This window comes from Pseudomonas sp. SWRI111, assembly GCF_014268555.1.
In the GTDB taxonomy this organism is placed as follows: Bacteria; Pseudomonadota; Gammaproteobacteria; order Pseudomonadales; family Pseudomonadaceae; genus Aquipseudomonas; species Aquipseudomonas hamedanensis.
Genome location: NZ_JABWQQ010000005.1, coordinates 57283 through 172625, shown reverse-complemented (window position 1 = coordinate 172625; position 115343 = coordinate 57283). Strand labels below are relative to the sequence as shown.

Genomic DNA, 115343 nt, shown 5'->3' with positions numbered 1-115343 from the left:
CGAATCTGCTTCGGATTTGCTCGACCTCAAGGAAACCCTCGATCGGCGCAACCACGACGCCGAGAACCTGTTGCAGCAACAGGGGCGGATCAACACCGAATTGCAGGAAGGCCTGATGCGCACGCGCATGGTGCCGTTCGAACGCATGGTGCCGCGCCTTAAACGCATCGTCCGTCAGGTCGCCGAAGAACTGGGCAAGGACGTCGCGTTTGTTGTCGGCAATGCCGATGGCGAGATGGACCGTAACGTCCTCGAACGCATGGCCGCGCCGCTGGAGCACATGCTGCGCAACGCCGTCGATCACGGCCTCGAATCCGCTGAAGTGCGGCTGGCGGCGGGCAAACCGGCGCAAGGGCAAATTACCCTCGACCTGTCCCGCGAGGGCGGCGACATCGTGTTCGACATCCGCGACGACGGCGCCGGGGTGCCGCTGGAAGCCGTGCGGCGCAAGGCGATCAAGCGCGGCTTGCTGGCGCCCGACGCCGACATCAGTGACCGCGATGTGCTGCAATTTATCCTCCAGCCGGGCTTCTCCACGGCGGAAAAGATCACCCAGATTTCCGGGCGCGGCGTCGGCATGGACGTGGTCCATGAAGAGGTGCGCCAGCTCGGCGGCAGCATGAGCATCGATTCGGTGCCGGGGCAGGGCGTGCACTTCCGCATTCGCCTGCCATTCACCGTGTCGGTCAACCGCGCGCTGATGGTGCAGTGCGGCGAGGACCAATATGCGATTCCGCTGAACACCATCGAGGGCATCGTGCGCGTGTTGCCGAATGATCTGGAAGGGCATTTCCGTCACGATCCGCCACGCTACCAATACGGCGGCCAGCGCTATGAGCTGTGCTACCTGGGCGAGCTGTTGAAAACCGCGCCACGGCCAAAGCTGCTCGGGCTGAATCAGCCATTGCCGGTGCTGCTGGTGCATTACAACGACCGTCACATTGCGGTGCTGGTGGACGCAATGGCCGGCACTCGCGAAATCGTGGTCAAGAGCCTCGGCCCGCAGTTTGCGGCGGTGCAGGGCGTGACCGGGGCGACGATACTCGGCGACGGTCGGGTGGTGCTGATTCTTGACCTGCTAGCGCCGATCCGTGCGATGCAGGCGCGGCTGGCGCAGGAACCGGCGCGCGGGGAGATCGACAGCGAACCGCACAAACCGCTGCTGATCATGGTCGTCGATGACTCGGTGACGGTGCGCAAGGTCACCAGCCGCTTGCTCGAACGCCACGGCATGAACGTGCTGACCGCCAAGGACGGTGTCGATGCGATGCTGCTGCTCGAAGAGCACATGCCGGACCTGATGCTGCTCGACATCGAAATGCCGCGCATGGACGGTTTCGAAGTCGCCACTCAGGTGCGCAACGACGAACGCTTGCAACACCTGCCGATCATCATGATTACCTCGCGCACCGGGCAGAAACACCGCGACCGCGCCATGGCCATCGGCGTCAACGATTACCTTGGCAAGCCGTATCAGGAATCGGTGCTGCTGGAGAGCATCGCCCAGTGGAGCAAGAAACATGCATGAGCACCGGCATAACCCGCGCACCAGCCAACTCACCGGGCTGCTGCTGCCGCTGGCCGATCGCAACCTGATCCTGCCCAACGTCGCCATCGCCGAGCTGATCGACTACCAGGCCAGCGCCTTCGACCTCGACACGCCGCCGTGGTACCTGGGTCGGGTGACCTGGCGTGAGCGGCAGATTCCGTTGATCAGTTTCGAGTCTGCGTGCGGGCAGAAAATCGTTATTGGCGAACGGGCGCGGATCGTGATTCTGAATGCCTTGGGCGGTTTGCCGGAGCTGAAATTCATTGCGCTGCTGGTGCAGGGGATTCCTCGGTCTTACAAGCTGGATAGCCAATTGAGTTACGTTGATGTGCCGTTGTGTGGGCTGGAGCAAGCGGCGGTGCAGGTGGGGGATCAGGTGGCGAAAGTGCCGGATTTGTTGGCGCTGGAGCGGTTGTTGGTGGAGGCTGGCCTGGCCCACTGATCCGGATTTTGTGGTGTTCTGGCGGGCCTCTTCGCGAGCAAGCCCGCTCCCACAGTGGATCGATGTCGTGCACAAAATCTGCATCCACTGAAGATCCCATGTGGGAGCGGGCTTGCTCGCGAATGCGCCCGCCGCAGCGCCAAATCCCTACAGGTAAATCCACAACACCGGCCGCGCCATAAACACATGCCGGTAGATGTGTTTAAAGACACCCAGTGTTACGCCCCTCCAGCCTACAAATCCTTGCGCCGCTGCCTACGCCTGCGCCAGAATCCGCCGGCTTGTGCGCCCAGGGCTTGCTGCGTAACGTGGATCGGGTCACTGATTCCCAGTGATCGGGTTTAGCAGCCCGTGGTTAATCTAAGGTTGCACGAGCACCGTCAGTCAGGCTTTACGCCTGCGTTTGATGGCGGCTGTGCGCAGGGCGCTTCGGCGCGCCGGCTTCCTTAGGTTCCCCGGTCTGCTAACCTGCGTTCAGCTGCCACCCCTTCTTTTAGCAGAGATGCGGTTGCGGCTTTATCCGGAACCTGAAGATGAAAAAACCATCGCCCAATCCGCCGGCCACAGACCCGGCATCTCCCTACGAATCCCCCGACTCAAAGAAATTCCACGAAGCCGCCGAGCGCGCCCTCGACCATTACCTCGGCCCGCCCAGCGCTGACTTCATGGCCCCGCCGTACACCCCCAACACGCTGTACATGGCCAACCCCGACGCCGACACCGAATCACTGCTGGCCGATGCCTGTGAAACCCTCGGTTCGGCAACGGTGATGCTGCATAACCATGCTGCCTCGCTTGAAGGTTCGCAGCGCAAGACGTTGCAGGGCATCGCGCAGATTGTGATGGTGGCGGAGATGGCGGTGAATCGGGTGCTGGACAAATTGGTGCCCGCTGACTGAGAGGTGGTGAGCCCACCGACGCCATCGCGAGCAGGCTCACTCCTACAGGGGAACGCATTCCAACTGTAGGAGTGAGCCTGCTCGCGATAGCTATTCCGAACGTTACGCTCAGCGTAATGATTCACCACCCAGCTTGATTGATGCCCGCCCCGCACACGCCTAACTTGGCTCCACGACAGCGAACCCCGTGGAGTGAGCATGACAACAACAATTTCCCCCGACTCGCGCTGGACGCGGCGGCGTGATGACAAGCAGCGTCGCCTGGACAAGGTGCGCGGGCTGGCCGATGGCGCGGTGTTGCCGACCGACAAGATCGTCGCCGCGCTCGAAGCGCTGATCCATCCCGGCGACCGCGTGGTGCTGGAGGGCAACAATCAAAAGCAGGCGGATTTCCTCTCGCGCTCGCTGGCCAAGGCTGACCCGACCAAACTCCACAACCTGCATATGATCATGCCCAGCGTCGGCCGCTCCGAGCACCTTGATCTGTTCGAACGCGGCATCGCCCGCAAGCTCGATTTCTCCTTCGCCGGTACCCAGAGCCTGCGCATCAGCCAGTTGCTGGAAGACGGCTTGCTGGAAGTCGGCGCGATCCACACCTACATCGAACTCTATGCGCGGCTGGTGGTGGATCTGATCCCCAACGTCGTGCTGTCGGCCGGGTTCATGGCCGACCGCGCCGGCAATATCTACACCGGCCCGAGCACCGAAGACACCCCGGCGCTGATCGAGCCGGCCGCGTTCAGCGATGGCATCGTCATCGTCCAGGTCAACCAATTGGTCGACGACGTCAGCGAATTGCCCCGCGTGGACATACCCGCCTCATGGGTCGATTTCGTCGTGGTGGCCGACAAGCCGTTCTACATCGAACCGCTGTTCACCCGCGACCCACGGCACATCAAGCCTGTGCACGTGTTGATGGCGATGATGGCGATTCGCGGGATCTACGAAAAGCACAACGTGCAGTCGCTCAACCACGGCATCGGTTTCAACACCGCCGCCATCGAACTGATCCTGCCGACCTACGGCGAATCCCTCGGTTTGAAGGGCAAGATCTGCCGCAACTGGACGCTCAATCCGCACCCGACGCTGATACCGGCGATCGAGAGCGGCTGGGTCGAAAGTGTGCATTGCTTCGGCACCGAGCTGGGCATGGAAAACTACATTGCTGCACGCCCGGATGTGTTCTTCACCGGGCGCGACGGCTCGCTGCGTTCCAACCGCATGGTCTGCCAGCTCGCCGGGCAATACGCGGTGGACCTGTTTATCGGCGCGACGCTGCAAGTCGACGGCGACGGCCACTCTTCAACCGTAACCCGTGGCCGCCTCGCCGGTTTCGGTGGCGCGCCGAACATGGGCCACGACCCGCGTGGCCGCCGTCACGGCACCCCGGCGTGGCTGGACATGCGCCACGGCGATGCGCCGCAACCGATGCTCGAGCGCGGCAAGAAACTTGTGGTGCAAATGGTCGAGACCTTTCAGGAGGGGGGCAAACCGACCTTCGTCGAAACCCTCGATGCCGTGGAAGTGGCGAAGAAAAGCGGCATGCCGCTGGCGCCGATCATGATCTACGGCGACGACGTCACCCACTTGCTCACCGAAGAAGGCATCGCCTATCTGTACAAGGCGCGCTCGCTGGAGGAACGCCAGGCGATGATCGCAGCGGTCGCTGGCGTTACCGCCATCGGCCTGCGCCACAACCCGAAAGACACCGAACGCATGCGCCGCGAAGGCCTGATCGCCTTGCCCGAAGACCTCGGCATCCGCCGCACCGACGCCACGCGCGAGTTGCTCGCGGCGAAAAGCGTGGCCGATCTGGTCGAGTGGTCCGGCGGCCTGTACAACCCGCCCGCCAAATTCAGGAGCTGGTAATGCACGCACTCAACCTGCAAGCGAAACCGCTGTCGCTGGCCGAGCGTCTGGCCGATCTGGCGGTGGATGCGCTGATCGACGAAGCCGATTTGTCGCCGAAACCGGCACTGGTTGATCGTCGCGGCAACGGCGCACACACAGATCTGCACCTGGGCCTGATGCACGCCTCGGCGTTGGCGTTGTGGCCGGCGTTCAAGGAAATGGCTGAAGCAGCGGTCGAAATCGGCGAAGTCGGTTTGCCGCTGCGCGAAGCCATTGGCCGCATCGGTCGCGAGGGCGAGCAAGCCATGCTCGCCACCACCAACGGCGTCAACACCCATCGCGGCGCGATCTGGGCGTTGGGATTGCTGGTAACGGCAGCAGCCTTGCAACCGAAATCCGCTATCGCGCTTTGTGCAGCACGCTTGGCACTGCTCGACGACCGCTATGCACCGAAACCGTTAAGCCACGGTGCACAAGTCGCCCAGCGCTACGGCGCACGCGGTGCCCGCGAAGAAGCGCAACTGGGCTTCCCGTCCGTGCTGCAACGCGGCCTGCCGCAACTGCACAAAAGCCGCGCCAACGGCCATGGCGAACAGAACGCCCGGCTCGACGCCTTGCTCGCGATCATGACCGAGCTGGCCGACACCTGCGTGCTCTACCGCGCCGGCGAACCCGGCCTGCACGCCATGCAACGCGGCGCGCAAGCAGTGCTCGATGCCGGCGGCAGCGCCACGCTCAGCGGCCGCCGTCGCTTGCATGAACTCGATCAACAACTCATCGCATTGAATGCCTCGCCCGGTGGCGCCGCCGACTTGCTCGCCGCCACGCTGCTGCTCGATCGCATCGAGCGCGACGGCATTGTTCAGGGAGCGTTTTGATGGAAAGCCTATCGTTTGAATTCCCCGCCGGGCAGCCGCCACGTGGGCGTGCGCTGGTCGGTTGTGTCGGCTCGGGTGATCTGGAAGTGCTGATCGAACCGGGCCTGGCCGGCAAGCTGACGATCAACGTGCAGACTTCGGTCAACGGCGCACAGCAGCGCTGGCAGCACCTGTTTGCACGGATGTTCGACGGCACTACGCCGCCGGCAATGGCCATCGACATCCACGATTTCGGCGCGACGCCGGGGGTGGTGCGCTTGCGTCTGGAACAGGGTTTCGAGGAGATCGGCCATGACTGACAGCGCAGCGCTGCTCAACAAGCACAGCTTCGTCGAACTCGGCGCGCGGCAACGGGCGAAAGCCTTGCTCGACGCCGGGACCTTTCGCGAACTGCTCGATCCGTTTCAACGGGTGATGTCGCCATGGCTTGAACGCCAGGGCGTGGTGCCGCAAGCCGACGACGGCGTGGTGATCGCCAAGGGCAGTCTCGACGGTTTGCCGGTGGTGATCGCCGCGATTGAAGGCGCATTCCAGGGCGGCAGCCTTGGCGAAGTCGGTGGGGCGAAGATCGCCGGTGCGCTGGAACTGGCCGCCGAGGACAACCGCAACGGCATCCCGACCCGCGCGGTGTTACTGCTGGAAACCGGTGGTGTGCGTTTGCAGGAAGCCAACCTCGGGCTGGCGGCGATTGCAGATATTCATGCGGCGATTGTCGATTTGCAGCAATACCAGCCGGTGGTCGGTGTGGTCGCCGGCAGTGTCGGTTGCTTTGGCGGCATGTCGATTTCTGCGGCGCTGTGCAGTTATTTGCTGGTGACTCAGGAGGCACGCCTCGGCTTGAACGGCCCGCAAGTGATCGAGCAAGAAGCCGGGATCGAGGAATACGACTCCCGCGACCGGCCATTCATCTGGAGCCTGACCGGTGGCGAGCAGCGCTTCAACAGCAGTCTGGTGGATCGTTATGTCGGCGATGACGTGGCGCAGATTCGTCAGCAGGTCGGCGAACTGCTCCAGCAAGGCTTGCCGGCGCAGCCGCGCAGTCAACGCGCCGAATGGTTTCTGCAACGTCTGGCGAGTCTGGACACGGACAAGCAAATCGAACCTTCGGTGGTTCGCGATCTGTATCAAGGAGAGCGCTCATGAGCGGTCATTCACTGCGCGGTTTGCACTGGTTCAACGCGCTCAGGGCTGGCGCCAGTGTCGTCGAAGGTTTGCCGCCCTCATTGAAGGTGGCTGATGCTGAGCTCGGGCGATTCATCGCTGTGGTCGCAGACCCGGACAGTCGTTTTCCCCGCGCCCGGAACGGTGAGGTCGGTTTGCTCGAAGGCTGGGGTCTGGCCAAGGCTGTGGATGACGCGATCAGTGCCGACCGCGACAGCGCCCAGAAGCGCCCGATCATCGCCATCGTCGATGTACCGAGCCAGGCCTATGGTCGGCGCGAAGAGGCCCTCGGCATTCATCAGGCGCTGGCCGGCGCGGCGGACAGTTATGCCCGTGCGCGTTTGGCTGGGCACCCGGTGATTGCGCTGCTGGTGGGCAAGGCGATGTCCGGGGCGTTTCTGGCGCATGGTTATCAGGCCAATCGCATCATTGCCCTGCGCGACCCCGGTGTGATGGTGCATGCGATGGGCAAGGCCTCGGCGGCGCGGGTCACCTTGCGCAGCGTTGAAGAGCTGGAAGCGCTGGCCGCCAGCGTACCGCCCATGGCTTACGACATTGACAGCTATGCCAGCCTCGGTTTGCTTTGGGAAACCCTTTCGGTGCAGCAGATCGAACAGCCGACGGCGGAAGATCTGGCGCGGGTGAGCGAGTGCCTGAAGCAAGCGATCAGCGATGTGACGAGCGTTGATTTGAAAGGGCGCCTTGGTGCGAGCAACCGCGCAGCTTCCAGCCGTGTGCGCGAATTGCTGAGGGCGCAGTGGTGAATCTGCCACTGGCCCACGACCTGCTCTGGGGCATGACGCCTGCGCAGTTGTCGGCGGATGCGCCGCACTGGGCCGTCGAGTCGCTCGCCGCCGGGCAACCGGTGGTGGTGCGGCGGGCGTTGAGCGCTGAAGGTTTTGTCGCCGTCGGTGTGCGTGGGGTTGCGCGTGAGCAGCGACTGGCGGCGTTCATGGCGGTTGACGCGGTTACGCGGCGGGTCAGTCCTGAAGCGCTGAGTCATGTTGATTGCCAACGCGATTTGCCGGTCATGCACGCGCTGAGGCAAGTGCGACCGCTGCTCGACGATTGCGGTTGGGCCTGGGGTGTCAGCGGCAGTGCTGGATTTGAATTGGCCAGTGGTTTTGTTGCGATGCATGAGGCGAGCGATCTTGATTTGATTTTGCGTACGCCGCAGAGGATTACCCGTCATCAGGCAAGCGAACTGGCCGATTTGTTTGATCAGGCCGTGTGCCGGGTCGACATGCAATTGCAGACGCCATTCGGCGCGGTCGCCTTGCGTGAATGGGCTAGCGGCTCGGCGCGGGTGCTGCTGAAAAATGCACATCAGGCTGAGTTGGTAATTGATCCGTGGAACCCGCAGGAGCAGGCAGCGTGAGCAGTTTGCTGGTGTTTCCCGGCCAGGGCGCACAGCGCGCGGGCATGCTCCAGCGTTTGCCAGGGGAAACGCTGGCCGAGGCCAGTGATGTGCTCGGCGAGGACGTTTTGCTGCTGGATTCTGCCGAGGCGCTGCGCACAACAAGGGCGGTTCAACTGTGCCTGCTGATCGCTGGTGTTGCGGCATCGCGGCAGTTGCTTGCGGGCGGACTCAGTGTTGATTACGTCGCCGGCCTGTCCATCGGCGCATACCCCGCGGCGGTGGTGGCAGGGGCTTTGGGTTTCAGCGATGCGCTGCATCTGGTCAGCCTGCGCGGTGAACTGATGCAGCAAGCTTATCCACAGGGGTACGGCATGACCGCCATCATCGGCTTGCAGTTGTCCACCGTCGAAACGCTGCTGGCCCAGGTGCACAGCGAAGAAACACCGGTGTATCTGGCGAATATCAACGCCGATAACCAAGTGGTGATCGCCGGCAGCGACCCGGCCATGCAAACGGTAGCGGAGCTGGCGCGCAGCCGTGGCGCCGGACTGGCGAAACGTCTGGCCGTGAGCGTGCCGTCGCATTGTCCGCTGCTGGAAAAACCGGCGCAGGCCCTCGCCGAAGCCTTCGCCAGGGTCAAACTGAAAACCCCACGGATTGCCTATCTCAGTGGTAGCCGTGCTCGCCCCGTGACCAAAGTAGAAGCGCTGCGCGACGACCTCGCCTGCAACATGTGCCGCGTGGTGGATTGGCGCGGCACCGTGCAAAGCGCCTACGAGCGCGGCGTACGGTTACAGATCGAACTGCCGCCCGGCGCCGTGCTGACCGGGCTGGCGCGCCGGGTGTTCGAGCAGGGCACCGTCACTGCCTTCGACAGTGCCCGCCTCGATACCTTGCAAGCGCTGTTGCGAGAGGAGGGTGGCCGCCGACTCTAAAACCGCCGACTCAAGCTTCGAACAACAAAAACAACATTCGACGATGCACATTGAGGACTACAACAATGATTATTTACGGTGTGGCGCTGCTCGCGATCTGTACGCTGGCAGGGGTGATCATGGGTGACATGCTCGGCGTGTTGCTGGGCGTCAAATCCAACGTCGGCGGGGTCGGCATTGCCATGATCCTGCTGATCTGCGCGCGCTTGTGGATGCACAAGCGCGGCGGCATGACCAAGGACTGCGAGATGGGCGTCGGCTTCTGGGGCGCGATGTACATTCCGGTGGTAGTGGCGATGGCCGCGCAGCAGAACGTCGTCACCGCCCTGCACGGCGGCCCGGTAGCGGTGCTGGCGGCAATCGGTTCAGTGGTAGTTTGTGGCTGCACGATTGCCCTGATCAGCCGCACCCACAAGGGCGAACCGTTGCCCGACGAACCGGCGGAAATTTCCCCGGTCGGCACCCCGGCAGGAGGTCGCTGACATGTGGGATCTCATCGAGAAAGGTCTGGAGCACAACGGTCTGATCACCGCATTCGCCTTCGTCGGCGTGATCATGTGGGTGTCGGTGATCCTCTCCAAGCGTCTGACCTTCGGGCGCATCCACGGCTCGGCGATTGCCATCGTCATCGGCCTGGTGCTGGCTTGGGTGGGCGGCACCATGACTGGCGGACAGAAGGGCTTGGCGGATCTCACCCTTTTCTCCGGGATCGGCCTGATGGGCGGGGCGATGTTGCGTGACTTCGCTATTGTTGCCACCGCCTTCGAAGTGCAGGCCACCGAAGCGAAGAAGGCCGGCATGATCGGCGTGATCGCCTTGCTGCTGGGCACGATTTTGCCGTTTATTGTCGGCGCGTGCATGGCGTGGACCTTCGGTTATCGCGATGCGGTGAGCATGACCACCATTGGCGCCGGTGCGGTGACTTACATCGTCGGGCCGGTGACTGGCGCGGCGATTGGCGCGACTTCTGACGTGATGGCGCTGTCGATCGCCACCGGGCTGATCAAGGCGATTCTGGTGATGGTCGGAACGCCCGTGGCGGCGCGCTGGATGGGCCTGGACAATCCGCGCTCGGCGATGGTGTTTGGCGGGTTGGCCGGAACGGTGAGTGGCGTGACGGCGGGGCTGGCGGCGACGGATCGGCGGTTGGTGCCGTATGGGGCGTTGACGGCGACCTTTCACACCGGACTGGGCTGCTTGCTGGGGCCGTCGCTGTTGTTCTTCATCGTCCGCGCGATTGTTGGTTAGTTGATCGTTCCCACGCTCTGCGTGGGAATGCCTCAATGGACGCTCTGCGTCCGCTTTGGGACGCAGAGCGTCCCGGGCTGCATTCCCACGCAGAGCGTGGGAACGATCATGCGCTGGCCTGACGATTGGCATACATCCGGCACTCCGCCAGCAACGCCAGCAGATTCGGATCGCGCTCCTTGGCCTTCAGAAACACCACACCAATGTGCTGCTGCAACCGGTACTTCTCCTGCAACGGAATCAGCTTCACCCGGTTCTCGTACACCGCCGCAATCCGCCCCGGCAGCAAGGCGTAACCCACGCCCGAGCTGACCATGCTCAGCAGGGTGAAAATGTCATTCACCTGCATCGCCACCTTCGGCTCGAACCCCGCTTGTTTGAACACCCGCACGCCGTCCTGATGCGTGGCAAAACCCTGGGTCAGGGTGATGAAAGTTTCATCACGCACCTCCGCCAGATCCACTTCACTGCGCTGGGCAAACTTTGAATCCGCCGGGGTGGCGAGGAAAATGTCGTCGGAAAACAGCGCAATCTGCTCGCAATCCGGATCATTGATGCTGTCGTCCAGCGACACCAGAATCGCGTCGACTTCCATGTTTTTCAGCTTGTAGAGCAGGTCGATGTTCGAGCCGAGGATCAGGTCGATGTTGAGTTCGCTGCGGCGGATTTTCAGGCCCATGATCAGCTGCGGCACGGTCTTCACCGTCAGTGAATACAGTGAGCCGAGCTTGAAGCGTTCTGCAGAAAACCCGGCGGCTTCGCGGGTCAGGCGCACGCTGTCGACCACGTCGTTGATCAGCTTCTGCGCGCGCTCCTCCAAGACATAGGCACTTTCCAGTGGCGTCAGGTTGCGGCCTTCGTGTTTGAACAGCGGGCAGCGTAGGGCGTTCTCCAGTGAGTGAATGGCGCGGTGCACGCTGACATTGCTGGTCTGCAGTTCGGCGGCGGCGCGCGCCAGGTTGCCGGTGCGCATGAAGGCGAGGAACACCTCGAGTTTTTTCAGGGTCAATTCTTCGTCGATCAGCATGGCGCGGACTCTTTTTGGTATCGGCCGATTGTGCCTAATTCCCGCGTGCCGCGCAGGCGACGCTGAACAGAAACATTGCGCTTTTACGCTCAAGGCCCGAGCCTTGCGCGCTTGCGGTAGCGATTACGAGGTGTGTGACACATGTATCACGGGGAAAAACTTAACGCCTGGACCCATCTGGTCGGAGCCATCGCAGCGTTTATCGGCGGCGTGTGGATGCTGGTGATTGCCAGCCTCGACGGCAGTCCGTGGAAGATCGTCAGCGTGGCGATTTACGCCTTCACCTTGCTGGTGCTCTACAGCGCCTCGACCGTGTACCACAGCGTGCGCGGGCGCAAGAAAGCGATCATGAAGAAGGTCGATCATTTTTCGATCTACCTGTTGATCGCCGGCAGCTACACGCCGTTTTGCCTGGTGACGTTACGCGGGCCGTGGGGCTGGACGCTGTTCGGGATTGTCTGGGGGCTGGCGCTGATCGGGATTCTGCAAGAGATCAAACCGCGTTCCGAAGCGCGGATTCTGTCGATCGTGATTTACGCGGTGATGGGCTGGATCGTGCTGGTCGCGGTTAAACCGCTGATCGCTGCACTGGGCACGGCGGGGTTTACCTGGCTGGCGTCAGGCGGGGTTTTGTACACGGTGGGGATTATCTTTTTTGCCCTGGATCATCGGTTGCGGCATGCCCATGGCATCTGGCATCTGTTTGTGATTGCCGGAAGTCTGCTGCACTTTGTCGCGATACTGTTCTACGTCCTGTGAATGCAATCCCTGTGGGAGGGGGCTTGCTCCCGAAGGCGTCAGATCAGCCAACATTTCGTTGAATGACACACCGCATTCGCGAGCAAGCCCGCTCCCACATTGGATCTAGAGTGCTCCCAAAATCTCTATTCCCTGGAGATCTACTGTGGGAGCGAGCTTGCTCGCGAAGAGGCCTTAGAAATCCCCCCAAAGCTGCTGGGCCACAGCCAGCGCAACCACCGGCGCGGTCTCTGTGCGCAGCACCCGCGGGCCGAGGCGGGCGGCGTGGAAGCCGTTGGCCTTGGCCTGCTCGACTTCGGCATCCGACAAGCCCCCTTCAGGCCCGATCAGGAACGCCAGCGTCGCCGGTTTCGCATGGCTGACCAGCGGCTCGGCCACCGGATGCAGCACCAGCTTCAACTCGGCTTCGGTCTGCTTGAGCCAATCCGCCAGCAGCACGGGCGGGTGGATCACCGGCACCCGTGAACGCCCGCACTGCTCGCAGGCGCTGATTGCCACCTGACGCCAGTGCAGCAAACGCTTGTCGGCGCGTTCATCCTTGAGGCGTACTTCGCAGCGGTCGCTGAAGATCGGCGTGATTTCAGTCACGCCCAGTTCGGTGGCTTTCTGAATCGCCCAGTCCATGCGCTCGCCACGGGACAAGCCCTGGCCGAGGTGGATCTGCAGCGGCGATTCGACCTGCCCGGCGAATTGCTCGTCGATCTGCACGACGACACGCTTCTTGCCGACTTCCACCAGCGATCCGCGAAACTCATGGCCGGAGCCGTCGAACAACTGCACGGCATCACCCTCGGCCATGCGCAGCACCCGGCTGATGTAATGCGCCTGGGCTTCCGGCAGTTCGTGTTCGCCGGTGCTCAGCGGGGCGTCGATAAAGAAGCGGGACAGTCTCATTTCGGGTCTCTGGAAATATGAATCAGTTGGATCGGCGTCGACTTCATTCGCGAGCAAGCCCGCTCCCACACCTGAAATGCATTCCCCTGTGGGAGCGGGCTTGCTCGCGAAAGCGGCCGCCAGGCACTACATATCTTGAATGATTTGCATCAGCCCGGATCACGGAAACCGGGGTGGAAGTCTTTTGGCACGGCGACGCTGACGCTGTCACGCGTCGCGATATCAATACCCTCACTCGCCACTTCGGCCAAAAAGTCGATCTGCTCCGGGGTGATCACATACGGCGGCAGGAAATACACCACGCTGCCCAGCGGCCGCAGCAATGCGCCACGCTCCAGCGCATGCTGGAACACCTTCAAGCCACGACGCTCCTGCCAAGGGTAGGCCTCTTTGCTGGCTTTATCCTTGACCATCTCGATCGCCAGAACCATGCCGGTCTGGCGCACTTCCGAGACGTTCGGGTGATCAACCAGATGCGCGGTCGCCGAGGCCATACGCTGAGCGAGCGCCTTGTTGTTCTCGATCACATTGTCCTGCTCGAAAATATCCAGCGTCGCCAACGCCGCCGCGCAGGCGAGCGGGTTGCCGGTGTAACTGTGCGAATGAAGAAAGGCGCGCAGGGTCGGGTAGTCGTCGTAGAACGCGCTGTAGACATCGTCAGTGGTCAGGCACGCCGCCAGCGGCAGGTAGCCGCCGGTCAGGGCTTTCGACAGGCAGAGGAAGTCCGGGCGGATGCCGGCCTGTTCGCAGGCGAACATGGTTCCGGTGCGGCCGAAACCAACGGCGATTTCGTCGTGGATCAGGTGCACGCCGTAGCGGTCGCAGGCCTCGCGCAGCAGCTTGAGGTACACCGGGTGATACATGCGCATGCCGCCCGCGCCCTGAATCAACGGCTCGACGATCACCGCCGCGACGCTGTCATGATGCTCGGCCAGCGTTTGTTCCATGGCGGCGAACATGTTGCGCGAATGCTCTTCCCAGCTCATGCCGTCGGGGCGCCCGTAGCAATCCGGGCTCGGCACCTTAATGGTGTCCATCAGCAGCGCTTTGTAGGTCTCGGTAAACAGCGGCACATCGCCGACCGCCATCGCCGCCATGGTTTCGCCGTGGTAACTGTTGGTCAGCGTGACGAAGCGTTTTTTATTCGGCTGGCCGCGATTGAGCCAGTAGTGAAAGCTCATCTTCAGCGCGACTTCGATGCAGGACGAGCCGTTATCGGCGTAGAACACCCGGTTCAGCCCTTCCGGCGTCATCTTGACCAGACGCTCGGACAGCTCAATCACCGGTTGATGGCTGAACCCGGCGAGAATCACGTGTTCGAGTTGATCGACCTGATCCTTGATGCGCTGGTTGATGCGCGGGTTGGCGTGGCCGAACACGTTGACCCACCACGAGCTGACCGCGTCGAGGTAGCGCTTGCCTTCGAAGTCTTCGAGCCAGACGCCTTCGCCGCGCTTGATCGGGATCAGCGGCAGCTGTTCGTGGTCTTTCATCTGGGTGCAGGGATGCCACAGCGCCGCAAGATCGCGTTGCATCCACTGGTTATTCAGGCCCATTTACAGTCTCCTCGAGGCGGCTCGCGTCAGGCGCGGGCGAACAATCGGGCAAGCCTATGCAATGCGTCGCGCGGGGACAACCCATTGTGTCGATTGAGCTACTTTGTCTGAGCCGATAGACGTCGCTGGCGGCGTTTTGATGGCTAACGTATTCTTCGCGGTTCTTTGGGTCGTCTGACCCGCACAACTGATTTTTCCTACGTGTTTTTTCCGGAGTTCGCTGAATGTCTGTCGGTTGGCTGCGCGCCTGTGCGCTGGTGATGTTGGGGCTGTTCAGCGTTACGGCGCTGGCCAAGGATAAAACCGCAATCGTGATCGGCGGCGGCCTGTCGGGCCTGACGGCTGCTTATGAGCTGCAAAACAAGGGCTGGCAGGTCACGCTGCTGGAAGCCAAACCGAGCCTGGGCGGTCGTTCGGGCATGGCCACCAGTGAGTGGATCGGCAACGACAAGACCCAGCCGGTGCTGAACAAGTACGTCTCGGCCTTCAAGCTCGGCACCACGCCGGCACCGGAATTTGTGCGTACGCCGAGTTATCTGATCGACGGTGATTATTTCACTGCCGCCGATCTGGCGACCAAGCAACCCGCCACTGCCGATGCGCTCAAGCGCTACCAGAAAACCCTCGACGACCTGGCACGCTCGATCGACGATCCGCAGAACCCGGCAGCGACCGCCACCCTCCACGCGCTGGATCAGATCACCGTGTCGAGCTGGCTCGACAAGCAGAACCTGCCGGCCACCGCACGTCAGTTGATCAACCAGGACATCCGCACCCACTACGACGAACCTTCGCGTCTGTCGCTGCTGTATTTCGCTCAGCAGAACCGCGTTTATCGCGGCGTCTCCGACCGTGACCTGCGTGCCTCGCGGCTGGTCGGCGGCAGTCAGGTGCTGGCCCAGGCCTTTGTGAAACAGATCAAGACCATCAAGACCAACTCGCCAGTGTCGGCAGTGACCCAGGACAAGGACGGCGTGACCGTCAAGGTCGGCAGCGTCGGTTACCAAGCCGATTACGTGGTGCTGGCGGTGCCGCTGCGTGCGCTGAACAAGATCCAGCTGACTCCAGCACTGGATGCCCAGCATCTGGCCGCGATCAAAGGCACCAACTACGGCTGGCGCGACCAGATCATGCTGAAGTTCAAGACGCCAGTGTGGGAAAGCAAATCGCGCATGTCCGGCGAGATCTACAGCAATACCGGTCTGGGCATGCTCTGGATCGAGCCGGCGCTCAAGGGTGGCGCCAACGTAGTGATCAACCTGTCCGGCGACAACGCCCGCGTCATGCAGGCGTTCGGCGACAAGCAAATGGTCGATCAGGTGTTGATCCGTCTGCACGCTTTTTATCCACAGGCCCGTGGCTCGTTCACCGGTTATGAAATCCGTCGCTACAGCACCGACCCGTCGATGGGCGGCGCCTACCTGGCCTACGGCCCGGGGCAGATCAGCAAGTTCTGGCGCCTGTGGGAGCGTCCTCTGCAACGCGTAGCGTTCGCTGGCGAACACACCGACACCTTGTACCCGGGCACACTGGAAGGTGCGTTGCGCACCGGTCAGCGCGCGGCCAGCCAGGTTGAAGATTTGGCGGCAGGCAAATCGTTCGAACCGGTCAAAGTGGTTCCGGCTGCCGCAGCGGCAGGCGCGGCGGGTGCCGTGGCGGCGAAGAAGGGCAACTTCTTCACTAACCTGTTTGGCGGTTCCGATGACGACAAGAAGCCTGAGCCGGTGAAGGCGCCAGAGCCTGCTCCTGCTCCGGTCGCTCCAGCGCCAGCCCCGGCACCTGCGCCAGCCCCGGTGGAAGCGCCGAAGCCAGCGGCCCCGGTGAAAGCTGAGCCCGCGAAGAAGGCTGCGGCCAAGCCTGCCGCGAAGAAACCGGCAGCCAAGACCGAGGCGAAGAAGCCTGCGGCAAAAGCGCCGGCGAAGAAAACTGAACCGGCGAAGAAGCCAGCCGCCAAACCTGCGGCGCCGGCAACACCGACCGAGACCAAGGCGCAGTAAGGCTTTGCTCCATGAAAAACGCGACCCTCGGGTCGCGTTTTTTTTGGATTGTATTTATGTCCTTCGCGACCCGCCCATGGGGCTTACCTGCGTAGCGGAGGCTTCCCACAAGACACTCGGAAAGGGGTGATAGCGGCTGCCTGAGCGCCCATTTTAAGCTGGGAAAAATTGGAGGCACTTGATGAAAACGCTCACGCTCATACTTTTGCTGATTACACTTTCCGGCTGTACCCATGGGCATTTCTTTCCGGGCGGGTATGGTTCTGAACTTGCGCACACCTGCCAGATAGATCCTTACAGTGCCGATTGCCTGCAACCGCCGGCGGTACTGCATAACTAGTCAGCGTCCGCCGGTTAGAACTCCCATTTGAAGAACTCGATGCCGTTCGGCAATTTCTTCAGCCACTTTTGCTTGGGCTTGCGGATTCGCCCGGGAATAAAACCAAAGCGCGCCCAGCGCAGATTTCCCGTGCGCTGGTCATAAATCACCAGGTTTCCATCGTCCTGAAGCGTCATGTAAGTGTTGTACCACAGCGATTTATCAAGGCTGTGCGTGCTTTCGGCAATCCACAGTCGCCGTCTGGAGGGGTCGAAAAGGAAACCGTTGTTGCTGATTACGAATTGCAGCGGCTCGCGCATTCTCTTCGGATGCAACGTTGCGCTGTAAGGCTGGTTGTTGTCCGCAATCCAGATGCCAGCCTCGCCCTCTTTCATGACCAGATTTCCATCGCTCTGCAACAGCAAGCGAAATCGAGCGTTGTCCGATTGCAGGTACTGGCCGGCCGACATTGTTTGATTGGGCGGCAATACGGAAGAACCGTTTGCCTGAAACGGGGTATATCGCAGAGACATATCTTGCGCCTGTTAAAAATGATGACGGGGCATCATTCGAACAGGTTCAACCGGGGCAACAGCGGTACATAGTTATCGGTTGCGAATTTCCCCGTTAACGGTCTGCGTGTGCCTTCGCCAAGGTGCTCTTGAGTGATGACGCAGCACCGATCATTTGTCCAAGCGTTCCACAGCGAAATCGCCTTTAATCCTTCCTTAACACCCCGCTCGCAGACTCTTGATCGTATTTCTCGATATTTCAAAGCAAAATTTTCCGCTTTAATTCGATAGATAACTCGCTAGTCTTGGTTCGCAGTTCTCACAGGATTTGGGCAATGCAGCTACGTAACTCTTCTTCGCGCTATGGTTGGGTCAGCATCTTCATGCACTGGGGCGTGGCGCTGGCGGTCTTCGGGCTGTTTGCGCTGGGTCTGTGGATGGTCGGGCTGGATTACTACAGCACCTGGCGCAAAGACGCGCCGGACCTGCACAAAAGCATCGGTCTGGTGCTGCTCGCTGTGATGGTGTTGCGGGTGCTGTGGCGTTTCATCAGCCCACCGCCCTCTACGCTGCAAAGCTACAGCCGCATGACCCGCATCGGCGCGAAATTCGGCCACGGGTTTCTGTATCTGGCGCTGTTCGCTGTGATGATTGCCGGTTACCTGATTTCCACCGCAGACGGTGTCGGGATCCCGGTGTTTGGCCTGTTTGAAGTTCCTGCTCTGCTCTCCGGACTACCGGATCAGGCAGATACCGCTGGGGTGATTCATCTCTGGCTGGCGTGGGCGCTGGTAATTTTTTCCGGTCTCCATGCGTTGGCAGCATTGAAGCACCACTTTATCGATCGTGATGCGACCCTCACTCGAATGCTCGGTCGCAAAGCCTGAAATTCAACCTCGACTCAAAGGAAAAGAAAGCATGTTGAAAAAGACTCTGGCCGCTCTGGCAATCGGTTCTGCCGTGCTGTCCGCCAACGTAATGGCCGCTGACTATGTCGTAGACAAAGAAGGCCAGCACGCCTTCGTCGACTTCAAGATCAGCCACCTGGGCTACAGCTACATCACCGGTACCTTCAAGGACATCGACGGCAAGTTCAGCTTCGACGCTGCCAAGCCTGAAGACAGCAAGATCGAGTTCAACGTCAACACCGCCAGCGTGTTCACCAACCACGCCGAGCGCGACAAGCACATCGCCAGCGCTGACTTCCTCAACGCCAGCAAATTCGGCAAGGCCACCTTCGTCTCCACCAGCGTCAAATCCACCGGTGCCAACACCGCTGACGTGACCGGCGACCTGACCCTGCTGGGCGTGACCAAGCCTGTCGTTGTCAAAGCGACTTTCCTGGGCGAAGGCAAAGATCCATGGGGCGGCTACCGTGCCGGCTTCGAAGGCACCACCACTATCAAGCGTTCCGATTTCGGCAAGCAGAAAGACCTCGGTCCGAAGTCCGATGTTGTCGAGTTGTACGTTTCGTTTGAAGGTGTGAAAGCGAAGTAAATTTCGTCGCCACATAAAAACGCCCCCGGTCGAAAGGCCGGGGGCGTTTTTTATTGCCTGCCACACCACGGACCCCTTGTAGAAGATATCTTGTGGGAGCGAGCCTGCTCGCGAAAGCGGTGTGTCATTCGGCAGAGATTGAGCTGATCCGACGCCTTCGCGAGCAGGCTCGCTCCCACAGGGGTATTGCGGTGTGGCAGAAATATTCGAGGTAAAAAAATGCCCCGGCTCTTGCGAACCGGGGCATTTTTCATTGCGGCGTTAACTCAGCGATTGCGGGTCAGCAGTGCTGGTTTCTCGCCACGCGGACGGCTTGGCAGTTGATCGAGCTGCTCAGGCGTCGGGAAGCGGTCGGCTTTCGATTCCTTGTGCATGATCTTCGGGCCATTGCTGCGCGGGTTCTGCACGGCCGGCTGTTCGGCACGTGGCTGATCGTCACGGGCCGGACGGCGGTTGCGCGGGGCGGAATCGTCACGACGTCCTGACTGACCATCGCGCGGAGCGCCGTTACGCGGGCCGCTGCGTTTGGCGGGCGGGGTGCCGGTGCTCGAACCGTTGCTGTTGCGCGGACCGTTCTGCCGACCTTGTGGCTGACCGCCACGAGGTGCACCAGCGCCAGCGCCTTGCGCCGGTGCGCCCGGACGACGGCCACGGCCGCCGGCAGGAGCGGCTTTCGGCACGTAGTCAACGCGGTTACCGAAGTTATCTACATCGTCGTCAAGAAACTCGTCCGGGGCACGGTCAGCCGCTGCACGCGGTGGCTGGCTCGGGCGCTGCTCGCGGCTCGGCGTGCCTTCGCGTGGTTTCTGCGCGCGGGCAGGGCGTTCGCCACGGTCGCCGGCCGGTTTTTCCTTGCCTTTGTCCTTGCCCTTGTCTTTACGACCGCCGCCACCGCCGCCGCCATTCGGGCCGTCGCCGCGCGGGCCACGGGAATTGCGTGGGTTGCGGCATCCGGACGCTCACGAACTTCCGGCTTCTCGGCTTCGATGGTGCTCGAGTCGAAGCCCATCAGATCGCCGTCGGCAATCTTCTGTTTAGTCATGCGTTCGATGCTTTTCAGCAGCTTTTCTTCGTCCGGTGCGACCAGCGAAATCGCCTCGCCCGAACGACCGGCACGGCCCGTACGGCCAATGCGGTGCACGTAGTCTTCGTCGACATTCGGCAGCTCGAAGTTGACCACATGCGGCAACTGATCGATGTCCAGACCACGGGCGGCGATGTCGGTGGCGACCAGAATGCGCACTTCGCCAGCCTTGAAGTCGGCCAAGGCTTTGGTGCGGGCGTTCTGGCTCTTGTTACCGTGAATCGCCACAGCCGGCAGGCCGTGTTTGTCCAGGTACTCGGCCAGACGGTTGGCGCCGTGCTTGGTGCGGGTGAACACCAGCACCTGTTCCCACGCGCCGGCGGTGATCAGGTGCGCCAGCAGTGCACGTTTGTGGCTGGCCGGCAGACGGAACACGCGTTGTTCGATGCGCTCGACCGTGGTGTTCGGCGGCGTCACTTCGATGCGTTCCGGGTTGTGCAGCAGCTTGCCGGCAAGGTCGGTGATGTCTTTGGAGAACGTCGCCGAGAACAGCAGGTTCTGACGCTTGGACGGCAGGCGTGCGAGGACTTTCTTCACGTCGTGCACGAAACCCATGTCGAGCATGCGGTCGGCTTCGTCGAGGACGAGGATTTCCACGTGGGACAGATCAACGCTGCCCTGGCCGCACAGGTCGAGCAGACGACCCGGGCAGGCGACGAGCACGTCGACGCCGCGGGACATGGCCTGGACCTGTGGGTTCATGCCGACGCCGCCGAAGATGCAGGCGCTGACGAATTTCAGGTCACGGGCGTAGATCTTGAAGCTCTCGTGCACCTGAGCCGCGAGTTCGCGGGTCGGGGTCAGGACCAGTACGCGCGGTTGGCGCGGGCCATGACGCTGGGATTTGTCCGGGTGACCGTTGGGGAACAACCGCTCCAGAATCGGGAGGGCGAAACCGCCGGTTTTACCGGTACCTGTCTGAGCCGCGACCATCAGGTCGCGACCTTGCAACACGGCGGGAATGGCCCGCTGTTGCACCGGAGTAGGCTCGGTATAGCCCGCATCTTCGATGGCGCGGACTAAAGCCTCGGAGAGACCGAGGGAAGCAAAGGACATGAGTAATCCTGTTTTAGTTAGGGCTTGGCCCAATGGGAGTCTTGCCTGGCGCGAATCACGTTTAAGAGGACGCAATCCCGTCCGGTCCTGCTGCGGTTCCGAAGGCAGGTCAGGAGCGCTCGCGCGGGCTGCAAAGCTGCGCTGTAGCGGGTCGTGAGGCCTTTTACGGTTCCGGGCGTCCGGGCGTGAGCCTGGCGGGAACGCCGGAGTATAACAGAGCAATCACCGCGCGCCGCTTTCCTGCTGCTCAACGGTTTTGCCGTTGGCCGTGGCAGAGCGTGTCGACGCACTGCCGGCAGGTGCGGCTCCGTAGCGTGCGCTCAGCTCGGCGTAGGCAGGTTCACGCTTGAAACGCTTGAGTTCGGCGCCGAAACGCTGCACCAGCAAGTCCATGCCCGCATTGCGCCGAACCGCCAGAAATTGGCTCTGACGGCTGATGACGGTGGGGTTTTCGCTGATTTGCGCGCGCAAACCCAACTGATCGAGCAAATGCTGACCGACGCGACGGTCAGTGATCAACAGATCGATGCGGCCACGCACCAGCTTGCCGAAATTGGCTTCATGGGTCGGTGCAGGTTCGCGAGTAAACAGATCCGACTGGCTGAAATCGGGACTGTACAGATAGCCCGGCGAGGTGCCGATGGTCAGGCCTTTGAGTTGTTCGAGCGCGTTGAACGGGTGTGGGCGCTCATTGGCGTAGAACATCACGAACTCGACGTCCGACAGCGGCTCGCTGGGGTAGAGCAGGGTGGCGTCGCGCTCATCGCTGTGAAAGATGTCCAGCGCACCGTCGGCCTGACCGGATTCAAGCATCGACAGGCAACGTTTCCACGGCAGGAACTGCCATTCGACGTCTATGCCCAGGCGCTTGAACACGATGGCCGTGGTTTCGTAATCCAGACCGAGACTGCGGCCATCCGCTTCGTACACGTAAGGCGCCCACGGCTCGGTGACAATACGCAGCTTCTCGCCTCGAGCGGCGAAGCTCAGGCAAGCAAAAACCAGCACGGCGAATAATTGCGTGATCAAAGGCATGGCTGGAGATTACGACGAGAACCCGCAAAGAGCCAGAAAGCGCCTGCACAAGCTCTGTTTCGCGGCTCCAAACGCAAAAAATCACAGCTACGACAACCCCTGCAGGAGCCGCCGAAGGCTGCGATTTCTGGACCTTGCTTGTAGCTTGTAGCTTACAGCTGCTTCAACGCGGCAACTTCAGGTTCTTCCAGATCGCCAGGCTAGGCTCGGCCTGGTTCATGGAATAAAAATGCAGCCCCGGTGCGCCGCCCTGCAACAGGCGTTCGCACATCTCGGTGACGACTTGCTCGCCAAAGCGCTGAATGCTGAGCGCGTCATCGCCATAGGCTTCCAGTTGCTTGCGGATCCAGCGCGGAATTTCCGCCCCGCAGGCATCGGAGAAGCGCGCGAGTTTGCTGTAGTTGGTGATCGGCATGATCCCCGGCACTACCGGAATGTCCACGCCCAGCGCCTGCAAACGGTCGACGAAGTAGAAATAGCTGTCGGCGTTGAAGAAGTACTGGGTAATCGCGCTGTCGGCGCCGGCGCGAGCCTTGCGCACGAAGTTGGCGAGATCGTCTTCGTAGTTGCGCGCTTGCGGATGCATCTCCGGGTAAGCGGCGACTTCGATGTGGAAGTGATCGGCGGTTTCTTCACGAATGAATTCCACCAGCTCATTGGCGTGACGCAGCTCACCGCTGGTCATGCCCATGCCGGACGGCAGGTCGCCGCGCAGGGCGACGATGCGTTTGATGCCGGCCGCCTTGTACTCGTTCAGCAGCCCGCGCAGGTCGTCCTTGCTGTCGCCGACGCACGACAGGTGCGGTGCGGCCGGTACTTTGACTTCGCTTTCCAGTTGCAGCACGGTGTTGAGGGTGCGATCACGGGTCGAACCACCAGCGCCATAGGTGCAGGAAAAGAAGTCGGGGTTGTAAGTGGCCAGCTGACGGGCAGTGGCAAGCAGTTTTTCATGCCCAGCATCGGTCTTGGTCGGGAAGAACTCGAAGCTGTAGCGACGGTTTTGGGACATGGTCATACCCTTTGGAGCACAAAGCCTTTGAAGCTTGCATCGCACCTGTGGGAGCGGGCTTGCTCGCGAATGCGCAGGGTCAGTCAACAGAGATGTTGAAGGAACGATCGCCTTCGCGAGCAAGCCCGCTCCCACAGGGGAGGCAGGCCGCTGCGTCAATCAGTAGCGGTAAGCGTGCGGCTTGAACGGGCCTTCGACGGTGACGCCGATGTAGTCAGCCTGTTGCTTGGTCAGTTGAGTGACCACGCCGCCGAAGCCGCGAACCATTTCCAGGGCCACTTCTTCGTCGAGTTTCTTCGGCAGTACTTCAACGGTCAGGCGCTCGGCTTTCTGCGCTGGCGACAGGTCGGCGTATTTCTGACCGAACAGGAAGATCTGCGCCAGTACCTGGTTGGCGAACGAACCGTCCATGATGCGGCTCGGGTGTCCGGTGGCGTTGCCCAGGTTCACCAGACGGCCTTCGGCCAGCAGGATCAGGTAGTCGTCGTTCTGTGGGTCGAAGCTGCCGGCACCGGTGCGGTGAACCTTGTGCACCTGTGGCTTCACTTCTTCCCATGCCCAGTTCTTGCGCATGAAAGCGGTGTCGATTTCGTTGTCGAAGTGACCGATGTTGCAGACCACGGCGCGCTTCTTCAGGGCTTTGAGCATGTTCGCATCGCAAACATTGACGTTACCGGTGGTGGTCACGATCAGGTCGATCTTGCCCAGCAGCGCTTTGTCGATGCTCGCTTCGGAACCGTCGTTGATACCGTCGATGAACGGCGAAACCAGTTCGAAACCGTCCATGCAGGCCTGCATGGCGCAGATCGGGTCGACTTCGGAGACTTTAACGATCATGCCTTCCTGACGCAGGGACTGCGCCGAACCCTTGCCCACGTCACCGTAACCGATGACCAGCGCTTGCTTGCCGGACAGCAGGTGGTCGGTACCGCGCTTGATCGCATCGTTCAGGCTGTGACGGCAGCCGTACTTGTTGTCGTTCTTGGACTTGGTCACCGAGTCGTTGACGTTGATGGCCGGGATTTTCAGCTCGCCCTTGGCCAGCATGTCCAGCAGGCGGTGCACGCCGGTGGTGGTTTCTTCGGTCACGCCGTGAACGCGGTCCAGCACCTGCGGGTATTTCTTGTGCAGCAGCTCGGTCAGGTCGCCGCCGTCGTCGAGGATCATGTTGGCGTCCCATGGCTGGCCATCCTTGAGGATGGTCTGCTCCAGGCACCACTCGTACTCTTCTTCAGTCTCGCCTTTCCAGGCGAATACCGGGATGCCGGCAGCAGCGATAGCGGCAGCGGCCTGGTCCTGAGTGGAGAAAATGTTGCACGACGACCAGCGTACTTCGGCACCCAGGGCAACCAGGGTTTCGATCAGCACGGCGGTCTGAATGGTCATGTGGATGCAGCCGAGGATTTTCGCGCCTTTGAGCGGCTGCTCGGAAGCGTACTTGCGGCGCAGACCCATCAGGGCAGGCATTTCCGATTCGGCGATGATGGTTTCGCGACGGCCCCAGGCTGCGAGGGACATGTCGGCAACTTTGTAATCGGTAAAATCGGCAGGCGTGTTGACAGCGCTCATGAAGAGCCTCCATTCGTAATGTATGCGAATGGGCGCCGTTGTGCGTTTAGTGTCCGGCGTGAGCCAGTCAACGCCCCATCCGAGCCTGACAGGTCGAACCTGCTGCAGCGCCCCTCGGACAGGTGGCGGGAAAACGGTAGCAAGCGATCATTACCGTTTTTGAAACGGAAGCGATTATAGCCGTCCGGGCTGATCTTCCAAAGGGTTTCTGTCGGCCAGATGAAGATCGCCAATGGCGACCATAGTCGCAGCGGCCTGGAGCCTGACTGGTCAGTCTGCCAAGATGGGCGCATCTTTCGGCAAGCGCTCAGGAGTGAACATGAATTTCCACACCCGCAAATGGGTAAAACCCGAAGACCTCAACCCCAACGGCACCTTGTTCGGCGGTAGCCTGCTGCGCTGGATCGACGAAGAAGCGGCGATCTACGCCATCGTCCAGTTGGGCAATCAGCGCGTGGTGACCAAATACATCTCGGAAATCAACTTCGTCAGCGCCTCGCGCCAGGGCGACATCATCGAACTGGGCATCACCGCCACCGAATTCGGCCGCACCTCGATCACCCTGACCTGCGAAGTGCGCAACAAGATCACCCGCAAGAGCATCCTCACGGTCGAGAAGATGGTGTTCGTCAACCTGGGTGAGGACGGCCTGCCGGCGCCGCACGGGCGGACCGAGATCAGATATGTGAAAGACCAGTTTCAGGAAGATGAACTCGTTACCAAGTGACATTGGCGGCGCGCCCTTCGCGAGCAAGCCCGCTCCCACATTTGGAATGCGTTCCCTTGTGGGAGCGGGCTTGCTCGCGAATGCGGTTGTGCAGCCACCGAATCTTTATCTGACCACTGAACAGCCATGAAGCGCAACGGTCGTAGCTAAATCGTCCCCCACGGTTTCCTACGCCATGACCACCCCCACTGACGGCAAGACCCCAGACCTGTCGACCCAGGAAAAGAAAGAAATCGAGAAAAACCAGCCGCCACGCGCGGCGGTTCTGCATGAAATCATTCGTGCCCAGGGCGATCAGGAACTGGAGCGCAGCATTGCTGCGCTGTGGTGGTCGGCGCTCGCGGCCGGCCTGACCATGGGCCTGTCGCTGATGGGGATGGGCCTGCTCAACTCGCGCCTGCCCGACGGTGACGAGTTCAAGGTGATCGCCAGTTTCGGCTACTGCGCAGGCTTTCTTGCGGTGATTCTCGCTCGCCAGCAATTGTTTACCGAAAACACCCTGACCGCCGTACTGCCGGTCATGACCAAGCCGACCCTGCTCAATTTCGCACGGCTGATTCGCCTCTGGACGGTGGTGTTGCTCGGCAACCTGTGCGGCACGATTCTGGTGGCTTACGTGATGCTTGAGTTGCCGATCTTCGACAGCAAGACCGACCACGCTTTCCTGGAAATCGGCCGCAAGGTGATGGAGCACAGCGCCGGGCAGATGTTCGCCAAGGGCATCGTCTCCGGCTGGATGATCGCCACCATGGTCTGGATGATTCCGTCCATGGAGAGCGCGAAGATGTGGATCATCATCCTCATCACCTATTTCATGGCGCTCGGCGACTTCACCCATATCGTGGTCGGCTCGGCAGAAGTGTCATATCTGGTCTTTGCCGGTGAACTGCCTTGGGGTGATTTCTGGGCGGTATTTGCTGGACCGACATTGGCCGGGAATATCATCGGCGGCAGTTTCATTTTCGCGTTGATCAGCCATGCACAGATTCGCAGTGAGAGCGGTGCGCCGAAGGCGGATAAACCGAGCCCTGATCAAACAGGCTCGGCTCCGTTGCGCGCGAAATCCGCTTCACCTGAAAAAAGCGTCAGGCCTTGAACGTCTGGGCGGCTGGCGCCTGGGCGGGTTCGCTTTCAGGCGCCTTGAGCTGGCCTTCCCAGCGAGCGATGACCAGAGGCGCCAGCGCGTTGCCCAGCACGTTGAGCGCCGTGACTGGCATGTCCATCAAGCGATAGACGCCGGCGATGATTGCCACGCCTTCCACGGGCAACCCGGCCGCTGTCAACGTTGCTGTCAGGATGATGAACATGAAGCCAGGCACGCCGGCCGCGCCTTTGGAGGTCAGCACCATGATCAGCACCAGCATCGCCTGGTCGGACAGGCTCAGGTCGATGCCGTAGGCCTGGGCGATGAACAAGGTGCCCAGACCGGCGAACAATGACGCGCCATCCAGATTGAATGAGTAACCCAGGGGGATGACCATGCTGGTGATAGGGCGCGGTGCGCCATAGCGCTCCATTTTCTCGATCAGTTGCGGCATCACCGTGGCCGACGCGGCGCTGCTGTAGGCCAGTATCAGTTCACTGCGGATGGCCTTGATCAGGTGGAAAAAACGGATGCCGGCTATTCGCGCCACCAGCCCCAGCACGCAAAACGCGAACAGCAGTACCGCCACGTACGTGATACCGATCAACTTGGCCAGCGGCAGCAATGCGCTGAGGCCGAAACTCGCCACGGTGACCCCGATCAGGCCGAAGATACCGATCGGCGAATAGTGCATGACCAGATGCGTGACCTTGAACATGGTGTCCGAGATCGCCTGTATCACCGCAATCAACGGTGCTTTCTGCTGTTCGGGCAGCATCGACAGGGCGCAGCCGAACAGGATGGCGAAGAACAGTACCGACAGCAGCTTGCCCTGAGACATGGCCAGAACGATGTTGTCCGGAACAATGTTGACCAGAGTGCGGCCAAGGTTCTGCGTCTCGCCCGTCGCGGCGAGGCCGGTCACCGGTGTTTGCAGGGTGCTGCTGAAGTCTGCGCCGGCGCCGGGCTGGAAGACGTTGCCGACGATCAAACCGAAGACGATGGCAATGCTGGTGACGGTGAAGAAATACACCAGTGTCTTTATCCCGACGCGCCCCAGCGCCCGGGTGCTGCCCGCGCCTGCGATACCGACGACCATGCAGGCAAAGACCAGCGGCACGACGATCATTTTCATCAGGCGGATAAACAAGTCGCCCGCCGGCTGCAGCAAGTTGTCGATGAACCACGTCTTGTGTTCGGGAAACTGGTTAAGCAGGAGGCCGACGATGACCCCGGCTGCGAGGCCGAGCATGATCCGGGTGACAAGGCTGGTGGGTTTTCTGTTGCGCATGGTGTGCCCCTTTGTTGTTGTGTTTGTTGGGGTGGAATCAGTGTGCGAAGAGGTTGCTGAAGTCTTTGAAGCCTTTGACTTCGATCGGATTGCCACTGGGGTCGAGGAAAAACATCGTGCGCTGCTCGCCGGGTTCGCCGGCAAAGCGCACCACGGGCGGGATCTCGAATCGGGTGCCGAGGTGGGTCAGGCGCTCGGCCAGTACCAGCCATTGCTCAAGTGGCAATACCACGCCGATGTGCGGCATCAGCACCTTGTGTTCGCCGACCTGACCGGTGCGAGTCGTGGCGAAGGGCGTGCCCAGGTGCAGGGATAACTGGTTGCCGAAAAAATCGAAGTCGATCCAGGTGTCGGTGCTGCGCCCTTCGGTGCAACCCAACACATCTCGATAAAAAATCCGCGTCTGTTCCAGGTCGCAAACATGGTATGCAGCGTGAAAGGGTCTGTTCATGGGAGATCCCCGAGTGAAGGAGCGCTCAGGGTAAACAGGCCGCGCGGCGCGGCAAAACGGCTTCGCCTTGTTCTGAGCGAAAGGAAAACTTATGGATGTACGCTTTCTGCAAAGCCTGATTGCGGTGGTCGAGACCGGTTCGATTGCGGCAGCTGCGCGCCGGGAAAACCGCACGGCAGCGGCGATCAGTCAGCGTGTCCAGGCGCTGGAACGAACGCTGGGGTGCGCCTTGCTGTTACGAACGGCGCATACCGCGCGGCCATCGGATCAGTGCCTGCTGCTGATGCCGAAAATCCGCGCAATCGTTGAGCAGGCGCAGGCGTTGCATCACGATCTGAGTCGTGACGGGCTGTCGGGTGAAGTGAAGATCGGGGCGATATCGACGGCGCTGACCGGTGTGTTGCCCGGCGTGATCGAGCGTCTGGCGCAGACGGCACCGGAGTTGAAGCTGAAGATCACCCCGGGTGATTCAAAAAGCCTCTATGAAAAGGTGCTGAGTGGTGAGCTGGATGCGGCAATTCTGGTCCGGCCACCGTTTCCACCGCCCAAAGCGCTCGCACTGAAGCTGCTCAAGGCCGAGCCGCTGATCCTCATCGCTCCGGCCAGTCTCAGCGAGCCGTCGCTGGTGAGTTTGTTGCGCGAGGAGCCGTTCATTCGTTATGACGCACGCTCCTGGGGTGGACAGATTGCACAGCGCTTCCTTGATGAACAATCGCTTGAACCGACGCTTCTGTGTGAGCTGGATGCGCTGGAGACCATCGTCATGCTCGTCGCTCAGGGAATGGGCGTTTCGCTGGTGCCGCAGTGGGCCGGGATGAACCTGGACGGCGTGCAAGTGCTGCCGGTCGATAACCCGCGCTATGCGCGGGATCTGGTAGTGCTGCAGGGTTCGACGCCGCACCGCCCTGTGGCGATGCGGTATCTGCTTGAGTTGCTGTGCAGCGGCTAGCGCCGCCGCGCTCACTCAGGTCGGCTGGGTCACCCGGCGTACGACTCGGCCAATCGTCAGGCCCTGAACCAGAATCGACGACAGCACGACGATGTAGGTAATGCTCAGCAGCAGGTCGCGCTCGGTCCCCAATGGCAGCGACAGGGCCAGCGCGACCGAGACGCCGCCACGCAAACCGCCCCAGGTCAGGATGCGGATAGTGCCGGCCGGCACTGAGCGCCAGCGGCGCAGCAAGAGGATTGCCGGCGCTACGGTGAGCAGGCGCGACAGCAGAATCGCCACCGCGAGCAAACCTGCCGCGGCCATGTGCAGCCAGTTGAACGGCAGCAGCAACAACTCCATGCCGATCAGCGCAAACAGCAAGGCGTTGAGCATGTCATCGAGCAACTCCCAGAAACCGTCGAGGTAGCGACGGGTCATGTCGTTCATCGCCAGATTGCGCCCCAGGTTGCCGATGATCAGACCGGCAACCACCATCGCGATTGGCGCCGAGACGTGCAGCTCTGTGGACATCGCCGAGCCACCAATCACCAGGGCCAGGGTCAACATGACGGTGATCTGGTGTTGCTCGACGCTTTTGATCATCCGATAGACCAGATAGCCGATCAGCCCGCCGAACAGCACACCGCCAATCGCTTCGTGCACAAACAGCATGGCCGTGGCGCTGACGGTCGGCGTTTCGCCCAGTTGCGCGATACCCAACAGCACGGTGAACACCACGACCGCAGTGCCATCGTTGAACAGCGACTCGCCGACGATGGTGGTCTTCAGCGGTTTTGACGCGTTGGCGGTACGCAACACGCCGAGTACCGCAATCGGGTCAGTCGGCGAAATCAGCGCGCCGAACAGCAGGCAGTAGAGGAAGCTCACGTGCCAGCCGAACAGAGCAAAGATGTAGAAGGCCAGGCTGCCGATCACCACGGTTGCGATCAGTACGCCGAACGTGGCCAGCAGGCCGATGGGCCAGCGGTAGCTGCGCAGGTCGTTCAGGTTGACGTGCAGGGCGCCGGCGAACAGCAGGAACGACAGCATCCAGTTCATCAGCAGATCGCCGAAGTCGATCTGGCCGATCAGTTGTTGCACGCGCTCTTCGAGGCCGGGAAAGCCGAGCACGCTGAGGCCTTGCAGAATCAGCGAGAACAGCAGCGCGGTGACCATCACGCCGATGGTCGGCGGCAGGCCGATGAAGCGGAAGTTGACGAAGGTCAACAGGGTGGTGAGGCAGATGAAAGCGGCGACAAGTTCAAGCATCCGGGGTCCTTTGGATGGAGGGTGAATGAAGCGCGACCGGAGTCTGGTCGCAGGGGTTGGATGGGCCAACAGCGGCAGGGGATACAACACAGTTCATTGTGGCGAGGGGATTTATCCCCGCTCGGCGGCGAAGCCGTCGCAACCCGGTTTATCGGTTATTCCTGACAAGACCCGATTGAGTGGTTTTGGGGCTGCTGCGCAGCCCAACGGGGATAAATCCCCTCGCCACAGGTGGGTGGTTGCAGAGGTCTCAGTCGGACACATTGACCGCAGTCGCTCGCCGACGTTGCAGGTAAATGAACAGCAGTGCCGTCAGCACAGTCAGCACCCCGACCAGCGCCCCGGTCCACGGCAGGTCTGCCAGATCCGCGCCGCTGGCCACGACCAGGCCGCCAATCCATGCGCCCGCCGCGTTGCCGAGGTTGAACGCGCTCTGGTTCAGCGTCGAACCCAGATTCGGCGCTTCATGGGCCTGATCGATGATCAGTAGCTGCAGAATCGGGCACAGCGCAAACGCGAAAATCCCCCACAGCACCAAGGTGATTGCGGCCGGAACTACCGCGCGGCTGGTCTGACTGAAGGCCGCGAGAATCACCACCACCGCCAAGGCCACCCCGACCAGCGACGGCAACAAACGGCTATCGGCCAAACGCCCGCCGAGCATGCTGCCAGCGGTCAGGCCAACGCCGAACAACAGCAGCATCACGGTCACGCCGTGGGGGCTGACGCCGGTGATGTCCTGCAGGATCGGCGCGATGTAGGTGAACACGCTGAACAGGCTGGTCGAGGCCAGCACGCTCATGCCCAGCGCCAGCAGCACGTTGGCTTTGCCCAGTACCTTGAACTCGCTGGCGAGGTTGGCTTTGTCCATGGCGATGTGCTTCGGCAGCCACAGCCATTGCGCGAGCGCGGCGATGATGCCGATCACCGACACTGCCCAGAAGGTTGAACGCCAACCGGCGTATTGGCCCAGTGCAGTGCCCAGCGGCACGCCGAGCACATTCGCCAGGGTCAGGCCGGTGAACATCATGGCAATCGCCTGGGCGCGTTTGTTCGGCGCGACCAGTCCGGCGGCAACCACCGAGCCTATGCCGAAAAACGCGCCATGACACAACGCGGTGACCACGCGCGCGGCCATCAACGTGGCGTAGTTCGGTGCCAGCGCACACAGCACGTTGCCGAGGATGAACATCAGCGTCATGCCCAGCAGCGTTGCCTTGCGCGGCATGTTGGCCGTGCCGATCGCCAGGATGGGCGCACCGAACACCACGCCCAGGGCGTAACCGGTGATCAGCAGGCCGGCGTGCGGAATGCTCACCGCGAGGTCGCGGGCGACATCGGGCAGCAGGCCCATGATGACGAATTCAGTGGTGCCGATGCCGAACGCGGCAACAGCAAGGGCAAGCAAGGCGAGTGGCATGCGCAAGGTCTCTGTCGGTAGTCTTGACGCTTTGATCAGGCATACGCGTGCCAGCGACCGTTCGTGGGGGAGCGGGAGCAGGCAGCTTTTATTGGAATTTTTCGGTGTGTAGCTGAGTGCGGCGTGGTTGCTTGCAGTATAAACAGCTGCTGACACATCGCGAATCAATAATCTGACTAATCGTTTTTTCGGATTTTTCTGGATGGCCCTACGGGGTTAATAAAAATAAAGGGGTCAATTGTGCTGGCGACAGCTCTGGTGTTGGTGGCGGCGCTGCTGCATGCGGCGTGGAATACCCTGATCAAGTTCAGCGCCGAACGGTTGCTGGTGGTGGCGTGCATGGACACCGTGGCGCTGCTGTTTGTCGCCCTCGCGCTGCCCTTTGTGAATCTGCCGCCCGTTGAGATCTGGCCTTGGATTCTCGCTTCAGCGGCGTTCGAGCTACTGTATCGTTATCTGTTGATACAGGCTTATCGCGTGGGCGATCTCGGCCTCGTCTATCCACTGATGCGCGGGCTGTCGCCTTTGGTGGTGCTGGCGTTGACCCTGATCTTCGCCGGTGAGGTGCTGACCACCCAGCAGATCTTCGGAATCATGCTGATCCCGTTCGGTATGGTCTGTCTGCTGTGGCAGGGTGGCGGCGGCGGGCGCTTGCCGTGGTCGATGCTGCCGGTGGTGGCGCTGATCGGTTTGTGCATCGGCTGTTACACCTACATTGATGGGCAGGCGCTGCGGCGCTGGTCGCACCCGCTCGATTATCTGGTCTGGGTCACGCTGCTCAGCGCCTGGCCGTTTCCGCTGCTGGCGTGGGTTGCACGGCGCCCGGCGTTCCTGCAGTTCTGGCGCGAGCAATGGAAGCTTGGTCTGGCGGTCGGGTTTTGCGTGTTGTTCAGCTACGCTCTGGTGCTGTGGGCGATGCAGTTGGGGTCGATCGCCGAAGCAGCAGCGTTGCGCGAAATCAGTGTGATTCTGGTGGTGCTGTTCGGAATGCGCTACCTCAAAGAACCTTTTGGCCGACCGCGGCTCTTAGCCTGTGGGCTGGTGCTGATCGGCATGCTGGTGATGAAGTTCTGACCGCTCGCGAATTTTATAACTCGAAAAAAGGACGGCGTTATGACGGTGGCTCTATGGTGTGTGTTGATCGCGATTTTTCTGCCCTATGTCTGCACAGGCATAGCCAAGGCCGTGGGTGGCTACCGGTTAAGTGACAATCATGACCCGCGGGACTTTATGGAGAGTCTCAACGGTCTGGCGCGGCGGGCACATGCGGCGCAATTGAACAGTTTTGAAGTGATTCCGGCGTTTGCCGTGGCGGTGATCGTTGCGCATCTGGTGGGGACGGCACAGCTGGTGACGGTGAATGTGCTGGCGGTGCTGTTTATCACCAGTCGCCTGCTGTACGTCATCTGCTACCTGGCGGATTGGGCGATTCTGCGGTCGCTGGTATGGTTTGTGGGGATGGGGTTGATTGCTTCGTTCTTTTTTGTGTCTATGTGATTATTAATGGGTGTTGCTGATGGCCTCATCGCGAGCAGGCTCACTCCTACAGGGGTACGCATTCCAAATGTAGGAGTGAGCCTGCTCGCGATAGCTGTTTGATTGCCTCTGCAGACCCAGCGGTTTACTTCTTCTCTGTATCCGCGACTTGTGGCACTTGCGGCAGCGCCGCGCCTTTAGGCCAGAGCATCCAGATCTGGCCTTGTTGTTTCATATCCCCGGCCAGTTGCCCGGCCGCATCACCGGTGCCCCAGAACAGATCCGCACGGACTTCGCCGGCAATCGCGCCGCCAGTGTCCTGTGCCGCGACCGGACGCACCAGCGGCGTGCCGTCGGGACGCGTGGTCGACAGCCACAACAGGCTGCCCAACGGAATCACTTTGCGATCCACCGCCGCGCTGTAGCCTGCGGTCAACGGCACGTTCAGCGAGCCGCGCGGCCCTTCGTTGCTGTCCGGGTTGCGGGTGAAGAACACATAGCTCGGGTTGCTGCCCAGCAGTTCCGGAATACGCGAAGGGTTGGCCTTGGCCCAATTGCTGATGGCGCTCATGGTCACGTCTTCTTTCTTCAGCTCGCCTTGCTCGACCAGCCAGCGGCCGATCGGCCGGTACGGGTGGCCGTTCTGGTCGGCGTAGGCGATGCGCAGCTGTTTGCCATCCTCTGTCTGGATCCGGCCGGAACCCTGGATTTGCAAAAATTGCAGATTCATCGGGTCGGTCAGGTAAGCCACCACCGGCGCGTTCACGCCTTTGGATTCGATGGTCGCCGCATCGTCGTAAGGCTTGAGTACGCGTCCTTCGAGGCGTCCGCGCAGCCGCTTGCCCTTCAGCTCCGGGTAAATGCTGTCCAGCGAGACGATGATCATGTCTTCGGGCACGCCGTACACCGGCACGTTCGCCGTCTCGGTTGGCGTCAGGCTGCCGGGGTAGACCGGTTCGTAGTAGCCGGTGATCAGGCCATTGGGGTTGTCGTGCTCGGCACGCAGGCCGTAGACATCGAGGTTTTGCTTGAGGAATGCGCGAATTTCTTCGGCATCCTGCGGCACATTGACCGCTGCGGCGCAGGTCGGGCCCCAGACCGCATCGGCTTTGAGGCGCGTGCATGCGCTGCGCCATGAGCCGAAACCGGCAACCAGGTCGTTGTCGGATACCGTCGGCAGGGCTTCCCACGTTGCACTGGAATAGGTGGCCAGCGCATGGGTTGTCGGCTTGGCGCTGTCGCCGCCGGTGCAGCCGGCGAGAACCGCCAGCAGGGGAAGGGTGGCGATCAGCGGATGACGCCAGGCCTTGAGACGGCTGTTCATGGAGTGATTCCTGTGCCGGTTACCCGAGTGCTCCCTGCGCTCCGGCAACCCGTATTTTTAATAGGGCTATTGGTGTTTGGCGGTGACGCGAGGATACTGGCCGCCGATTTCCGTGACCTGAAGCCACCATGACGCTTAATAGAATTGCTGTTGTATTGCTGGCCTGCCTGAGCTTGTCCGCCTGTGGCGGTGTCGATCCGAACTCCCCGCTGGGCCAGCGCAAGGCCATCTTCAAACAGATGCTCAAGACCAGCGAAGAGCTGGGTGGCATGTTGCGCGGACGCATCCCGTTCGACGGGCCGAAATTTGCCGAAGGCGCGGTCAAGCTCGACACGTTGTCCCATGAGCCGTGGCAGCATTTCCCGCAGGTGCGTGAGGAAGGCCACACCAGTGCCACCGACGATGTCTGGCGCAAGCAGGCACAGTTTCAGCAAATGGCCCGCGCTCTTGAGGCGGCCACTGGCGAATTGGTGCTCGCCAGTCAGGTTCAACCGTACAAGGCCAGCAACCTTGGACCGGCGGTGCAGAAAGTTGAAGATGCCTGCAGTGCTTGCCATAAACAGTTTCGCGATCACTAATCTGAGGGCTGGTGAGTAACAATGTGGCGAGGGAGCTTGCTCCCGCTGGGTTGCGAAGCAGCCCTGAACCATTCGACCGAGTTTTTTCAGTTGCGACCGGTCGAGACGGGGTTACGACGGCTGCGCCGCCGAGCGGGAGCAAGCTCCCTCGCCACAGGGCGCCGCCGAGCGGGAGCAAGCCCCCCTTGCCACAGGGGCCCCGCCATTACTTGTCGATCTGGTCCAGCGCTTCCTGCAGTTCCTTGCGCGACTCGGCCAGCTTCTCCTTGCGCTTGTTGATCTTCTCCGGATCGCCTTTCTTCATGGCTTTGTCGAGATCGGCCTGACGCTGGCTCACCTCATGCTTGGCCTCAAGCACTTTGTTTTCGCGTTCTTTCTTCAGACCGGCGTCGGTGCAGTGCTCGGTCACTTCACGCAGCGCGGTTTCCAGGCCTGCCTGCTGCTCCAGGTTGCCGCGCGACTTGGCCTGTTCGATCTGATTGATGATGCCCTGCTTCTTGGCCGCGCAGCCGGTCAGGCCCGGGCCGTCTTCTTCCGCCATTACCGGGGCGGCCATTACGCCGCAAAGGGTCAGCAGGGCGAGCGGTGTGAGAAATTTCATAATAGCTCCATGTGCAAAGGCAATCGGCTGGTCAGGCACTGCGCAGTTGGAGCGCCTTGTCCGCCGTGGGTTCCCGGCGTGCCGGGCGTGCATGTTCAGAAACCGTCGATTCCGGCGGCGTGTAAGGTTTCGCTCAAGGCCAGCACCTGCGGATCGCGCAGGAATGCACGCAATTGCGCCGCGCGCCCCGGGCCGATGCCGGCTTCTGCCTGCCATTGTTCGGTGTCACGTTGTACCAGCGCCTGCCACGAATCGGGGAGTCGGGCCTGCCCGGTTGGTGGCAGGCCCAGCGCTTTCAACCATTGAGCGAACGGCTGTTGCCGGGCGCTATGAAAACTGTGCATCAGGCGCGCGCTGCTGCGCTCGCCGAAGCCGGCAATGTTAGCAAGCTCTGGCGCATCGAGGGTCAACCAATCCAGCAGGTTGTTCAGACGGCCTGTTTCGAGAAGTTTCTCCCAGGTGCCGCGCCCGACATGCGGCATGGCCAGGCCCTGCTTGCCACTGAGCCAGGTCAGGCGCGCGATAAACTGGATCTCACATCCGGGCGTCGGTTGCCAGCAGCTCAAGGCGTGGTAGTCGCTGGCGCCGGGGACGAAGAGATCGGCTCGCTCGCTGGCGCGCAGCACCACGCTGTCGAGTCGCGGGATGGTCAGGCCGGCCAGGCTGATTGCCACCTGATCGCCAGGACGCGCGTCGAGTGCCAGCCAGCGTTTGAGCGAGCTGACGCTGACTCGTCTGATTTCACGGTCGTCCAGCTTGACCGGCACAAGCTCCAGCACCGGGGTGATACGTCCGGTGCGACCGACCTTGAAGTGCACCTTGCGCACTTCAGCCAGCGCCTGGGCAAATGGATATTTCCAGGCGATCGCCCAGTACGGTGCGCGTGCCTGCCAGCGTTCGGCGGGCGGGCGCTGATTCTGGCGCAGCACCACACCGTCACTGGCAAACGGCAACGGTGAGCGATACCAGTGCTCGCGCCATTTTTGCGCATCGGCAAACTCGCGGATCGGATGGGTGTACGGCTCGGTCGTGGCGAACCCCAGCGCCGTCAGTGCGGACAATCGCTCAGGCAGATTTGAAGGGCCCTGCGGCCAGTCCCAGACGAACAGGCCGATCCCGGCGGCGTCTTCGGCCGCGAGGGATTTTCGCCCCATCAGACCTGCGACCGTCGCGCGGGCATTGACGCTGCCCGATTGCGCTTGCACATGGTCGTTCAGTCGCCAGTAGAGCTCGCCCTGCACCAGCAGGTCTTGTGGCTGAGTCAGCCGTGGTGGAATGGCAGCGATTTTGTGCGCGGAGGGGGTCCAGTCCTGGCCGCTGACACCGTCACCGCGACTGATGGCCTGCTTCAATACTCCCTGGCGATAGATCAACGTGATGGCAACGCCGTCGACTTTGGGTTGCACCCAGACGTCTCGGCGATCACGCAGCCAGCGATCCACCTCCTCGCCTTTATGGAGTTTATCCAGGCCAGTGTGCGGGGTCGGGTGTACAACCGAGCCTGACGCCGAGCGCAAAGGCTGCTGTGATGAGGGTTGTTGGAAGCAGTTGCGCCATTCGCTCAGCCGCGACAGGGCCTGGTCGTAAAGGTCGTCGGCGACCAGTGAGCGGCCTTCGCGGTGATAGGCGTCGTTCCATTGGTCGATCTGGTTTTGCAGGGTGATGATTTCGCGTTGGGCTTGGGGGCGGGGCCAGTTGGGGCAGTTGGCGTGGGCGGCGAGCGCGATGTGTGCCAGCAGGAAAACCAATAACAAGCGCAGCGTGAAGAGCATTGTGAGCGTCCTTGCTCAGGGGGAATGTTTGAAGGGTAGGTGAGGATTTGCGATGCGGTGTGTGGGTGTTTTTCGAGGTGTTTCCGGGTTGCTGAATTGATGTCGCGAGTGCGGGCCCCTTCGCGAGCAGGCTCGCTCCCACAGGAGGCCGGCGTGATATTCAGGCATGAAAAAGCCCCGCACGGCGCGAACCGTGCGGGGCTTTTACGCAGCCAGGGAATTACAGGCCAGCGGCAGAACGCAGGGCGTCGGCGCGGTCGGTTTTTTCCCAGGTGAACGTGGTGAAGGTGTCTTCGCCAACGGTCTTGGTCTGCGGCGCGCGGCCGAAGTGGCCGTAGGCTGCGGTTTCCTGGTACATCGGGTGCAGCAGGTCGAGCATGGTGGTGATTGCGTAAGGACGCAGGTCGAACACTTCACGCACCAGTTTGATGATCTTGTCATCGCTGATCTTGCCGGTGCCGAAGGTGTTCAGCGAGATCGAGGTAGGCTGGGCCACACCGATCGCGTAGGAAACCTGAATCTCGCAGCGCTCGGCCAGGCCGGCCGCGACGATGTTCTTGGCAACGTAACGGCCAGCGTAGGCAGCCGAACGGTCGACCTTCGATGGATCCTTGCCGGAGAACGCGCCGCCGCCGTGACGGGCCATGCCGCCGTAGCTGTCGACGATGATCTTGCGACCGGTCAGGCCGCAGTCGCCTACCGGACCGCCAATGATGAACTGGCCGGTCGGGTTGATGTGGAACTGGGTGTCTTTGCTCAGCAGTTCGGCAGGCAGTACGTGCTTGACGATCAGCTCCATCACGCCTTCGCGCAGGTCTTTGTACGACACTTCAGGGTTGTGCTGGGTCGACAGAACCACGGCGTCGATACCGACCACCTTGCCGCCTTCGTAACGGCAGGTCACTTGCGACTTGGCGTCCGGACGCAGCCAAGGCAGCAGGCCCGACTTGCGCGCTTCGGCCTGGCGCTGCACCAGTTGATGCGAGAAGGTGATCGGCGCTGGCATCAGCACGTCGGTTTCGTTGCTGGCGTAGCCGAACATCAGGCCCTGGTCGCCGGCGCCCTGATCTTCAGGCTTGGCACGGTCAACGCCCTGGTTGATGTCAGGGGACTGCTTGCCGATGATGTTCATCACGCCGCAGGTCGCGCCGTCGAAGCCAACTTCGGAGCTGGTGTAACCGATGTCGCAGATCACATCACGAACGATCTGCTCCAGGTCGACCCAGGCGCTGGTGGTCACTTCACCGGCAACAATGGCTACGCCGGTCTTGACCAGAGTTTCCACAGCCACGCGGGCGTGTTTGTCCTGGGCAATAATGGCGTCCAGCACCGCATCGGAAATCTGGTCGGCGATTTTGTCCGGATGTCCTTCAGACACGGACTCGGAGGTGAAGAGGGAGTATTCGCTCATCTCGATGTTTTCCTGAATTTACCGATGGTGAGTGTCGCCAGCCGGTCGCTGAAAGTGGCGAACCTGGATCTGGAAACCATTACGTAAGCCTACATAGAGGCTTTCCCCGGGAACGAGTCCCGCAGCGGTGGCCCAACGGGCCAGATCGTCCTGTTCAAACCCCAACCAAAGATCACCGCAGGCCTCCCTGGCCCAACTCTGGTTGTGGCTACATAACTCTGTCACGAGCAGGCTACCGCCCGGTTGCAGCAGGTCGGCCATGTGCCTGAGCGCATCGGCCGGGGCGGCGAAATGGTGCAGCACCATGTTCAACACCACGCAATCGGCCTGAAGGCTTGAGCCATTCAATGCATCGGCCAGTTGCAGGCTGACGTTAGCCAGCTGTTCACGTTCGCAGACCTGACGCGCCAGTTCGAGCATCGCCGGGCTGTTGTCCAGTGCCGTCACTGCGTGGAAGCGGCGCGCCAGTTCGGGCAGAAAAGCGCCGTCACCGGGGCCGACTTCGATGGCCGTGGCAGCACCATTGAAATTCAGCTTGTCGAGCAGGGCCAGCACGCTATCGCGGTACTGCGGCAAACCGGCGATCAAATCCTGCTGGGCACGGAATTTCTCCGCAACCCGGGCGAAAAAGTCCTGACTGGCGGCGGCACGTTGCCCATGGACCTGTTCGATCCGTGATTGCACGTCATCCGGCAAAGCCAGATTGTCGACTTCTTCTAACAATGCAGCATGCAATTTGCCGCCGAGCAATTCGGTGTGGGGCAGGGCGCGGCGGTAAAAAATCGCGTTGCCTTCACGGCGTGTCGCTACCAGGTCGGCTTGCGCCAGCACTTTAAGGTGATGACTCATGCCCGACTGGCCAATGCCGAAAATCTGCGCCAGCTCCAATACACCAAACGAATCGTTGGCCAGCGCGCGCAAGACATTCAGCCGCAGCGGATCGCCGCCGGCCTTGCACAGGGCCGCCAGCTCGTCGCAATCGTCGTGGCGAATGGAAGGCACGCGTAAATTCATAGGGCCGCAGTCTAGTGACGGCGAGAAAGCATCGCAAGGTCAATATCAAAAAGTTTTGATATTGCTCGATAAATGGCACTTCCCACGAGATGGTTAACTCTACAAACCCGTAGCGGAAAGGTTTCACCTGTCGAAACCGTCGCCAACCATGGGAAAAACGCCTGCCGATGACTATCTGTCATTGCCCCGAGGCGCATGGGTGAGGGAAAATGCCCTCCTTTTTTCCGTTTCAATCTATTCACACCCAGGAGATCAGCGATGCCTAGCCGTCGTGAGCGTGCCAACGCCATTCGTGCCCTCAGCATGGATGCCGTGCAAAAAGCCAACAGCGGCCATCCCGGTGCCCCTATGGGTATGGCAGATATCGCCGAAGTGCTTTGGCGCGACTACCTCAAGCACAACCCGAGCAACCCATCGTTCGCCGACCGTGACCGCTTCGTGCTGTCCAACGGTCACGGTTCAATGTTGATCTACTCGCTGCTGCACCTGACCGGTTACGACCTGTCGATCGACGACCTCAAGCAGTTCCGTCAGTTGCACAGCCGCACCCCGGGCCACCCGGAATTCGGTTACACCCCGGGCGTCGAAACCACCACCGGCCCGCTGGGTCAGGGGCTGGCCAACGCCGTCGGTTTCGCGCTGGCGGAAAAAGTCATGGGCGCGCAGTTCAACCGTCCTGGTCATAACATCGTTGATCACCACACCTACGTGTTCCTCGGTGATGGCTGCATGATGGAAGGCATTTCCCACGAAGTCGCCTCCCTGGCCGGCACGCTGGGTCTGGGCAAGCTGATCGCCTTCTATGATGACAACGGCATTTCCATCGACGGCGAAGTCGAAGGCTGGTTCACCGATGACACGCCGAAGCGTTTCGAAGCCTACAACTGGCAGGTCATCCGCAACGTCGACGGCCACGATCCTGAAGAGATCAAGACCGCCATCGAAACCGCGCGCAAGAGCGCGCAGCCGACGCTGATCTGCTGCAAGACCACCATCGGTTTCGGCTCGCCGAACAAGCAGGGCAAGGAAGATTGCCACGGCGCCCCGTTGGGTGACGCGGAAATCGCCCTGACCCGCCAGGCGCTGAACTGGAACCATGGCCCGTTCGAAATCCCGGCCGAGATCTATGCCGAGTGGGATGCCAAGGATAAAGGTCGCGCCGCTGAAGCCGAGTGGGATCAGCGTTTCGCTGCCTACTCCGCAGCGTTCCCGACCGAAGCCAATGAGCTGATCCGTCGCCTGAGCGGCGAACTGCCGGCCGACTTCTCGGAAAAAGCCTCGGCCTACATCGCCGAAGTCGCGGCCAAGGGCGAAACCATCGCCAGCCGCAAAGCCAGCCAGAACACCCTCAATGCTTTCGGCCCGCTGCTGCCGGAAATGCTCGGTGGTTCGGCTGACCTGGCCGGCTCCAACCTGACCCTGTGGAAAGGCTGTAAAGGCGTCAACGCTGAAGACGCCAGCGGCAACTACATGTATTACGGCGTGCGCGAGTTCGGCATGACCGCAATCATGAACGGCGTTGCCCTGCACGGCGGTCTGGTGCCTTACGGCGCGACCTTCCTGATGTTCATGGAATACGCGCGCAACGCGGTGCGCATGTCGGCACTGATGAAGAAGCGCGTGATTCACGTCTACACCCACGACTCCATCGGTCTGGGCGAAGACGGCCCGACGCACCAGCCGATCGAGCAACTGACCAGCCTGCGCAGCACGCCAAACCTCGACACCTGGCGTCCTGCTGATGCCGTGGAATCGGCGGTGGCCTGGAAAAACGCCCTGGAGCGCAAGGACGGCCCGTCGGCGCTGATCTTCTCGCGGCAGAACCTGCAGCACCAGGAACGTGACGCCGGCCAGATTGCCAACATCAGCCGTGGTGGTTACGTACTCAAGGACTGCGCAGGCGAGCCTGAGCTGATCCTGATCGCCACCGGTTCGGAAGTCGGTCTGGCCGTTCAGGCCTTCGACAAACTGACCGAACAGGGCCGCAAGGTGCGCGTGGTGTCGATGCCATGCACCAGCGCGTTCGATGCTCAGGATGCGGAATACAAGCAGGCGGTGCTGCCGTTGCAGGTCAGCGCACGTATCGCCATCGAAGCGGCCCACGCCGACTTCTGGTTCAAGTACGTGGGCCTGGAAGGTCGCGTGATCGGCATGACCACCTACGGTGAGTCGGCGCCGGCTTCGGCACTGTTCGAAGAGTTCGGCTTCACCCTGGAAAACATCCTGGGTCAGGCTGAAGAGCTGCTGGAAGACTAAGTCTGACAGCTGAGTTGTCTGGGCTGGCGCCATCGCGAGCAGGCTCACTCCTACAGGGGTTTATGTCCCATGTAGGAGTGAGCCTGCTCGCGATAGCGTCGGTTCAGGCAATAAAGAGCTTTCTGATTCACCACGGTAATCGAGAACCCCATGCCTCAACCGCGTCCCTACAAAGTTGCACTCAACGGCTACGGCCGCATTGGTCGTTGCGTCTTGCGGGCATTGTTCGAGCGAGGCGAAAAGGCCGGGTTTGAAATTGTCGCGATCAATGATCTGGCCGACATGGCCAGCATCGAATACCTGACACGCTTCGACTCCACTCACGGTCGCTTCCCTGGCGAGGTGCGTGTAGAGGGCGATTGTCTGCATATCAATGGCGATTGCGTGAAGGTTTTGCGCAGTGCCACCCCCGAAGGCATCGATTGGGCGTCGCTGGGCGTCGATCTGGTGCTCGAATGTTCCGGTGCCTATAACACCCGCGAAGACGGCCAGCGCTTCCTCGATGCTGGCGCGCCACGGGTGCTGTTCTCGCAGCCGATGGCCAGCGAAGCGGATGTCGACGCCACCATTGTCTACGGCGTCAACCAGGACTGCCTGACCGGCGACGAGCTGCTGGTGTCCAACGCGTCCTGCACCACCAACTGCGGCGTGCCGCTGTTGCGCTTGCTGGACAAGGCGATCGGCCTGGATTACGTATCGATCACTACCATCCATTCGGCGATGAATGACCAACCGGTGATCGACGCCTATCATCACGAAGACCTGCGCCGCACCCGTTCGGCGTTTCAGTCGGTGATCCCGGTGTCCACCGGTCTGGCGCGCGGAATCGAGCGCCTGCTGCCGGAACTTGCAGGGCGAATTCAGGCCAAAGCCGTGCGCGTGCCGACCGTCAACGTGTCCTGCCTCGATATCACGATGCAGACCGCCACGGCGACGGATGCCAACGAGGTCAACCGGATCCTGCGCGAAGCCGCTAGCCACGGCCCGCTCAAAGGCCTGCTGGCCTACACCGAGTTGCCGCACGCCAGCTGTGATTTTAATCATGACCCACATTCGGCCATCGTCGATGCCAGTCAGACCCGCGTTTCCGGCCCACGGCTGGTGAACATCCTGGCCTGGTTCGACAACGAATGGGGTTTTGCCAACCGAATGCTGGACGTTGCAGACCACTATCTGCAAACAGCAACTTCAAAAAAACCGTAGGAAGTGCGACCCATGACCGTGTTGAAGATGTCCGACCTCGATCTGCAAGGTAAGCGCGTATTGATCCGCGAAGACCTCAACGTCCCCGTCAAGGACGGTGTTGTCACCAGCGATGCGCGAATCCTGGCTTCGCTGCCGACCATCAAGCTGGCGTTGGAAAAAGGTGCGGCCGTGATGGTTTGCTCGCACCTTGGCCGTCCGACCGAAGGCGAGTTCTCGGCCGAGAACAGCCTCAAGCCTGTCGCCGACTACCTGAGCAAGGCCCTGGGCCGCGAAGTGCCGCTGGTGGCCGACTACCTGGGCGGCGTCGACGTCAAGGCCGGCGACATCGTGCTGTTCGAAAACGTGCGCTTCAACAAAGGCGAGAAAAAGAACGCCGACGAACTGGCCCAGCAATACGCGGCCCTGTGCGACGTGTTCGTGATGGACGCCTTCGGCACCGCTCACCGCGCCGAAGGTTCGACCCACGGCGTCGCCAAGTTCGCAAAAATCGCCGCTGCTGGCCCGCTGCTGGCCGCTGAACTGGACGCGCTGGGCAAAGCCCTTGGCGCACCGGCCAAGCCAATGGCGGCCATCGTTGCCGGTTCCAAGGTGTCGACCAAACTCGATGTGCTGAACAGCCTGAGCCAGATCTGCGACCAACTGATCGTCGGCGGCGGCATCGCCAACACCTTCCTCGCTGCCGCCGGTCATCCGGTCGGCAAATCGCTGTACGAACCGGACCTGCTCGACACTGCGCGTGAAATCGCGGCCAAAGTCAGCGTGCCTTTGCCGGTTGACGTGGTGGTCGCCAAGGAATTTGCAGAAAGCGCCGAAGCCACCGTCAAGCTGATCGCCGACGTTGCGGCGGACGACATGATTCTGGACATCGGTCCGCAAACCGCGGCCAATTTCGCCGAACTGCTGAAATCGTCGAAGACTATTCTGTGGAACGGCCCGGTCGGCGTATTTGAATTCGACCAGTTCGGCAACGGCACCAAAGTGCTGGCCCAGGCCATCGCCGAAAGCTCGGCGTTTTCCATTGCCGGCGGTGGCGATACGCTGGCGGCCATCGATAAATATGGCGTGTCCGAGCAAATCTCCTACATTTCCACCGGTGGTGGCGCGTTCCTCGAATTCGTCGAGGGCAAGGTGCTGCCAGCGGTTGAAGTCCTGGAAAGCCGGGCCAAGGCCTGAGGCCGCCCGTTTGGCCAGGCAAAGGAGTGTTCACATGGTCAAGTCGTTAGCACTGTTGTTGCTGACCGGTACGCTGGCGGCCTGCGGGAGTAACCCGAAGGCCGAAGCCACGCCTGCACCGAGTGAGGCGCAGAAAGGCTGTTACCAGGCCGACTGGCAGGCCGAAACCAACCCGGTGCTGAACAAGCGCTCGGGGCCGGATGGCCTGGACAAATACGAGACGCAAACCCCGGTCAAGGAACATGGTTGTCCTTGACGGGTCTGACTCTTTAACTCAGGGCTGGCGGCGTGTGTCGTCAGTCGAGGAACACGGATGAAAGGCTTGATCGCCGTTGCGGCGTTGGCATTGTTGGGCGGTTGCGCGCAATTGAACCTGTTTCAGTCGTCGGCTCCGGCGGACAACTGGACGACCTGGACCTGCGACAGCCAGGCCAAAGTGTTGTGGCGTTACGCCGATGCCGGGCAGAAGGAAGTCGACGTTCGCCTCGGCGGCGGCGATCAGGTCTATCGCTTGAAAGAAGAGCCGGGCGCCTCGGGCACGCTGTACAGCGACGGCATGCTGGCGTTCCACGTCAAGGGTGACGAAGGCCTGGTGTACTGGGTCGCCACCAATGACCTGATTGGCCGCGGTTGCAAAACGCAGTAATTGCAACACCGCAGGCCCATTGTAGGAGTGAGCCTGCTCGCGATAGCGGTATGACAGTCGCTGCAATATTGACTGCAAGATAGCTATCGCGAGCAGGCTCACTCCTACAGGGGTTCTGTGTAGTTCTCAGGATTTTGCTTCATCGAATCACCAGACCGGGCCTCAACCCCCGATCTGCATTAACTTGAATAGCCGCCGCCGCTCCGGCAGGCTGGCACGATCAACGACCCTCAACCGGGAGAGACACACACAATGGCACTTATCAGCATGCGCCAGATGCTGGACCACGCAGCCGAGTTCGGCTACGGCGTTCCAGCCTTCAACGTCAACAACCTTGAGCAGATGCGCGCCATCATGGAAGCCGCTGACAAGACTGACTCCCCGGTGATCGTCCAGGCTTCGGCCGGCGCCCGCAAATACGCCGGCGCGCCATTCCTGCGTCACCTGATCCTGGCGGCGATCGAAGAATTCCCCCACATTCCGGTGTGCATGCACCAGGACCACGGCACCAGCCCTGACGTCTGCCAGCGCTCGATCCAGCTGGGCTTCAGCTCGGTGATGATGGACGGCTCGCTCGGCGAAGACGGCAAGACCCCGACCGATTACGACTACAACGTCCGCGTCACCCAACAAACCGTCGCCATGGCCCACGCCTGCGGCGTATCGGTAGAAGGCGAGCTGGGCTGCCTGGGTTCGCTGGAAACCGGCATGGCCGGTGAAGAAGACGGTATCGGCGCTGAAGGCGTTCTGGACCACAGTCAGATGCTGACCGACCCGGAAGAAGCCGCTGACTTCGTCAAGCGCACCCAGGTCGACGCCCTGGCCATCGCCATCGGCACCAGCCACGGCGCCTACAAGTTCACCAAGCCACCGACCGGCGACGTGCTGGCGATCGACCGCATCAAGGAAATCCACAAGCGCATTCCGAACACCCACCTGGTAATGCACGGTTCGTCCTCGGTGCCACAAGAGTGGCTGGCGATCATCAACCAGTACGGCGGCGACATCAAAGAAACCTACGGCGTACCGGTTGAAGAGATCGTCGAAGGCATCAAGCACGGCGTGCGCAAGGTCAACATCGACACCGACCTGCGCCTTGCCTCCACCGGTGCGATGCGTCGCCTGATGGCCACCAACCCGAGCGAATTCGATCCACGTAAATTCTTCGGCGCGACCGTGACTGCAATGCGTGATGTGTGTATCGCTCGTTACGAAGCGTTTGGTACTGCCGGTAATGCTTCGAAGATCAAACCGATCTCGCTGGAAGCGATGTACCAGCGGTATCTGAAGGGTGAGTTGAACGCGAAGGTTAACTGAGCCTGGGTGTTGAGCTGATTTAAAAGAAACCCGCCGAGAGGCGGGTTTTTTTGCGTTCAGTGTTTTAATAAATTTTTTGAAGATCCATGGCTCAAGGATTTTGATAAACCCAAAAGTTTCCACCTTGAGATGCGAATGGTGTGGAGTTTGTTACCGCATTCGAGACTAGCGAGAGTTTATAAGGTATGCGCGAGCAATGAAAAAGATGGAGCAGCGAGACGCAGCAAAAGGGGTGGATTTATTTGGCCAGCAAAAAGGGGATTGATTGACGATTTATCCAAAGGACAGATTGAACGGTGCTGCCGATTGCTCGATGGCATTGAAAACATGTGGCGCCTGTTCCCGATATTCAGAATAACGTTCAAGTACCGCTTCAACCGAGGCAAGCAATCGCTGAATTCGCTCCGCGGATTGCTCGATCTCACAAGTGTGCGCAAACTCAAGCAATCCTTGTCGCGAGGCAAACATTGATTTGTTACCTGCAAGATCCAATGCCAGAACATCTTCCGGAATATAAGCGGTTGTGTTGACGATGTCGTACGCCGGCGCCAGGCGTGCATCGCGTTGTGTAGGGTTGGAGTAGAGCAATCCGAAATTTTTCAGGTGAGCATCACCATTTCCGACAATACAGCTCAGGGCAACGCTGTCGAACAGTTGTTCAAGGGATGAGCGGCGATTTTCAGGCGGGCAGAACACGCGTATGGCCTTGGCGATTGCCGCATAACTTTTGCTGTATTTCTGATGGGCCGATAGCCCCATCAACACGGCCATGTCTTCGAAGCCAATCGGATTGAGCAAGTCGTCCCGGTCAAAGCGACGCATGACGAACAGCTTGGCATTATTGGAAAGGTAAAAGGGCGGAACGGAAATTCCCGCTTCCTTCGCCATGGACATGCAAAGGAATTCATTGATTACCAGGCCGGGAAATTCGTCTCGCCCGCTTTTGATGATCAGGTCCGATGTTTTAGTGGTCACTCGCGGCTGTCCGCCTTCCTGGCGTTCCGGCACCAACACCTTTGGCTGAACGCCTGAAATGCCTGCGCGCAAAATATAGCGGTCGAGAATATCAGCGCAGATGTCCTCGGTGCCGTCCCAAGTCAGAATCTCCTGAAGGTTTTCCCCGGGAAATTGATGCTCTTCCAGTAGCGCGTCAACCGTTTCAGAACGTACCTGAATCCTGCCGATCGGCGAAGTGCTGCCGGAAAGTGCCAGCAACACCATGGGATCCACATTTAATGTCTTGGCCAGCCGATTGCGCAGTTGCTCAAGCAGATAACCTTCGGGCAGGTTCATTTGGAAAATCGGGTGAAGCTCCTGTCGACGAAACTCTTCATGGCGCACAGGCATCGTCAAGCTGATCGCTGTTTCTGGCGGTGCGTCTTCGTGATAGCGGTAGGTGAAATCCTTCGCATCGTTGAAAAGTTTGCCGCTGTGCCCTTCGGGCGTGTTGACCTTTAGGGAAGTCGTTTTCATTCGAACACATCCCCAAGCTCTTCGAGGGTGGGCATCGCTGCTGGAACAACGGTGAGTTCGCAGTCCAGCGCACCCAGAACCCTTGCATAAGCAATCATGCCAATTGAAAGCGCGCCTTTCTCTACCGCGATGACTTTGTGCCGCGTCAGTCCTGCGAGTAGCGCAAGCTGCGCTTGGGTCAGGCCGCGATTAAGGCGCTTTTCGCGCAGTTGGTTGCCGAGACGGCTGGCCAATAATGAATAATCCATGTTCCGCTACCGTTACATTTGTGACTTAAAGTAGCGTATACGCGACATTTAATCCACAGGCTGCATGTGTAAACGCTAAATCCTACAGACGAAGCGTCTGAGCGGATGTTTCCGACATATGCGTCAGTTGCCCGTCGGAAGCGCAGTGGATAGGATTTGAGTGTCGCTGATGCATCAGCGGCCGGGCCTGGAAAAGCTGATTTAAACCAACCCTGGCCATGGAGGGTGAGTTGAACGCGGACGTTAACTGAGCCTGAGCGTTAAACTGTTTTAAAAAGAGACCCGCCGAGAGGCGGGTTTTTTTTGTGGATGATTTGACGCGCTCGGTGACGTACAGGGCCTCGGGCCGAAAGTGTACGTCATGATGTTTGCGGTGGGGTCGAGCTGGTGGTCGAGCGCGCGTTTGGCGGCAGCGCTGATATGAATGGATCACTTGTAATGTCACTCATATCGGACTTTAATGGTTTTAACCTGATAAAAGTCCTGTATGGGTGACATTTTGATCTTGAGCAATCCGGCCGTTTTCGCCGAACGCGTACGTCAGCTACGAAAAGCCAAGGGCTACAGCCAGGCGTTGTTGGCGCACAGGGCCAAGTGCAGTCGCAAAACCATCATTGATCTTGAGGCAGGTGAGAACGTCGCTTTCTATACCGTGTTTCGGGTGATTGCTGCGTTGGGTATGGCGTTGGAAATTGTTGATAACCGCCTTGATCTAAAATCCCTGGCCGATCTGGTAGAGCATGATGAGTAAGGTCAAGCGCCTCAACGTGATGACGCCGCAAGGCTGGGCGGGCGAGCTGTCCAAAGGTTCGCAGTTTTCTTTTGCCTACCAATCGGCTGACGCGTCTCGGGAGGTCTCGTTGGTCATGCCCTATGACCCGACGCCCTCAGTGAGCAATGTGTTGCAACCGATCTTCGATATGAATGTGCCGGAAGGCTTCCTGGCCGATCAGATCAAGCGTCGGATGGCCAAACATATGCACGTTGATGAAATGCGCCTGCTGTCGGTAATCGGCGGTAATCAGATTGGCCGTCTGGCCTACACGAATCCAGCGGAGCCATCGGGTCCGGTACGTGCGCAAATCGGTTTGCGGGACATTCTCACGGCTGATGCGTCGATGAGCGTTTTCAGCTTTCTCGTTGAGACTTACTTCGAATCGGGTATTTCGGGTGTTCAGCCCAAGGTTCTGGTGCCCGATCTGGACAAACTCACCGGTAGCCGCAAGACCCTGCTGAGCTCCGATCTGATCGTCAAATCAGGTGCAGAGGAATATCCGTTTCTGGCGCAAAACGAATTTCTTTGCCTGGAGGCCGCGCGGCTCGCCGGGCTGGAAACGCCGCCGTTCTGGCTATCCGAAAGCGGTGAGTTGTTTGTCATGGAACGTTTCGACCTGACCGAGAGCGAACGCCTCGGTTTCGAAGACATGGCGGTGCTGTTGGGGCTGAACAAGGATCCTCATGACAATTACAAATATTCGCAAAGCTATGAAACGTTGGCGGCAGTCATTGGCCAGGTCTGCCGGCATGCGGATCCGATACGGGAACTGGAGCGATTCTATTCGTCGGTCTGTCTATCGGTGATGGTGCGCAACGGTGACGCACACTTGAAAAACTTTGGCGTGATTTACACCCATCCCGCCGCGCTGGAAACCGTGCAGTTGGCTCCGGTGTTTGACGTCACGACTACCACCGTTTATTCAAACTACAACCCGAAGTCCGGGCGTTCACTGGTTGACCGCACCCTCGCGATCAAGATGAACAAAACCAAAGCCTACCCCGACCGTCAGCAGTTGATTGAGTTCGGCCGGAAACACTGTGCAGTGGAAAAGCCAGCGCTGATTATCGAGCGAGTCGCTGAGGCAATGAGTCTGGCTCTTTCGACGCACAGACCGACGGTCGATGCTGAATTGTTTGCAGGCATGCGAAGCGAGTGGGATACCGGGCGGATGGTTGCGCTGAATGACTCGGTTGTCTCGGGAGTCAGGCGTAAACCGGTATTGGTGGATAACACCAGAGGCGGTAATTGAGCTGGCAGCCTGCGAGTAGTTACATCAAGCGCAGCCATTCGACTGTCGGCCTTGGGCGCTCCCGCCGGCGTGAGCACGGGGCGCCCAGCCCGGTGGGATCGTAGAGGTTGAACGTGTTCTGGATTCTGAAGACTTGCCTGCTCGCGATGGCGATAGCCCGGCCGACAACGCTGCCGGTCGATATTCGCAATCGCAAGCAGGCTTGCTTCAAGGGCGCTTCAGGTCCTCCAGCATCGCCTGTTCAGGCAGAGGACCCTGAAGGCCCCGGCTGAGGCAGCGTGCTTGTCAGTCCCAGCCGGTTCACGCGGTTAGCAACCGCTGAGATCGTCATCCTGAATTCGCCATTGATTTTGACGTATTTCATCCACGATTCAGCATGAATGTCGTTATCGAGTGCGAACTTGACGACCGCGTAGCGGTTGCGGTTTTCCGGTTTGAGAGAAAGCTGGTGCCAGTCTCGAAAGTGCTGGTCGGTAATCCTGGTGTACTTTCCCGCGGCGCCTTTATGCAGTTTTATTGCCCTGATAGTGCCGGGGATGGTCAGCTCGCCATTTTTTGCGACGAACGTGCGCCACCTCAAAGGGTGCAGGCGGTGAGTCCTGGCAAACGTCTCTGCGGCCTCTTTGGTGGGTTGATTCATGCAAAGCCATATTTGAAAAAGGTTGTCTGTCAGCTTCTCGTAGTGTGCCGGCCTGAGCATCGCGTAGCCGAGCGTATTGATTTCTCCTGTGCGTTGTCTGACGAATTTGTTCCAGGACCGTACCGGGATGTTTCGTTCATTGAAAAAAGGTACGGGGTCGAGAGTAGGTAAAGGATTGGCCGATTGGGCATTGGCGGTGATCCGTTCTTCCCATTCTTTAAGCGCCCTTAATATCCGGCTGTCAGCCTTGGGGCCACCACCGGGTAACCGGTTCAGAGTATCGAGTGCCCAGAGTTGATTGGGCATCTTGCGTAATCTGAAAGAGGTAAACGCTCCACTCGGCGTGAGCACCGGAGCGACCAGCCCTTTGCGGTCGTAGAGGTTGAATGAGTTCTGGATCCGGAATACCTGCTCCTCACCCTTTGCGCCGGTGCTGCGCACCAGCAGGTTATTCGCCGGGGAGCGATAGATGCCCGTGCCCTCGGCGAAGGAGGAGCCGGTCGGAATACCGCCCTTTACCAGCAGGCGCGCGTGTTCCTGCAAAAACGCTCTCTGGTATCCGCTCTGATCGGCGATCGGTGTTTGCTTCACCGGCCTGAGCAGCATCTGCAGAGGTTTGATGCCAATGCCGGTGGACCGCGCAACGCTGCCGACTTTTGCCGTCGCCGTCGCGACCTCGAACAGCACGCGCCCAGCCATCCCGCGACGGAGAATGAGCCCTGCAACGTTCTGCCCCAGGTGGCGCACGGTCTGGACGCTGATACGACCGGCGCCACCGGCCCAGCGCAACGCCGTAGAGCCCAGATGGCCAGCCCAGGGGAACGCGCCCAGCATCGTCGTTACGACATCGACCCCGAACATCACCTTGTTGAACCTGGACTGCGCGTCCAGTTCTTCGTTGGTCACGCTTTCGGCGTCGGTCTTGTCACGCAGGTGCAAGTAGTTCTGTCGATACAGTCCGGCCAGCATATCGCCGGTGTAGGCGGCCAGTCGGTGGTTGAGCAGGCGAGTGTTCGCTGGTAATCGCGCCTTCAGGTAAGCCTGCCAGGCCGGGCTGCGCATCAGTGCGGGCAGATGTGCTTCGCTGGCGATCTCTCGCAGGTCCATGCCGTCCGGTGCATCCGGCGTATACAGCACGCGCATGTCACTGTTGGCGGCAGAGAGAATCAGCACGCCGTTCACGGTTTGGCCGCCGCGTCCCTCAGGGGCGTTGTTGGCCGGATTGAACATCAGGGCATTGGCAATGATTGTCTGTCCGTCGACGGTCTGGCGCGTTGCCGGATCGGGGGCGGCCAGGACTGCCGCCATCCATGCCGCGGCTTTTTTCTGCATATTGTCGCTGTGCAATGCACTGCGATAGGCATCGGGGCTCAATCGGGCCGACAGCGCCGAGTATTGCAGCGCACACGACTGACTGGTCATCCAGGCCTGTTTCAGGGCTATGGCATCGGTCGTAGTGGCCTGGGGAGCCAGGTGGCTGTCCAGCACGCTTTGCGTGTATCGCTGACCAATGTTCAGCTCTTTGACCCAGCGCTCCAGGCATTGTTGATCGAGGCTGACGGCTTTGCCCTGGCGATCAAGTACCCAGCGACCCTGGGTTGTAACCAGCCTGGCCGCCAGCGAGTCGTGCTCTGTCCATGCAAGGCTCTTTTCCCATGGCTTGTTGTTTTTCAGCAGCAGGTTGGTCAGCGTCATGCGAGTGGTTGCGAGGCTTTCATGCAGCGTACCAAACCCGGCCTGTACGCCAGAGCCGACCCGGGTTCTAGTGGTCTGAATGACGAGGGTCTGGTCCGGGTCGACGCCCTCGGACGGGTAGTCTGCCCTGGCCTGGCCGTCCGGCCCTTTTTCTTCGAGGTATGTGCGTATCTTCAGCAGCACCTGTTCCTTGGCGTACTCCGCCAGGGAGGGGATGAGGGCCTTCCATTGCTGGCTCAGCTGCTGCTGTTTTTCTTCTGCGGTCTGCGCCAGCTCTTGCAGTGCCTTGCGGTCATTGGGGCTGAGGCGTTTTTCCCATTCCGGTCGCCAGTGTTCCAGCAACTGCCGATTACGTGCCATGAATGCGTCGGCCATATCCAGCAACTCGATCAGTTCTGTGCGGGCGTTGCTTGCACTGTCCGGCTCATCTTCGGTCAGCCCCAGAATCGTCTGGATATCTGTCTGCTGCTTGTCAAGCACCGCCTGGATACTGTCGGCGACAAAGTCGTCCGCTATCGGTGCGAAGGCGTGGCGCAGGTCGCTGCCCCACAAACCGGTTTTCGTGTGTTGTACCGCTAGCGGCAAACCAACGGCGAGCAATCTGCCGGTATCGTCGCCGGCATTGAAGCGTGCCACCAACGTATCACGCAGCGCTTGCAGGGTCGGCATTTCTTCAAAGCCCCGATGCGGTGTATAGAGCACCACCAGGCCGGCGTCGCTGCTCCCGCCGACGCCTCGGCTATCGAGATTTTTGTGTCCATGGGGCCAATGAGGAAGCACCGGGCTGGAACCGTCCCGGGCCGTCAGGACGAAACTGCCCGCCAGGCGCGCGCCTTCGGCGGTGCCACTGTTGACTGTCAATTGATAGACGCCAGGCCGCGCTCCATCGCTGAATTTGGTCTCACGCCGGGCCAAAGTCGGATAGCGCAGCGCGCTGTCGATCAACTGTTTCGCCTGTGGGCTCAGGGTCTGGTCGGCTGTGCGCAGGCACGCCTGTACATCCAGGGCCTGGCGATGCAGGTCAATCAACCGCACCTGTGGGCAGTTCAGCTCGGGGGCGACCGGAGTCTGCCAGTAAGCGCTGACCTGTTCGGACAAACGCGCTTGCAGGGCCTCAGCCAATTGCGGCAGCGAGCCGTTTTGCAGGATCTGCTCGGCTTCGTTGCAAGCCGTGGGGCTGCTGAATACGCCTTCGGTGACCGGAGCGGCGTCCTCCGGTTGCACAGCGTCATCCTCATCACTGGGCACAGCGGTGTTTTCCCACAGCAACAAGGTGCGCAGCGCTTCGAGCAATGGGCGAGAAGACTCCAGTCGGCGAAGACCATCGTCATCGGTCTGGTAGTGGTTTACATATAAACCGGCGAATCCGCTATCGGTCGGCAGCTGTGGGAAGGTCTCCTTGAGCAGAGATGTGAGGGCCGTCTGCAGTGAAGGATGCCGCTGCTCGTCGAGTACATCGCCGATCTGCTGATTGAGATCGTTCCAGCGTTGAATCAAGCGTGTCTGCTGCTCGATGTCCGGCAGCGTCTGCGCGGTGATGGCCATCGGCGCGGGCGTTTCAGGCAATCGCGCAATCAAGTCCGGACATCCCGTGAGTGGCAACGCCAGTGTGGTGTGCAAGCGCGTGGCCAAGGCGTCGAAGGTGGTCCGGGGCGAGTCGAAGGCGTGATCCAGTTCGGTGTCCTGCTGTTGGCGGCACGCCTTCAGGCAGGCACTGAACACCGCGCCGGTGATCGGGCTGTAACGCAAGTTCTGTCCTTGGCTCAACACCTCGCTGGCGCGGGTCCTTTCGCTGAGGGCAATGTTCTTGAGCAGCAGCGTTTTCTCAAGGCCCGCCACGAGGCGACGGCGCAGAAAGTTTTCCATGGCGTTGAAGTGCTGGAATATCTCGACGCCGAATTGTGGGGTGTACAGCACGGTGGGGCGCGCGCCATGCAATTGTTCGGTAATGATGAAACAGCCGCTCAGCGGGGCTGACCATTCGGGCAAATCTGTCGCAAACAACGTAATGCCCACAACTTGCGCCGGTGTGGCGTTGTTCGTGGTCTCGTGGAGCACAAGATTTTCGATCAGTTGCCGGCCTTCGATCACCACCGTCACGTAGGTCCTGGCGGTGTCCACGGCGGTCTGACGCTGTATGTCGGCAGGCTTTTGCTGCAACGCCTGCTCGGCTTGCAGCAGCTGTTGTTGGGCATCGTGCAGTTTGAGGTCTGCCTCAAGACGAAACGCCATGCGCTGTTTTTGACTGACGGCCTCATGCACCGTCAGCGCACCCGTGGTGACATGGGGCGACGACCAGAATGCCTCCAGCGCAAGCCAGTAGAGCATCGGGCTGTCCTTCTGCAAATCACTGATCAGCTTATTCACTGCCGCCACTTCCAGGGCGCAGATTTCGCTTTCGTGGCCGGTGTCGACTGCCCGAGGGTAGAACCCCACCGCCTGTTCGACGCGGCCGCTTTTCGGTTCTTTTTCCAGCTCGGTGGGAGTTTTTCCTGTCGCAGTGGCATCCTGCAGCACCTGCGTCAGGTTGCGCGTGCGGGTGAGTCGGGGCTTCCTTGCGGTGTTGTCCTGAGCGTCCGGCGGCGTGTCATAAATGTACTCATTGAGAAACACTGCGTCGGGATCAGGCGGGTCGTCGGGTACAAGATTGGCCAAGCCCTTGCGTAAATGTGTGGCAATTACCGCCGCGAAGTCCGGCTGCGCATCCAGCAGATGCTCAATGGCGGCGATGCATGCCGGCAATCGGCGCAGGGCGCCTTCAGGTGTGAGTGAGGGGGAAGTCATGACCGGGGGTTCCTTAAGATAGGTTCGCCATGCAGTGCCGCCAGTGCTGGCGGTGCTGCACGCGAATCGAACAATCGATTCGACCTACCCTAATCACGCGTGCAAACGCACCCGATATACATAGTTACTACATGGCGAGTGTGCTTGTTGCCGTTTGTGTCGGCTGTACAGGCAAACGCCGAATTTGATTGCTAAAAGTTTTATATATTTCTAAATGGTCTAAAAGCCTGTCAGATATGACAGTGGTGACTATCTTATTAAAGGCTTACCGTAAGTGCTCACTTCTATTTAAGGATGCACAAAATGTCAACGGATAAGCTAACTAAAGCGAACGCTGAGGGTAAAATTTACTTGTCGTTAAAGACTTTCGAAGGGAAGGAATTTACATACTCAATTGTGGGTAAAGATTTTTTAGAATGGGGTGATGATTATTTCCGCTTTGGAACTTCCTTCAGTTTGGGAGGGCACAATTTTTATATTGGTTCCCGAATTAAGTTGAATGCTGAGATCCACGTTGCTCACAAGCTGGGCGAGCTTGGAACAGTAGCATATGCTCATCTGAAACTTGAGGAGTTTCACAATGATCAACAAGCCGAGGGTATTATTTATCTGACAAGAAATGGTCCTTATCCGCAGGGAGTACTCAGTTGGTATGAAGATAATGCGTTTTCTGTGTCGGCGGTTTTTGATTTTTCTGAAACTTGATATTCCATGGCTTATGCGGCGTCAGAGCCAAGCGGCAGACTCCCTGAGTCTGCCATTTATTTTTCTCAGCGACCCACGGCGTTCAACTAGTAAATATTTTACCTGTCATGATCGATATCAAGTTTCGAAAAAGTGACCTGCCCCCCTTCACTCGTATACCCGGTATTGTCCTGCACATAAACCCCGGCCTTGAAGTAAAGCGGCTTGTCACGCCAGGTCGCGCTGATCTGCGAGTCCCACTGATAGCCCGCCGCACTTACACCCAGCGCGCCACCGGGGCTTAGGTGGATGAGGTAGTTGAATTCGCGATCGAGCTTGATGCCCGTGGCAAGGGTGATGACGCGGCTTTCGGCATCGTCCGGGCGCATGCGCACTTTGATCACCAGATTGCCAGTCTGGGTTTTTTCCTTGTACTGATATTCGAGTTTGACCATCGGCCGCTGGCTCTCGTACGCGTGGATCTGGCCGATGACGATTTTGCCCGAGCTCGGGACCTGATTGACGGTGAGGGTGGCGCGCAGCAGGTTGTCGGCGTCCGGGTAATACCAGTTGCGCAGGGTGCCGTTGCTGTAAGTCTCGCGCAATTCGGTGCGCGGATAGACGGCGTTGGCGGTTTTTGACCCGGTAACCGGTGACCAGAAAAACAAGGTGCCAGTGTCGGAATGGAAGTATTGATCCTTGAAGCCGTTCACCAGTTTTTCGGTTTCGACGGTGTACGGCGGGCTGCCAACGGGAACGCTGAGGTTCCAGGTTGCGAGGTCGATCATATCGGTTCTTCCACTCGATTCATCCGGAACGCGGGTGCCAGAAGCTCTAGCCCGCGCCTTTTGGGCCGGCCTTTATAAGCGTAGCGGCAATATTTGTTAATGCCCGTCCGGCGGATGATTGACGTCAACATCCTGTCGAAATGCCATCTTCGCCGGTTTTAGGGGTCTTCAGGCGCGACCGTTAGTCGGCTGGAGGAAACTTTGGCGAAATGATGGCGGGATGACAGCTTCTGCTTTAGCGGATCCACGACTAGAGTGAAGGCTCAGTATGTTTATGGTTTTTGCCGGCTACCGGTCCCGATAAGAGAAGCAGCATGGAATGCGCGCAACCCCAGCCAGGTGAAGGCAGATCGGTCCTATTGATCGTCGACGATTACCCCGAAAATCTGATCAGCATGCGAGCCTTGTTGCAGCGGCAGGACTGGCACGTCATCACCGCCGCCTCCGGTTTCGAGGCGCTCAATCTTTTGCTCGAACACGACGTCGACCTGGTGCTGCTGGATGTGCAGATGCCGGGCATGGACGGCTTTGAAGTCGCACGGCTGATGCGCGGCAGCCAACGCACGCGCCTGACCCCGATTATTTTCCTGACGGCCAATGAGCAATCCCAGGACGCGGTGATCAAGGGCTACGCCAACGGCGCCGTGGATTACTTGTTCAAACCCTTCGACCCGCAGATTCTCAAGCCGAAAGTGCAGGCGCTGCTGGAGCATCAGCGCAATCGCCGCGCCTTGCAGCGCTTGAGCCATGACCTGGAGGTTGCCCGTGCGTTCAACGCCTCGGTGTTGGATAACGCGGCCGAAGGGATTCTGGTGCTGGCTGAGGACGGGCTGATCCGCTTTGCCAATCCGGCGATTTCGCGGTTGCTCAATGCGCCGGTGAGGGAGCTTGAAGGGCGGGAGTTTCTTGATTATCTGCAGAAACCGCACATCCCGGTGTGGGCCGATTGTGACTTTTATGCCAGCTACAAGCGTGGCGAGACGCTGAGGCTGCACGATGCCTTGCTGCGCACTGCGCCCGGTCAGCAGGTGCCGGTGGCCTTGTCCTGCGCTGCGTTGCCAGCGGAGCAACACGCCATGGTGGTGACGGTGTTGGACATGTCGGTGGTGCGTCATCTGCACCAGCAACTCGAATTCCAGGCCGTCACCGATCCGCTGACCGGTTTGCTCAACCGCCGTGGTTTTTATCAAACCGTGGAGAACCTGCTGCTGCGCGGCGAGCGCAGTGACAGCAGTTGGGTGCTCTTGTATCTGGATCTGGACGGTTTCAAACGGGTCAATGACTCGCTCGGTCACGATGCCGGCGACCGCGTCCTGCGCTGGGTGTCCGAACAGTTGAAAGCCTGTCTGCGGCCATTCGACATTCTGGCGCGCATGGGCGGCGATGAATTCACCGCGCTGCTGGACCTGGAGTTTCCCGAGCAGGCGGCGAAGATCGCCGAAAAACTCATCGAACGGGTTTCGGTCTGCCAGCAGATCGAAGGCCTGGACATCGCGCTCGGTGCCAGCATCGGCATCGCCACGTATCCGGACTGCGGCTCGAACCTCGATGGCTTGCTGCGCGCCTCTGACATTGCCATGTACGAAGCCAAGCGGGCCGGGCGTCAGCAGTATCGTTTCTACGACCCTGAAATGAACGGCCGGGCACGCTCGCGGCTGATGCTTGAAGAAAGCGTGCGGGCCGCCATCGACAATCGTGACTTCAATCTGGTCTATCAACCGCAGGTGGCTATCGGCAGCGGTGTGATTCGTGGCTTTGAAGCCTTGTTGCGCTGGCAGCATCCGAGCGTTGGCGACGTGCCGCCGGGGTTGTTCCTGCCGTTGCTGGAAGAGGCTCGGTTGATCAGTCGCCTCGGTAGCTGGATTTACCATCGTGGCGCCGGCCAGCGCAAAGCCTGGGAATCGCTGTTTGGTGAAGATCTGGTGCTGGGCGTAAGTTTGAGCAACACCCAGTTCAGCCTGCCGAATCTGGTCACCGAGCTGCGCCAGGTCATGGAGCGGCACGCCTTGCAACCCCGGCAGCTCGAGGTGGAGATCACCGAAGAGGCGCTGATGCAAAACCCGGACGAGACCCGCAAGCAACTGCGTCTGTTGCGCAATCTCGGTGTGCGCGTGGCCCTCGATGACTTCGGCTCCGGCCCGTGTTCGCTGGCGCATCTGCGCGATCTGGAACTGGATACGCTCAAGCTCGACCGTCGCCTGATCGCGCGCTTGCCTGATTCGTCCAGAGACGCTTCGCTGGTCAGTACGGTACTCGCGCTGTGCAGACAATACGGCTTGCTGGTGATCGCCGAAGGGGTCGAAACCCTTGAGCAATACCACTGGCTGCAAGCCCATGGCTGCGAATATGTGCAGGGTTTCCTGGTCGCGCGTCCGTTGATGGCCGAAGACGCCGCTCGCTTCGTCGAACCGTTTGACTGGAGCGCAGTGCCCGGCTGAATTCGCTACACTGGCGCACCTTTTTTCGAACCGTGCTGCCCGTCCATGACTGTATTGAAGTACCTCCAGGCCTATCCCGAGCGTTTGCAGGATCAGGTGCGCCAACTGATCGCCGAAGGGCGCCTGGGTGATTACCTGGATCAACGCTATTCGGGGCGGCATGACGTGCAGAGCGACAAGGCGTTGTACAGCTACGCACTGGATCTCAAACAGCAGTACATGCGCAACGCCCCAGCCATCGACAAGGTGCTGTTCGACAACCGCCTCGACCTGACCCACCGTGCGCTGGGTCTGCATACCACGGTCTCGCGGGTGCAGGGTGGCAAGCTCAAGGCCAACAAGGAAATCCGCATCGCTTCGCTGTTCAAGGATGCCGCGCCGGATTTTCTGAAAATGATCGTCGTGCACGAACTGGCGCACTTTAAAGAGTCGGATCACAACAAGGCGTTTTATAAGCTGTGCGAACACATGCTGCCGGGGTATCACCAGATCGAGTTCGATCTGCGCGTGTACCTGACGTGGCGCGATATGCAGGCTTGATCAAGCAGGAAGGTGTGGATGGACGTCAGCAAGACCAAAAGCAGTTTCTACCGTCGTTTGTACGTGGCCTGGCTGATCGACAGCGGCCTGGCGCCGAGTGTGCCCGCGTTGATCGAAGTCACTGGCATGCCCCGGCGCACGGCGCAGGACACCATCGCCGCGCTGGCCGATCTGGACATCGTTTGTGAATTCGAGCAGGAAGAGGGCGCGCGCAACCATGCGGGCCGCTATCGGATTCGCGAGTGGGGGGCGATTGATCGGGGGTGGATAGAGCAGAATTTGCGGCAGATCAAGACTGTCCTCGAATATCCCTGAGTCCCGCGGTGATCGGGCTGACGCCTTCGCGAGCAAGCCCGCTCCCACAGTAGACCGAGTTCTTCAGAAAAATCCGGTCAAAATGTGGGAGCGGGCTTGCTCGCGAAAGGGCCCTCAAGAACGACGCATGCCTATATGCGGGATGCCATCTTCCAGATACTCCTCACCCGCCACGTCAAACCCGTACTTGCCGTAATACCCCTGCAAATGCGCCTGTGCCGACAGATAGATCGGCACCTGCGGCCAGTGCTTCTCGGCCTGTTTCAGCGCCTGCTCCATCATCGCGTGCCCCAGCCCTTTGCCGCGACCGGCGGGCGCGGTGATCACGCGGCCGATGATTACGTCACCGCCCTGGGACTCCGGATCCAAAAGGCGCAGGTAAGCCATCAACTGATCATCCTCCCACCCCATCAGGTGGTGGGTGTCGCCCTCCAGATCCTGACCGTCGAGATCCGGGTAGGCGCATTTCTGTTCCACCACAAACACGTCCGAGCGTAGCTTCAAAACCGCGTAAAGCTGCTCTTTGCCCAGATCGCTGTGATGTTTGCAGATCCACTCGATAGTCATTTTCCGATTCCTTGAACGTGTCGGCCGATACTAAGCGCACTCGCCGAAGATGTCTGTATGGCGTAAGCGTCGGGGACAAAGGTCAAAATGCCATCATTCCTTTCGCGCAGTCATGCCGACTTTGTGTAATCTGCTGGTGAGCACTGCGCACCGGCTTGCATGAGCTAATGTTCAACGCTTGGGTTTTGCCGGTAAGGGGCCTTGGATTTTGACGTGAAGACACGTCGGGCAGACGCCCGCTGAGGATGTTCAAGCATGCTGCGATTGCTGCAAGTCGTTGCTTTGATCGGATTGTTGCTGCTGGCCCAGAGCGCTGCGGCGCAGAAGCTGCGGCTGGTGTTCGATAACTGGCCGCCCTTTACCGACGACGCGCTGGTCAACGGTGGCCTGGCCACCGACATTGTCAGCACTGCGCTGGCCCGCTCCGGCTATGCCAGCGGTTATGAACAAGTGCCTTGGGCGCGGGCGTTGCTGGGGATTGGCGAAGGGCGTTACGACGTGCTGGTCAACGCCTGGTACAACGACGAGCGCACCCTGATCGGCCAGTTCTCTGGCGAATACCTGACTAACCGCATTCGCTTCCTCAAGCGCAAGGACACTCCGGTCGAATACAGCAATCTGCAACAGCTGCACACTTATCCGATTGCGGTCGTGCGTGGTTATGCGTACTCGGCGCCGTTCGATGCCGACACCGCGCTGCAGAAAGTCCCTGTGCATAACTTCGCCATGGGCGTGCGCATGCTCGCGGCGGATCGGGTCAAGCTGACGCTGGAAGACGAGTACGTAGCGAAATACTACCTGGCGCGGGAATCGGCCAAGGTGCGGAACTCGGTGGAGTTTCTACCCAAGCCGTTGAGTGAGAACAGCCTGCATATCCTGGTCAGCCTTAAGAACCCGCAGCATGAGCAGATTGTGGCCGGGTTTGATCGGGCGATTGCCGAGATGAAGACCGACGGGACTTACGAGAAGTTGTTGCGACGACATGGGATGTGAGGGCTGATCCGGCCTTTGGCTGATGGCGTCTTCGCGAGCAGGCTCGCTCCCACAGGGGATGCATTTCAAATTGTGGGAGCGAGCCTGCTCGCGAAGGCCTTTCAGCCAGCGCTGACCTCACTGGTGTCCTTGATCAGATGCGCCGCCAACGTGCGCAACGGCCCCAACTGCCGGCAAATCAGCGCCAACTGTGTTTGTACCAGACGCTGGCCCTCATCGATTTCATCGGGCATCTGCTCCAGCTCATTGGCCAGTGCTTCCTCTTCATCGCTTTGAATCGCGACCGGCTGTTTGCTCGCCAGGCCTTGGGCGATCTCGTCGATGCTGGCGGCCAGTTTCGCCCCGGCGCCTTCGATCAAGTGTTCGCGCACATCGGCCGGCAGTTGCGTCTCGCGGTGCGCGCCCAGCCCCGACAGATAACTGAGCAGCGTGTGCGACAGCACCAGAAAGCGGAAGCCGACATCGGCTTCCTTACGGAAATGCCCTGGCTCCATGAGCATATTCGCCAGTGTCGTCGACAGTGCCGCATCGGCGTTGTGCGCATTGCGGCGGGCCAGTCGATAGGCGAGGTTGTCGCTTTTGCCAGCGGCGTATTGCTGCATGATCTGGCGCAGATAAATGCTGTTGCAGGTCAGGGTGTTGGCCAGCACTTTGTTCAGGCGCCGACCTTGCCAGTCAGGCAGGAACAGGAACACCGCCAGCCCCGCAATCAGGCTGCCCAGCAAGGTATCGAACAGCCGTGGCAGGAACAGCCCGTAACCGTCGCCCACCTGATTGAAGCAGAACAGCACCATGATGGTGATCGCCGCCGTCGCGAGGGTGTAGCGGGTGGTGCGGTTGGTAAAGAACACTACCCCGGCGGCGATGGCAAAACATGACTGCACCAATGGGTTGGGGAACAGATCGAACAATGCCCACGCCACGGTCAGGCCGATCGCCGTGCCGATAATCCGCTGGCCGAGTTTGCGCCGCGTCGCGCCGTAGTTCGGCTGGCAGACGAACAGCGTGGTGAGGATGATCCAGTAGCCTTGCGAAGGGTGGATCAGATGCACCATGCCGTAGCCGATGCTCAGCGCCAGTGGCAGGCGCAGGGCATGGCGGAACAGCAATGAGGTCGGCGTCAGTTGCGTACGCAGGCGAATCCATACGTCTTTGAGATTGCGCGGCGAGCGGTCGAGCAGGCTGCTGTCGGTGGCGTCGGCGAGGGCGTCGGGGTTGCTCGCGTCGCTGAGCAGACGGTCTAGGGTGCCGAGGTTGGTTGCCAGTGCGCGCAGCGAGCGCAGCAGGCCGCGCCACGCCGGATTGCTCTGGATGCGCAGGTGTTCAAGCGAGGCGTCGAGGTCGCTAAGGGCCTCGGCAAAACTGGCGTCATAGGTGAACGGTTGGCGCATCTGAATCGATTCGGCCAGCGCGCGACAGGCCTTGCCCTGCTGGCGCAGCAGACGCTGGCAGCGGAACAGCACGTCGCTGTGAAAGAACGCCTCGGCCAAGGCGTTGTAGGGATAGTGCGACGAGCTGGCGCGTTCGTGAATGTCCTGTGCGAGGAAGTACAGCTTGAGGTAGCGGCTGACTTTCGAGCCGGGGCGGCCGTTGCCGACCCGGTGCAGAATGATTTCCTTGGCCGTATTGAGCGCGGCGACCACGCGCCCATTCTGTTGCGCCAATTCGAGGCGTCGAGCCTCGACGTCCATTTGCCTGATCGGCTCGAACAGCGAGGATTTCAGCTTCAGGTAAAAACCCAGCTCACGGAACAACCGCGCCAGGCTCTGCTGCACCGGCTGATTGGAAAACAGCGCCTGCCACAGCACCGAGAGCAGGCCGTACCACGCCGCGCCGGCCACCAGCAGCATCGGTTCATGCCAGAAGTCGGTGACTGCGCCGCCACGCTGGTCGACGCCGATCATCGTGTACACCGAGAGAATCAGCGTCGCCGAGGCAATCGCCCCATAACGTTCGCCCAGTGCACCGAGCATGGTCAGGCCGAAACTGGCCAGTGCCAGGGCCGCGGCAAAAATGATCGGGTAGGGGAAGAGCAGCTCCACCGACAGCGCGGCGATGCTGAAACACACCAGCGTCACTGCCAGCGCATTGAGGCGACCCTGCCAACTGTCGTCGGTCTCGGCCAGGGCGCTGGCGATGATTCCCAGGAATAACGGGATCAGCAGGCCCATTTCATCCTGATACCAACACAGCGCCATGCTGCCGGTCAGGGCGATGAATACCCGCACGCTGTAGCTGAATTTATCCAGCGCCCACAGGCGCCGCAAAGACTGACGAAACGAGGTCGAGGACATGAAGTGCGAAGGCCTTCCGAGGCGATGCCGCTAAATTGAGCCAGTAATGACGCCGACGCAATGGCGCCGAGCACATCTGACAGCAAAAAGTGTTCCTTACTGCATCACACATGACAAATGTAGGAGTGAGCCTGCTCGCGATAGCGGTGTGTCTGTCACCGAATTTATTGGCTGACAGGCCGCTATCGCGAGCAGGCTCACTCCTACAGGGTTTTGTATTTGGCCTTGAGTTAAGCGTACTGCGCAGCAGCGTAACCGGAGGCCCAGGCCCATTGAAAATTGAACCCGCCCAGATGCCCGGTGACATCCAGCACTTCACCAATGAAATACAGGCCGGGGCTCTTCAACGATTCCATGGTCTTGGACGAGACCTCACGGGTGTCGACGCCGCCCAGGGTCACTTCAGCGGTGCGATAGCCTTCAGTCCCTGCCGGCACAACCTTCCAGCTGCCGAGCTTCTCGGCGATATGTGCCAGTTCCGCGTGGGTGTACTGCTTCATCGGCTTGGAGACAAACCAGCTGTCCGCCAGCAGATTGGCCATTTTCTTGGTGAAGATCTCGCCAAGCAGGGTTTTCAGCTCGCTGTTCGGGCGCTCGGCGACTTGCTGTTGCAGCCATGTGGCGGCGTCGTGATCCGGCAGCAGGTTGATCTCGACCGTGTCGCCGGGTTCCCAGAACGAGGAAATCTGCAGGATCGCCGGGCCGCTGAGGCCGCGATGTGTGAACAGGAGGTTTTCGCGAAAGCTCTGGTCGTTGCAGCTGACCAGACAATCCACCGACGTTCCGGACAGCTCGGTGCACAGCTCCTTGAGCTGATCGGTGATGGTGAACGGCACCAGGCCGGCGCGGGTCGGCAGCAGTTCATGGCCGAACTGTTTCGCCACTTGATAACCGAATCCGGTCGCGCCCAGGGTTGGAATCGACAGGCCGCCGGTGGCGATGACTAGCGATTGGCATTGAATCTGGCCGAGGGTGGTGTCGAGCAAATAGCCGTTGTCGACCTTTTCAATCGTCTGGATCGACGTGTCGAGGTGCAGCTCTACGCCTGCCTGATCGCATTCATCGAGAAGCAGGCCGAGGATGTCGCTGGATTTGTTATCGCAGAACAGCTGGCCGAGTTTCTTCTCGTGGTACGGCACGCCGTGTTTGCCGACCAGACCGATAAAGTCCCACTGGGTGTAACGCGCCAGTGCCGATTTGCAGAAATGCGGATTCTGCGAAAGGAAATTGCTCGGCTCGGTGTACATGTTGGTGAAATTGCAGCGGCCACCGCCCGACATGAGGATCTTCTTGCCGGCCTTGTTCGCATGGTCGAGCAACAACACTTCGCGCCCACGCCCGGCGGCGGTCAGGGCACACATCAAGCCGGCGGCGCCAGCGCCAATGATCACGACTTCGGTAGAGCGCAAAACGGTGTCCTCTTGGTGGGTCACTACAAAACAAACTGTGGGAGCGAGCCTGCTCGCGAAAGCGTTGTGTCATTCAACAATGATGTCGACTGACAGATTGCATTCGCGAGCAGGCTCGCTCCCACAAGGGATCTCCTATGGATGGGAGATCGCTTACAGAATACGCACCCGCAACGAACGGCCCTTGATCTTGCCGTCGTTCAGGCGCTGCAAGGCCTGCATGGCGACGGTGCGTTCCACGGCCACGTAGGCCTGGAAATCGAAAATCGCAATCTTGCCAACCTGAGCGCCGGGAATGCCGGCTTCGCCTGTGAGCGCGCCGAGAATGTCGCCCGGACGCACTTTGTCCTTGCGACCGGCGCCGATGCACAGGGTGGTCATCGGCGGTTGCAGCGGTGCCAGGCCCTGAGACTTCAGGTTGTCGATCTGATCCCAGTTCAGCGGTGCTTTCTGCAGTTGTTCGATGGCTTGCGCACGGTGTGCTTCGGACGGCGCGACGAGGCTGATGGCGATGCCTTTCTCGCCCGCACGACCGGTACGGCCGACGCGGTGAATGTGGATTTCCGAATCGCGCGCCAGCTCGACGTTGATCACCATGTCCAGCGCGTCGATGTCCAGACCACGTGCCGCAACGTCGGTGGCAACCAGTACCGAAGTGCTGCGGTTGGCGAACATCGCCAGCACTTGATCGCGATCGCGCTGTTCCAGATCGCCGTGCAGGCCGACCGCAGAAATGCCTTTGGCGGTCAGGTGATCGACGGTTTCCTGCACCTGTTGCTTGGTGAAGCAGAACGCCACGCAGGACGCCGGACGGAAATGGTGCAGGACTTTGGTCACCGCGCTCATGCGCTCTTCCGGGGAAATCTCGTAGAAGCGCTGCTCGATCTGCGTGTCGTCATGGAAGGCTTCAGCCTTCACGGTCTGCGGGTCGCGCATGAATTTCGACGCCAGTTGCTTGATGCCCACCGGGTACGTCGCGGAGAACAGCAGGGTCTGACGGCGCTCCGGGGTCTTGATGATGATGTCTTCGATGGCGTCGTAGAAACCCATGTCGAGCATGCGGTCGGCTTCGTCGAGAATCAGCGTGTTCAGGCCATCGAGCACCAGCGAACCCTTGCGCAGGTGCTGCTGAATGCGCCCCGGGGTGCCGACGATGATGTGCGCGCCGTGTTCCAGCGAAGCGATCTGCGGACCGAACGACACGCCACCGCACAGGGTCAGGACCTTGATGTTGTCTTCGGCACGGGCCAGACGGCGGACTTCCTTGGCGACCTGGTCGGCCAACTCGCGGGTCGGGCAGATCACCAGCGCCTGGCAACCGAAGTAGCGCGGGTTGATCGGGTTGAGCAGGCCGATGCCGAACGCGGCGGTCTTGCCGCTGCCGGTCTTGGCCTGGGCGATCAGGTCCATCCCCTTGAGGATCACCGGCAAGCTCTGCGCCTGGATCGGCGTCATCTGGGCATAACCGAGTGATTCGAGGTTAGCCAGCATGGCGGCGGACAGCGGCAGAGTATTAAAAGCGGTGGCGATGGTGGTCACGGGACTGGCCTGCAAAACAAAATGTCGCGCAGTGTAGCAGCCCCGTGATGATTTCCTCGACAGTTCTGGACGAACAGCGATTGAACCCGAGGCAGGGAATTACCTGTGGCGAGGGGATTTATCCCCGTTGGGGTGCGTAGCGCCCCCCAAAAAAGATGAATGCGATCAGCCTGACTGGCCGAGGCGACAGCAGAAGCAGAGGGGCGCTACGCACCCCAACGGGGATAAATCCCCTCGCCACAGTAGTCCTTCAGCAGCTCCAGAAGTCCTTTGGCAGAATCAGTGCTCGATGTGCTCTTCAGGACGCTTGGCGCGGCGGCCGTCTTCCTTCGACAGCTGCGAGAAAATCGTCGCGGCGAGCATGGCCATGATGCCGACGGTGACAAAGGTCAGCTGGAACGCGCCGAGTACGGTTTCCACGCCATCGTTGCCGACCTTGGCGGTGAAGCCGCCGAGCAGCGCACCGGCACACGCCACGCCGAGGCTCAGCGACAGTTGCGCCACCACCGACAGCAAGCTGTTGCCGCTGCTGGCGCTGGCATCGTCAAGGTCGATCAGCGTCACGGTGTTCATCGCCGTGAATTGCAGCGAGTTGATTGCCCCCAGCACCGCCAGCAGGCACAACAGCAGCCAGTACGGCGTCTGCTCGCTGACCAGGCCCATGCTCGCCAGCATGATCCCCAGTGCCAGGGTGTTGCCGGTGAGCACGATGCGATAGCCGAGGCGTTCGATCAGCGGTCGTGCGACCCACTTGGCAACCATCGCCGCAGCGGCCAGCGGCAACATGCTCATGCCGGCCTGAGACGGCGAATACCCCAAGGCCACTTGCAGCAGCAACGGCACCAGAAACGGCAGGGCGCCGCTGCCCAGACGCGCGAACAGGTTGCCGAGAATGCCGACGGCGAAGGTGCGGGTCTTGAACAGCGACGGCGCGAACAGCGGATTCTCGATATGCCCGGCGCGCAACCAGTACGCCGCCAGACAGGCCATGCCGGCGAACAGCAGCAACATCACCCGCAGGTGCGGCAAGTGCAGTTCGCCGAGGCCTTCCATGGCGATGGTGATAAGGATCATCGCCGCGCCAAACAGCAGGAAGCCGAGGCTATCGAAGCGCGTGCGCTCAGTGCCGCGCAGGTCGGGAATGAATTTCCACACCGCGTAGCAACCGATCACCCCGACCGGCAGATTGATCAGGAAGATCCAGTGCCACGTCAGGTATTCGACCATCCAGCCGCCCATGGTCGGACCAATCAGCGGGCCGAGCAGGCCGGGGATGGTGATGAAACCCATGATCCGCACCAGTTCCGAGCGCGGATAGGCGCGCAATACCACCAACCGCCCGACCGGCAACATCAGCGCACCGCCGAGGCCCTGAATCACCCGTGCACCGATCAGCATGCTCAGGCTGCTGGACAAGGCGCACAGCAGCGAGCCGAAGCTGAACAGCAGAATTGCGCCGAAGAAGATTTTCTTGGTGCCGAAGCGGTCGGCTATCCAGCCTGAGGCCGGGATCAACAGGGCCACGGTGAGCATGTAGGCAATGATCACGCCCTGCATGCGCAACGGGTCTTCGGCCAGATCGCTGGCCATGGCCGGCAGCGCGGTGTTGAGAATCGTCCCGTCGAGGGACTGCATGAAAAACGCAATGGCCACCACCCACGGCAACCAGCGGGCGGTGATGGCGTCGAGAGGCGGGCGGTTGGGCATGGAACCTCTGATGGGTGGTTAATCCAGATTTTGTTCAAACATGAAACCCTGTGGCGAGGGGATTTATCCCCGCTGGGTCGCGCAGCGGCCCCAAAAAAGCGGGACTGCTGCGCAGTCCATCGGGGATAAATCCCCTCGCCACAGTTTCTATTCCAACAGTTGATCCCTGTGTGCCGGGGATCTTTGTTTTACAGCGTTAGGGTCAACCGGCTGATCAGCGCCCCTGGCAGCAGCGATGACGATGTATTGCGCTGGCTGTAGGTACTCGCCGACAGCAGTAATTCGCGCTCCGTGGTCAACGCCTCAAGCTGCGAACCGAGCAGGCTGTAGGCGCTATCGTCGAAACGCATGGTGCTGACCGGTGCCTGGATCTCGCCGTTCTCGACCCAGAAGGTCGCGAAGCGGGTCATGCCGGTCATGCGCGCCGCCGGTTGATCCGAGTAGTTCAGGTACCACAGATTGCTGATGTACAGCCCGGTGCCCAGCTCTTTCAATATCTGTTCTTGCGACAGATCACCGGCCGCCATGTTCAACGCACTGGGCATTTCGCCGCCGCCCGCGCCGTTGGCCGCCAAACCGTATTCGGCCGCACTGCGCGAACCGACCAGTTGATCGCCGGCCTGGCCTTCGATGATCAGCCGCAGATCGCTGCGCGGATAACCTTCTGCGGAAAACGCCGGGCTTAGCGATTCGCTGACCTTTTCATCCAGCGACACCAACGGGCTGAACGCCTGATCACCGACATACAGTTTCTGCAACGGACTGCTCTTGCTGGCGATCGACTGCGCCGAGAAGCCGCCCCAGCTGAGCATGCCCATGATTTCTTCCAGCGCTGCCGGTGCCAGATAGGCGCGATACTGACCTGGCGCCAAGGTGCGCAACGGACGACCAAGAAACTCCAGTTGCTCGCGTGCCTGAGCGAAACGCCTGGCGAAACCTTCATCGCTCCAGTCGTGGCCGGCGTAGCTGGCTTTTACCGCTTCGCCGTTTTCGTGAAACAGACTGAAGTCGAAATTGAAACTGTTGGCCTCATGCCAGCCAAACGCACCCGCCGAACTGGCGAAACCCCGGCTGATCGGGCCGGCCGCGTAAAAACCGACCAAATCCAGACCTTCAGCGGCCGCGCAGATTTGGGCCACGACATCTTCGGTATCCGGCAGCGGATGCGCTTGTACATGCGTACTCTGCCAGCCGTTGTGATTGAGCAGCAGATACGGATCCTGCGGCAGCAATGGCAGGGTTTCGCGCAGTTGTTGCAGGCCTTCGGCAAGACGTTGCAGGTCGGCTTCCTGGTCCCCGGACAAGGTGATCTGCAAGTCGGCGTGACGACCGTCGTTGATCAGTTTCAAGCCGACATTGGCCTGCTGCACCTGCCCGGCCTGGCGCACCTTGGCGTGATTGAAGCGCACGAACGCCGAGGCTTCGGCGGCGTAGCTGAGCGTGAATTGTTCCGGCTCGCGCACACTGTCGCGCAGCCAGTCGACCATGACCTTGAAGGCGTCGGACTGACGCTTGGAAATGTTCATCAGGCGTCTCCCCCAAACACATCAATGTTGCTGAATACGCAGGCCGGCGAAGCATGGCCGACGCGGATTACCTGGTTCGGTTCGCCCTTTCCGCAGTTCGGCGTGCCGAGCACCTTGACGGTGTTGGCGTCGCCGACCGCGCGCAGGCTTTTCCAGAAGTGCGCGGAAATTGCCCGGTAGTTGGGATTTTTCACCACGCCTTTAAGTTCACCCTTCTCGATCAACTGGCCCCATTCGCAGCCGAACTGGAATTTGTTGCGCGCATCGTCGATCGACCACGAACGGTTGGTGCTCATCAGAATGCCGTGTTCGATACCGCCAATCATCTGCTCCAGCGTCTGATCGCCCGGCTCGATATTGAGGTTGGCCATGCGGTCGATCGGCGGCCGGTTCCAGCCGCAGGCGCGGCTGTTGGCAACGCCGTCGAGGCCGGCGCGATACTGCGACAGCGCCCCGCCCAATGGGCGCAGCAGCAGGCCATCGCGAATCAGGAATTGTTTGCTCGCCGCGGTGCCGTCGTCGTCATGGCCGTAGCTGGCGAGTTCTTCAGGAATGCCCGGATCGAAAGTTACGTTGAGCAGGTTCGAGCCGTATTGCAGGCTGCCGAAATCGCTGGTCTTGACGAAACTGGTGCCGGCGTAATTGCGCTCGTCGCCCAAAATCCGGTCGAGTTCCAGCGGATGGCCGATGGACTCGTGGATCTGCAACATCATCTGGTCCGGCATCAACAGCAGATCGCGCGGGCCTTGCGGCGTATTGGGGGCGAGCAACAATTGCAGCGCCTGATCGGCGACTTGCGGGCCGGCGCCGACCAGGCCGCAGCGGCTGATCACATCGGCGCCGCCCTGTTGGCCGAAGTTTTCACGGCCCAGGCTGCGGGTCTGGCTGTCGTTGCCGTCGTAGGCGGTGACGTCGAGGCTCGGGTAGACGAAGCGCTGGGCCTGACGCAGTTCGGCGCCTGCGCTGCTCAAATAAATCTGCTCGACGTGGGTAATGCCGATGCTCACCTGCCAATTGACCAGGCGCTCGTCCTTGGGCACCGAGGCGGACTCCGCACCGAGCAGTTCGAAGCATTCGCTCAGGGACGGGAAGGGCTGTTCCAGGTTGGGGGAAAAATAATCGGCGCGGTCGCTTGAGACCGGTTGCTCGCGCAGGTCGAGCAGGGCATGCGGCTTGAGCCGGCGTGCCTGCTGTTCGGCGCGTTCGAGGGCCGCTTGCAGGCCTTGCTGCGACAGGTCGTTGGTCGCGGCGTAGGCTTCGACGCCATTGACGCGCACGGTGAGCATCGCCCCTTCGTCCCGGCTCAGGCTCGGCGGTTCGGCGACATTCTTGCGCACCGACAGGTACTGCCCGGATTCGCGCACATAGCGCAGGGAAAAGAATTCAGCGCCCGTGCGCAAGGCAGCGAAGCGCTGCTTGAGCTGGGGGTGGAAATCGAACATTCGGGAACCTCCTTGTAGGGGGAAGCGGTAGAGCGACGGCGGGGCGGGGTGAAACGGTTGCGCGAGGTCTAGAGTAGGCCTGCGTGGGGGTAGGATCAAGTGAAGAGGGGGTGTAGGGGGATTTACTTGAAACAGAGGGATTTGTGCTGAATGGTAGGGCCTCATCGCGAGCAGGCTCACTCCTACAGTTAATCGTCAGTGTCCACAGAGTTTGTGTTCACTGGAGAATCCTTGTAGGAGTGAGCCTGCTCGCGATCAGCCTTGATGCGGTGTAACTGGATTACTGAGTAACCGGGGTGATATCACGCATCGGCTTGCCCTTCACCGGCGCGCCGTTCGCCACGTAGTAAGCCGCATTGCTGCGTGGCAGCGGCTTGCGGCCGCGGATCTTGTCGGCGATTTTCTCGGCCATCATGATCGTCGGCGCGTTGAGGTTGCCGGTAGTGATGATCGGCATGATCGAGGCATCGATCACGCGCAGGCTTTGCATGCCATGCACACGACCTTCGCCATCGACCACGGCCATCTCGTCGGTGCCCATCTTGCACGAGCAGGACGGGTGGAACGCGGTTTCGGCGTGCTCGCGGATAAACTTGTCGAGCTGCTCATCGGTTTGCACTTCAATGCCCGGGCTGATTTCGCGGCCACGGAACGCGTCCAGTGCCGGCTGTTGCATGATTTCCCGGGTCAGGCGGATGCCGTCGCGGAATTCCTGCCAGTCCTGCTCGGTGGCCATGTAGTTGAACAGTATGCTCGGGTGCTGGCGTGGATCCTTGGATTTGACCTGGATGCGACCACGGCTCGGCGAACGCATGGAACCCATGTGCGCCTGGAAACCGTGTTCTTTCACACCGTTGCTGCCGTTGTAGTTAATCGCCACCGGCAGGAAGTGGTACTGGATGTTCGGCCATTCGAATTCCGGACGCGAACGGATGAAGCCGCCGGCCTCGAACTGGTTGCTGGCGCCGATGCCGGTACCGTTGAACAGCCACTCGGCACCGATCGCCGGCTGGTTGTACCAGAGCAGCGACGGGTACAGCGAAACCGGTTGGGTGCAGGCGTATTGCAGGTACAGCTCAAGGTGATCCTGCAGATTTTCGCCAACGCCCGGCAGGTCGTGAACCACCGGGATGTCGAGGCTTTCCAGCAGTTTCGCCGGGCCGACACCGGAGCGCTGCAGAATTTGCGGCGAGGCGATGGCGCCGGAGCACAGCAGGACTTCCTTGCGCGCCTTGGCTTCAACGCGCTCTTCGGCGTCGCCAATCAGGTAACGCACACCGACCGCGCGCTTGCCTTCAAACAGGATCTTGTCGGTCAGAGCGTGAGTGACGATGGTCAGGGTCGAACGCTGCTTGGCGATGTCGAGGTAGCCACGCGCGGTGGAAGCACGACGGCCATTCGGCGTCACGGTGCGGTCCATCGGGCCGAAGCCTTCCTGCTGGTAGCCGTTCAAATCTTCGGTGCGCGGATAACCGGCTTGCACGCCGGCTTCAACCATGGCGTGGAACAACGGATTATTGCCGGCTTTCGGCGTGGTCACGCTGACCGGGCCGTCGCCACCGTGGTAATCGTTCGGGCCGATGTCACGGGTTTCGGCTTTGCGGAAGTACGGCAGGCAGTCGAGGTAGGACCAGTCTTCCAAGCCCGGCAGTTTCGCCCAGCCGTCGTAGTCCATGGCGTTGCCGCGGATGTAGCACATGCCGTTGATCAGCGAAGAACCGCCGAGGCCCTTGCCGCGACCGCACTCCATGCGACGACCGTCCATGTGTGGCTCTGGATCGGTTTCGTAAGCCCAGTTGTAGCGACGACCCTGCAACGGGAACGCCAGCGCCGCCGGCATTTGCGTGCGGAAGTCGAGGCGGTAGTCCGGGCCACCGGCTTCGAGCAGCAGCACGGTGACGCCTTCGTCTTCAGTCAGACGGGTCGCCAGGGTGTTACCGGCCGAGCCGGCGCCGATGATGATGTAATCGAATTCTTGGGACATTGAATGCACCCTCTTTGAAGTTGGTCAGGTCAACTGTGACCGCGCACCTGTGGCGAGGGGATTTATCCCCGTTCGGCTGCGCAGCAGTCGCAGAGTCAGCGACTGGGTTCTGTCTGGAGAATTGCAGTGTCTGGGTGAGGGGGCTGCTTCGCAGCCCAACGGGGATGAATCCCCTCGCCACAAGGGCCCCACCCGGACTCTGGGTCAGATCAGAACACCGAGACGTAATCGCCCAGCTCGACCTGTACCGATTTGATGCGGGTGAAGTTGTTCAGCGAGCTGATTCCGTTTTCACGGCCCACGCCCGACTGCTTGTAGCCGCCGACCGGCATTTTCGCGTCGGACTCGCCCCAGGCGTTGATCCAGCAGATACCGGCTTCCAGTTGATGAATCACGCGGTGCGCGCGGTTCAGGTCGCGGGTGACGATACCGGCGGCCAGGCCGAAGTCGGTGTCGTTGGCGCGGCGGATCACTTCTTCTTCGGTTTCGTAGGAGAGGATCGCCATGACCGGGCCGAAGATTTCTTCGCGCACGATAGTCATCTCGTCGGTGCAGTCGGTGAACACGGTTGGCGCAACGAACGCGCCCTTGGCGAATTCGCCATCGGTCAGACGACCGCCGCCGCACAGTACGCGGGCACCTTCTTCCTTACCTTTTTCGATGTAGGACAGCACGCTTTCCATGTGGGCGAAGCTGACCAGCGGGCCGAAGTTGGTGTTTTCGTCTTCCGGGTTGCCGACGCGGATGCGTGCAACGCGCTCAACGATCTTGGCTTCGAACGCGGCTTTCAGGTGCGCCGGGACGAATACACGGGTGCCGTTGGTGCAGACCTGACCGGAGCTGTAGAAGTTGGCCATCATCGCGGTGTCGGCGGCGCGATCCAGATCGGCGTCGTCGCAGATGATCAGCGGCGACTTGCCGCCCAGTTCCATGGTCACGTCCTTGAGCGACGAGGCCGAGGCGCTGGCCATGACTTTCTTGCCGGTGTCGGTGCCGCCGGTGAAGGAGATTTTCTCGATGCGCGGGTGCTCGGTCAGCCAGGTGCCGACTTCGCGGCCGCTGCCGGTCAGCACGTTGAACACGCCGTTCGGCACGCCGGCTTCGGTGTAGATCTCGGCCAGTTTCAGAGTAGTCAGCGAAGTGACTTCGCTTGGCTTGAAGATCATCGCGTTACCGGCGGCCAGCGCAGGTGCGGATTTCCACAGGGCGATCTGGATCGGGTAGTTCCACGCACCGATACCGGCAACCACGCCCAGTGGCTCGCGACGGGTGTAAACGAAAGAGGTGTCACGCAGCGGGATCTGCTCGCCTTCGATGGCAGGCACCAGGCCTGCGTAGTATTCCAGCACGTCGGCGCCGGTGACGATGTCGACGTACTTGGTTTCGGAGAAGGATTTGCCGGTGTCCAGGGTTTCCAGCGCGGCCAGCTCATCGTTGCGCTCGCGCAGGATGTCGACGGCGCGACGCAGGATGCGCGAACGCTCCATGGCGGTCATCGCGGCCCAGATTTTCTGGCCCTTTTCGGCGCTGACCACGGCGCGCTCGACGTCTTCCTTGGTTGCACGTTGCACCAGCGCGAGGACTTCACCGTTCGCCGGGTTGATGGCTTCGAAGGTGGCATCGCTGCCAGCGTCGGTGTACGCGCCATCGATGTAGAGTTTTTGCAGTTCGAAACGGGCCATAGTGTCCTCGCAAGTGCATTGGTGGTTGGCGTTGCCCACCGCGATCACGCTGCGGTGGAGTTCAGGGGCTGAGCGTTTTCTGTGTGCTCTAGCTCACCTGCTTGGCCAATTGGAAATCCATGTATTCGTAAGCGATCTGTTGCGCCTGCGCCGTGTCGAAAGCGTCTCCCGACAGCGCGCCGCGCAACCACAAGCCATCAATCAAAGCTGCCAGGCCTCGGGCGGCGCTGCGCGCATCTTCGAGCGGCAGCACACGGCGGAACTGGCAGCACAGGTTGGAATACAGACGGTGATCGTTGATCCGCTGCAACCTGTGCAAAGACGGCTGGTGCATGCTGGTGGCCCAGAAGGCCAGCCAGGTTTTCATTGCCGGGCCATTGACCTGGCTGGCGTCGAAGTTGCCTTCGATGATCACCTGCAGATGCGCCCGTGGGCTGTCATCTGCCAGCGCCTGACGGCGCGCGGTGACGCTCTCGCTGAGGGCGGTCATCAGGTACCGCATCGTGGCGGCAATCAGGCCGTTCTTGTCCTGAAAGTAATGACTGATGATGCCATTCGAGACACCGGCCAGACGGGCGATCAGCGCAATGCTGGCGTCCCCCATTCCGACCTGATCGACCGCTTGCAACGTGGCTTCGATCAGTTGTTGGCGGCGGATGGGTTGCATACCGACCTTGGGCATCTTGCACATCTCCTTAGGCCTTCCGAGGGGCGAATGACGCCGATCGGATTGAGGGCCAGTCTATTTTGTTTTGATTGAACGTTCAATCAACAAAGAATAAGATCTGCGACAATTCGTCGCTGCCTACAGATTTTTCCTACGCGTGATGACGATAAAAACCGACACCTGAAACGGCTCGAAACCTGCGTGGAGCATGGCGCGGTTCGCGATTCGATGGACGTGTTGAAAGGGCAAGACGCTCGGGGCCAGGTTTCGGATGAACGTCCGGCATCGCTGGCCACGAAAGCGAATACGCAACGCCATTTCGGCAGGTTCGGGCTTTTTTCGGAGTGTCTTTATATCACCCGCCGGTCGGCTGCCAACTAACCGATTGATCGGGTCCCGTGTTGCCTTGTGTTCTTCTCTCGCACTGCCTGGAGCATTTGTGCCATGAGTTCTGCCTCGCTAATAAAGACCCCGCCCGAGAAGGTGACGGTCAACGGTTGGGTGTTCTACACCTCGACCGCGCTGATTCTGTTGTTGACCGCCATTCTGATCATCGCCCCGCAAGAGGCCGGCAGAGTGTTGGGGATGGCCCAGGCCTGGTTGTCGCGCAGCTTCGGCTGGTACTACATGGTGGTGATCGCGGCCTACCTGGTGTTTGTGGTCGGTCTGGCGTTTTCCTCCTACGGCAAACTCAAACTGGGCAGCAAGGACGACACCCCGGATTTCAGTTACGGCGCCTGGGCGGGGATGCTGTTCTCGTCGGGCATCGGTATTTCGCTGCTGTACTTCGGCGCCTCCGAGCCGCTGGATCACTATTTCAATCCGCCAGAAGGCTCATCGGCCACCAACATGGCCGCGCGTCAGGCGGTGCAACTGACGTTCCTGCACTGGGGCCTGCACGGCTGGGCGATTTACGCGCTGGTCGGCTTGGCCGTGGCGTACTTTGCCTATCGGCATAACCAGCCGCTGGCGTTGCGTTCGGCGCTGTATCCGCTGGTTGGCGAGCGTTGGGTCAAAGGCGCGGCCGGTCATGCGGTCGACGGCTTCGGCATGTTCGTGACCCTGCTGGGGCTGGTGACCAACCTGGGCATTGGCTCGCTGCAAGTGTCGTCCGGGCTGGAAAACCTGTTCGGCATGGAACACAGCAACACCAATCTGCTGATCGTGATCATCGTCATGAGCACCGTGGCGACTATCGCTGCCGTGTCGGGCGTGGAAAACGGCATTCGTCGTCTGTCCAACCTGAACATCGTGCTGTTCAGCGGTCTGCTGATCTTCGTTCTGCTGTTCGGCCCGACCCTGCACCTGCTCAACGGCTTCGTGCAGAACATCGGCGACTACCTCAACGGTGTGGTGCTGAAGACGTTCGACTTGTACGTCTATGAAGGCGACAACGCCAAGTCCGACCGCTGGCTGGGCCTGTGGACCCTGTTCTATTGGGCGTGGTGGATTTCCTGGGCGCCGTTCGTGGGCATGTTCATCGCACGGATTTCCCGTGGCCGCAGCGTGCGTGAGCTGGTCGCGGGCGTGCTGCTGATTCCACTGGGCTTCACCTTGGCCTGGCTGTCGATCTTCGGTAACTCGGCGCTGGATCTGGTGATGAACCAGGGCGCGGTGGAGCTGGGCAAGACGGCGCTGGAACAGCCGTCGATGGCGATCTATCAATTGCTTGAGCATTACCCGGCATCGAAGATTGTCATTGGTGTGTCGATCTTCGTCGGCTTCGTGCTGTTCCTGACACCGGCCGACTCCGGTGCGGTGATGATGGCGAATCTGTCGTGCAAGGGCGGCAACGTCGATGAAGACGCGCCGCACTGGCTGCGGATCTTCTGGTCGGTGGTGATTACCCTGGTGACCATCGGTCTGCTGTTCGCCGGTAACTTCGAAGCCATGCAGACCATGGTGGTGCTGGCCGGCCTGCCGTTCTCGGTGGTGCTGATCTGCTTCATGTTCGGCCTGCACAAGGCGATGCGCCAGGATGTGCAGATTGAACAGGAGCAAGCGCAACTGGCCGAGCGCGGGCGTCGCGGATTCAGCGAGCGTTTGACGCAACTGGATCTGCAGCCGAGCCAATCGGTGGTGCAGCGTTTCATGGACAAGCACGTAACCCCGGCGCTGGAGGATGCGGCGGCGCAATTGCGCAATCAGGGGATTGAAGTGCAGACGCTGTTGGGCAAAGCCAAGCGCTGCATGGGCGTGCGGGTCGAGATGGAAGAGGGCAACCCTTTCGTTTACGAAGTGAGCCTGGAGGGCTATCTGGCGACCCCGACCGAATCGGCGCAATCGGATGAGGCTCGTCAGCGTTATTACCGGGCCGAGGTGTATCTGCACAACGGTAGCCAGGATTACGACTTGATGGGCTTCACCCCGGAGCAGATCACCCGGGATGTGCTGGATCAGTTTGAAAGCCATCGGCAGCTTCTTGGGCGGGTGTATAGCTAAGCCTTGAGATTCAGCGGTGCAGTCAGCTGCACCGCTGAACCATTGTGGCGAGGGGATTTATCCCCGTTGGGCTGCGAAGCAGTCCTGAAACCGTCAAACGCGGTTTTATTGAATTACCGCGATTGACGACTTGGGGCCGCTTCGCGACCCATCGGGGATAAATCCCCTCGCCACAGGTTCTCTGTTTGCAGTTGAATATCTGTACAAACAAAAACGCCGCGAGAGTATCGCGGCGTTTTTGTGTCTGCGGGGTTACCCCAGATTCTTGCCCAACAACGCGTGATACAACTCGCTGTCCCCCAGAATCCCGACCACATGGTTGTTGTCGTGAAGCACCAGTTTGTTGCCGGTCTGATAACGAATCTGCAACGCGTCACGCATGCCGATGTTCGAGTCCACCAGCGTCGGCTTGCGCTCCAGGCCTTCCACCGCCTGGCCCGGTGCCCAGTTCTGCAGGTTAAGCACCGAACCGTTCTGCCGCGCGCCCTTGATGGTGTTGCCTTCGGCCAGGTCCAGCCACGAATCGCCGCCCGGATCGAGGCACACCGAGCCGTTGATGCGTTTGCACTTGTCCAGCGTACGCATCAGGCTGCGCCCGCAGAGCACGTTGAGCGGGTTGGTGTGGGCGACGAAGGTGCGCACATAGTCGTCCGCCGGGTTGAGCACGATTTCTTCCGGCACGCTGTACTGGATGATCCGGCCGTCTTTCATGATCGCGATGCGGCTACCCAGTTTGAGCGCCTCGTCGAGGTCGTGGCTCACAAACACGATGGTCTTGCTCAGCTTGCGTTGCAGCTCCAGCAGTTCGTCCTGGAGGCCTTGGCGGATCAGCGGGTCAAGGGCCGAGAACGGTTCGTCCATCAGCAGGATGTCGGCGTCCATCGCCAGCGCACGGGCCAGGCCGACGCGCTGCTGCATGCCGCCGGAGAGTTCATCGGGCTTCTTGTTGCGCCATTGCGTGAGGCCGACCAGTTCGAGTTTTTCATCGACCAGTTTCTTGCGTTCCTTCTCCGGTCGGCCCTGCATTTCCAGACCGAAACTGATGTTCTCGCGCACCGTCAGCCAAGGCATCAGGGCAAACTTCTGGAACACCATGGCAATGCGCTTGGTGCGCATCATTTTCAGCTCGGCCGGGGTGCAGGAAGCGATGTCGATCTGGCGGTTTTCATGCTCGACGAACAGCTTGCCGCGGCTCACGGTGTTGAGGCCGTTGATGCAGCGCAGCAGGCTCGACTTGCCCGAGCCGGACAGGCCCATCAGCACGCAGATTTCGCCCTTGTTGATGTCCAGCGTGGCTTTTTCCACGCCGACGATCTGACCGGTCTTCTTCAGGATCTCGTTGCGGGTCATGCCCTGGTCGAGCAGCTTGAGCGCCTCGCGTGGATCCCTGGAAAAGATTACGTCGACGTCTTCGAAGCGAATAATGCTCATGCGTCACCCCCTACTTTAGCGTCGGGTTGTTTGCAGATACGGTCGAGCATGATCGCCAGCAGTACGATTGCCAGGCCTGCTTCGAAGCCCAGCGCAATATCAGCAGTGTTCAGTGCGTTGACCACCGGTTTGCCAAGTCCGTCGGCGCCGACCAGTGCCGCGATCACCACCATCGACAGCGACAGCATGATGCACTGGGTGATGCCGGCCGCGATGCTCGGCATGGCGTGCGGCAGTTCGATCCGTGAGAGCAGTTGGCGACGCGAGCAGCCGAAGGCCTTGCCGGCGTCCATCAGTTCTTGCGGGACATCGCGGATGCCCAGGTAGGTCAGGCGGATCGGCGCCGCGATGGCGAAGACCACCGTCGAGATCAGGCCTGGCACCACACCCAGCCCGAAGAGGGTCAGGGTAGGAATGAGGTAAACGAAGGTCGGTACGGTCTGCATCAGATCGAGTACCGGCCGCATCATGGTGTAGAACATCGGTTTGTGCGCGGCGATGATGCCCAGCGGCACGCCAATCAACACGCAGACCAGGGTCGCGAACAGCACCTGGGCGAGGGTTTCCATGGTTTCCTGCCAGTACCCCAGGTTGAGGATGAGCAGGAACGAGGCGACCACGAACGCAGTCAGGCCCCATTTGCGCTGGATCATGTGAGCGAGTAGCGCGATCAGGCCAATCAAGACCAGTGGGTTGAACCAGGTCAGCGCAAACGTCACGCCGTGGATCATCGTTTCCAGTGTCACGGCGATTGCGTCGAAGGTGTTGGCGCCGTGTTGCGTCAACCATTCGACGAAGCCCGCGATGTACTGGCCTAAAGGTATTTTCTGATCAATCAGCATGGTAGTGAACGTCCGCATGCAAGGAAATTAACAGCCCGGGCAGGCACGCCTGCCCGGCATAAGCGGTGCCTCTGGAATCAAGGCGCGAGCTTGGCTTTCACGGCCTCCAGGCCAGGTTTACCGTCAATGGTGGTCACGCCAGCGAGCCAGGTTTCGAGCACCTGTGGATTCTTTTTCAGCCAGGCCTTGGCGGCCGCGTCAGGCTTCATTTTGTCGTCAAGGATGTTGCCCATCAGTTCACTTTCCATGTCGACGGTGAACTCCAGGTTTTTCAGCAACTGACCGACATTGCTGCATTCGGTGGCGTAGCCCTTGCGGGTGTTGGTGGCCACGGTGGCGGCACCGAAGTCGGGACCGAAGAAATCGTCGCCGCCGGTCAGGTATTGAATCTTGAAACGCTTGTTCATCGGGTGCGGCGCCCAGCCGAGGAAGACCACGGCGGTGTCGCGTTTCTGTGCACGGTCGACCTGCGAGAGCATGCCGGCCTCGGAGGATTCGACGACTTTGAAACCGGCGTCCTTCAGGCCAAAGGCGTTCTTGTCGATCATGCTCTGGATCAGGCGGTTGCCGTCGTTGCCCGGCTCGATGCCGTAGATCTTGCCGTCGAGTTCTTTCTTGAATTTGGCGATGTCGGCGAAGTCATGCAGGCCTTTGTCGTACAGCGCTTGCGGCACGGCCAGGGTGTATTTGGCGCCCTTGAGGTTGGTGCGCACGGTTTCCACGGTGCCGGCGTCACGGTAGGCCTTGATGTCGTTCTCCATGGTCGGCATCCAGTTGCCGAGGAACACGTCCATGTTCTTGCCGTCGGCCAGCGACTTGTAGGTCACGGGCACCGAGATCATGGTGGTCTTGGTCTTGTAGCCGAGGGCATTGAGCACCACGGAGGTGGTGGCGGTGGTCGCGGTGATGTCGGTCCAGCCGACATCAGAGAAATTAACGGTACTGCACTGTGCCGGTTCTGCAGCTTGCGCCAGTAATGGCAGACTCAGCAGGGCGGCCAACAACAACGACGGGGAACCTTTCATGGATGGACTCCTTGGTGTTTTTTTTGGCAGTGTTCCGACTGTGGACCACCGCACTTATAGGTTGCGGTTGGGTGGCGTTCTGGAGACAGCTGTACCGCAGCGCCTTGCAATCGAGTCATCCCGATCATGTACCAGTGAAAATCTGACGCCTACAGGGAGGGTCGTATCCAGTACAGGGATGGTCGCTTCCAGTGTCGGTGACGTCGCTTACAGCTTTTTTCCGCCCCCGATGACCTTCTGAACTGCATAAAAACGGCGCATTTGCGGGGCGAAAACACTACGGCGCTGGTGGACATGAGTGCGTCGGTGTCAGACGCCGCACGAGCCGGCAAAAGCCCGATGATGCGGGCATTCGGCGGATCGCAGCTTGAGCGTAGCAGCTCCGCCAGCGGGTGCTTTTCACATCCGGACCGGCATCTTCAGGAGCTTCGCAGCAATGGCTATCAGCGTTTTCGACCTGTTCAAAATCGGCATTGGCCCCTCCAGTTCCCACACCGTCGGGCCGATGCGCGCCGCCGCTTTGTTCGTCGAGTCGCTACGCGGCAAGCATCAGTTGGAGCAGGTGCGGCGCATCGAGGTGCAGTTGTTCGGTTCGCTGTCGGCCACCGGCATCGGCCACGGCAGCGACAACGCCGTCATCATGGGTCTGATGGGCGAATGGCCGGACGCAATCGATCCGTTGCAAATCGGCCCGCGCATTCAGGCACTGCGCGAAACCCACACGCTGTTACTTGATGGTCGCTTGTCGGTGCCGTTCGTCTGGGCGCGCGACATGCGCCTGATCGACGAAAACCTGCCGTTCCATCCCAATGCCATGACTCTGGTTGCCGAAGGTGAATCCGGTGAGCTGCACCGCGACACCTATTATTCGGTCGGCGGCGGCTTTGTCGTTGATGAGGCGCAAGCCAGCAGCGGCGTGGTCGATCTGGATCGCACCGAATTGCCTTATGACTTTTCCAGTGCGGTCGAACTGCTCGACCTGTGCAAGAAGAACAACCTGCGCGTCGCCGAACTGATGATGGCCAACGAAAAGGTCTGGCGCAGCGAAGAAGAAATCCGCGCCGGGCTGATGAAGCTGTGGCGGGCCATGCAGGACTGTGTCGAGCAGGGCCTCAAACACGAAGGCATCCTCCCCGGCGGTTTGAACGTGCGGCGGCGCGCGGCGAAGTTGCACCGCAGCCTGCAGGAGTTGGGTAAGCCCAATGTGATCGGCTCAACCCTCAGCGCGATGGAGTGGGTCAACCTGTTCGCCCTCGCGGTCAACGAAGAGAACGCCGCGGGCGGGCGCATGGTCACGGCACCGACCAATGGCGCAGCGGGAATCATCCCGGCGGTGTTGCACTACTTTATGAAGTTCAGCGAGGCGGTCACCGACGCCAACGTCGTCGACTATTTCCTCGGCGCGGCGGCGGTCGGGATTCTGTGCAAGAAGAACGCTTCGATTTCTGGCGCCGAGGTCGGTTGCCAGGGCGAAGTCGGTTCGGCTTGCGCAATGGCGGCGGCGGGGCTGGCGGAGATTCTTGGCGCCACGCCTGAACAGTTGTGCAACGCGGCGGAAATCGGCCTGGAACACAATCTTGGTTTGACCTGCGATCCGGTCGGTGGCCTGGTGCAAGTGCCATGCATCGAGCGCAATGCAATCGCGGCAGTGAAAGCGATCAACGCGGCGCAAATGGCCCTGCGTGGCGACGGTCAGCACTTTATCTCGCTGGACCGGGTGATCCGCACCATGCGCGACACCGGCGCGGATATGCATGACAAATATAAAGAGACCTCCCGGGGTGGATTGGCGGTCAGCGCGGTGGAGTGCTGAAACCGAGTTGCCTCTGTTCGCGAGCAGGCTCACTCCTACAATTTGAAATGCGTTCCCCTGTAGGAGTGAGCCTGCTCGCGATGAGGCAAGACCAGTCAAAACTGCTCACCAAACGAACACCACAAACCAGCCACGCCACCTTTTGGCGCGTCGCAATCAGACAAGAGTCGTTGTCGGTCGTGACTGCTGAGTCGCTACTTGACCGTCCATCACCCGTGCTTGCGGTGACACTCTGTCTGAATCGCGCGCAGGCCCGTTCCCACAAGTGCTACCGATCTGCTCACAGACTGCGCAGCAGGGCCCTGGCAGCGCTTGATGGCACTTCGAAATGCCCTGTTCCGAGGTCTCGAATAGACACGTCGCGAGGTCGTTTTCAGGAGTTATTGAACGCCCATCCAATTTTAGGCATGGCAATTGCTCTGTCATAACAAAGCCCGTCTCCCCGTGAGTACGCCGGCAATAACAAGAGCCTCCGCCTGAGGCCATCACCCGCTTTGTGTGAGGAGATACCGCGATGACGTCGTTCAACTCCGGGGCCCAACCCCAGAACCGTGCGCCTCAATCCATCGGCTTTCTGCTGCTGGACAATTTCACGCTGATTTCTCTGGCGTCCGCAGTAGAACCACTGCGCATGGCCAACCAGTTGTCCGGTCGCGAGCTGTATCGCTGGAGCACCCTCACCGTCGATGGCGGTCAGGTGTGGGCCAGTGACGGTCTGCAGATCACCCCTGACGCCTCCATGCACAAAGCGCCGCCGCTGGACACCGTGATCGTCTGCGGCGGCATCGGCATCCAGCGCACCGTGACCCGTGAACACGTCTCGTGGCTGCAAAGCCAGGCGCGTCAGTCCAAGCGTCTCGGTGCGGTGTGCACCGGCAGTTGGGCGCTGGCCTGCGCCGGTCTGCTCGACGGTTTCGATTGCAGCGTGCACTGGGAATGTCTGGCGGCGATGCAGGAAGCCTTCCCGCGGGTGGCCATGAGCACACGCCTGTTCACCCTCGACCGCAACCGTTTCACTAGCTCCGGCGGCACCGCGCCGCTGGACATGATGCTGCACCTGATCAGCCGCGATCACGGTCGTGAACTGTCGGCGGCGATCTCGGAAATGTTCGTCTACGAGCGCATCCGCAACGAGCAGGATCACCAGCGCGTGCCGCTCAAGCACATGCTTGGCACCAACCAGCCGAAGTTGCAGGAAATCGTCGCGCTGATGGAGGCCAACCTGGAAGAGCCGATCGACCTGGACGAACTGGCGGTCTACGTCGCGGTGTCGCGCCGCCAGCTGGAGCGGCTGTTCCAGAAATATCTGCACTGCTCGCCGTCGCGCTATTACCTCAAGCTACGCCTGATCCGCGCCCGGCAACTGCTCAAGCAGACGCCGATGTCGATCATCGAAGTGGCCTCGGTATGTGGTTTCGTCTCCACGCCGCACTTCTCCAAGTGCTACCGCGAATACTTCGGCATCCCGCCGCGTGACGAACGCGTGGGCTCCAACACCACCCAGCAAGTGGCGATGCTGCCGCTGCCGCAGGCCATCGTGATGTCGCCGCTGTCGGGGCCGATGTCGGCGCTGAGTCAGGCGCGCAATGAGTCCACTTTTGCCAGTGTAAGGCTGTAGACCGAGTCATCGTTCTTCGCGAGCAGGCTCGCTCCCACGGTTGGAATGCATTCCAGAGTGGGAGCGAGCCTGCTCGCGAAGGGATTTATCAGGCGCGGTGGGACTGTTGGTAATCCGCCAGGGCCGGCAGCAATTGCTTGTCGATCGCCTGGCGCACCGCCGGCTGGATACTGGCGCCGCTGGTGTACATGTCCTTGACCATCTTGCGCAGTTCAAACGCGCGAACATTATCCAGACCACGCACAGCGCACTCACAGGCCTGATCGGCCGTGGTGCCGCTCGGCACCTGAATGCCCAAGGCCTTGAGCTGGCCCAGCAGATCTTCCTGGTCAATCAAATCGGCGTACATCATCACGCAAATCCTTCTGTGGCAACGGAGGTCTTGGATCGATTCTGGTAGCCACGGCCGGGCGCGGCAAGGGCGATTTGTCGCAGTGGCTATGACGACTATGAACAGGTCGTTTTCGGCTAACTGAGCCGCTTGGCGAGTGGGCACACTGGCTCCAGCTCGCTTCACGAAGGTTTGGTCACCCTCGCCTGGGCAGCTCCTCGACAGTACCCTCCTCAGCTCCGATCCTGTCACGGCTTGATCGGGGTTTTTTTTGCCTGTGAATCAGCCAGAGATTTGTTGTTCCCGCTGACGCTTTCGCGAGCAGGCTCGCCCCACTTTGGAATGCGTTCCCCTGTGGGAGCGAGCCTGACTCCGGGCGGCGTTCCGACGAAGAACGATGACGCGGTCTAACGTTGCAACACCAGAATCCGCGACAACAACTCATCCCGGTCGACATAGCAGCCCTGAAAATGCCGCGCCCCGGTCGCCGGATCGAACGCATTGCGCGCATGCAGTGTGCGGCGATTATCGAAGCACCACAGCTCGCCCGGATTGAGCCGCTGCATCAGACGAAACCGCGGCTCGCGCGTCATCGCCATAAACCGCCGATAGGCTCTATAGAGCAACGGCATCTGCTCCACCGAGGTATCGAACGCGCCGCGCAGAAAGTTCGCCATGCGAATCTCCGCGACCCGGCCCAGCGCATCCAGCGCGATGATCGGCGCCAGACAGCGGTAGTCGCTGTGCCTGTCCTTGTTGCGAAATTCCACGGGGATTTCACAGAGCGCCTGAAACGAGGCTGGGTCTTCACTGCGCAACGCATCGGCAATCGCAAAACCGTCGACGAAAATACTTTCGCCACCTTCGGCATCGTTCATCAGGCAATGCAGAAATTGCAGCCCCGGTTGCAACTCGCGAGTCGGCAAATCCGTGTGCAAGGGTAGGTTGAAAGCGGTATAGGCATTGCTGTCGGCATCGGCTTTGGATTGCACGTTGAACAGCACGCCGAAATTGCTTTCGCGGATGAACGAGATGCGTTGGGCAATGAGTTTCAGCGAGCCGGGTGCGGTGGGCACGCCGCGCACCTGGGTCAGGCCGATGTCACGCACGGCAATCAGCCATTGCAGCAAAGCCGCCGGGTCTTCCATCAACGCCGTGTACTCGAACACCGGCAACTGCAAATCGCTGCGCCATAAATGGCTTTGCGGTTGGCCGGCCAGGCGTTCGGCGCGCGATTGATCGTCATAGGCATGCGCCCGCAGCCAGCCCGGGTCGAAACGGCTACGGTGGCCGTCGTGCCAGTCGAGGCACAGGCAGCCCTCGGCATCGATGTGCGCGGCAGTCGGTTGCAGATCGTCGGGCGCATCGACAATTTCGAAGACCTGCTCGCGGGTGACGCTGTAGACGCACTGTTGGCACGGGCAGTTGTCCCGTAGCCAGACATGGTGGAACGGGCTGATGCGCCCGTCCGCCCATTCGACGGCAACGCGATCGGCCATGGTCTGCACGCAACCGAGCGCGCTGATCAACGGATAAGTACGAAAATCGGCAACAGCGGCGGCGGTGTTCATGGCGGCTCCTTGGCGATGGGTGGATTTACCGGGCGGGTGGCAGGGCGATGACGCGACCGAGGTAAGCGGGGGCGGGCAGGTCGGTTTGATCGGCGACGATAGCTTGCAGGCGATGCAGCGTGTCGGGGCTGAACGGCGCCGAGCGCGGTCCCGCGAGGTCGACATGCAGAAGCATTTGCTCGTTGCCAGCCAGTTCCTGCTCGTCCCCGACCTTGTACAGGCTGTGATAGAGGTGCAGGCGTTTGCTGTCGTGACCGATGATCTGCGTACGCACTTCGACCTCGGTATCGAGCTTCACTTCGTGCAGGTAGTTGAGGTGCAGTTCGAGGGTGAACAGCGAATGGCCGCTGGCTTCGCGGTTGTTGCTGTCCATGCCGAGGCGATCCATCAGGGCGTCGGTGGCGTAGCTGAAAATCAGCAGGTAAAAGGCGTCGCGCAGGTGGCCGTTGTAGTCGACCCAGTCGGGGATGATTCTGGTCTGGTAGGTGGTGAGGCTGGGCATAGCACGGCTCCGATGTTGATATTGACTGGACTGCCGCTTTCGCGAGCAAGCCCGCTCCCACATTGGTTTCGTGCACGACGCAGATCCCATGTGGGAGCGGGCTTGCTCGCGAAGAGGCCAGACCTGCTGACTTGTTACTCGCTGAAACTCATCCCATGCTTTTCCTTGGTGGTCTTCACCGCTTCAAGCACCGCCAGCAGGCAATCATCACGATAGCGTTCCAGCGCCGAAATGCTGTGCCGACCGAGCTGATCAGTGGTGCCATCGACCACGTCATCAATCAGCTTGTCAGTCAGTTCCGGCGCCGGCAGATAGGTCCACGGCAACTGCAACGCCGGGCCGAACTGCGACATGAAGTGGCGCATGCCGGCATCGCCGCCCGCCAGGGTGTAAGTCAGGAATGTGCCCATGAACGACCAGCGCAAACCGGCGCCAAAGCGAATCGCATCGTCGATCTCGCCGGTGGTCGCCACGCCGTCATTGACCAAGTGCAGCGCCTCGCGCCACAGCGCTTCAAGCAAGCGGTCGGCAATAAATCCGGGCACTTCCTTGCGCACATGCAGCGGGCGCATGCCGAGGGATTCATAGACTTGCATGGCCGCCTGGATCGCCTCGGGCGCGGTGTGCTTGCCGCCCACCACTTCCACCAGCGGCAACAGGTAGACCGGGTTGAACGGGTGCCCGACCACGCAGCGGTCCGGGTGTGTCGAACTCTCGTAGAACTCGCTGGGCAGCAGGCCCGAGGTGCTCGATCCGATCAGCGCGTCAGGTTTGGCCGCTGCGCTGATTTTGCTGTGCAGGTCCAGTTTCAGCTCCAGCCGCTCCGGGGCGCTTTCCTGAATGAAATCGGCATCACGCACGCATTCCTCGATGGTCGCGACAAAGCGCAGGCGATCCAGTGAGGCGCCCGGCGCCAGACCGTTTTTCTCCAGCGCACCCCAGGCATTCGCGACGCGTTTGCGCAGCGCCGCTTCGGCTCCCGGCGCCGGGTCCCAGGCGACCACATCCAGACCATGGGCGAGGGCACGAGCGACCCAGCCGCTGCCGATTACACCGCTACCGAGGGCGGCGAAGGTTTTGATTTCGGTGATAAAGCGCATGATGGATTTCCTGAAATTGGCTCGAAATCTGTAGGAGTGAGCCTGCTCGCGATAGCGGTTGTTCATCCGCTGGAGATGCTTCGGATGTACTGACGCCATCGCGAGCAGGCTCACTCCTACAAGGGAAATGGGTGTTCATTAGCCGCGCTGGGTCAGGCCCATTTTCTGGCGACCTTCTGCGGGCGTGAGTACGCGGGCACCCAGTCGGCTGAGGATTTCCGCTGCGCGTTCAACCAACTGCCCATTGGTCGCCAGTACGCCTTTGTCCAGCCACAGGTTGTCTTCAAGGCCGACCCGCACGTTGCCGCCCAGCAACACCGCTTGCGCGGCCATCGGCATCTGCATGCGGCCGATGCCGAAACCGGCCCACACCGCGTCGGCCGGCAGGTTGTCGACCATGGCTTTCATGGTGGTGGTGTCGGCCGGCGCACCCCACGGGATGCCCAGGCATAGCTGGAACAGCGGGTTGTCGAGCAAGCCTTCCTTGATCAACTGCTTGGCGAACCACAGGTGACCGGTGTCGAAAATCTCCAGTTCGGCCTTCACACCCAGTTCGGTGATGCGTTTGGCCCCGGCGCGCAGTTGCGCTGGCGTGGAGACGTAAATAGTGTCGCCGTCGCCAAAGTTCAGCGTGCCGCAATCGAGGGTGCAGATTTCCGGCAGCAGTTCTTCCACGTGGGCCAGACGAGTCAGCGGGCCGACCAGATCGGTGTTCGGGCCGAATTCCATCGGGCTCTCCCCGGCACCGATTTCCAGGTCGCCGCCCATGCCGGCGGTGAGGTTGACGATGATGTCGACGTCGGCTTCGCGGATGCGCTCCATCACTTCGCGGTACAACGCCACGTCACGGCTGAACTTGCCGGTCTGCGGGTCGCGCACATGGCAGTGCACAACGGTGGCGCCGGCCTTGGCCGCTTCCACGGCGGCCGCGGCGATCTGTTTCGGGGTGACCGGCACATGTGGACTTTTGGCGGTCGTGTCGCCAGCACCGGTAAGTGCGCAGGTGATGATGACGTCGTGGTTCATGGTGCGTTTCCTTCAGGCGTGATGGTTCTGTCCGCAGCCCGTGCGGGGCTGCGAAGCGTCGATTCGGTGTGCGTTACTTGCTGGTCAGTTGCAGATTTTCAGCGGCCGGTTTGCCATCAAAAGTCGTTACACCTTCGAGCCAGCGTTGTTTGTCTTCGGGGTGATCCTTGAGCCACTGCTTCGCCGACTCGAAGGCGTCCTTGTGATCAAGCAACGGCTGCATCATTCGGCTCTCGGATTCAGCGGTGAAGGTCAGGTTGCTCAGCAGGCGACCGATGTTCGGGCATTGCTCGGCGTACTTCGGTGCCGTGACCGTCCACACCGTGGCCATGCCTTCGTTCGGGCCGAGCGCGTCGTCACTGCCGGTCAGATAGGTCATCTGCACGTTGACGTTCATCGGGTGCGGCGCCCAGCCGAAGAACACCACGGCTTCCTTGCGGCGCACCGCGCGATCGACGGCGGCGAGCATGCCGGCCTCGCTCGATTCGACGAGCTGAAATTTACCCAGACCGAACTGGTTCTTGGCGATCATCGCCTTGATCTGCGTGTTGGCGCCCGAGCCAGGCTCGATGCCGTAAATCTTGCCGCCCAGTTCCTTCTCGAATTTGGCGATGTCGGCGAAAGTTTTCAGGCCCTTGTCGGCCAGATACGTCGGCACGGCGAGAGTGGCGCGCGCATCTTTCAGGCTGGGCGCATCGAGCACTTTGACCTGATTGGCCTCGACGAACGGAGTGATGGTCTGCGTCATCAGCGGGTTCCAGTAACCGAGGAACAGGTCCAGGCGCTGATCGCGAATCCCGGCGAAGATGATCTGCTGGGAGGCGCTGGTCTGTTTGGTGCTGTAGCCGAGGCCGTCGAGCAGGACCTGGGTCATGGCACTGGTGGCGATCACGTCAGTCCAGTTGACCACGCCCATGCGTACGTTCTTGCACGATGCAGGTTCGGCGGCCATGACGCCGGCGCTGAAGAAAGCGGTACCGCTGAGTGCAAGAACGCAGCTGCTGATCAGTCGTTTCATGTCGGGTTCCTCGGCAGTTCGATTATTGTGGTTTCCGGCATCTGCGCACCGGTGATGCCAAGTTACGCAGCTACGGGCCGGTGAAAGCGCACTGCGGCGACTGGCATTTGCACTGTAGCGACCTGCACGCTTGAACGGCGCCGACAATCGGCGTATCAACGAGCCACGCGTCCGCCAACCGAGTGCGCCCATGTCCCAGGATTTCTACTTTTTGCTGATGCCGGGGTTCTCCGCCATCGGCTTTATCTCCGCGATCGAACCGCTGCGCGTAGCCAACCGTTTTCGCGGGGAGCTGTATCGTTGGCATGTTCTCAGCGCCGATGGCGGCGCGGTGCTGGCGAGTAACGGCATGTCGGTCAACGCCGACGCGGCGCTGGAGCCGCTGAAGAAAGGCGCGACATTGCTGGTGGTGGCCGGGTTCGAACCGCTGAAATTCATGACGCCGGCGCTGGAGCAGTGGTTGCGCCGGCTGGATAAGGAAGGCGTGACCCTCGGCGCCATCGACACCGGCAGCTTCGTCCTCGCCGAAGCGGGCTTGCTCGATGGGCATCGCCTGACCCTGCACTGGGAAGCTATTGACGCGTTCAAGGAATCTTATCCACAGCTCAGCGTGACCCAGGAGCTGTTCGAGATCGACCGGCGGCGGATCACCTCGGCCGGTGGCACGGCTTCGATTGATTTGATGCTCGACCTGATCGCCCAGGCCCACGGCCCGCAACTGGCGATTCAGGTCAGCGAGCAGTTCGTGCTCGGGCGCATTCGCCCGCGCAAAGACCACCAGCGCATGGAAGTCGCCACGCGCTACGGCATCAACAACAAGAAACTGGTGCAGGTGATTGGCGAGATGGAGCAACACAGCGAACCGCCGCTGACCACGCTGCAATTGGCGGAGTCGATCAAGGTCACGCGGCGGCAACTGGAGCGTTTGTTTCGGCTGCATCTGAACGATACGCCGAGCAACTTCTATCTACGGTTAAGGCTTGAGAAAGCCCGGCAGCTGTTGCGCCAGACCGACATGAGCGTGCTCGAAGTCAGCATCGCCTGCGGCTTTGAATCACCGTCGTATTTCACCCGCAGCTATCGCGCCCGCTTCGCCCGCTGCCCCCGGGAAGACCGGCGTACCGCGCAGGCCTGAATGGATGCACACAAACCCCCTGTAGGAGTGAGCCTGCTCGCGATAGCGGTCTATCAGCCAACATTTGCGGGACTGACCCACCGCTATCGCGAGCAGGCTCACTCCTACAATTTGATCGGCGTTACTTCTTCATCAACGCCGAGCATGCCGCCTTGTAAGCCTCATGCTGATATTTGTTCAGCGTCCCCGGCAGCTCGAAATTATGCTTCTTGGCCTGCGCATTGATCGTCTGCGGCGACAACAGCGTCACTTCACAGCCATCAAGCAACTGAAACACACCCTCAATCTTGAACGTCGTCGGCCCACCGGCAAACTCACCCTTCTTGCTGCGCTTCTTGATCGCAATCCGGTCCACCGAATTCTCCCGCACAAACGACGCCACCTGCGCCGCGAACCGCCGCACATTCGCCGCCTCGTCATCCTCTTCAAGCGCAATCTTTTTTGTCGCGAGAGGGACGTGACTCAACGTCGAACCGTCGAGCGCAGCCACAGCGATGATCGCTTCGCTGCCTTTGATTTCAATGCCGCAGATGTTCATGGGAGTTCCTTTGAATAAAGAGGGCAGCCTACAGCTCGAGCTGACTGGCTGTGATGCCGAACGCGGCGGCGATTTTCTCGCGGGTGGCCTTGCGGGGCTTGGCGACTGTTTCCTGCTGGGCAAACGCCGGTTGCGAGATGCCCATGCGCTTGGCGACTTCTTCCTGAGTCAGGTTGAGATGTTCGCGCCAGGCACGGATCGGTGTTGCCCCATCGACCATCCGACTGACGACCTCGTGGGGAGTCAGGTCGGGCTGCATTTTTTGCGCAACGTACTGCGCGTACGGAATGACCACGAAGGAAGGGTTGCCCTCGGCGTCGTTGATGATCTGGATGTCTTTAGACATTTTCATGGTCGGAAAAATATAAGTCTTTTATAGGACTCTAAGATCTTTACTTATATTTCTCACGAAACCAATCAACAAGAATTGACGGCATGTTACGAGAGGTCAGGATCACTCCTGCCCAATCGACTCCAAAAACTCCGACCGCTCGTCACTCATCCGCGCCACGCAGTCATTCTGCGCAATGGTGAACGCCTTGCTGCCAGCGGTAGCCGGGAACGCTTCCACCGCGCAGTCGGCATCGCGGGTTTTCAGCCATTGCTGCTGTGCCGTCTTCAACTTGGCAGTGATATCCGCCAGCTGTGTCGGGTTCTTGCCGTACGCAGTCTGCAGGCGTTCGTTGAGGCTGGCGTAGTTGTCTTTGAGCAGGTCTTCGGCGGTGGTGCGGCTGTAGGCCGAGCATTCCAGGGTCTGGATGTCGTTTTCCACCGCGTCGCACGGGTTGTTCTCGGATTCTTCAGCGGCGTGGACGCCGGTCGCAATCAGTGCCAGGGCGAGGAAGATCGATTTCATTGAGGTCGCTCTAATCCAGTGGTGTGTGCAGGATGCGGCAGATTCTGGCGCAAGCGCGCAGGCTTGAACAGGTCGCCGAGCGCAGCGGCCGACGACCCTTTGTCGCGGATTGACGCTTTCGGCAATTCCCCTGTCGTTTTTGCACCCGGTCGCCCCGGCACCGAGGCATATGCTGGCCCCAAAGCGCCGGCAGACGATTCGGCGCATGAATCGCCAATAAGGGGACGCCTGATGAGCCCAGCCGAATTACACGCCGACAGCATCGTTATCGACGGTCTGATCATTGCCAAATGGAACCGCGAGCTGTTCGAAGACATGCGCAAGGGCGGTCTGACGGCAGCCAATTGCACCGTGTCGGTGTGGGAAGGCTTTCAGGCGACCGTGAACAACATTGCTGCCAGCCAGAAGCTGATCCGCGAGAACAGCGACCTGGTGATGCCGGTGCGCACCACCGCCGACATCCGTCGCGCCAAGGAGCAGGGCAAGACCGGCATCCTCTTCGGCTTCCAGAATGCCCACGCCTTCGAAGACCAGATCGGCTATGTCGAAGTGTTCAAGCAGCTCGGCGTCGGCATCGTGCAAATGTGCTACAACACCCAGAACCTGGTCGGCACCGGTTGCTACGAGCGTGACGGCGGGCTGTCAGGTTTCGGTCGCGAGATCGTCGCCGAGATGAACCGCGTCGGCGTCATGTGCGACCTGTCCCACGTCGGTTCCAAGACCTCCGAAGAAGTCATCCTCGAATCGAAAAAACCGGTGTGCTACTCGCACTGCCTGCCGTCGGGTCTCAAAGAGCACCCGCGCAACAAGTCCGATGAAGAACTGAAGTTCATTGCCGACCACGGCGGTTTCGTCGGCGTGACCATGTTCGCGCCGTTCCTCGCCAAGGGCATCGATTCGACCATCGACGATTACGCCGAAGCCATCGAATACACCATGAACATCGTCGGCGAAGACGCCATCGGCATCGGTACCGATTTCACTCAGGGCCACGGCCAGGACTTCTTCGAATACCTGACCCACGACAAGGGTTACGCCCGCCGTCTGACCAGCTTCGGCAAGATCATCAACCCGCTGGGCATCCGCACCGTCGGCGAATTCCCCAACCTCACCGAAACCCTGCTCAAGCGCGGTCACTCCGAACGCGTGGTGCGCAAGATCATGGGCGAGAACTGGGTCAACGTCTTGAAGGATGTCTGGGGCGAATAAGCCGCCGCACTTCTGAATCCTTTCCCCCGGCCATCCGCGCCGGGGGCAACAAACCAAATTTTCTGGAGTTAAGTTTCCATGGCCAAGATCGCCCCGCAATTGCCTATCGAAGTCGACAGCGAGACCGGTGTCTGGACCTCCGACGCCCTGCCGATGCTCTACGTACCGCGGCATTTCTTCGTCAACAACCACATGGGCATCGAGGAAGTGCTGGGCGCTGACGCCTACGCCGAAATCCTCTACAAGGCCGGCTACAAATCCGCCTGGCACTGGTGTGAAAAGGAAGCCGAATGCCACGGCCTGGAAGGCGTCGCGGTGTTCGAGCACTACATGAAACGCTTGTCGCAACGCGGCTGGGGCCTGTTCAAGATTCAGGACATCGACCTCGACAAAGGCACCGCCAGCGTCAAGCTCGAGCACTCCGCATTCGTCTACGTCTATGGCAAGGTCGGGCGCAAGGTCGATTACATGTTCACTGGCTGGTTTGCCGGTGCCATGGACCAGATCCTCGAGGCGCGTGGCAGCAAAATCCGCACTGTGGCCGAACAAGTCTACGGAGGCTCCGAAGAGGGCCACGATGACGGCTTGTTTATCGTCAAGCCGTTGTAAGCCGAGGACCGTGCCATGGCTTTCGAAGCAATGTTCCAGCCGATCCAGATCGGCAAACTGACCATCCGCAACCGCGTGCTCAGCACTGCGCACGCCGAGGTCTACGCGACTGACGGCGGCATGACCACCGAGCGCTACGTCAAATATTACGAAGAGAAAGCCAAGGGCGGCATCGGCCTGGCGATCTGCGGCGGCTCCTCGGTGGTCGCCATCGACAGCCCGCAGCAATGGTGGAGCTCGGTGAACCTGTCGACCGACCGGATCATTCCGCACTTCCAGAATCTGGCCGACGCCATGCACAAGCATGGCGCCAAGATCATGATCCAGATTACCCACATGGGTCGCCGCTCGCGCTGGGACGGTTTCCATTGGCCGACGCTGATGTCGCCGTCGGGCATCCGTGAACCGGTGCACCGCGCCACCTGCAAGACCATCGAGCCGGAAGAAATCTGGCGGGTGATCGGCAACTACGCCCAGGCCGCGCGCCGGGCCAAGGCCGGTGGCCTTGACGGTGTTGAGCTGTCGGCCGTGCACCAGCACATGATCGACCAGTTCTGGAGCCCGCGCGTCAACAAGCGCACCGACGAATGGGGCGGCAGCTTCGAAGGCCGAATGAAGTTCGGTCTGGAAGTGCTCAAAGCCGTGCGCGCCGAGGTCGGTGACGACTTCTGCGTGGGCATGCGCCTGTGCGGTGACGAGTTTCACCCGGACGGCCTGTCCCACGAAGACATGAAGCAGATCGCCAAGTATTACGACGACACCGGCATGCTCGATTTCATCGGCGTGGTCGGCTCGGGTTGCGACACCCACAACACCCTGGCCAACGTCATTCCGAACATGAGTTATCCACCGGAGCCGTTCCTGCACCTGGCTGCCGGGATCAAGGAAGTGGTCAAGGTGCCGGTGCTGCACGCGCAGAACATCAAGGACCCGAACCAGGCCACGCGCATTCTCGAGGGCGGCTACGTCGACATGGTCGGCATGACCCGCGCGCATATTGCTGACCCGCACCTGATCGCCAAGATCAAGATGGGCCAGATCGACCAGATCAAGCAGTGCGTGGGCGCCAACTATTGCATCGACCGCCAGTATCAGGGTCTGGACGTGCTGTGCATCCAGAACGCTGCGACCTCCCGCGAATACATGGGCGTGCCGCACATCATCGAGAAATCCACCGGGCCGAAACGCAAGGTGGTGATCGTTGGTGCCGGCCCGGCCGGGATGGAAGCCGCACGCGTGGCTGCCGAGCGTGGCCACGACGTGACGCTGTTCGAGAAAAAAGACTTTATCGGCGGGCAGATCACTACGGCGTCGAAAGCGCCGCAGCGCGACCAGATTGCCGGTATCACCCGTTGGTTCCAGCTGGAACTGGCGCGACTGAAAGTCGATCTTCGTCTGGGCACGGCGGCCGATGCCGCAACCATCATGGACCTGCGTCCGGATGTGGTGGTGCTGGCGGTCGGCGGTCATCCGTACCTTGAGCAGAACGAGCACTGGGGCGCGGCCGAAGGGCTGGTGGTCAGCAGCTGGGACGTGCTCGACGGCAAGGTCGCGCCCGGCAAGAACGTGCTGGTCTACGACACCATTTGCGAGTTCACCGGGATGTCGGTCGCCGACTTCCTCGCCGACAAAGGCAGCCAGGTCGAGATCGTCACCGACGACATCAAACCGGGCGTGGCCATCGGCGGCACATCGTTCCCGACCTACTACCGCAGCATGTACCCGAAAGAAGTGATCATGACCGGCGACATGATGCTGGAGAAGGTCTACCGCGAGGGCGACAAACTGGTTGCGGTGCTGGAGAACGAATACACCGGTGCGAAAGAGGAGCGGGTGGTCGATCAGGTGGTCGTCGAAAACGGCGTACGCCCGGACGAGGAAATCTACTACGCGCTCAAGGACGGCTCGCGCAACAAGGGCCAGATCGACGTCGAAGCGCTGTTCGCGATCCAGCCGCAGCCTTCGCTGAGCGAGGCGGGCGACGGCTACTTGCTGTTCCGCATCGGCGACTGCGTGGCGCAGCGCAACACGCACGCCGCGATCTATGACGCACTCAGACTGTGTAAAGACTTCTAAAGGCTTGCACACAACCCTGTGGGAGCGAGCTTGCTCGCGAAAGCGGTGGGTCAGTCGACATCGATGTTGAATGTCAGTCCGCCTTCGCGAGCAAGCTCGCTCCCACAGGAACCGAGTAAGGCATCTCGACCTGCAAGACCCGAGGTCTTTGGGAGCTGCACCTATGTTGAACACCCTTCTTCCAATCCTGTTGTTCGCAGCCCTGGGCCTTGCTGTCCTCGGCGCGTTGCGGCGGATGAACATGTGGCGCCGGGGACGGGCGGCGAAGGTCGATCTGCTCGGCGGCCTGCTGGCCATGCCCAAGCGCTACATGGTCGATCTGCACCACGTCGTGGCGCGGGACAAATACATTGCCAACACCCACGTCGCCACGGCGGGCGGCGCGGTGGCGTCGATTGTGCTGGCGATCCTGGTGCACGGTTTCGGCCTGCATAACCGCATCCTCGGCTATGCCTTGCTGCTGATGTCGGCGGTGATGTTCGTCGGCGCGATCTTCATGTACCTGCGCCGACGCAACCCGCCGGCACGCCTGTCGAAAGGCCCGTGGATGCGCCTGCCGAAAAGCCTGCTGGCATTCTCCGCGTCGTTTTTCCTGGTGACCCTGCCGGTGGCCGGGATCCTGCCGGAGAACTTCGGTGGCTGGGTGCTGGCGGCGATTCTTGGTGTGGGCGTGCTGTGGGGCGTGACCGAATTGTTCTTCGGCATGACCTGGGGCGGGCCGATGAAGCACGCCTTTGCCGGTGCCTTGCACCTGGCCTGGCACCGTCGTCCCGAGCGCTTTGGTGGCGGTCGCTCCACCGGTTTGAAACCGCTGGACCTGAACAATCCCGATGCGCCGCTGGGCGTGGAAAAACCCAAGGATTTCACCTGGAACCAGTTGCTCGGTTTCGACGCCTGCGTGCAGTGCGGCAAGTGTGAAGCGGCCTGCCCGGCCTTCGCCGCCGGCCAGCCGCTGAACCCGAAAAAACTGATTCAGGACATGGTGGTCGGACTCGCTGGCGGCACCGATGCCAAATTCGCCGGTAGCCCGTATCCAGGCAAGCCTGTGGGCGAACACGGCGGCAACCCGCATCAACCGATCGTCAACGGTCTGGTCGATGCCGAAACCCTGTGGTCGTGCACCACCTGCCGCGCCTGCGTCGAGGAATGCCCGATGATGATTGAGCACGTCGATGCCATCGTCGACATGCGCCGCCATCTGACTCTGGAAAAAGGCGCGACGCCGAACAAGGGCGCCGAAGTCCTCGAAAACCTCATCGCCACCGACAACCCTGGCGGTTTCGCCCCGGGAGGGCGGATGAACTGGGCGGCGGACTTGAACCTGAATCTGCTCAGCGAAAAGAAATCCACCGACGTGCTGTTCTGGGTCGGCGACGGCGCCTTCGACATGCGCAACCAGCGCACGTTGCGCGCGTTCGTCAAAGTGCTGAAAGCGGCGAAAATCGACTTCGCCGTGCTCGGCCTTGAAGAGCGCGACAGTGGCGACGTGGCACGGCGCCTCGGCGACGAAGCGACGTTCCAGACACTAGCGAAACGCAATATCCAGACCCTGACCAAATACAGCTTCAACCGCATCGTCACTTGTGATCCGCACAGTTTCCACGTGCTGAAAAACGAGTACGGTGCCTTCGACGGCAACTACCTGGTGCAGCACCACAGCACCTACATGGCCGAGATCATCCAGGCTGGCGCGCTCAATCTTGGGCAGCACAAAGGCAACAGCGTGACGTATCACGATCCGTGCTACCTGGGCCGCTACAACGGCGAATACGAAGCGCCACGTGAAGTGCTGCGTGCGCTCGGGATCGAGGTCAAAGAAATGCAACGCTCCGGTTTCCGCTCGCGCTGCTGCGGCGGCGGTGGCGGCGCGCCGATCACCGACATTCCGGGCAAGCAGCGGATTCCCGACATGCGCATGGAAGACATCCGCGAGACCGGCGCCGAACTGGTGGCCGTGGGCTGTCCACAATGCACGGCGATGCTTGAAGGCGTGGTCGAACCACGTCCGCTGATCAAGGACATTGCCGAACTGGTGGCCGACGCCTTGCTCGAAGACGCGGCGCCGAGCAAACCTGCCACGCCGGCCAAACGTGAACCTGCGGAGGTGCATTGATGAGCGACATTATCCGCCGCGACCCGCGCGCCGAATGGATTGCGCGTAACCGTCTGCACCCGCTGCACGCAGCGATGCAACCGGCGCAGCACAGCTGGATGGGGCCTAACGGCGTCATCCGCAAGAACCCGCACGGCATGGGTTTTATCGGCCCCAACGGCATCAAGCGGATCGACCGTAGCGGCGCGCAGCAGGGCGGGGCAGTCAAGCGCTCGGCCACGGTGGAAGTGCAATTACCGCTGCATCAGGTACCGGCGCCGGCGTTTTACATCTGCGTGGTGCCGGATATGGTGGGCGGCCGCCTGAGCAGCCACGACCGCGACCTGCTCGGCCTCGCTCACCAACTCGCAGGCACCGACGGTGCAGTGTTGGCGGTGGTCTTTGGCGAGCACAAGGAAAGCGCTTTCGAAACCGCTGGCGTCGATCGCTTGCTGGTACTCGAAGGCGAAGCCTTCAGCGGTTATGCACCGGAGCAACGGGTGCAGGGCTTGCGCGCTGTGGATAACCAGTTCAACCCGCGCCATTGGTTGCTGCCCGACAGCCGCAGCGGTGGTGGCGAACTCGGTCGACGTTTTGCCGCAGCTTTGGGCGAGCGTCCGGCGACACGGGTCTGGCAGGTCAAGGATCAAGAGTGCATTGGCCGCGCCGGTGCGGGGCTGCAGGACTTGGCGCGTCCGGTTGCGCGGTTGATTCTCGCCGCTGCCGAATGCGCCGAACCGGTCAGCGAAACCCGTCACGAAGCGTTGCCAGTGGAGTTATCCACAAGCGTGGCGCGCAGCCTGTCGCGGATCGAAGATCTCGGCGCGGTGGCGGTGGACCCGGCGGCGATTCCGATGGCCGAGGCCGAGTTCATCTTCTCCGGCGGTAACGGCGTGAAGGATTGGGCGTTGTTTCACCAGACCGCCGCTGCACTGGGCGCCACCGAAGGCGCTTCGCGCGTTGCGGTGGACGATGGCTTCATGGCCCGTGACCGCCAGGTCGGCGCGTCTGGCACCTGGGTTACGGCGCGGGTGTACGTCGCGGTGGGTATTTCCGGGGCGATCCAGCACCTGCAAGGCATCGGTGCCTGCGACAAGGTGGTGGCGATCAACCTTGATCCGGGCTGCGACATGATCAAACGCGCCGACCTCTCGGTGATCGGCGAAAGCGCAGAGATTCTGCGCGCACTGATCGCGGCAGTTGAGGCCTATCGCAACGACGCCAAGCGCGACGCGGCTTAAGGAAACCCTATGAACAGTAAAGTGATCAGTCTGGTCTCGATCGGCGCCCACCCGACCTCCGGCCGGCCTCGTCGCGCCGACCAGGATGCGCGCGCGGTGGAACTGGGCCTGCAACTGGCTGGGGATAACCTGCAAGTGCTGCACGCCGGCGATGCCGCCGAACCTGCGTTGCGCGCCTATCTGGGCATGGGCCTTGAGCAGTTGCATGTGCTGGAACAACCGCCGGGGGGCGATGCTTTGCCGGCATTGACCGAGTATCTGCGTGATGCCGGGGCGCAAGTCGTGCTGACCGGCAGTCAGGCGGAAACCGGTGAAGGCTCGGGGATGTTGCCGTTCCTCTTGGCCGAGGGCCTGGGCTGGCCGTTGGTGGTGGGCCTGGCGCAGGTCGAGTCGATCAATGACGGTTCGGCGCTGGTCCTGCAAGCGTTGCCGCGCGGGCAGCGACGGCGGCTGAAGGTGAAACTGCCGTTTCTGGCGACTGTGGATAACGCCGCGCCGAAACCTCGGCAGAGTGCTTATGGCCCGGCGCGACGGGGCGAATTGGCCGCCGATGACGTTGACGTGGTGGAGGACGAGTTGTTGGCCGTCGCCACGCTGCAACCCGCCAAGCCACGACCCAAGCGCTTGAAGGTGATCAAGGCCAAGAGCGGCGCGGATCGCATGAAGGCTGCGACGGCCAAGGCCAGTGGTGGCGGCGGGCAGGTGCTCAAGGGCGTTACGGCGCAGGCAGGGGCGGAGGCGATTCTGAAGTTGCTGATTGAAGAGGGCGTCGTTCGCTAGTCACCCTCTTCCAGGCACTGAACACCCCCTGTGGGAGCGAGCCTGCTCGCGAAAGCAAACTGTCAGCTGGTACATCTATCGACTGATCCAGCGCATTCGCGAGCAGGCTCGCTCCCACAGTTACATTCATCATAGTCAGTTTGTGTCGTTTACCCACAATCCCTGTTGGCGAAGCTGTGGATAACGTGTTCGCCCTTGCGCGCATCCCACGCCGTTCAAGCCTCTCAGCCATAAGATCAAAAAACAACCAGCGTAACTTGCGGATTTTTCTGACTTTTCCTTCGGGATAACTCAGGAACTTGCCCCCAATCTCTGTTGGCGCTTCTGTGGATAAGATGTTCGCTATCAGCTGTAGGCTATATGAATCAAGGCTTACACAGGTTTGATCAATTATCGACCAAATGCAGCGTTCCAGCGTTAAAAGCCGCCTGAGCAAGCGCTTTTCCCCAGTTGAACACGCTTTTCCACAAGCAAGCCAAAGTTACCCCCGATCTCTGTTGGCGCTTCTGTGGATAACGTGTTCGCTCCACGCTACAGGCCTTTAGATACGTGGATCACAGAGCTTTGATCAAAAAACAATCAATCGTTTTCAGAAACCATGCTTCTGAATAAGTCACGGTTTTCTTTGCAAATCAGCAGGATATTTTTCGTCTCATCCACAGTTACCCCCATTTGCTGTGGGTGAGCATGTGGATAACTTGTTCGCGGAAGGCTGGAGGGCTTGGTCGGTATGGGCGGCGGGGTGGTTGGTCAGAAATTGTGCAATCGGGTTTGAGAAACGTGTCGTCTGTCAGGAAGCCTTCGCGAGCAAGCCCGCTCCCACAGTTGAAGTGCATTCCACCTGTGGGAGCGGGCTTGCTCGCGAAGCTTTTGCTTTTAGCCTTGAACCGGAACACCTTTGAGATAAGGCGCAGGTTCTGCCCCAAGGTTGTTCAACATCCGCTCGCTGTACCAGTCCACGAAGTTGACCACGCCAAACTCATAAGTCTTGGAGTACGGCCCAGGCTGGTAAGCGGTGGAGTTGATCCCGCGCTGGTTTTCCTCAGCCAGACGGCGGTCCTGGTCGTTGGTCGCGTCCCACACCTGGCGCATGCGTTCGACGTCGTAATCGACACCCTCGACCGCGTCCTTGTGCACCAGCCATTTGGTGGTGACCATGGTTTCCTGCGCGCTGATCGGCCACACAGTGAAGACGATGATGTGATCGCCCATGCAGTGGTTCCACGAATGCGGCAGGTGCAGGATGCGCATCGAACCCAGATCCGGGTTCTTGATCCGGCCCATCAGTTTCGCGCAGCCCTGTTTGCCGTCGAGGGTCATCGACACAGTGCCCTTGAGCAGCGGCATGCGCACGATGCGGTTGCGCAGGCCGAAACTGGCATGGGCGTAAGGGATCTTCTCGGCTTCCCAGGCGGCGGCTGAGGCGGCGACGTGGTCCTTGAACGCCTGGTCTGCGCGCGGGTCGGTGACGTCGTCCCACTCCAGCAGGGTTTTCAGCAGTTCCGGGTGCGAGGCGTTGCAGTGGTAGCACTCGCGGTTGTTTTCCAGCACCAGTTTCCAGTTAGCCTTTTCCATCAAGGTGGTGGTAATCGCCACCTTGGTGTTCTCCATGTCGTACGGTTCCATGTAATGGTTGAGCGTCGACAGGAAGTCATCGATGGCCGGCGGATTTTCCGCCAGGCTGATGAAGATGTAGCCGCCAGCGGTTTTCACGTTCACCGGTTTCAGACCGTACTGCTTCATGTCGAAGTCGGCGCCCATCTCGGTGCCGGCGAATAACAGGCGACCATCCAGTTCGTAGGTCCACTGGTGATAATGGCAGACGAGTTTGGCGACCTTGCCTTTTTCACTGGTGCACAGGCGCGAGCCACGGTGGCGGCAGACGTTGTGAAACGCATGCACCACGCCCTCGGCGCCGCGGATGACGATGATCGGGTTCTTGCCGACCTGCAGGGTCAGGTAATTGCCCTTGGCCGGGATTTCGCAGGTCATGCCGGCGATCAACCACTCTTTCTGAAAGATCTCCTGCATGTCGATATCGAACAGCCGCTCGTCGCTGTAGAACGGTTGTGGCAGGGAGAAGGTGCGCTCGCGCTCCTGAAGCATTTGCGCGGTGGCCTTGCGTGCGGGTTCCAGCGGATCGCCCAGACTGATTTTTGCGGTGACGTCCATCGATGTAATCCTCATGGCCCTCTGCGTGGCCGGCGAAAGTGGCTGATCAGGTGTGCTGCAAAACGGTTGCTACGCAAGGTGTAAAGAAGTCGTCTTGTGTTGAGGCGAGTGTGGGGCCGGCGCGGCCCGCAACCTTATCCATGGGCGACATGGCGCAATCTGTTCCCGACGCGCAACCCCCGGTGGTTGGGGGCTGGTCGCGATAAGTATGTCAATGTCGCGAATAGGTAAACGCACGCTCGGCGCTATACGCAGAATCGCCGACATGAGGCCGACAGTCGGCCGTGGAGAACAGCATGTCCAACAGCTTCCTGAATCCGGTCACCACCCAGACCTGGGCCAATGGCCGACACATTGTCCGTTGCGTCAAAGTCATCCAGGAAACCTGGGATGTGCGCACCTTCTGCTTCATGGCCGATCAGCCGATCCTGTTCTTCTTCAAGCCCGGGCAGTTCGTGACGCTGGAGCTGGAAATCGAAGGCCAGCCGATCATGCGCTCCTACACCATCTCCAGCTCGCCGTCGGTGCCGTACAGCTTTTCGGTGACGATCAAACGGGTGCCGGGCGGCAAGGTGTCGAACTGGTTGCACGACACCCTGCATGAGGGGCAAGAGCTGGCGGTGCACGGCCCGGTCGGTCTGTTCAACGCCATGGACTTCCCGAGCCCGAAAGTCCTGTATCTGAGCGGCGGGGTCGGCATCACGCCGTGCATGTCGATGGCGCGCTGGTTCTACGACACCAACGCCAATGTCGACATGACCTTCGTGCACAGCGCGCGCTCGCCGAAAGACATCATTTACCACCGCGAGCTGGAACACATGGCCTCGCGAATCGACAACTTCAGCCTGCACCTGATCTGTGAAAAGCACGGCCTCGGCGAGCCTTGGGCCGGGTATCGCGGCTATCTGAATCACAAGATGCTCGAATTGATGGTCCCGGACTTCCTTGAACGCGAAGTGTTCTGCTGCGGCCCGACGCCGTACATGAACGCGGTCAAACGCCTGCTGGAAGTGGCCGGTTACGACATGTCGCGTTATCACGAGGAGTCCTTCGGCGCCACGCCACCCGAGGCTCGCGCCGATGCAGTGGAACAGGCCGAACAAGCCGCCGATGCGCCGGAAATCGACGCAGCGGATCTGCATCAGGTCGAATTCACTGCCTCCGGCAAAAGCATCCGCGTGGCACCGGGCGAAACCGTGCACGCGGCGGCAGCCAAGCTTGGCCTGATGATTCCGAAAGCCTGCGGCATGGGTATTTGCGGGACGTGCAAGGTAATGAAACTGGGCGGCGAGGTGGAGATGGAGCACAACGGCGGGATTACCGAGGACGATGAGGCTGAAGGGTTTATCTTGTCGTGCTGCAGTGTGCCGAAGGGGGATGTGCGTATCGAATATTAAGTTTTATCGTTTTCTGGATGGTTGCAGATTAAGGCTTATAGCAGACACTGCAGTTTCTGCTATAAGCGATACATATGTGATTCAAAGCTGAACGCCATCTACAACGACTTCATATGAGCCATTCTCTTGCTGCCGGAATACCTTATTGGTTATTTTCCAGTATTTCGCTCCTGGTTTTGTTGGGTAGGGTAAAACCAGATCGCCAGGGTTCGCGGCTAAAATGGCTTGTTCCGGCGAAAGAATATGAGTGCCAAATAGGATCTTTTGATTTTCAGTCGACATGATGCACCTTCCCTTTATGAGTTGAGCTTTGTTGAAAGCAGTTGCTTTCACTTCGTATGGTATTTGTTTGAACGTAATAGTTCACCTGTCAGAAGTTACAGCTTGTGCGAGGGGTTTGGGTGTGCTAGGTAATTTAATTATGATTCGTCGAAAGTCATTCGCCTAGTTCAGCATTTTATATATAGCTGTGCATTTGAAGCTGATGATCTTAAGTGTTCGAATAATGATGGAGCGGGGTTAGAGTGTAGGCAGTGCTTAATGCTCCAGTTGATGGAAAGGGGCAAAGCACTGTCAATTGCCGAATAGTTGTGTCAGTCAACAAAAAGATCGGGTATCAGTGCTGCTTTGCTATTCGGTTCAAACCGATAATGATCAAAATCAGTCACACCGTCCTCGCGCAAGATTTCTTCGTCAATCAACAATCGCCCGGTGATCTGCCGCGCACTGCTGCTCAAAACCACATACGCCGCATCCGCCATGATCGCCGGAGTGCGCGCCTGCTTGAACGACTCGCGATTGCCCAACTGAAACTCGATGGCCGCCGTGGCGATCATTGTCTGCGGCCACAACGAGTTCACGCTGATGCCGTAACTGGCGAATTCCTCACTCATCCCCAGCGTCAGCATGCTCATGCCATATTTGGTCACGGTGTATGGGCTGAACTGGGCGAACCATTTACTCGCCAGGTTCAGCGGCGGCGACAGGTTGAGGATGTGTCCGCTGGATTTTTTCAGGTAGGGCAGGGCGGCCTGGCTGCATAGCAATACCGCGCGGGTGTTGATCTGGTGCATCAGGTCGAAGCGCTTGAGTTCGATGTGTTGCACGCCGGTCAATTTGATCGCCCCGGCGTTGTTCACTAGCGCGTCGATAGCGCCGAAGTGTTCGTTGGCCTGGGCCAGCGCCTGACGTACCGCCTCTTCGTTGCGCACATCGACTTGTAGCGCCAGCGCCTTGCCACCGGCCGCTTCGACTTCCGCCGCGACGCTGTGGATGGTGCCGGGCAGCTTGGCGTGAGGTTCGGCGCTTTTCGCCGCGATCACAATGTTGGCCCCGTCCTTGGCAGCCCGCAGCGCAATCTCACGGCCGATGCCACGGCTGGCGCCGGTGATGAACAGGGTTTTGCCTTGTAGCGACATGCCGATGCTCCTGCTTGTTGTTATCCGAGCGATGGCTCGACAGACACTGTAGACCAAGTCTTTCAGGGCAGAGGGAAGGCACCGATGTCGCTTAAGGAGAAGAGCTTTCGTGGCGAGGGGATTTATCCCCGTTCGGCTGCGCAGCAGTCGTAAATCCTGAGATTGCAGACTTACTGTTTGACCGCGTTTTCAGGTTTTGGGGGCCGCTGCGCAACCCAATGGGGATAAATCCCCTCGCCACAGGGGATGTAAGTAATGTCTGGAATCAGGCAGACATGACCTCGCGAATGTCGCGGGCCAGTTCGCGCACACGCTCTTCTTCGGTGTCCCAGGAGCACATGAAGCGCGCGCCGCCCTTGCCGATGAAGGTGTAGAAGCGCCAGTTCTTCGCGGTCAGGGCGGCAATGGCCGGCTCGGACAGTTGCAGGAACACGCCGTTGGCCTGCACCGGGAACATCAGCTCGACGCCGGGGATGTCGCTGACCAACTCGGCGAGCAGTTGCGCGCAGTGGTTGGCGTGGCGGGCGTATTTGAGCCAGGCGTCGTTTTCCAGAATGCCGACCCACGGTGCTGACAAAAAGCGCATCTTCGACGCCAGTTGCCCGGCCTGTTTGCAGCGGTAGTCGAAGTCTTCAGCGAGTTTGTGGTTGAAGAACAGAATCGCTTCACCCACCGCCATGCCGTTCTTGGTGCCACCGAAGCACAGCACATCGACGCCGGCCTTCCAGGTCAGGTCGGCGGGGGAACAGCCGAGGAATGCGCAGGCGTTGGAGAAACGTGCGCCGTCCATGTGCAGGTGCAGGCCGAGTTCCTTGCAGGTGGCGCTGATCGCGCGGACTTCTTCCGGGGTGTAGACGCTGCCGACTTCGGTGGCCTGGGTCAGGGTGACCACGCGCGGTTTCGGGTAATGGATGTCCTGGCGCTTGAGCGCGACTTCGCGGATCGACTGCGGGGTGATCTTGCCGTTTTCGGTGCCGGCGATCAGCAGTTTCGAACCGTTGGAGAAAAATTCCGGGGCGCCGCATTCGTCGGTTTCGACGTGGGCGGTTTCCGAGCAGATCACGCTGTGGTAACTCTGGCACAGCGACGACAGGGCCAGCGAGTTGGCGGCGGTGCCGTTGAAGGCGAAGAACACTTCGCAGTCGGTTTCGAACAGTTTGCGGAAATGATCGGCCGCGCGGGCGGTCCATTCATCGTCGCCGTAAGCGCGCTGGTGGCCGTGGTTGGCCTGTTCCATGGCCGCCCAGGCTTCGGGGCAGATACCGGAATAGTTGTCGCTGGCGAATTGTTGGCTCTTGTCGGTCATGGCCGGCTTCCGTGATCGAAGCGCTTTTGACGCTTCGTTGGTCAATGAGGGTGCGCACTTTACCGAAGATCATCCGGGGAGCACACGGGATGTCGCTGGCAGAACTTTACAAGGACACGGGCCGATTATGCACCTGAGAAAACGCGACGGCGCCCTCGATCTGCTCAAGTGGCTGGCGCTGCTGAGCATGTTGCTCGATCACCTGCGCTATGTCGGCTTCTCCGCCGACTGGCTGTATGTGCCGGGGCGTCTGGCGTTTCCGTGGTTTTGCCTGGCGATGGCGGCGAATCTGGCCCGTGACGGCAGACGGAAAACAGAATGGCGTTATCTGGGCTGGTTGGTGCTGTTCAGCGCCATCAGTGAAGTTCCGTATCGCTTGTACATACCCGAGCCTGACACCTTGAACGTAATGCCGACCCTGGCGCTGGGCCTGCTGGTGGCTCGGGGCTGGCAGGATTCAGCGCCGGTGTCGCGATTGCTCGCGTTGGCCGCGCTGGTGGCCGCGGCGGTTTTTTCAGAGCGACTGATGTTCGGCTTTTTCGGAGTGCTGCTGCCGTTGGCGATGCTGCTGGTATTTCGCCGACCATGGTCTCTCAGTGTGTTGCCGGGGCTGATTTGTCTCGCCGCGAATCAATGGCAGGTGCTGCTCGAATCGGCGCGGTTCGGCAACAGCGTGGCGATTCTCGGCCTGGCGACTTGTCTGTTGGCGCCAATGCTGGGGATGTTCTTGTTGCGACATCTGCGACATCTCCAGCCACCACCGATGCGGCGTTGGGCTTATGCCCTGTATCCCGCGCATTTCCTCGTGCTGCTCGCCGTCCGCGCGGCATACACCTAATCCCTGTGGGAGCGGGCTTGCTCGCGAAGGCGGTGTGTCAGGCGGCATTGATGTGACTGACACGGCCTCTTCGCGAGCAAGCCCGCTCCCACAGGGGATCTGCGGCGTTTCGAGCAGAGCATTTCCAGCCATGTCGTAAACGCACCTTTGCGTGGCGCGCGCAGGCATTTGAGCTGTCTGTGCCGGTCATACCATCGCATCAAAGGGCACCGCTGCGATTGCCGGTGCCTCACCGAGACGAAATGGCGCACAGATGCCGCTGGGAGAGACGCGATGTTCAGCAAGCAAGACCAGATCCAGGGTTACGACGATGCACTGCTGGCGGCGATGAATGCCGAGGAGCAACGTCAGGAAGATCACATCGAGCTGATCGCGTCGGAGAACTACACCAGCAAGCGCGTCATGCAGGCACAAGGCAGCGGCCTGACCAACAAATACGCCGAGGGCTATCCGGGCAAGCGCTACTACGGCGGCTGCGAGCATGTGGATAAAGTCGAAGCGCTGGCCATTGAACGCGCCAAGCAACTGTTCGGCGCCGATTACGCCAACGTCCAGCCGCACTCCGGATCTTCCGCCAACAGCGCCGTGTACCTGGCGCTGATCCAGCCGGGCGACACCATTCTGGGCATGAGCCTGGCCCACGGCGGTCACCTGACCCACGGCGCGAAAGTGTCGTCCTCGGGCAAGCTTTACAACGCCGTGCAGTACGGCATCAACACCGACACCGGGCTGATCGACTACGACGAAGTCGAGCGTCTGGCCGTTGAGTGCCAACCGAAAATGATCGTTGCCGGTTTCTCCGCGTATTCGAAGACTCTGGACTTCCCGCGTTTCCGTCAGATCGCCGACAAGGTCGGTGCGCTGCTGTTCGTCGACATGGCCCACGTTGCCGGCCTCGTCGCCGCTGGCCTGTACCCGAACCCGCTGCCGTATGCCGACGTGGTCACTACCACTACCCACAAGACTCTGCGCGGTCCGCGTGGCGGGCTGATCCTGGCCAAGTCCAACGAAGAGATCGAGAAAAAGCTCAACGCCGCGGTCTTCCCCGGCGCCCAGGGCGGTCCGCTGATGCACGTCATCGCCGGCAAAGCAGTGTGCTTCAAGGAAGCGCTGGAGCCTGGCTTCAAGGCCTATCAGCAACAAGTGATCGACAACGCCCAGGCGATGGCCGGCGTGTTTATCAAGCGAGGCTACGACGTCGTCTCCGGTGGCACCGACAACCATCTGTTCCTGGTCAGCCTGATCCGTCAGGGCCTGACCGGTAAAGATGCCGATGCCGCGCTAGGCCGTGCGCACATCACCGTCAACAAGAATGCCGTGCCGAACGATCCGCAGTCGCCGTTCGTGACCTCGGGCCTGCGCATCGGCACCCCGGCGGTGACCACCCGAGGCTTCAAGGTCAGCCAGTGCGAAACCCTCGCCGGCTGGATCTGCGACATCCTCGACAACCTCGGCGATGCCGACGTCGAGGCCAATGTCGCCCAGCAGGTTTCGGCCCTGTGCGCTGACTTCCCGGTTTATCGCTGAGCGTTTTGGAGTAACTACTATGCAACGCTATTCCGGCTTCGGCCTGTTCAAACACTCGCTCAGCCACCACGAAAACTGGCAGCGCATGTGGCGCACGCCCACCCCTAAAAAAGTCTATGACGTGGTCATCGTCGGCGGCGGCGGGCACGGCCTGGCGACTGCCTACTATCTGGCCAAGGAGCACGGCATCACCAACGTCGCCGTGGTCGAGAAAGGCTGGCTGGGCGGCGGTAACACCGCGCGCAACACCACCATCGTCCGTTCCAACTACCTGTGGGACGAGTCGGCGCACCTCTACGAACACGCGATGAAATTGTGGGAAGGCCTGTCGCAGGATCTCAACTACAACGTGATGTTCTCCCAGCGCGGCGTCTACAACCTGTGCCACACCCTGCAGGACATTCGTGATTCCGAGCGTCGGGTCAGCGCCAACCGCCTTAATGGCGTCGATGGTGAGCTGCTCGACGCCAAGCAGGTCGCTGACGAAATTCCATACCTCGACTGCTCGAAAAACACCCGCTACCCGATCATGGGCGCCACCGTTCAGCGTCGCGGCGGCGTCGCCCGTCACGACGCCGTGGCCTGGGGCTTTGCCCGTGCCGCCGATGCCTTGGGCGTGGACCTGATCCAGCAGACCGAGGTGATCGGTTTCCGCAAGGAAAACGGCGTGTGCATCGGCGTTGAAACCAACAAGGGTTTCATCGGTGCCAAGCGCGTCGGCGTGGTGACTGCCGGTAATTCCGGGCACATGGCCAAGCTTGCCGGTTTCCGCCTGCCGATCGAATCCCACCCGCTGCAAGCGCTGGTGTCCGAGCCGATCAAACCGATTATCGACAGCGTGATCATGTCCAACGCCGTGCACGGTTACATCAGCCAGTCCGACAAGGGCGATCTGGTGATCGGCGCCGGCATCGACGGCTACAACGGCTACGGCCAGCGTGGTTCGTACCCGGTGATCGAGCACACCATTCAGGCCATCGTCGAAATGTTCCCGGTGCTGTCGCGGGTGCGCATGAACCGTCAGTGGGGCGGCATCGTCGACACCACCCCGGACGCCTGCCCGATCATCTCGAAAACGCCGGTACCGAACATGTTCTTCAACTGCGGTTGGGGCACCGGCGGCTTCAAGGCCACCCCGGGCTCGGGCAACGTGTTTGCCGCAAGCCTCGCGAAGGGTGAAATGCACCCCTTGGCCGCACCGTTTTCCATCGACCGTTTCCACAACGGTGCGCTCATCGACGAACACGGCGCTGCTGCCGTCGCCCACTAACAGGAGAAATCCCTATGTTGCACATCTTCTGTCCTCACTGCGGCGAACTGCGCTCCGAAGAGGAATTCCATGCATCCGGCCAGGCGCACATCCCGCGTCCGCTGGATCCGAACGCCTGCACCGACGAGGAGTGGGGCGATTACATGTTCTTTCGCGATAACCCGCGCGGTCTGCATCACGAGTTGTGGGACCACGTTGCCGGTTGCCGCCAGTATTTCAACGTCACCCGCGACACTGTGACTTACGAGATTCTCGAGAGCTACAAGATCGGCGAGAAGCCGCAATTCACTGACAAGGCTGACACTCAGAAAGCGGCCGCCACGGCTCTGGGAGAGAAGGTATGAGCCAGATCAATCGCCTGTCCAACGGTGGACGGATCGACCGCAACAAAGTGCTGAGCTTCACCTTCAACGGCCAGACCTACAAAGGCTTTGAAGGCGACTCGCTGGCCGCCGCCCTGATCGCCAACGGCGTCGACATCATTGGCCGCAGTTTCAAGTATTCGCGTCCTCGCGGGATCTTCGCTGCCGGTGCCGAAGAGCCGAACGCTGTGCTGCAGATTGGCGCTACTGAAGCCACGCAGATTCCCAACGTGCGCGCCACGCAACAGGCGTTGTATCAAGGCTTGGTCGCCACCAGCACCAACGGCTGGCCGAGCGTCAACAACGACATGATGGGCATTCTCGGCAAGGTCGGCGGCAAGCTGATGCCGCCGGGTTTCTACTACAAAACCTTCATGTACCCGCAATCGTTCTGGATGACTTACGAGAAGTACATCCGCAAGGCCGCAGGTTTAGGCCGCTCGCCGACCGAGAACGATCCGGACACTTACGACTACATGAACCAGCACTGCGACGTGCTGATCGTCGGTGCTGGCCCGGCCGGTCTGGCCGCTGCCCTGGCGGCGGCGCGCAGTGGTGCGCGGGTAATTCTGGCTGATGAGCAGGAAGAGTTTGGCGGCAGCCTGCTCGACTCGCGCGAAAGCCTCGACGGCAAGCCGGCGATGGAGTGGGTCGCCAGTGTCATCGCGGAACTGGCGAACACCCCGGACGTGCTGCTGTTGCCGCGCGCCACGGTCAACGGTTATCACGACCACAACTTCCTGACCATTCACGAACGTCTCACCGATCACCTCGGTGACCGTGCGCCGATCGGTCAGGTACGGCAGCGCATCCACCGCGTGCGCGCCAAGCGTGTGGTGCTGGCGACCGGCACCCATGAGCGTCCGCTGGTCTACGGCAACAACGATGTGCCGGGCAACATGCTCGCCGGTGCTGTCTCGACTTACGTGCGCCGCTACGGCGTCGCACCGGGCAAGAAGCTTGTCTTGTCGACCAACAACGATCACGCCTATCGCGTCGCTCTCGATTGGCTCGATGCCAGTCTACAAGTGGTCGCCATCGCCGACGCCCGCAGCAATCCGCGCGGTGCATTGGTGGAAGAGGCGCGCGCCAAGGGCATTCGTATCCTCACCGGCAGCGCCGTGATCGAAGCCCGTGGCAGCAAGCGCGTCACCGCTGCCCGGGTCGCCGCGATTGACGTCAAGGCACACGCCGTGACCAGCCCGGGCGAATGGCTCGACTGCGATGTGGTCGCCAGCTCCGGCGGTTACAGTCCGGTGGTGCACTTGGCCTCGCACCTGGGCGGCAAGCCGGTCTGGCGTGAAGACATTCTCGGTTTCGTACCGGGCGAAGCACCGCAGAAACGCGTGTGCGTCGGTGGCATCAACGGCGTCTACGGTCTCGGCGATGCCTTGGCCGACGGTTTCGAAGGCGGCGCGCGCGCGGCCGTCGAAGCCGGTTTCCAGACGGTCGAAGGCGTGTTGCCCAAAGCGCTGAGCCGTCTCGAAGAGCCAACGCTGGCGCTGTTTCAGGTGCCGCACGAGAAGAACTCGGCGCGTGCACCGAAGCAATTCGTCGACTTCCAGAACGACGTCACCGCCGGCGGTATCGAACTGGCGACCCGCGAAGGTTTCGAGTCGGTCGAACACGTCAAGCGCTACACCGCGCTGGGCTTCGGCACCGATCAGGGCAAGCTCGGCAACGTCAACGGTCTGGCCATCGCCGCCCGTTCGCTGAACGTGACCATCCCGCAGATGGGCACCACCATGTTCCGCCCGAACTACACGCCGGTGACTTTCGGCGCCGTGGCCGGCCGGCACTGTGGACACATCTTCGAACCGGTGCGCTACACCGCACTGCATGCCTGGCATGTGAAGAACGGCGCCGAGTTTGAAGACGTCGGTCAGTGGAAGCGTCCATGGTACTTCCCGAAAAACGGTGAAGACCTGCACGCCGCGGTGAAGCGCGAATGCAAAGCCGTGCGCGACAGCGTCGGCCTGCTGGACGCCTCGACCCTCGGCAAGATCGACATTCAAGGCCCGGATGCCCGCGAGTTCCTTAACCGCGTGTACACCAACGCCTGGACCAAACTCGACGTGGGCAAGGCCCGCTACGGTTTGATGTGCAAGGAAGACGGCATGGTCTTCGACGACGGTGTGACGGCGTGTCTGGCCGACAACCATTTCGTCATGACCACCACCACCGGCGGCGCCGCACGCGTACTGCAGTGGCTGGAGCTGTACCACCAGACCGAATGGCCGGACCTGAAGGTGTACTTCACCTCCGTCACCGACCACTGGGCGACCATGACCTTGTCCGGGCCGAACAGCCGCAAGCTGCTCAGTGCCGTGACCGACATCGACCTGAGCAACGAAGCGTTCCCGTTCATGACCTGGAAAGAAGGTCTGGTCGGCGATGTGCCGGCGCGGGTGTTCCGCATCTCGTTCACCGGTGAGCTGTCGTACGAAGTCAACGTGCAGGCCGACTATGCGATGGGCGTGCTGGAGAAAATCGTCGAGGCGGGCAAGCAGTACAACCTGACGCCATACGGCACCGAAACCATGCACGTGCTGCGTGCCGAGAAGGGTTTCATCATCGTCGGCCAGGACACCGACGGCTCGATGACCCCGGACGACCTGAACATGGGCTGGTGTGTCGGTCGCACCAAACCGTTCTCATGGATCGGCCAGCGCGGCATGAACCGTGAAGACTGCGTACGCGATCAGCGTAAACAGTTGGTCGGTCTCAAGCCGATCGATCCGACCAAGTGGCTGCCGGAAGGTGCACAGCTGGTGTTCAACACCAAGCAGGCGATCCCGATGACCATGGTCGGCCACGTCACCTCAAGCTACGCGCACAACTCCCTCGGTTATTCGTTTGCCATGGGCGTGGTCAAGGGCGGTCTCAAGCGTCTGGGTGAGCGGGTGTTTGCACCGCTGGCCGATGGCAGCGTGATCGAGGCGGAAATCGTTTCTTCGGTGTTCTTCGATCCGAAGGGTGAGCGGCAGAACATTTGATGGTTCGGCTCTTGGGGAGTGCAGGTGCACCGCGGCGACTTTATCGCGAGCAGGCTCACTCCTACAGGTGATCGCGTACCCCTTGTAGGAGTGAGCCTGCTCGCGATAGCGGTAGATCTGCCTACACAGGGCTCAAGTCAGAATTCAGAAGGTGCTTTATGACCACAGCCAATGTTTACCAACAACGCCCGACCACTGGCGCCCGTGCCGAGTCGTCGTTGCACCATGCCGACCTCGCCAGCCTGGTCGGCAAGGGCCGCAAGAACGCCGGCGTGATCGTGCGTGAAAAGAAACTCCTCGGCCATTTGACCATTCGTGGCGATGGCCACGACGCAGCGTTCGCCGCCGGTGTGCACAAGGCCCTCGGCATTGAATTGCCCGGCGCCCTCAGCGTCATCGTCAAAGGCGAAACCAGCCTGCAATGGATGGGCCCGGACGAGTGGCTGCTGATCGTGCCAAGCGGTGAAGAATTTGCCGCCGAACAGAAGCTGCGCGACGCGCTGGGCGATCTGCACATCGCAATCGTCAACGTCAGCGGCGGCCAGCAGATTCTCGAACTGAGCGGGCCGAACGTGCGGCAGGTGCTGATGAAGTCCACCAGTTATGACGTGCACCCGAACAACTTCCCGGTCGGCAAGGCTGTAGGCACGGTGTTCGCCAAGTCACAACTGATGATTCGTCACACGGCTGAAGACACTTGGGAATTGCTGATTCGCCGTAGTTTTTCCGATTACTGGTGGTTGTGGTTGCAAGATGCTTCGGCTGAGTACGGCCTT

Annotated in this window: 99 protein-coding genes, 1 pseudogene and 1 riboswitch (2 of these 101 only partly in view); of the genes and pseudogenes, 52 read left to right on the top strand and 48 right to left on the bottom strand. The window is 60.6% G+C overall.

Annotation, left to right across the window (positions count from 1 at the left end; all coding sequences use genetic code 11):
• The 12 genes from HU755_RS09000 to madM all read left to right on the top strand — a co-directional run.
• Positions 1–1528: the final stretch of an Hpt domain-containing protein gene (locus HU755_RS09000; protein ID WP_186631709.1), read on the top strand. It extends 4394 nt beyond the left edge of the window; the window shows 1528 of its 5922 coding nt (coding positions 4395–5922); its start codon lies off the left edge, out of view; its stop codon occupies positions 1526–1528.
• Entirely contained in the window at positions 1521–1991 is a 471-nt protein-coding gene (locus HU755_RS08995) for a chemotaxis protein CheW (protein ID WP_186631706.1), read from the top strand. The genes HU755_RS09000 and HU755_RS08995 overlap by 8 nt, the downstream gene beginning before the upstream one ends.
• Positions 1992–2524: 533 nt before the next feature.
• Entirely contained in the window at positions 2525–2890 is a 366-nt protein-coding gene (locus HU755_RS08990) for a DUF6124 family protein (protein WP_186631703.1), read from the top strand.
• Positions 2891–3088: 198 nt separating this feature from the next.
• Entirely contained in the window at positions 3089–4759 is a 1671-nt protein-coding gene (mdcA, locus tag HU755_RS08985) for a malonate decarboxylase subunit alpha (protein WP_186631700.1), read from the top strand.
• Positions 4759–5619: a triphosphoribosyl-dephospho-CoA synthase gene (locus HU755_RS08980; RefSeq protein ID WP_186631697.1), complete on the top strand. Its 861-nt coding sequence runs from the start codon at positions 4759–4761 to the stop codon at positions 5617–5619. Before mdcA ends, HU755_RS08980 begins: the two co-directional genes overlap by 1 nt.
• Positions 5619–5918: a malonate decarboxylase subunit delta gene (locus tag HU755_RS08975; protein ID WP_056786420.1), complete on the top strand. Its 300-nt coding sequence runs from the start codon at positions 5619–5621 to the stop codon at positions 5916–5918. Before HU755_RS08980 ends, HU755_RS08975 begins: the two co-directional genes overlap by 1 nt.
• Positions 5911–6762, top strand: coding sequence for a biotin-independent malonate decarboxylase subunit beta (locus HU755_RS08970; protein WP_186631694.1), 852 nt, complete (start codon positions 5911–5913; stop codon positions 6760–6762). Before HU755_RS08975 ends, HU755_RS08970 begins: the two co-directional genes overlap by 8 nt.
• The gene (mdcE, locus tag HU755_RS08965) at positions 6759–7544 is read left to right on the top strand and encodes a biotin-independent malonate decarboxylase subunit gamma (RefSeq protein ID WP_186631691.1); all 786 of its coding nucleotides are present in this window, start codon (positions 6759–6761) and stop codon (positions 7542–7544) included. The genes HU755_RS08970 and mdcE overlap by 4 nt, the downstream gene beginning before the upstream one ends.
• Positions 7538–8158, top strand: a complete 621-nt coding sequence (locus HU755_RS08960) for a malonate decarboxylase holo-ACP synthase (protein ID WP_186631688.1) — start codon at positions 7538–7540, stop codon at positions 8156–8158. The genes mdcE and HU755_RS08960 overlap by 7 nt, the downstream gene beginning before the upstream one ends.
• Positions 8155–9075, top strand: a complete 921-nt coding sequence (mdcH, locus tag HU755_RS08955; protein WP_186631685.1) for a malonate decarboxylase subunit epsilon — start codon at positions 8155–8157, stop codon at positions 9073–9075. The genes HU755_RS08960 and mdcH overlap by 4 nt, the downstream gene beginning before the upstream one ends.
• A gap of 65 nt (positions 9076–9140) precedes the next feature.
• On the top strand, positions 9141–9557 hold the full coding sequence (gene madL, locus HU755_RS08950) for a malonate transporter subunit MadL (protein ID WP_186631682.1): 417 nt from the start codon (positions 9141–9143) through the stop codon (positions 9555–9557).
• A gap of 1 nt (position 9558) precedes the next feature.
• On the top strand, positions 9559–10323 hold the full coding sequence (gene madM, locus HU755_RS08945; protein WP_039757570.1) for a malonate transporter subunit MadM: 765 nt from the start codon (positions 9559–9561) through the stop codon (positions 10321–10323).
• 106 nt (positions 10324–10429) lie between these two features.
• Here madM and HU755_RS08940 read toward each other — a convergent pair whose 3' ends face one another.
• Positions 10430–11350: a LysR substrate-binding domain-containing protein gene (locus tag HU755_RS08940; protein ID WP_186631679.1), complete on the bottom strand. Its 921-nt coding sequence runs from the start codon at positions 11348–11350 to the stop codon at positions 10430–10432.
• 141 nt (positions 11351–11491) lie between these two features.
• Between HU755_RS08940 and HU755_RS08935 the strand changes: the two genes are divergently transcribed.
• Positions 11492–12109 carry a hemolysin III family protein gene (locus HU755_RS08935; RefSeq protein ID WP_186631676.1) on the top strand — a complete coding sequence of 206 codons (618 nt, stop codon included), beginning with the start codon at positions 11492–11494 and terminating at the stop codon, positions 12107–12109.
• Between the two features lie 174 nt (positions 12110–12283).
• Here HU755_RS08935 and HU755_RS08930 read toward each other — a convergent pair whose 3' ends face one another.
• Positions 12284–13003 (bottom strand): 16S rRNA (uracil(1498)-N(3))-methyltransferase, encoded by a 720-nt coding sequence (locus HU755_RS08930; protein ID WP_186549358.1) that lies wholly within the window; start codon positions 13001–13003, stop codon positions 12284–12286.
• Between the two features lie 149 nt (positions 13004–13152).
• Positions 13153–14559 (bottom strand): adenosylmethionine--8-amino-7-oxononanoate transaminase, encoded by a 1407-nt coding sequence (locus tag HU755_RS08925; RefSeq protein WP_186631674.1) that lies wholly within the window; start codon positions 14557–14559, stop codon positions 13153–13155.
• A 224-nt stretch (positions 14560–14783) separates the two neighbouring features.
• Here HU755_RS08925 and HU755_RS08920 point away from each other — a divergent pair, with 224 nt between their 5' ends.
• Positions 14784–16556 carry a flavin monoamine oxidase family protein gene (locus HU755_RS08920; protein WP_186631671.1) on the top strand — a complete coding sequence of 591 codons (1773 nt, stop codon included), beginning with the start codon at positions 14784–14786 and terminating at the stop codon, positions 16554–16556.
• A gap of 354 nt (positions 16557–16910) precedes the next feature.
• On the opposite strand, the gene HU755_RS08915 is transcribed toward HU755_RS08920, so the two are convergent.
• Positions 16911–17270, bottom strand: coding sequence for a hypothetical protein (locus HU755_RS08915; RefSeq protein ID WP_238349968.1), 360 nt, complete (start codon positions 17268–17270; stop codon positions 16911–16913).
• Positions 17271–17722: 452 nt separating this feature from the next.
• Here HU755_RS08915 and HU755_RS08910 point away from each other — a divergent pair, with 452 nt between their 5' ends.
• Together HU755_RS08910 and HU755_RS08905 are read left to right on the top strand one after the other, a co-directional pair.
• Positions 17723–18274, top strand: a complete 552-nt coding sequence (locus tag HU755_RS08910) for a cytochrome b (RefSeq protein WP_186549350.1) — start codon at positions 17723–17725, stop codon at positions 18272–18274.
• Positions 18275–18305: 31 nt separating this feature from the next.
• Entirely contained in the window at positions 18306–18884 is a 579-nt protein-coding gene (locus HU755_RS08905) for a YceI family protein (protein WP_186623782.1), read from the top strand.
• Positions 18885–19150: 266 nt separating this feature from the next.
• On the opposite strand, the gene HU755_RS27785 is transcribed toward HU755_RS08905, so the two are convergent.
• The 5 genes and pseudogenes from HU755_RS27785 to ahcY form a co-directional block, all read right to left on the bottom strand.
• Positions 19151–19564: a hypothetical protein gene (locus HU755_RS27785; protein WP_346655428.1), complete on the bottom strand. Its 414-nt coding sequence runs from the start codon at positions 19562–19564 to the stop codon at positions 19151–19153.
• Positions 19565–19881: 317 nt separating this feature from the next.
• Positions 19882–21024 (bottom strand): annotated as a pseudogene (locus tag HU755_RS27780) (DEAD/DEAH box helicase); the annotation flags it as partial.
• A gap of 222 nt (positions 21025–21246) precedes the next feature.
• Positions 21247–22059 (bottom strand): ABC transporter substrate-binding protein, encoded by an 813-nt coding sequence (locus HU755_RS08895; protein ID WP_186631665.1) that lies wholly within the window; start codon positions 22057–22059, stop codon positions 21247–21249.
• Between the two features lie 163 nt (positions 22060–22222).
• Positions 22223–23068 carry a methylenetetrahydrofolate reductase [NAD(P)H] gene (gene metF, locus HU755_RS08890; RefSeq protein ID WP_186631662.1) on the bottom strand — a complete coding sequence of 282 codons (846 nt, stop codon included), beginning with the start codon at positions 23066–23068 and terminating at the stop codon, positions 22223–22225.
• 159 nt (positions 23069–23227) lie between these two features.
• Positions 23228–24637: an adenosylhomocysteinase gene (ahcY, locus tag HU755_RS08885; RefSeq protein ID WP_039757587.1), complete on the bottom strand. Its 1410-nt coding sequence runs from the start codon at positions 24635–24637 to the stop codon at positions 23228–23230.
• 23 nt (positions 24638–24660) lie between these two features.
• A riboswitch (S-adenosyl-L-homocysteine riboswitch) is annotated at positions 24661–24759 on the bottom strand.
• A gap of 197 nt (positions 24760–24956) precedes the next feature.
• On the opposite strand from ahcY, the gene HU755_RS08880 reads away from it, so the two are divergent.
• Entirely contained in the window at positions 24957–25364 is a 408-nt protein-coding gene (locus HU755_RS08880) for an acyl-CoA thioesterase (protein WP_186631659.1), read from the top strand.
• 175 nt (positions 25365–25539) lie between these two features.
• The gene (locus HU755_RS08875; protein ID WP_186631656.1) at positions 25540–26460 is read left to right on the top strand and encodes a formate/nitrite transporter family protein; all 921 of its coding nucleotides are present in this window, start codon (positions 25540–25542) and stop codon (positions 26458–26460) included.
• On the opposite strand, the gene HU755_RS08870 is transcribed toward HU755_RS08875, so the two are convergent.
• Together HU755_RS08870 and HU755_RS08865 are read right to left on the bottom strand one after the other, a co-directional pair.
• Positions 26450–27739, bottom strand: a complete 1290-nt coding sequence (locus tag HU755_RS08870; RefSeq protein WP_238344763.1) for a cation:dicarboxylate symporter family transporter — start codon at positions 27737–27739, stop codon at positions 26450–26452. The two genes, HU755_RS08875 and HU755_RS08870, sit on opposite strands and share 11 nt — an antisense overlap.
• A gap of 37 nt (positions 27740–27776) precedes the next feature.
• On the bottom strand, positions 27777–28190 hold the full coding sequence (locus HU755_RS08865; protein ID WP_186623778.1) for a VOC family protein: 414 nt from the start codon (positions 28188–28190) through the stop codon (positions 27777–27779).
• A 91-nt stretch (positions 28191–28281) separates the two neighbouring features.
• On the opposite strand from HU755_RS08865, the gene HU755_RS08860 reads away from it, so the two are divergent.
• A complete protein-coding gene (locus tag HU755_RS08860) occupies positions 28282–29139 on the top strand; it encodes a LysR family transcriptional regulator (protein ID WP_186631653.1) in 858 nt (285 codons plus the stop codon).
• 15 nt (positions 29140–29154) lie between these two features.
• Here the strand turns inward: HU755_RS08860 and HU755_RS08855 are convergent, their stop codons facing one another.
• Positions 29155–30390, bottom strand: a complete 1236-nt coding sequence (locus tag HU755_RS08855) for a sodium:proton antiporter (RefSeq protein WP_186631651.1) — start codon at positions 30388–30390, stop codon at positions 29155–29157.
• A gap of 250 nt (positions 30391–30640) precedes the next feature.
• Positions 30641–31810 carry an MFS transporter gene (locus HU755_RS08850; protein WP_186623774.1) on the bottom strand — a complete coding sequence of 390 codons (1170 nt, stop codon included), beginning with the start codon at positions 31808–31810 and terminating at the stop codon, positions 30641–30643.
• Between the two features lie 240 nt (positions 31811–32050).
• Between HU755_RS08850 and HU755_RS08845 the strand changes: the two genes are divergently transcribed.
• Together HU755_RS08845 and HU755_RS08840 are read left to right on the top strand one after the other, a co-directional pair.
• Positions 32051–32884, top strand: coding sequence for an EamA family transporter (locus tag HU755_RS08845; RefSeq protein ID WP_186631648.1), 834 nt, complete (start codon positions 32051–32053; stop codon positions 32882–32884).
• Between the two features lie 39 nt (positions 32885–32923).
• Positions 32924–33307 carry an MAPEG family protein gene (locus tag HU755_RS08840; RefSeq protein ID WP_186549330.1) on the top strand — a complete coding sequence of 128 codons (384 nt, stop codon included), beginning with the start codon at positions 32924–32926 and terminating at the stop codon, positions 33305–33307.
• 124 nt (positions 33308–33431) lie between these two features.
• Here HU755_RS08840 and HU755_RS08835 read toward each other — a convergent pair whose 3' ends face one another.
• Complete coding sequence (locus HU755_RS08835; protein ID WP_186623572.1) at positions 33432–34610, bottom strand: murein transglycosylase A; 1179 nt, start codon at positions 34608–34610, stop codon at positions 33432–33434.
• A 128-nt stretch (positions 34611–34738) separates the two neighbouring features.
• Here HU755_RS08835 and HU755_RS08830 point away from each other — a divergent pair, with 128 nt between their 5' ends.
• Positions 34739–35188 (top strand): cytochrome c, encoded by a 450-nt coding sequence (locus tag HU755_RS08830; protein WP_186631645.1) that lies wholly within the window; start codon positions 34739–34741, stop codon positions 35186–35188.
• 205 nt (positions 35189–35393) lie between these two features.
• Here the strand turns inward: HU755_RS08830 and HU755_RS08825 are convergent, their stop codons facing one another.
• The 4 genes from HU755_RS08825 to HU755_RS08810 form a co-directional block, all read right to left on the bottom strand.
• A complete protein-coding gene (locus HU755_RS08825) occupies positions 35394–35789 on the bottom strand; it encodes a DUF1090 domain-containing protein (RefSeq protein WP_186549323.1) in 396 nt (131 codons plus the stop codon).
• 95 nt (positions 35790–35884) lie between these two features.
• Complete coding sequence (gene ligB / locus HU755_RS08820) at positions 35885–37561, bottom strand: NAD-dependent DNA ligase LigB (protein WP_186631642.1); 1677 nt, start codon at positions 37559–37561, stop codon at positions 35885–35887.
• Between the two features lie 220 nt (positions 37562–37781).
• The gene (metK, locus tag HU755_RS08815; protein ID WP_003229025.1) at positions 37782–38972 is read right to left on the bottom strand and encodes a methionine adenosyltransferase; all 1191 of its coding nucleotides are present in this window, start codon (positions 38970–38972) and stop codon (positions 37782–37784) included.
• Between the two features lie 18 nt (positions 38973–38990).
• Positions 38991–39986, bottom strand: a complete 996-nt coding sequence (locus HU755_RS08810) for a metalloregulator ArsR/SmtB family transcription factor (protein WP_186549317.1) — start codon at positions 39984–39986, stop codon at positions 38991–38993.
• A gap of 258 nt (positions 39987–40244) precedes the next feature.
• On the opposite strand from HU755_RS08810, the gene tkt reads away from it, so the two are divergent.
• The 6 genes from tkt (at position 40245) to fba (ending at position 46584) form a co-directional block, all read left to right on the top strand.
• Positions 40245–42242 (top strand): transketolase, encoded by a 1998-nt coding sequence (tkt, locus tag HU755_RS08805; RefSeq protein WP_186631639.1) that lies wholly within the window; start codon positions 40245–40247, stop codon positions 42240–42242.
• 150 nt (positions 42243–42392) lie between these two features.
• Complete coding sequence (epd, locus tag HU755_RS08800; protein ID WP_186631636.1) at positions 42393–43445, top strand: erythrose-4-phosphate dehydrogenase; 1053 nt, start codon at positions 42393–42395, stop codon at positions 43443–43445.
• A gap of 12 nt (positions 43446–43457) precedes the next feature.
• Positions 43458–44621, top strand: coding sequence for a phosphoglycerate kinase (locus HU755_RS08795; RefSeq protein ID WP_186631631.1), 1164 nt, complete (start codon positions 43458–43460; stop codon positions 44619–44621).
• A 34-nt stretch (positions 44622–44655) separates the two neighbouring features.
• Complete coding sequence (locus tag HU755_RS08790; protein ID WP_186549309.1) at positions 44656–44877, top strand: hypothetical protein; 222 nt, start codon at positions 44656–44658, stop codon at positions 44875–44877.
• Positions 44878–44934: 57 nt separating this feature from the next.
• Positions 44935–45267 (top strand): MliC family protein, encoded by a 333-nt coding sequence (locus HU755_RS08785; RefSeq protein WP_186631629.1) that lies wholly within the window; start codon positions 44935–44937, stop codon positions 45265–45267.
• Positions 45268–45519: 252 nt separating this feature from the next.
• Entirely contained in the window at positions 45520–46584 is a 1065-nt protein-coding gene (fba, locus tag HU755_RS08780) for a class II fructose-bisphosphate aldolase (protein WP_008081027.1), read from the top strand.
• A 273-nt stretch (positions 46585–46857) separates the two neighbouring features.
• Here fba and HU755_RS08775 read toward each other — a convergent pair whose 3' ends face one another.
• Complete coding sequence (locus HU755_RS08775) at positions 46858–48057, bottom strand: type II toxin-antitoxin system HipA family toxin (RefSeq protein WP_186631626.1); 1200 nt, start codon at positions 48055–48057, stop codon at positions 46858–46860.
• Positions 48054–48305, bottom strand: a complete 252-nt coding sequence (locus HU755_RS08770) for a helix-turn-helix transcriptional regulator (RefSeq protein WP_186631623.1) — start codon at positions 48303–48305, stop codon at positions 48054–48056. The genes HU755_RS08775 and HU755_RS08770 overlap by 4 nt, the downstream gene beginning before the upstream one ends.
• A gap of 487 nt (positions 48306–48792) precedes the next feature.
• On the opposite strand from HU755_RS08770, the gene HU755_RS08765 reads away from it, so the two are divergent.
• Positions 48793–49056: a helix-turn-helix transcriptional regulator gene (locus HU755_RS08765; protein WP_238349967.1), complete on the top strand. Its 264-nt coding sequence runs from the start codon at positions 48793–48795 to the stop codon at positions 49054–49056.
• Positions 49049–50332 (top strand): type II toxin-antitoxin system HipA family toxin, encoded by a 1284-nt coding sequence (locus tag HU755_RS08760; protein WP_186631620.1) that lies wholly within the window; start codon positions 49049–49051, stop codon positions 50330–50332. The genes HU755_RS08765 and HU755_RS08760 overlap by 8 nt, the downstream gene beginning before the upstream one ends.
• Positions 50333–50573: 241 nt before the next feature.
• On the opposite strand, the gene HU755_RS08755 is transcribed toward HU755_RS08760, so the two are convergent.
• Positions 50574–55409 carry a hypothetical protein gene (locus HU755_RS08755; RefSeq protein ID WP_186631617.1) on the bottom strand — a complete coding sequence of 1612 codons (4836 nt, stop codon included), beginning with the start codon at positions 55407–55409 and terminating at the stop codon, positions 50574–50576.
• Positions 55410–55754: 345 nt separating this feature from the next.
• On the opposite strand from HU755_RS08755, the gene HU755_RS08750 reads away from it, so the two are divergent.
• The gene (locus HU755_RS08750; protein WP_186631613.1) at positions 55755–56156 is read left to right on the top strand and encodes a hypothetical protein; all 402 of its coding nucleotides are present in this window, start codon (positions 55755–55757) and stop codon (positions 56154–56156) included.
• Between the two features lie 98 nt (positions 56157–56254).
• Here HU755_RS08750 and HU755_RS08745 read toward each other — a convergent pair whose 3' ends face one another.
• The gene (locus HU755_RS08745; protein ID WP_186631611.1) at positions 56255–56923 is read right to left on the bottom strand and encodes a polysaccharide lyase family 7 protein; all 669 of its coding nucleotides are present in this window, start codon (positions 56921–56923) and stop codon (positions 56255–56257) included.
• A gap of 314 nt (positions 56924–57237) precedes the next feature.
• On the opposite strand from HU755_RS08745, the gene HU755_RS08740 reads away from it, so the two are divergent.
• Genes HU755_RS08740 through HU755_RS08730 form a run of 3 tightly spaced genes read left to right on the top strand, consistent with a single transcriptional unit; the run spans position 57238 to position 60216 of the window.
• Entirely contained in the window at positions 57238–59361 is a 2124-nt protein-coding gene (locus tag HU755_RS08740) for a bifunctional diguanylate cyclase/phosphodiesterase (protein ID WP_186631607.1), read from the top strand.
• Between the two features lie 45 nt (positions 59362–59406).
• Positions 59407–59901, top strand: coding sequence for a M48 family metallopeptidase (locus HU755_RS08735; protein WP_186549295.1), 495 nt, complete (start codon positions 59407–59409; stop codon positions 59899–59901).
• An 18-nt stretch (positions 59902–59919) separates the two neighbouring features.
• A complete protein-coding gene (locus HU755_RS08730; RefSeq protein WP_186549293.1) occupies positions 59920–60216 on the top strand; it encodes a helix-turn-helix domain-containing protein in 297 nt (98 codons plus the stop codon).
• Between the two features lie 114 nt (positions 60217–60330).
• Here HU755_RS08730 and HU755_RS08725 read toward each other — a convergent pair whose 3' ends face one another.
• Positions 60331–60783, bottom strand: a complete 453-nt coding sequence (locus HU755_RS08725) for a GNAT family N-acetyltransferase (RefSeq protein WP_186631603.1) — start codon at positions 60781–60783, stop codon at positions 60331–60333.
• 255 nt (positions 60784–61038) lie between these two features.
• On the opposite strand from HU755_RS08725, the gene HU755_RS08720 reads away from it, so the two are divergent.
• Entirely contained in the window at positions 61039–61776 is a 738-nt protein-coding gene (locus HU755_RS08720; protein ID WP_186631599.1) for an ABC transporter substrate-binding protein, read from the top strand.
• Between the two features lie 101 nt (positions 61777–61877).
• On the opposite strand, the gene yccS is transcribed toward HU755_RS08720, so the two are convergent.
• From yccS to betI, 9 genes are all read right to left on the bottom strand, one after another.
• Positions 61878–64070, bottom strand: coding sequence for a YccS family putative transporter (gene yccS, locus HU755_RS08715; protein ID WP_186631597.1), 2193 nt, complete (start codon positions 64068–64070; stop codon positions 61878–61880).
• A 230-nt stretch (positions 64071–64300) separates the two neighbouring features.
• The gene (locus HU755_RS08710; protein WP_186631594.1) at positions 64301–65479 is read right to left on the bottom strand and encodes an NAD(P)/FAD-dependent oxidoreductase; all 1179 of its coding nucleotides are present in this window, start codon (positions 65477–65479) and stop codon (positions 64301–64303) included.
• Positions 65480–65632: 153 nt separating this feature from the next.
• Entirely contained in the window at positions 65633–67018 is a 1386-nt protein-coding gene (gene dbpA, locus HU755_RS08705; RefSeq protein ID WP_024014613.1) for an ATP-dependent RNA helicase DbpA, read from the bottom strand.
• 279 nt (positions 67019–67297) lie between these two features.
• Complete coding sequence (gene mdtD / locus HU755_RS08700; RefSeq protein ID WP_186549281.1) at positions 67298–68725, bottom strand: multidrug transporter subunit MdtD; 1428 nt, start codon at positions 68723–68725, stop codon at positions 67298–67300.
• Between the two features lie 188 nt (positions 68726–68913).
• A complete protein-coding gene (locus tag HU755_RS08695; protein WP_186631591.1) occupies positions 68914–70251 on the bottom strand; it encodes a TldD/PmbA family protein in 1338 nt (445 codons plus the stop codon).
• Positions 70251–71693, bottom strand: a complete 1443-nt coding sequence (locus HU755_RS08690) for a TldD/PmbA family protein (RefSeq protein WP_186549277.1) — start codon at positions 71691–71693, stop codon at positions 70251–70253. The genes HU755_RS08695 and HU755_RS08690 overlap by 1 nt, the downstream gene beginning before the upstream one ends.
• A gap of 280 nt (positions 71694–71973) precedes the next feature.
• The gene (gene betA, locus HU755_RS08685) at positions 71974–73677 is read right to left on the bottom strand and encodes a choline dehydrogenase (RefSeq protein WP_186631588.1); all 1704 of its coding nucleotides are present in this window, start codon (positions 73675–73677) and stop codon (positions 71974–71976) included.
• Positions 73678–73886: 209 nt separating this feature from the next.
• Positions 73887–75359 (bottom strand): betaine-aldehyde dehydrogenase, encoded by a 1473-nt coding sequence (gene betB / locus HU755_RS08680; protein WP_186631585.1) that lies wholly within the window; start codon positions 75357–75359, stop codon positions 73887–73889.
• Between the two features lie 88 nt (positions 75360–75447).
• A complete protein-coding gene (gene betI, locus HU755_RS08675; RefSeq protein WP_042561476.1) occupies positions 75448–76041 on the bottom strand; it encodes a transcriptional regulator BetI in 594 nt (197 codons plus the stop codon).
• A 429-nt stretch (positions 76042–76470) separates the two neighbouring features.
• Between betI and betT the strand changes: the two genes are divergently transcribed.
• Positions 76471–78468, top strand: coding sequence for a choline BCCT transporter BetT (betT, locus tag HU755_RS08670; RefSeq protein ID WP_186631582.1), 1998 nt, complete (start codon positions 76471–76473; stop codon positions 78466–78468).
• Positions 78469–78720: 252 nt separating this feature from the next.
• Here betT and choV read toward each other — a convergent pair whose 3' ends face one another.
• From choV to HU755_RS08655, 3 genes are all read right to left on the bottom strand, one after another.
• Positions 78721–79899, bottom strand: a complete 1179-nt coding sequence (gene choV / locus HU755_RS08665; RefSeq protein WP_186631579.1) for a choline ABC transporter ATP-binding protein — start codon at positions 79897–79899, stop codon at positions 78721–78723.
• On the bottom strand, positions 79896–80741 hold the full coding sequence (choW, locus tag HU755_RS08660) for a choline ABC transporter permease subunit (RefSeq protein WP_186622747.1): 846 nt from the start codon (positions 80739–80741) through the stop codon (positions 79896–79898). Before choW ends, choV begins: the two co-directional genes overlap by 4 nt.
• Before the next feature lie 77 nt (positions 80742–80818).
• Entirely contained in the window at positions 80819–81766 is a 948-nt protein-coding gene (locus HU755_RS08655; RefSeq protein ID WP_186631576.1) for a choline ABC transporter substrate-binding protein, read from the bottom strand.
• A gap of 436 nt (positions 81767–82202) precedes the next feature.
• Here HU755_RS08655 and HU755_RS08650 point away from each other — a divergent pair, with 436 nt between their 5' ends.
• Entirely contained in the window at positions 82203–83579 is a 1377-nt protein-coding gene (locus tag HU755_RS08650) for an L-serine ammonia-lyase (protein ID WP_186549264.1), read from the top strand.
• Between the two features lie 514 nt (positions 83580–84093).
• On the top strand, positions 84094–85197 hold the full coding sequence (locus HU755_RS08645) for a GlxA family transcriptional regulator (protein ID WP_007949927.1): 1104 nt from the start codon (positions 84094–84096) through the stop codon (positions 85195–85197).
• Positions 85198–85285: 88 nt separating this feature from the next.
• Here the strand turns inward: HU755_RS08645 and HU755_RS08640 are convergent, their stop codons facing one another.
• The 6 genes from HU755_RS08640 to HU755_RS08615 all read right to left on the bottom strand — a co-directional run bounded on the left by HU755_RS08640 (position 85286) and on the right by HU755_RS08615 (position 90745).
• Positions 85286–85549 carry a hypothetical protein gene (locus tag HU755_RS08640; protein WP_186549262.1) on the bottom strand — a complete coding sequence of 88 codons (264 nt, stop codon included), beginning with the start codon at positions 85547–85549 and terminating at the stop codon, positions 85286–85288.
• A 386-nt stretch (positions 85550–85935) separates the two neighbouring features.
• On the bottom strand, positions 85936–87099 hold the full coding sequence (locus HU755_RS08635; protein ID WP_186631573.1) for a gamma-butyrobetaine dioxygenase: 1164 nt from the start codon (positions 87097–87099) through the stop codon (positions 85936–85938).
• A gap of 25 nt (positions 87100–87124) precedes the next feature.
• Positions 87125–87601 (bottom strand): thioesterase family protein, encoded by a 477-nt coding sequence (locus HU755_RS08630; protein ID WP_186631569.1) that lies wholly within the window; start codon positions 87599–87601, stop codon positions 87125–87127.
• A 134-nt stretch (positions 87602–87735) separates the two neighbouring features.
• Positions 87736–88701: an L-carnitine dehydrogenase gene (locus HU755_RS08625; protein ID WP_186631566.1), complete on the bottom strand. Its 966-nt coding sequence runs from the start codon at positions 88699–88701 to the stop codon at positions 87736–87738.
• Between the two features lie 138 nt (positions 88702–88839).
• Positions 88840–89727, bottom strand: a complete 888-nt coding sequence (locus HU755_RS08620; RefSeq protein ID WP_186631564.1) for a 3-keto-5-aminohexanoate cleavage protein — start codon at positions 89725–89727, stop codon at positions 88840–88842.
• A gap of 73 nt (positions 89728–89800) precedes the next feature.
• Positions 89801–90745, bottom strand: a complete 945-nt coding sequence (locus HU755_RS08615) for a choline ABC transporter substrate-binding protein (protein ID WP_186631561.1) — start codon at positions 90743–90745, stop codon at positions 89801–89803.
• Between the two features lie 190 nt (positions 90746–90935).
• Between HU755_RS08615 and HU755_RS08610 the strand changes: the two genes are divergently transcribed.
• The gene (locus HU755_RS08610) at positions 90936–91880 is read left to right on the top strand and encodes a GlxA family transcriptional regulator (protein ID WP_186549250.1); all 945 of its coding nucleotides are present in this window, start codon (positions 90936–90938) and stop codon (positions 91878–91880) included.
• A gap of 121 nt (positions 91881–92001) precedes the next feature.
• On the opposite strand, the gene HU755_RS08605 is transcribed toward HU755_RS08610, so the two are convergent.
• The 3 genes from HU755_RS08605 to HU755_RS08595 all read right to left on the bottom strand — a co-directional run bounded on the left by HU755_RS08605 (position 92002) and on the right by HU755_RS08595 (position 93274).
• Positions 92002–92418 carry a DUF3010 family protein gene (locus HU755_RS08605; RefSeq protein ID WP_186631558.1) on the bottom strand — a complete coding sequence of 139 codons (417 nt, stop codon included), beginning with the start codon at positions 92416–92418 and terminating at the stop codon, positions 92002–92004.
• 28 nt (positions 92419–92446) lie between these two features.
• Complete coding sequence (locus tag HU755_RS08600; RefSeq protein WP_186622741.1) at positions 92447–92770, bottom strand: helix-turn-helix domain-containing protein; 324 nt, start codon at positions 92768–92770, stop codon at positions 92447–92449.
• 102 nt (positions 92771–92872) lie between these two features.
• Entirely contained in the window at positions 92873–93274 is a 402-nt protein-coding gene (locus tag HU755_RS08595) for a lysozyme inhibitor LprI family protein (RefSeq protein WP_186549246.1), read from the bottom strand.
• A gap of 231 nt (positions 93275–93505) precedes the next feature.
• Here HU755_RS08595 and HU755_RS08590 point away from each other — a divergent pair, with 231 nt between their 5' ends.
• The 6 genes from HU755_RS08590 to HU755_RS08565 all read left to right on the top strand — a co-directional run bounded on the left by HU755_RS08590 (position 93506) and on the right by HU755_RS08565 (position 101281).
• Positions 93506–94483, top strand: a complete 978-nt coding sequence (locus tag HU755_RS08590; RefSeq protein WP_027610650.1) for a dipeptidase — start codon at positions 93506–93508, stop codon at positions 94481–94483.
• 78 nt (positions 94484–94561) lie between these two features.
• Positions 94562–95092, top strand: coding sequence for a 4-vinyl reductase (locus HU755_RS08585; RefSeq protein WP_186549244.1), 531 nt, complete (start codon positions 94562–94564; stop codon positions 95090–95092).
• Between the two features lie 15 nt (positions 95093–95107).
• Positions 95108–97168, top strand: a complete 2061-nt coding sequence (gene dgcA, locus HU755_RS08580) for a dimethylglycine demethylation protein DgcA (RefSeq protein ID WP_186622738.1) — start codon at positions 95108–95110, stop codon at positions 97166–97168.
• A gap of 163 nt (positions 97169–97331) precedes the next feature.
• Positions 97332–99281 (top strand): dimethylglycine demethylation protein DgcB, encoded by a 1950-nt coding sequence (gene dgcB / locus HU755_RS08575; RefSeq protein ID WP_186631555.1) that lies wholly within the window; start codon positions 97332–97334, stop codon positions 99279–99281.
• Positions 99281–100501: an electron transfer flavoprotein subunit alpha/FixB family protein gene (locus tag HU755_RS08570; protein ID WP_186631552.1), complete on the top strand. Its 1221-nt coding sequence runs from the start codon at positions 99281–99283 to the stop codon at positions 100499–100501. Before dgcB ends, HU755_RS08570 begins: the two co-directional genes overlap by 1 nt.
• A 9-nt stretch (positions 100502–100510) precedes the next feature.
• Positions 100511–101281: an electron transfer flavoprotein subunit beta gene (locus tag HU755_RS08565; protein WP_186631549.1), complete on the top strand. Its 771-nt coding sequence runs from the start codon at positions 100511–100513 to the stop codon at positions 101279–101281.
• An 876-nt stretch (positions 101282–102157) separates the two neighbouring features.
• Here HU755_RS08565 and gbcA read toward each other — a convergent pair.
• Positions 102158–103453, bottom strand: a complete 1296-nt coding sequence (gbcA, locus tag HU755_RS08560; RefSeq protein ID WP_016772823.1) for a glycine-betaine demethylase subunit GbcA — start codon at positions 103451–103453, stop codon at positions 102158–102160.
• 296 nt (positions 103454–103749) lie between these two features.
• Here gbcA and gbcB point away from each other — a divergent pair, with 296 nt between their 5' ends.
• Complete coding sequence (gene gbcB, locus HU755_RS08555; protein WP_186631546.1) at positions 103750–104850, top strand: glycine-betaine demethylase subunit GbcB; 1101 nt, start codon at positions 103750–103752, stop codon at positions 104848–104850.
• A gap of 81 nt (positions 104851–104931) precedes the next feature.
• Here gbcB and HU755_RS08550 read toward each other — a convergent pair whose 3' ends face one another.
• The 3 genes from HU755_RS08550 to HU755_RS08540 all read right to left on the bottom strand — a co-directional run bounded on the left by HU755_RS08550 (position 104932) and on the right by HU755_RS08540 (position 107574).
• Positions 104932–105132, bottom strand: a complete 201-nt coding sequence (locus HU755_RS08550; RefSeq protein ID WP_186631543.1) for a hypothetical protein — start codon at positions 105130–105132, stop codon at positions 104932–104934.
• A gap of 311 nt (positions 105133–105443) precedes the next feature.
• The gene (locus tag HU755_RS08545; RefSeq protein WP_186631540.1) at positions 105444–106268 is read right to left on the bottom strand and encodes an NAD(P)-dependent oxidoreductase; all 825 of its coding nucleotides are present in this window, start codon (positions 106266–106268) and stop codon (positions 105444–105446) included.
• Between the two features lie 265 nt (positions 106269–106533).
• The gene (locus tag HU755_RS08540) at positions 106534–107574 is read right to left on the bottom strand and encodes a low specificity L-threonine aldolase (RefSeq protein ID WP_016772826.1); all 1041 of its coding nucleotides are present in this window, start codon (positions 107572–107574) and stop codon (positions 106534–106536) included.
• A 127-nt stretch (positions 107575–107701) separates the two neighbouring features.
• Between HU755_RS08540 and HU755_RS08535 the strand changes: the two genes are divergently transcribed.
• The 6 genes from HU755_RS08535 to HU755_RS08510 all read left to right on the top strand — a co-directional run.
• A complete protein-coding gene (locus HU755_RS08535; RefSeq protein WP_186631538.1) occupies positions 107702–108412 on the top strand; it encodes a TraX family protein in 711 nt (236 codons plus the stop codon).
• Positions 108413–108685: 273 nt separating this feature from the next.
• Entirely contained in the window at positions 108686–109939 is a 1254-nt protein-coding gene (glyA, locus tag HU755_RS08530) for a serine hydroxymethyltransferase (RefSeq protein ID WP_186631535.1), read from the top strand.
• A gap of 19 nt (positions 109940–109958) precedes the next feature.
• Positions 109959–111209, top strand: a complete 1251-nt coding sequence (locus HU755_RS08525; RefSeq protein WP_016772829.1) for a sarcosine oxidase subunit beta — start codon at positions 109959–109961, stop codon at positions 111207–111209.
• Between the two features lie 14 nt (positions 111210–111223).
• Complete coding sequence (locus HU755_RS08520; RefSeq protein ID WP_186549224.1) at positions 111224–111553, top strand: sarcosine oxidase subunit delta; 330 nt, start codon at positions 111224–111226, stop codon at positions 111551–111553.
• Positions 111550–114567: a sarcosine oxidase subunit alpha gene (locus HU755_RS08515; RefSeq protein WP_186631532.1), complete on the top strand. Its 3018-nt coding sequence runs from the start codon at positions 111550–111552 to the stop codon at positions 114565–114567. Before HU755_RS08520 ends, HU755_RS08515 begins: the two co-directional genes overlap by 4 nt.
• A 158-nt stretch (positions 114568–114725) precedes the next feature.
• Positions 114726–115343, top strand: the 5' portion of a protein-coding gene (locus HU755_RS08510; RefSeq protein WP_186622723.1) for a sarcosine oxidase subunit gamma. 15 nt of this gene lie beyond the right edge of the window; 618 of the gene's 633 nt are visible here — the first part of the coding sequence; it begins with the start codon at positions 114726–114728; its stop codon lies beyond the right edge, outside the window.

Excerpts from the sequence above, each read along its gene's own strand:
- HU755_RS08735 (WP_186549295.1), top strand. The coding sequence starts at position 59,407 with ATGACTGTATTGAAGTACCTCCAGGCCTATCCCGAGCGTTTGCAGGAT.
- HU755_RS08725 (WP_186631603.1), bottom strand. The coding sequence starts at position 60,783 with ATGACTATCGAGTGGATCTGCAAACATCACAGCGATCTGGGCAAAGAG.
- HU755_RS08745 (WP_186631611.1), bottom strand. The coding sequence starts at position 56,923 with ATGATCGACCTCGCAACCTGGAACCTCAGCGTTCCCGTTGGCAGCCCG.
- mdcE (WP_186631691.1), top strand. The coding sequence starts at position 6,759 with ATGAGCGGTCATTCACTGCGCGGTTTGCACTGGTTCAACGCGCTCAGG.
- HU755_RS08775 (WP_186631626.1), bottom strand. The coding sequence starts at position 48,057 with ATGAAAACGACTTCCCTAAAGGTCAACACGCCCGAAGGGCACAGCGGC.
- HU755_RS08795 (WP_186631631.1), top strand. The coding sequence starts at position 43,458 with ATGACCGTGTTGAAGATGTCCGACCTCGATCTGCAAGGTAAGCGCGTA.
- HU755_RS08925 (WP_186631674.1), bottom strand. The coding sequence starts at position 14,559 with ATGGGCCTGAATAACCAGTGGATGCAACGCGATCTTGCGGCGCTGTGG.
- tkt (WP_186631639.1), top strand. The coding sequence starts at position 40,245 with ATGCCTAGCCGTCGTGAGCGTGCCAACGCCATTCGTGCCCTCAGCATG.
- dgcA (WP_186622738.1), top strand. The coding sequence starts at position 95,108 with ATGGCTTTCGAAGCAATGTTCCAGCCGATCCAGATCGGCAAACTGACC.
- HU755_RS08540 (WP_016772826.1), bottom strand. The coding sequence starts at position 107,574 with ATGACCGACAAGAGCCAACAATTCGCCAGCGACAACTATTCCGGTATC.
- HU755_RS08865 (WP_186623778.1), bottom strand. The coding sequence starts at position 28,190 with ATGAACAGACCCTTTCACGCTGCATACCATGTTTGCGACCTGGAACAG.
- HU755_RS08590 (WP_027610650.1), top strand. The coding sequence starts at position 93,506 with ATGAGCCCAGCCGAATTACACGCCGACAGCATCGTTATCGACGGTCTG.
- HU755_RS08640 (WP_186549262.1), bottom strand. The coding sequence starts at position 85,549 with ATGATGTACGCCGATTTGATTGACCAGGAAGATCTGCTGGGCCAGCTC.
- choW (WP_186622747.1), bottom strand. The coding sequence starts at position 80,741 with ATGCTGATTGATCAGAAAATACCTTTAGGCCAGTACATCGCGGGCTTC.
- HU755_RS08880 (WP_186631659.1), top strand. The coding sequence starts at position 24,957 with ATGAATTTCCACACCCGCAAATGGGTAAAACCCGAAGACCTCAACCCC.
- HU755_RS08570 (WP_186631552.1), top strand. The coding sequence starts at position 99,281 with ATGAGCGACATTATCCGCCGCGACCCGCGCGCCGAATGGATTGCGCGT.
- ahcY (WP_039757587.1), bottom strand. The coding sequence starts at position 24,637 with ATGAGCGCTGTCAACACGCCTGCCGATTTTACCGATTACAAAGTTGCC.
- HU755_RS08875 (WP_186631656.1), top strand. The coding sequence starts at position 25,540 with ATGACCACCCCCACTGACGGCAAGACCCCAGACCTGTCGACCCAGGAA.
- betA (WP_186631588.1), bottom strand. The coding sequence starts at position 73,677 with ATGTCCCAAGAATTCGATTACATCATCATCGGCGCCGGCTCGGCCGGT.
- HU755_RS08535 (WP_186631538.1), top strand. The coding sequence starts at position 107,702 with ATGCACCTGAGAAAACGCGACGGCGCCCTCGATCTGCTCAAGTGGCTG.
- mdcA (WP_186631700.1), top strand. The coding sequence starts at position 3,089 with ATGACAACAACAATTTCCCCCGACTCGCGCTGGACGCGGCGGCGTGAT.
- HU755_RS08615 (WP_186631561.1), bottom strand. The coding sequence starts at position 90,745 with ATGAAACGACTGATCAGCAGCTGCGTTCTTGCACTCAGCGGTACCGCT.
- HU755_RS08620 (WP_186631564.1), bottom strand. The coding sequence starts at position 89,727 with ATGAACCACGACGTCATCATCACCTGCGCACTTACCGGTGCTGGCGAC.
- HU755_RS08810 (WP_186549317.1), bottom strand. The coding sequence starts at position 39,986 with ATGAATTTACGCGTGCCTTCCATTCGCCACGACGATTGCGACGAGCTG.
- HU755_RS08920 (WP_186631671.1), top strand. The coding sequence starts at position 14,784 with ATGTCTGTCGGTTGGCTGCGCGCCTGTGCGCTGGTGATGTTGGGGCTG.
- betT (WP_186631582.1), top strand. The coding sequence starts at position 76,471 with ATGAGTTCTGCCTCGCTAATAAAGACCCCGCCCGAGAAGGTGACGGTC.
- HU755_RS08905 (WP_186623782.1), top strand. The coding sequence starts at position 18,306 with ATGTTGAAAAAGACTCTGGCCGCTCTGGCAATCGGTTCTGCCGTGCTG.
- metK (WP_003229025.1), bottom strand. The coding sequence starts at position 38,972 with ATGAGCGAATACTCCCTCTTCACCTCCGAGTCCGTGTCTGAAGGACAT.
- HU755_RS08830 (WP_186631645.1), top strand. The coding sequence starts at position 34,739 with ATGACGCTTAATAGAATTGCTGTTGTATTGCTGGCCTGCCTGAGCTTG.
- fba (WP_008081027.1), top strand. The coding sequence starts at position 45,520 with ATGGCACTTATCAGCATGCGCCAGATGCTGGACCACGCAGCCGAGTTC.
- HU755_RS08860 (WP_186631653.1), top strand. The coding sequence starts at position 28,282 with ATGGATGTACGCTTTCTGCAAAGCCTGATTGCGGTGGTCGAGACCGGT.
- HU755_RS08935 (WP_186631676.1), top strand. The coding sequence starts at position 11,492 with ATGTATCACGGGGAAAAACTTAACGCCTGGACCCATCTGGTCGGAGCC.
- HU755_RS08600 (WP_186622741.1), bottom strand. The coding sequence starts at position 92,770 with ATGAAAATGTCTAAAGACATCCAGATCATCAACGACGCCGAGGGCAAC.
- HU755_RS08785 (WP_186631629.1), top strand. The coding sequence starts at position 44,935 with ATGAAAGGCTTGATCGCCGTTGCGGCGTTGGCATTGTTGGGCGGTTGC.
- madL (WP_186631682.1), top strand. The coding sequence starts at position 9,141 with ATGATTATTTACGGTGTGGCGCTGCTCGCGATCTGTACGCTGGCAGGG.
- HU755_RS08635 (WP_186631573.1), bottom strand. The coding sequence starts at position 87,099 with ATGAACACCGCCGCCGCTGTTGCCGATTTTCGTACTTATCCGTTGATC.
- HU755_RS08895 (WP_186631665.1), bottom strand. The coding sequence starts at position 22,059 with ATGCCTTTGATCACGCAATTATTCGCCGTGCTGGTTTTTGCTTGCCTG.
- HU755_RS08850 (WP_186623774.1), bottom strand. The coding sequence starts at position 31,810 with ATGCCACTCGCCTTGCTTGCCCTTGCTGTTGCCGCGTTCGGCATCGGC.
- HU755_RS08625 (WP_186631566.1), bottom strand. The coding sequence starts at position 88,701 with ATGCGCTTTATCACCGAAATCAAAACCTTCGCCGCCCTCGGTAGCGGT.
- metF (WP_186631662.1), bottom strand. The coding sequence starts at position 23,068 with ATGTCCCAAAACCGTCGCTACAGCTTCGAGTTCTTCCCGACCAAGACC.
- HU755_RS08730 (WP_186549293.1), top strand. The coding sequence starts at position 59,920 with ATGGACGTCAGCAAGACCAAAAGCAGTTTCTACCGTCGTTTGTACGTG.
- HU755_RS08855 (WP_186631651.1), bottom strand. The coding sequence starts at position 30,390 with ATGCTTGAACTTGTCGCCGCTTTCATCTGCCTCACCACCCTGTTGACC.
- HU755_RS08605 (WP_186631558.1), bottom strand. The coding sequence starts at position 92,418 with ATGAACATCTGCGGCATTGAAATCAAAGGCAGCGAAGCGATCATCGCT.
- HU755_RS08650 (WP_186549264.1), top strand. The coding sequence starts at position 82,203 with ATGGCTATCAGCGTTTTCGACCTGTTCAAAATCGGCATTGGCCCCTCC.
- HU755_RS08655 (WP_186631576.1), bottom strand. The coding sequence starts at position 81,766 with ATGAAAGGTTCCCCGTCGTTGTTGTTGGCCGCCCTGCTGAGTCTGCCA.
- madM (WP_039757570.1), top strand. The coding sequence starts at position 9,559 with ATGTGGGATCTCATCGAGAAAGGTCTGGAGCACAACGGTCTGATCACC.
- HU755_RS08990 (WP_186631703.1), top strand. The coding sequence starts at position 2,525 with ATGAAAAAACCATCGCCCAATCCGCCGGCCACAGACCCGGCATCTCCC.
- HU755_RS08545 (WP_186631540.1), bottom strand. The coding sequence starts at position 106,268 with ATGTCGCTACAAGGCAAAACCCTGTTCATCACCGGCGCCAGCCGTGGC.
- ligB (WP_186631642.1), bottom strand. The coding sequence starts at position 37,561 with ATGCTCTTCACGCTGCGCTTGTTATTGGTTTTCCTGCTGGCACACATC.
- HU755_RS08630 (WP_186631569.1), bottom strand. The coding sequence starts at position 87,601 with ATGCCCAGCCTCACCACCTACCAGACCAGAATCATCCCCGACTGGGTC.
- dgcB (WP_186631555.1), top strand. The coding sequence starts at position 97,332 with ATGTTGAACACCCTTCTTCCAATCCTGTTGTTCGCAGCCCTGGGCCTT.
- HU755_RS08740 (WP_186631607.1), top strand. The coding sequence starts at position 57,238 with ATGGAATGCGCGCAACCCCAGCCAGGTGAAGGCAGATCGGTCCTATTG.
- HU755_RS08750 (WP_186631613.1), top strand. The coding sequence starts at position 55,755 with ATGTCAACGGATAAGCTAACTAAAGCGAACGCTGAGGGTAAAATTTAC.
- betI (WP_042561476.1), bottom strand. The coding sequence starts at position 76,041 with ATGCCCAAGGTCGGTATGCAACCCATCCGCCGCCAACAACTGATCGAA.
- HU755_RS08720 (WP_186631599.1), top strand. The coding sequence starts at position 61,039 with ATGCTGCGATTGCTGCAAGTCGTTGCTTTGATCGGATTGTTGCTGCTG.
- HU755_RS08995 (WP_186631706.1), top strand. The coding sequence starts at position 1,521 with ATGCATGAGCACCGGCATAACCCGCGCACCAGCCAACTCACCGGGCTG.
- HU755_RS08825 (WP_186549323.1), bottom strand. The coding sequence starts at position 35,789 with ATGAAATTTCTCACACCGCTCGCCCTGCTGACCCTTTGCGGCGTAATG.
- mdtD (WP_186549281.1), bottom strand. The coding sequence starts at position 68,725 with ATGCCCAACCGCCCGCCTCTCGACGCCATCACCGCCCGCTGGTTGCCG.
- HU755_RS08645 (WP_007949927.1), top strand. The coding sequence starts at position 84,094 with ATGACGTCGTTCAACTCCGGGGCCCAACCCCAGAACCGTGCGCCTCAA.
- HU755_RS08940 (WP_186631679.1), bottom strand. The coding sequence starts at position 11,350 with ATGCTGATCGACGAAGAATTGACCCTGAAAAAACTCGAGGTGTTCCTC.
- betB (WP_186631585.1), bottom strand. The coding sequence starts at position 75,359 with ATGGCCCGTTTCGAACTGCAAAAACTCTACATCGATGGCGCGTACACC.
- HU755_RS08690 (WP_186549277.1), bottom strand. The coding sequence starts at position 71,693 with ATGTTCGATTTCCACCCCCAGCTCAAGCAGCGCTTCGCTGCCTTGCGC.
- epd (WP_186631636.1), top strand. The coding sequence starts at position 42,393 with ATGCCTCAACCGCGTCCCTACAAAGTTGCACTCAACGGCTACGGCCGC.
- HU755_RS08550 (WP_186631543.1), bottom strand. The coding sequence starts at position 105,132 with ATGTCGACTGAAAATCAAAAGATCCTATTTGGCACTCATATTCTTTCG.
- HU755_RS08760 (WP_186631620.1), top strand. The coding sequence starts at position 49,049 with ATGAGTAAGGTCAAGCGCCTCAACGTGATGACGCCGCAAGGCTGGGCG.
- HU755_RS08915 (WP_238349968.1), bottom strand. The coding sequence starts at position 17,270 with ATGAAAGAGGGCGAGGCTGGCATCTGGATTGCGGACAACAACCAGCCT.
- HU755_RS08975 (WP_056786420.1), top strand. The coding sequence starts at position 5,619 with ATGGAAAGCCTATCGTTTGAATTCCCCGCCGGGCAGCCGCCACGTGGG.
- gbcA (WP_016772823.1), bottom strand. The coding sequence starts at position 103,453 with ATGGACGTCACCGCAAAAATCAGTCTGGGCGATCCGCTGGAACCCGCA.
- glyA (WP_186631535.1), top strand. The coding sequence starts at position 108,686 with ATGTTCAGCAAGCAAGACCAGATCCAGGGTTACGACGATGCACTGCTG.
- HU755_RS08765 (WP_238349967.1), top strand. The coding sequence starts at position 48,793 with ATGGGTGACATTTTGATCTTGAGCAATCCGGCCGTTTTCGCCGAACGC.
- HU755_RS08970 (WP_186631694.1), top strand. The coding sequence starts at position 5,911 with ATGACTGACAGCGCAGCGCTGCTCAACAAGCACAGCTTCGTCGAACTC.
- yccS (WP_186631597.1), bottom strand. The coding sequence starts at position 64,070 with ATGTCCTCGACCTCGTTTCGTCAGTCTTTGCGGCGCCTGTGGGCGCTG.
- HU755_RS08695 (WP_186631591.1), bottom strand. The coding sequence starts at position 70,251 with ATGAACATTTCCAAGCGTCAGTCCGACGCCTTCAAGGTCATGGTCGAC.
- gbcB (WP_186631546.1), top strand. The coding sequence starts at position 103,750 with ATGTCCAACAGCTTCCTGAATCCGGTCACCACCCAGACCTGGGCCAAT.
- HU755_RS08870 (WP_238344763.1), bottom strand. The coding sequence starts at position 27,739 with ATGCGCAACAGAAAACCCACCAGCCTTGTCACCCGGATCATGCTCGGC.
- HU755_RS08770 (WP_186631623.1), bottom strand. The coding sequence starts at position 48,305 with ATGGATTATTCATTATTGGCCAGCCGTCTCGGCAACCAACTGCGCGAA.
- HU755_RS08840 (WP_186549330.1), top strand. The coding sequence starts at position 32,924 with ATGACGGTGGCTCTATGGTGTGTGTTGATCGCGATTTTTCTGCCCTAT.
- HU755_RS08930 (WP_186549358.1), bottom strand. The coding sequence starts at position 13,003 with ATGAGACTGTCCCGCTTCTTTATCGACGCCCCGCTGAGCACCGGCGAA.
- HU755_RS08515 (WP_186631532.1), top strand. The coding sequence starts at position 111,550 with ATGAGCCAGATCAATCGCCTGTCCAACGGTGGACGGATCGACCGCAAC.
- choV (WP_186631579.1), bottom strand. The coding sequence starts at position 79,899 with ATGAGCATTATTCGCTTCGAAGACGTCGACGTAATCTTTTCCAGGGAT.
- HU755_RS08835 (WP_186623572.1), bottom strand. The coding sequence starts at position 34,610 with ATGAACAGCCGTCTCAAGGCCTGGCGTCATCCGCTGATCGCCACCCTT.
- HU755_RS08595 (WP_186549246.1), bottom strand. The coding sequence starts at position 93,274 with ATGAAATCGATCTTCCTCGCCCTGGCACTGATTGCGACCGGCGTCCAC.
- HU755_RS08565 (WP_186631549.1), top strand. The coding sequence starts at position 100,511 with ATGAACAGTAAAGTGATCAGTCTGGTCTCGATCGGCGCCCACCCGACC.
- HU755_RS08525 (WP_016772829.1), top strand. The coding sequence starts at position 109,959 with ATGCAACGCTATTCCGGCTTCGGCCTGTTCAAACACTCGCTCAGCCAC.
- HU755_RS08610 (WP_186549250.1), top strand. The coding sequence starts at position 90,936 with ATGTCCCAGGATTTCTACTTTTTGCTGATGCCGGGGTTCTCCGCCATC.
- HU755_RS08790 (WP_186549309.1), top strand. The coding sequence starts at position 44,656 with ATGGTCAAGTCGTTAGCACTGTTGTTGCTGACCGGTACGCTGGCGGCC.
- HU755_RS08520 (WP_186549224.1), top strand. The coding sequence starts at position 111,224 with ATGTTGCACATCTTCTGTCCTCACTGCGGCGAACTGCGCTCCGAAGAG.
- HU755_RS08980 (WP_186631697.1), top strand. The coding sequence starts at position 4,759 with ATGCACGCACTCAACCTGCAAGCGAAACCGCTGTCGCTGGCCGAGCGT.
- HU755_RS08585 (WP_186549244.1), top strand. The coding sequence starts at position 94,562 with ATGGCCAAGATCGCCCCGCAATTGCCTATCGAAGTCGACAGCGAGACC.
- HU755_RS08910 (WP_186549350.1), top strand. The coding sequence starts at position 17,723 with ATGCAGCTACGTAACTCTTCTTCGCGCTATGGTTGGGTCAGCATCTTC.